The 115,343-nt window shown below is 46.0% G+C and carries 99 protein-coding genes and 3 tRNA genes (1 of these 102 only partly in view); 52 read left to right on the plus strand and 50 right to left on the minus strand.

The features are described 5' to 3' along the window. The first annotated feature begins 7 nt into the window (after nucleotides 1–7). Together G6R11_RS14850 and G6R11_RS14855 are read left to right on the plus strand one after the other, a co-directional pair. Nucleotides 8–397 (plus strand): SirB2 family protein, encoded by a 390-nt coding sequence (locus tag G6R11_RS14850; RefSeq protein ID WP_163133864.1) that lies wholly within the window; start codon nucleotides 8–10, stop codon nucleotides 395–397. Nucleotides 398–407: 10 nt separating this feature from the next. Next, nucleotides 408–635 (plus strand): hypothetical protein, encoded by a 228-nt coding sequence (locus tag G6R11_RS14855; protein WP_163133865.1) that lies wholly within the window; start codon nucleotides 408–410, stop codon nucleotides 633–635. Here the strand turns inward: G6R11_RS14855 and G6R11_RS14860 are convergent. From G6R11_RS14860 to def, 5 genes are all read right to left on the minus strand, one after another. Then, nucleotides 632–2,089 carry a TrkH family potassium uptake protein gene (locus G6R11_RS14860; protein ID WP_370525664.1) on the minus strand — a complete coding sequence of 486 codons (1,458 nt, stop codon included), beginning with the start codon at nucleotides 2,087–2,089 and terminating at the stop codon, nucleotides 632–634. The genes G6R11_RS14855 and G6R11_RS14860 overlap by 4 nt on opposite strands. A gap of 12 nt (nucleotides 2,090–2,101) precedes the next feature. Further along, nucleotides 2,102–3,478 (minus strand): Trk system potassium transporter TrkA, encoded by a 1,377-nt coding sequence (gene trkA, locus G6R11_RS14865; protein ID WP_163133866.1) that lies wholly within the window; start codon nucleotides 3,476–3,478, stop codon nucleotides 2,102–2,104. Nucleotides 3,479–3,546: 68 nt separating this feature from the next. Further along, complete coding sequence (gene rsmB, locus G6R11_RS14870; RefSeq protein WP_205472855.1) at nucleotides 3,547–4,869, minus strand: 16S rRNA (cytosine(967)-C(5))-methyltransferase RsmB; 1,323 nt, start codon at nucleotides 4,867–4,869, stop codon at nucleotides 3,547–3,549. Next, complete coding sequence (fmt, locus tag G6R11_RS14875; RefSeq protein WP_163133867.1) at nucleotides 4,862–5,818, minus strand: methionyl-tRNA formyltransferase; 957 nt, start codon at nucleotides 5,816–5,818, stop codon at nucleotides 4,862–4,864. Before fmt ends, rsmB begins: the two co-directional genes overlap by 8 nt. Before the next feature lie 24 nt (nucleotides 5,819–5,842). After that, entirely contained in the window at nucleotides 5,843–6,343 is a 501-nt protein-coding gene (gene def / locus G6R11_RS14880; RefSeq protein ID WP_163133868.1) for a peptide deformylase, read from the minus strand. 101 nt (nucleotides 6,344–6,444) lie between these two features. Between def and G6R11_RS14885 the strand changes: the two genes are divergently transcribed. The 4 genes from G6R11_RS14885 (at nucleotide 6,445) to G6R11_RS14900 (ending at nucleotide 9,820) form a co-directional block, all read left to right on the plus strand. Then, entirely contained in the window at nucleotides 6,445–7,521 is a 1,077-nt protein-coding gene (locus G6R11_RS14885; RefSeq protein WP_163133869.1) for a LysM peptidoglycan-binding domain-containing protein, read from the plus strand. After that, the gene (gene dprA / locus G6R11_RS14890; protein ID WP_163133870.1) at nucleotides 7,522–8,625 is read left to right on the plus strand and encodes a DNA-processing protein DprA; all 1,104 of its coding nucleotides are present in this window, start codon (nucleotides 7,522–7,524) and stop codon (nucleotides 8,623–8,625) included. A gap of 2 nt (nucleotides 8,626–8,627) precedes the next feature. Further along, nucleotides 8,628–9,101: a DUF494 family protein gene (locus tag G6R11_RS14895; protein ID WP_016399899.1), complete on the plus strand. Its 474-nt coding sequence runs from the start codon at nucleotides 8,628–8,630 to the stop codon at nucleotides 9,099–9,101. A 140-nt stretch (nucleotides 9,102–9,241) separates the two neighbouring features. Continuing rightward, nucleotides 9,242–9,820, plus strand: coding sequence for a type I DNA topoisomerase (locus G6R11_RS14900; protein WP_163133871.1), 579 nt, complete (start codon nucleotides 9,242–9,244; stop codon nucleotides 9,818–9,820). Nucleotides 9,821–9,895: 75 nt separating this feature from the next. Here G6R11_RS14900 and glnG read toward each other — a convergent pair whose 3' ends face one another. The 4 genes from glnG to glnA all read right to left on the minus strand — a co-directional run bounded on the left by glnG (nucleotide 9,896) and on the right by glnA (nucleotide 14,503). After that, complete coding sequence (gene glnG, locus G6R11_RS14905; protein WP_163133872.1) at nucleotides 9,896–11,305, minus strand: nitrogen regulation protein NR(I); 1,410 nt, start codon at nucleotides 11,303–11,305, stop codon at nucleotides 9,896–9,898. 12 nt (nucleotides 11,306–11,317) lie between these two features. Beyond that, nucleotides 11,318–12,373: a nitrogen regulation protein NR(II) gene (gene glnL / locus G6R11_RS14910; protein ID WP_163133873.1), complete on the minus strand. Its 1,056-nt coding sequence runs from the start codon at nucleotides 12,371–12,373 to the stop codon at nucleotides 11,318–11,320. Between the two features lie 76 nt (nucleotides 12,374–12,449). Next, nucleotides 12,450–12,992: a DUF4124 domain-containing protein gene (locus tag G6R11_RS14915; protein WP_163133874.1), complete on the minus strand. Its 543-nt coding sequence runs from the start codon at nucleotides 12,990–12,992 to the stop codon at nucleotides 12,450–12,452. Between the two features lie 104 nt (nucleotides 12,993–13,096). Further along, entirely contained in the window at nucleotides 13,097–14,503 is a 1,407-nt protein-coding gene (glnA, locus tag G6R11_RS14920) for a glutamate--ammonia ligase (protein WP_163133875.1), read from the minus strand. 341 nt (nucleotides 14,504–14,844) lie between these two features. On the opposite strand from glnA, the gene typA reads away from it, so the two are divergent. Beyond that, a complete protein-coding gene (gene typA, locus G6R11_RS14925) occupies nucleotides 14,845–16,665 on the plus strand; it encodes a translational GTPase TypA (protein WP_205472862.1) in 1,821 nt (606 codons plus the stop codon). Between the two features lie 59 nt (nucleotides 16,666–16,724). On the opposite strand, the gene G6R11_RS14930 is transcribed toward typA, so the two are convergent. From G6R11_RS14930 to G6R11_RS14955, 7 genes are all read right to left on the minus strand, one after another. Then, nucleotides 16,725–17,498, minus strand: a complete 774-nt coding sequence (locus G6R11_RS14930) for a hypothetical protein (RefSeq protein WP_163133876.1) — start codon at nucleotides 17,496–17,498, stop codon at nucleotides 16,725–16,727. A gap of 12 nt (nucleotides 17,499–17,510) precedes the next feature. Next, a complete protein-coding gene (locus tag G6R11_RS14935; protein WP_163133877.1) occupies nucleotides 17,511–18,329 on the minus strand; it encodes a hypothetical protein in 819 nt (272 codons plus the stop codon). 8 nt (nucleotides 18,330–18,337) lie between these two features. After that, nucleotides 18,338–18,604 carry a hypothetical protein gene (locus tag G6R11_RS14940; protein ID WP_163133878.1) on the minus strand — a complete coding sequence of 89 codons (267 nt, stop codon included), beginning with the start codon at nucleotides 18,602–18,604 and terminating at the stop codon, nucleotides 18,338–18,340. A gap of 199 nt (nucleotides 18,605–18,803) precedes the next feature. Continuing rightward, entirely contained in the window at nucleotides 18,804–18,926 is a 123-nt protein-coding gene (locus tag G6R11_RS21905) for a hypothetical protein (protein WP_255494620.1), read from the minus strand. A 78-nt stretch (nucleotides 18,927–19,004) separates the two neighbouring features. Beyond that, a complete protein-coding gene (locus G6R11_RS14945; RefSeq protein ID WP_163133879.1) occupies nucleotides 19,005–19,859 on the minus strand; it encodes a PEP-CTERM/exosortase system-associated acyltransferase in 855 nt (284 codons plus the stop codon). A 327-nt stretch (nucleotides 19,860–20,186) separates the two neighbouring features. Beyond that, on the minus strand, nucleotides 20,187–21,635 hold the full coding sequence (gene cls / locus G6R11_RS14950) for a cardiolipin synthase (protein WP_163133880.1): 1,449 nt from the start codon (nucleotides 21,633–21,635) through the stop codon (nucleotides 20,187–20,189). Between the two features lie 134 nt (nucleotides 21,636–21,769). Then, nucleotides 21,770–23,329, minus strand: a complete 1,560-nt coding sequence (locus G6R11_RS14955; RefSeq protein WP_163133881.1) for a SulP family inorganic anion transporter — start codon at nucleotides 23,327–23,329, stop codon at nucleotides 21,770–21,772. Between the two features lie 194 nt (nucleotides 23,330–23,523). Here G6R11_RS14955 and G6R11_RS14960 point away from each other — a divergent pair, with 194 nt between their 5' ends. From G6R11_RS14960 to G6R11_RS14980, 5 genes are all read left to right on the plus strand, one after another. Further along, entirely contained in the window at nucleotides 23,524–24,411 is an 888-nt protein-coding gene (locus tag G6R11_RS14960; protein WP_163133882.1) for a virulence factor BrkB family protein, read from the plus strand. Next, nucleotides 24,408–24,845, plus strand: coding sequence for a D-aminoacyl-tRNA deacylase (gene dtd, locus G6R11_RS14965; RefSeq protein WP_163133883.1), 438 nt, complete (start codon nucleotides 24,408–24,410; stop codon nucleotides 24,843–24,845). Before G6R11_RS14960 ends, dtd begins: the two co-directional genes overlap by 4 nt. A 191-nt stretch (nucleotides 24,846–25,036) precedes the next feature. Then, the gene (locus tag G6R11_RS14970; protein WP_163133884.1) at nucleotides 25,037–26,038 is read left to right on the plus strand and encodes a LacI family DNA-binding transcriptional regulator; all 1,002 of its coding nucleotides are present in this window, start codon (nucleotides 25,037–25,039) and stop codon (nucleotides 26,036–26,038) included. A 191-nt stretch (nucleotides 26,039–26,229) separates the two neighbouring features. Then, on the plus strand, nucleotides 26,230–27,573 hold the full coding sequence (locus G6R11_RS14975) for a GH1 family beta-glucosidase (RefSeq protein WP_163133885.1): 1,344 nt from the start codon (nucleotides 26,230–26,232) through the stop codon (nucleotides 27,571–27,573). Nucleotides 27,574–27,575: 2 nt separating this feature from the next. Beyond that, nucleotides 27,576–28,673 carry an ABC transporter ATP-binding protein gene (locus G6R11_RS14980; protein WP_163133886.1) on the plus strand — a complete coding sequence of 366 codons (1,098 nt, stop codon included), beginning with the start codon at nucleotides 27,576–27,578 and terminating at the stop codon, nucleotides 28,671–28,673. Nucleotides 28,674–28,737: 64 nt separating this feature from the next. Here G6R11_RS14980 and G6R11_RS14985 read toward each other — a convergent pair whose 3' ends face one another. Then, nucleotides 28,738–31,152 carry a GH36-type glycosyl hydrolase domain-containing protein gene (locus tag G6R11_RS14985; RefSeq protein ID WP_163133887.1) on the minus strand — a complete coding sequence of 805 codons (2,415 nt, stop codon included), beginning with the start codon at nucleotides 31,150–31,152 and terminating at the stop codon, nucleotides 28,738–28,740. Nucleotides 31,153–31,166: 14 nt separating this feature from the next. Beyond that, complete coding sequence (locus G6R11_RS14990; RefSeq protein WP_163133888.1) at nucleotides 31,167–34,397, minus strand: GH116 family glycosyl hydrolase; 3,231 nt, start codon at nucleotides 34,395–34,397, stop codon at nucleotides 31,167–31,169. 881 nt (nucleotides 34,398–35,278) lie between these two features. Between G6R11_RS14990 and G6R11_RS14995 the strand changes: the two genes are divergently transcribed. Next, entirely contained in the window at nucleotides 35,279–36,499 is a 1,221-nt protein-coding gene (locus tag G6R11_RS14995) for a carbohydrate porin (protein WP_163133889.1), read from the plus strand. 87 nt (nucleotides 36,500–36,586) lie between these two features. Continuing rightward, the gene (locus tag G6R11_RS15000; RefSeq protein WP_163133890.1) at nucleotides 36,587–37,558 is read left to right on the plus strand and encodes a MalM family protein; all 972 of its coding nucleotides are present in this window, start codon (nucleotides 36,587–36,589) and stop codon (nucleotides 37,556–37,558) included. Between the two features lie 137 nt (nucleotides 37,559–37,695). Here G6R11_RS15000 and G6R11_RS15005 read toward each other — a convergent pair whose 3' ends face one another. Further along, nucleotides 37,696–38,967 carry a YdgA family protein gene (locus G6R11_RS15005; RefSeq protein WP_163133891.1) on the minus strand — a complete coding sequence of 424 codons (1,272 nt, stop codon included), beginning with the start codon at nucleotides 38,965–38,967 and terminating at the stop codon, nucleotides 37,696–37,698. Between the two features lie 271 nt (nucleotides 38,968–39,238). Between G6R11_RS15005 and G6R11_RS15010 the strand changes: the two genes are divergently transcribed. From G6R11_RS15010 to G6R11_RS15020, 3 genes are all read left to right on the plus strand, one after another. Continuing rightward, nucleotides 39,239–39,673, plus strand: coding sequence for a hypothetical protein (locus tag G6R11_RS15010; RefSeq protein ID WP_163133892.1), 435 nt, complete (start codon nucleotides 39,239–39,241; stop codon nucleotides 39,671–39,673). Nucleotides 39,674–39,773: 100 nt separating this feature from the next. Beyond that, nucleotides 39,774–40,691, plus strand: coding sequence for a bifunctional GNAT family N-acetyltransferase/hotdog fold thioesterase (locus G6R11_RS15015; protein WP_163133893.1), 918 nt, complete (start codon nucleotides 39,774–39,776; stop codon nucleotides 40,689–40,691). 93 nt (nucleotides 40,692–40,784) lie between these two features. After that, nucleotides 40,785–41,699, plus strand: coding sequence for a LysR substrate-binding domain-containing protein (locus G6R11_RS15020; RefSeq protein ID WP_163133894.1), 915 nt, complete (start codon nucleotides 40,785–40,787; stop codon nucleotides 41,697–41,699). 190 nt (nucleotides 41,700–41,889) lie between these two features. Here the strand turns inward: G6R11_RS15020 and G6R11_RS15025 are convergent, their stop codons facing one another. The 8 genes from G6R11_RS15025 to arnB form a co-directional block, all read right to left on the minus strand. After that, entirely contained in the window at nucleotides 41,890–44,169 is a 2,280-nt protein-coding gene (locus tag G6R11_RS15025) for an AsmA-like C-terminal region-containing protein (protein ID WP_163133895.1), read from the minus strand. Nucleotides 44,170–44,293: 124 nt separating this feature from the next. After that, nucleotides 44,294–44,692 (minus strand): 4-amino-4-deoxy-L-arabinose-phosphoundecaprenol flippase subunit ArnF, encoded by a 399-nt coding sequence (gene arnF / locus G6R11_RS15030; RefSeq protein WP_240352483.1) that lies wholly within the window; start codon nucleotides 44,690–44,692, stop codon nucleotides 44,294–44,296. A gap of 20 nt (nucleotides 44,693–44,712) precedes the next feature. Beyond that, on the minus strand, nucleotides 44,713–45,060 hold the full coding sequence (locus G6R11_RS15035) for an EamA family transporter (RefSeq protein ID WP_240352484.1): 348 nt from the start codon (nucleotides 45,058–45,060) through the stop codon (nucleotides 44,713–44,715). Between the two features lie 14 nt (nucleotides 45,061–45,074). Then, a complete protein-coding gene (gene arnT / locus G6R11_RS15040) occupies nucleotides 45,075–46,724 on the minus strand; it encodes a lipid IV(A) 4-amino-4-deoxy-L-arabinosyltransferase (RefSeq protein ID WP_163133897.1) in 1,650 nt (549 codons plus the stop codon). A 19-nt stretch (nucleotides 46,725–46,743) separates the two neighbouring features. After that, nucleotides 46,744–47,658, minus strand: a complete 915-nt coding sequence (arnD, locus tag G6R11_RS15045; RefSeq protein ID WP_163133898.1) for a 4-deoxy-4-formamido-L-arabinose-phosphoundecaprenol deformylase — start codon at nucleotides 47,656–47,658, stop codon at nucleotides 46,744–46,746. 2 nt (nucleotides 47,659–47,660) lie between these two features. Next, nucleotides 47,661–49,637 carry a bifunctional UDP-4-amino-4-deoxy-L-arabinose formyltransferase/UDP-glucuronic acid oxidase ArnA gene (gene arnA / locus G6R11_RS15050; protein ID WP_163133899.1) on the minus strand — a complete coding sequence of 659 codons (1,977 nt, stop codon included), beginning with the start codon at nucleotides 49,635–49,637 and terminating at the stop codon, nucleotides 47,661–47,663. A 28-nt stretch (nucleotides 49,638–49,665) separates the two neighbouring features. Then, nucleotides 49,666–50,670: an undecaprenyl-phosphate 4-deoxy-4-formamido-L-arabinose transferase gene (gene arnC / locus G6R11_RS15055; RefSeq protein ID WP_163133900.1), complete on the minus strand. Its 1,005-nt coding sequence runs from the start codon at nucleotides 50,668–50,670 to the stop codon at nucleotides 49,666–49,668. Next, complete coding sequence (arnB, locus tag G6R11_RS15060) at nucleotides 50,660–51,835, minus strand: UDP-4-amino-4-deoxy-L-arabinose aminotransferase (protein WP_163133901.1); 1,176 nt, start codon at nucleotides 51,833–51,835, stop codon at nucleotides 50,660–50,662. Before arnB ends, arnC begins: the two co-directional genes overlap by 11 nt. 339 nt (nucleotides 51,836–52,174) lie before the next feature. On the opposite strand from arnB, the gene G6R11_RS15065 reads away from it, so the two are divergent. Continuing rightward, on the plus strand, nucleotides 52,175–52,564 hold the full coding sequence (locus G6R11_RS15065; RefSeq protein WP_163133902.1) for a hypothetical protein: 390 nt from the start codon (nucleotides 52,175–52,177) through the stop codon (nucleotides 52,562–52,564). A 71-nt stretch (nucleotides 52,565–52,635) separates the two neighbouring features. On the opposite strand, the gene glpD is transcribed toward G6R11_RS15065, so the two are convergent. Further along, nucleotides 52,636–54,177, minus strand: coding sequence for a glycerol-3-phosphate dehydrogenase (gene glpD, locus G6R11_RS15070; RefSeq protein WP_163133903.1), 1,542 nt, complete (start codon nucleotides 54,175–54,177; stop codon nucleotides 52,636–52,638). Between the two features lie 191 nt (nucleotides 54,178–54,368). Here glpD and G6R11_RS15075 point away from each other — a divergent pair, with 191 nt between their 5' ends. After that, entirely contained in the window at nucleotides 54,369–55,115 is a 747-nt protein-coding gene (locus G6R11_RS15075) for an MBL fold metallo-hydrolase (RefSeq protein WP_163133904.1), read from the plus strand. On the opposite strand, the gene G6R11_RS15080 is transcribed toward G6R11_RS15075, so the two are convergent. After that, the gene (locus G6R11_RS15080; protein WP_163133905.1) at nucleotides 55,112–55,891 is read right to left on the minus strand and encodes a DeoR/GlpR family transcriptional regulator; all 780 of its coding nucleotides are present in this window, start codon (nucleotides 55,889–55,891) and stop codon (nucleotides 55,112–55,114) included. The genes G6R11_RS15075 and G6R11_RS15080 overlap by 4 nt on opposite strands. 227 nt (nucleotides 55,892–56,118) lie before the next feature. On the opposite strand from G6R11_RS15080, the gene glpK reads away from it, so the two are divergent. Together glpK and G6R11_RS15090 are read left to right on the plus strand one after the other, a co-directional pair. Continuing rightward, complete coding sequence (gene glpK, locus G6R11_RS15085; protein WP_163133906.1) at nucleotides 56,119–57,633, plus strand: glycerol kinase GlpK; 1,515 nt, start codon at nucleotides 56,119–56,121, stop codon at nucleotides 57,631–57,633. Nucleotides 57,634–57,817: 184 nt separating this feature from the next. Continuing rightward, nucleotides 57,818–58,759 carry a LysR family transcriptional regulator gene (locus G6R11_RS15090; RefSeq protein ID WP_163133907.1) on the plus strand — a complete coding sequence of 314 codons (942 nt, stop codon included), beginning with the start codon at nucleotides 57,818–57,820 and terminating at the stop codon, nucleotides 58,757–58,759. Between the two features lie 21 nt (nucleotides 58,760–58,780). On the opposite strand, the gene recG is transcribed toward G6R11_RS15090, so the two are convergent. Then, nucleotides 58,781–60,862 (minus strand): ATP-dependent DNA helicase RecG, encoded by a 2,082-nt coding sequence (recG, locus tag G6R11_RS15095; RefSeq protein ID WP_163133908.1) that lies wholly within the window; start codon nucleotides 60,860–60,862, stop codon nucleotides 58,781–58,783. 161 nt (nucleotides 60,863–61,023) lie between these two features. Between recG and G6R11_RS15100 the strand changes: the two genes are divergently transcribed. From G6R11_RS15100 to G6R11_RS15115, 4 genes are all read left to right on the plus strand, one after another. Further along, nucleotides 61,024–61,485 carry a RodZ domain-containing protein gene (locus G6R11_RS15100; protein WP_163133909.1) on the plus strand — a complete coding sequence of 154 codons (462 nt, stop codon included), beginning with the start codon at nucleotides 61,024–61,026 and terminating at the stop codon, nucleotides 61,483–61,485. 109 nt (nucleotides 61,486–61,594) lie between these two features. Further along, on the plus strand, nucleotides 61,595–62,116 hold the full coding sequence (locus tag G6R11_RS15105) for a DUF2058 domain-containing protein (RefSeq protein WP_163133910.1): 522 nt from the start codon (nucleotides 61,595–61,597) through the stop codon (nucleotides 62,114–62,116). A 547-nt stretch (nucleotides 62,117–62,663) separates the two neighbouring features. Further along, nucleotides 62,664–63,005, plus strand: coding sequence for a hypothetical protein (locus G6R11_RS15110; RefSeq protein ID WP_163133911.1), 342 nt, complete (start codon nucleotides 62,664–62,666; stop codon nucleotides 63,003–63,005). Nucleotides 63,006–63,332: 327 nt separating this feature from the next. After that, complete coding sequence (locus G6R11_RS15115; RefSeq protein ID WP_163133912.1) at nucleotides 63,333–64,196, plus strand: DUF2971 domain-containing protein; 864 nt, start codon at nucleotides 63,333–63,335, stop codon at nucleotides 64,194–64,196. A gap of 70 nt (nucleotides 64,197–64,266) precedes the next feature. On the opposite strand, the gene pntB is transcribed toward G6R11_RS15115, so the two are convergent. Together pntB and G6R11_RS15125 are read right to left on the minus strand one after the other, a co-directional pair. Next, complete coding sequence (pntB, locus tag G6R11_RS15120) at nucleotides 64,267–65,667, minus strand: Re/Si-specific NAD(P)(+) transhydrogenase subunit beta (RefSeq protein ID WP_163133913.1); 1,401 nt, start codon at nucleotides 65,665–65,667, stop codon at nucleotides 64,267–64,269. Nucleotides 65,668–65,681: 14 nt separating this feature from the next. Then, nucleotides 65,682–67,241 carry a Re/Si-specific NAD(P)(+) transhydrogenase subunit alpha gene (locus tag G6R11_RS15125; RefSeq protein ID WP_163133914.1) on the minus strand — a complete coding sequence of 520 codons (1,560 nt, stop codon included), beginning with the start codon at nucleotides 67,239–67,241 and terminating at the stop codon, nucleotides 65,682–65,684. Between the two features lie 413 nt (nucleotides 67,242–67,654). Between G6R11_RS15125 and G6R11_RS15130 the strand changes: the two genes are divergently transcribed. The 3 genes from G6R11_RS15130 to G6R11_RS21910 all read left to right on the plus strand — a co-directional run bounded on the left by G6R11_RS15130 (nucleotide 67,655) and on the right by G6R11_RS21910 (nucleotide 69,189). Beyond that, a complete protein-coding gene (locus tag G6R11_RS15130) occupies nucleotides 67,655–68,098 on the plus strand; it encodes a hypothetical protein (protein ID WP_163133915.1) in 444 nt (147 codons plus the stop codon). 280 nt (nucleotides 68,099–68,378) lie between these two features. Then, on the plus strand, nucleotides 68,379–68,540 hold the full coding sequence (locus tag G6R11_RS15135) for a hypothetical protein (protein WP_163133916.1): 162 nt from the start codon (nucleotides 68,379–68,381) through the stop codon (nucleotides 68,538–68,540). Between the two features lie 523 nt (nucleotides 68,541–69,063). Then, nucleotides 69,064–69,189 (plus strand): hypothetical protein, encoded by a 126-nt coding sequence (locus G6R11_RS21910; protein WP_016399851.1) that lies wholly within the window; start codon nucleotides 69,064–69,066, stop codon nucleotides 69,187–69,189. Nucleotides 69,190–69,352: 163 nt separating this feature from the next. On the opposite strand, the gene G6R11_RS15140 is transcribed toward G6R11_RS21910, so the two are convergent. Beyond that, complete coding sequence (locus G6R11_RS15140; protein WP_163133917.1) at nucleotides 69,353–70,240, minus strand: LysR family transcriptional regulator; 888 nt, start codon at nucleotides 70,238–70,240, stop codon at nucleotides 69,353–69,355. Nucleotides 70,241–70,339: 99 nt separating this feature from the next. On the opposite strand from G6R11_RS15140, the gene G6R11_RS15145 reads away from it, so the two are divergent. The 6 genes from G6R11_RS15145 (at nucleotide 70,340) to G6R11_RS15170 (ending at nucleotide 75,546) form a co-directional block, all read left to right on the plus strand. Beyond that, nucleotides 70,340–71,539, plus strand: a complete 1,200-nt coding sequence (locus tag G6R11_RS15145; protein WP_163133918.1) for a multidrug effflux MFS transporter — start codon at nucleotides 70,340–70,342, stop codon at nucleotides 71,537–71,539. Between the two features lie 48 nt (nucleotides 71,540–71,587). After that, nucleotides 71,588–72,883, plus strand: coding sequence for a condensation domain-containing protein (locus G6R11_RS15150; protein WP_163133919.1), 1,296 nt, complete (start codon nucleotides 71,588–71,590; stop codon nucleotides 72,881–72,883). A 140-nt stretch (nucleotides 72,884–73,023) separates the two neighbouring features. Further along, nucleotides 73,024–73,281, plus strand: a complete 258-nt coding sequence (locus tag G6R11_RS15155; protein ID WP_163133920.1) for a GrxA family glutaredoxin — start codon at nucleotides 73,024–73,026, stop codon at nucleotides 73,279–73,281. Nucleotides 73,282–73,469: 188 nt separating this feature from the next. Next, nucleotides 73,470–73,664 (plus strand): DUF4250 domain-containing protein, encoded by a 195-nt coding sequence (locus G6R11_RS15160; protein WP_016399845.1) that lies wholly within the window; start codon nucleotides 73,470–73,472, stop codon nucleotides 73,662–73,664. A gap of 58 nt (nucleotides 73,665–73,722) precedes the next feature. After that, on the plus strand, nucleotides 73,723–74,316 hold the full coding sequence (locus tag G6R11_RS15165) for a porin family protein (protein WP_163133921.1): 594 nt from the start codon (nucleotides 73,723–73,725) through the stop codon (nucleotides 74,314–74,316). Between the two features lie 210 nt (nucleotides 74,317–74,526). Then, nucleotides 74,527–75,546, plus strand: coding sequence for a porin (locus tag G6R11_RS15170; protein WP_163133922.1), 1,020 nt, complete (start codon nucleotides 74,527–74,529; stop codon nucleotides 75,544–75,546). Nucleotides 75,547–75,677: 131 nt separating this feature from the next. Here the strand turns inward: G6R11_RS15170 and argA are convergent, their stop codons facing one another. Continuing rightward, entirely contained in the window at nucleotides 75,678–77,009 is a 1,332-nt protein-coding gene (gene argA, locus G6R11_RS15175; protein ID WP_016399842.1) for an amino-acid N-acetyltransferase, read from the minus strand. Between the two features lie 251 nt (nucleotides 77,010–77,260). On the opposite strand from argA, the gene G6R11_RS15180 reads away from it, so the two are divergent. Next, complete coding sequence (locus tag G6R11_RS15180; protein ID WP_163133923.1) at nucleotides 77,261–77,917, plus strand: TetR/AcrR family transcriptional regulator; 657 nt, start codon at nucleotides 77,261–77,263, stop codon at nucleotides 77,915–77,917. Here G6R11_RS15180 and G6R11_RS15185 read toward each other — a convergent pair. After that, a complete protein-coding gene (locus tag G6R11_RS15185; RefSeq protein ID WP_163133924.1) occupies nucleotides 77,909–78,121 on the minus strand; it encodes a hypothetical protein in 213 nt (70 codons plus the stop codon). The two genes, G6R11_RS15180 and G6R11_RS15185, sit on opposite strands and share 9 nt — an antisense overlap. Before the next feature lie 172 nt (nucleotides 78,122–78,293). Here G6R11_RS15185 and G6R11_RS15190 point away from each other — a divergent pair, with 172 nt between their 5' ends. After that, nucleotides 78,294–79,118: an HDOD domain-containing protein gene (locus tag G6R11_RS15190; RefSeq protein WP_163133925.1), complete on the plus strand. Its 825-nt coding sequence runs from the start codon at nucleotides 78,294–78,296 to the stop codon at nucleotides 79,116–79,118. A gap of 57 nt (nucleotides 79,119–79,175) precedes the next feature. Here the strand turns inward: G6R11_RS15190 and G6R11_RS15195 are convergent, their stop codons facing one another. The 4 genes from G6R11_RS15195 to G6R11_RS15210 form a co-directional block, all read right to left on the minus strand. Further along, on the minus strand, nucleotides 79,176–82,319 hold the full coding sequence (locus G6R11_RS15195) for an efflux RND transporter permease subunit (RefSeq protein WP_163133926.1): 3,144 nt from the start codon (nucleotides 82,317–82,319) through the stop codon (nucleotides 79,176–79,178). A 59-nt stretch (nucleotides 82,320–82,378) separates the two neighbouring features. After that, nucleotides 82,379–83,542 (minus strand): efflux RND transporter periplasmic adaptor subunit, encoded by a 1,164-nt coding sequence (locus G6R11_RS15200; RefSeq protein WP_163133927.1) that lies wholly within the window; start codon nucleotides 83,540–83,542, stop codon nucleotides 82,379–82,381. Between the two features lie 17 nt (nucleotides 83,543–83,559). Further along, entirely contained in the window at nucleotides 83,560–84,957 is a 1,398-nt protein-coding gene (locus G6R11_RS15205) for an efflux transporter outer membrane subunit (protein ID WP_163133928.1), read from the minus strand. Nucleotides 84,958–85,070: 113 nt separating this feature from the next. After that, nucleotides 85,071–85,793, minus strand: coding sequence for a hypothetical protein (locus G6R11_RS15210; protein ID WP_163133929.1), 723 nt, complete (start codon nucleotides 85,791–85,793; stop codon nucleotides 85,071–85,073). Nucleotides 85,794–85,928: 135 nt separating this feature from the next. On the opposite strand from G6R11_RS15210, the gene G6R11_RS15215 reads away from it, so the two are divergent. Beyond that, nucleotides 85,929–87,425 carry an aldehyde dehydrogenase gene (locus G6R11_RS15215; RefSeq protein WP_163133930.1) on the plus strand — a complete coding sequence of 499 codons (1,497 nt, stop codon included), beginning with the start codon at nucleotides 85,929–85,931 and terminating at the stop codon, nucleotides 87,423–87,425. A gap of 317 nt (nucleotides 87,426–87,742) precedes the next feature. Here G6R11_RS15215 and G6R11_RS15225 read toward each other — a convergent pair whose 3' ends face one another. After that, entirely contained in the window at nucleotides 87,743–88,705 is a 963-nt protein-coding gene (locus G6R11_RS15225) for an AraC family transcriptional regulator (RefSeq protein WP_163133932.1), read from the minus strand. 144 nt (nucleotides 88,706–88,849) lie between these two features. On the opposite strand from G6R11_RS15225, the gene G6R11_RS15230 reads away from it, so the two are divergent. Continuing rightward, nucleotides 88,850–90,046: a carbohydrate porin gene (locus G6R11_RS15230; RefSeq protein ID WP_240352485.1), complete on the plus strand. Its 1,197-nt coding sequence runs from the start codon at nucleotides 88,850–88,852 to the stop codon at nucleotides 90,044–90,046. A 15-nt stretch (nucleotides 90,047–90,061) separates the two neighbouring features. Next, nucleotides 90,062–91,303: a dipeptidase gene (locus G6R11_RS15235; RefSeq protein WP_163133934.1), complete on the plus strand. Its 1,242-nt coding sequence runs from the start codon at nucleotides 90,062–90,064 to the stop codon at nucleotides 91,301–91,303. A gap of 122 nt (nucleotides 91,304–91,425) precedes the next feature. On the opposite strand, the gene speB is transcribed toward G6R11_RS15235, so the two are convergent. Then, nucleotides 91,426–92,346, minus strand: coding sequence for an agmatinase (speB, locus tag G6R11_RS15240; protein WP_163133935.1), 921 nt, complete (start codon nucleotides 92,344–92,346; stop codon nucleotides 91,426–91,428). 201 nt (nucleotides 92,347–92,547) lie between these two features. Here speB and G6R11_RS15245 point away from each other — a divergent pair, with 201 nt between their 5' ends. Both G6R11_RS15245 and G6R11_RS15250 read left to right on the plus strand, forming a co-directional pair. Further along, on the plus strand, nucleotides 92,548–93,675 hold the full coding sequence (locus G6R11_RS15245) for an efflux RND transporter periplasmic adaptor subunit (protein ID WP_240352486.1): 1,128 nt from the start codon (nucleotides 92,548–92,550) through the stop codon (nucleotides 93,673–93,675). After that, nucleotides 93,672–96,758, plus strand: coding sequence for an efflux RND transporter permease subunit (locus tag G6R11_RS15250; protein WP_163133936.1), 3,087 nt, complete (start codon nucleotides 93,672–93,674; stop codon nucleotides 96,756–96,758). Before G6R11_RS15245 ends, G6R11_RS15250 begins: the two co-directional genes overlap by 4 nt. An 82-nt stretch (nucleotides 96,759–96,840) precedes the next feature. Here G6R11_RS15250 and G6R11_RS15255 read toward each other — a convergent pair whose 3' ends face one another. From G6R11_RS15255 to G6R11_RS15285, 7 genes are read right to left on the minus strand one after another with little or no spacing between them, the layout of a single operon-like run. Beyond that, complete coding sequence (locus tag G6R11_RS15255) at nucleotides 96,841–97,383, minus strand: cupin domain-containing protein (RefSeq protein ID WP_016399829.1); 543 nt, start codon at nucleotides 97,381–97,383, stop codon at nucleotides 96,841–96,843. A gap of 27 nt (nucleotides 97,384–97,410) precedes the next feature. Further along, entirely contained in the window at nucleotides 97,411–98,256 is an 846-nt protein-coding gene (locus G6R11_RS15260; RefSeq protein WP_016399828.1) for an ABC transporter permease subunit, read from the minus strand. Continuing rightward, entirely contained in the window at nucleotides 98,256–99,179 is a 924-nt protein-coding gene (gene potH, locus G6R11_RS15265; protein ID WP_163133937.1) for a putrescine ABC transporter permease PotH, read from the minus strand. Before potH ends, G6R11_RS15260 begins: the two co-directional genes overlap by 1 nt. Further along, entirely contained in the window at nucleotides 99,176–100,315 is a 1,140-nt protein-coding gene (gene potG / locus G6R11_RS15270) for a putrescine ABC transporter ATP-binding subunit PotG (protein ID WP_163133938.1), read from the minus strand. The genes potH and potG overlap by 4 nt, the downstream gene beginning before the upstream one ends. Nucleotides 100,316–100,375: 60 nt before the next feature. Then, nucleotides 100,376–101,485, minus strand: coding sequence for an extracellular solute-binding protein (locus G6R11_RS15275; protein ID WP_163133939.1), 1,110 nt, complete (start codon nucleotides 101,483–101,485; stop codon nucleotides 100,376–100,378). A 46-nt stretch (nucleotides 101,486–101,531) separates the two neighbouring features. Next, nucleotides 101,532–102,890 (minus strand): aspartate aminotransferase family protein, encoded by a 1,359-nt coding sequence (locus tag G6R11_RS15280; protein WP_163133940.1) that lies wholly within the window; start codon nucleotides 102,888–102,890, stop codon nucleotides 101,532–101,534. Nucleotides 102,891–102,922: 32 nt separating this feature from the next. Next, entirely contained in the window at nucleotides 102,923–104,254 is a 1,332-nt protein-coding gene (locus tag G6R11_RS15285) for a glutamine synthetase family protein (protein WP_163133941.1), read from the minus strand. 234 nt (nucleotides 104,255–104,488) lie between these two features. On the opposite strand from G6R11_RS15285, the gene G6R11_RS15290 reads away from it, so the two are divergent. The 3 genes from G6R11_RS15290 to G6R11_RS15300 all read left to right on the plus strand — a co-directional run bounded on the left by G6R11_RS15290 (nucleotide 104,489) and on the right by G6R11_RS15300 (nucleotide 108,295). Then, on the plus strand, nucleotides 104,489–105,859 hold the full coding sequence (locus G6R11_RS15290; RefSeq protein ID WP_163133942.1) for a glutamine synthetase family protein: 1,371 nt from the start codon (nucleotides 104,489–104,491) through the stop codon (nucleotides 105,857–105,859). Between the two features lie 39 nt (nucleotides 105,860–105,898). Further along, nucleotides 105,899–107,176 carry an FAD-binding oxidoreductase gene (locus G6R11_RS15295; protein WP_163133943.1) on the plus strand — a complete coding sequence of 426 codons (1,278 nt, stop codon included), beginning with the start codon at nucleotides 105,899–105,901 and terminating at the stop codon, nucleotides 107,174–107,176. Between the two features lie 147 nt (nucleotides 107,177–107,323). After that, nucleotides 107,324–108,295 carry an aldo/keto reductase family oxidoreductase gene (locus G6R11_RS15300; RefSeq protein WP_163133944.1) on the plus strand — a complete coding sequence of 324 codons (972 nt, stop codon included), beginning with the start codon at nucleotides 107,324–107,326 and terminating at the stop codon, nucleotides 108,293–108,295. Nucleotides 108,296–108,363: 68 nt separating this feature from the next. Here the strand turns inward: G6R11_RS15300 and G6R11_RS15305 are convergent, their stop codons facing one another. Then, on the minus strand, nucleotides 108,364–109,689 hold the full coding sequence (locus G6R11_RS15305) for an MATE family efflux transporter (protein WP_163133945.1): 1,326 nt from the start codon (nucleotides 109,687–109,689) through the stop codon (nucleotides 108,364–108,366). A 175-nt stretch (nucleotides 109,690–109,864) separates the two neighbouring features. Between G6R11_RS15305 and G6R11_RS15310 the strand changes: the two genes are divergently transcribed. The 6 genes from G6R11_RS15310 to G6R11_RS15335 all read left to right on the plus strand — a co-directional run bounded on the left by G6R11_RS15310 (nucleotide 109,865) and on the right by G6R11_RS15335 (nucleotide 113,075). Then, nucleotides 109,865–110,383, plus strand: coding sequence for a GNAT family N-acetyltransferase (locus G6R11_RS15310; RefSeq protein WP_163133946.1), 519 nt, complete (start codon nucleotides 109,865–109,867; stop codon nucleotides 110,381–110,383). After that, the gene (locus G6R11_RS15315) at nucleotides 110,365–110,817 is read left to right on the plus strand and encodes a DUF3291 domain-containing protein (protein WP_163133947.1); all 453 of its coding nucleotides are present in this window, start codon (nucleotides 110,365–110,367) and stop codon (nucleotides 110,815–110,817) included. Before G6R11_RS15310 ends, G6R11_RS15315 begins: the two co-directional genes overlap by 19 nt. 133 nt (nucleotides 110,818–110,950) lie before the next feature. After that, complete coding sequence (locus G6R11_RS15320; RefSeq protein ID WP_163133948.1) at nucleotides 110,951–112,489, plus strand: glutamate synthase-related protein; 1,539 nt, start codon at nucleotides 110,951–110,953, stop codon at nucleotides 112,487–112,489. 163 nt (nucleotides 112,490–112,652) lie between these two features. Further along, a tRNA-Arg gene (locus G6R11_RS15325) sits at nucleotides 112,653–112,729 on the plus strand. A 30-nt stretch (nucleotides 112,730–112,759) separates the two neighbouring features. Further along, nucleotides 112,760–112,835 (plus strand) — tRNA-His (locus G6R11_RS15330). 163 nt (nucleotides 112,836–112,998) lie between these two features. Beyond that, nucleotides 112,999–113,075: transfer RNA gene (locus G6R11_RS15335), tRNA-Pro, on the plus strand. 523 nt (nucleotides 113,076–113,598) lie between these two features. On the opposite strand, the gene G6R11_RS15340 is transcribed toward G6R11_RS15335, so the two are convergent. Beyond that, nucleotides 113,599–113,946 carry a hypothetical protein gene (locus tag G6R11_RS15340; RefSeq protein ID WP_163133949.1) on the minus strand — a complete coding sequence of 116 codons (348 nt, stop codon included), beginning with the start codon at nucleotides 113,944–113,946 and terminating at the stop codon, nucleotides 113,599–113,601. Nucleotides 113,947–114,147: 201 nt separating this feature from the next. Between G6R11_RS15340 and G6R11_RS15345 the strand changes: the two genes are divergently transcribed. Continuing rightward, on the plus strand, nucleotides 114,148–115,014 hold the full coding sequence (locus tag G6R11_RS15345) for a transporter substrate-binding domain-containing protein (protein ID WP_163133950.1): 867 nt from the start codon (nucleotides 114,148–114,150) through the stop codon (nucleotides 115,012–115,014). A gap of 135 nt (nucleotides 115,015–115,149) precedes the next feature. Next, a protein-coding gene (locus G6R11_RS15350) for an ABC transporter substrate-binding protein (RefSeq protein WP_240352487.1) crosses the window boundary here: on the plus strand, nucleotides 115,150–115,343 show its beginning. Its footprint extends 685 nt past the window's final position; only the first 194 of its 879 coding nucleotides appear in the window; it begins with the start codon at nucleotides 115,150–115,152; its stop codon lies beyond the right edge, outside the window.

Consider the following 115,343-nt stretch of genomic DNA (forward strand, 5'->3'; position numbering starts at 1 on the left):
ACAAGCAATGCTCGAATACTATCCAATGGTGAAACACCTGCATATGAGCTTGGCAATGCTAAGCATATTGGGCTTCATTTTTCGCTGGATTCTTGCCTTATTCGGTTCGTCATTACTCAAGCGCACTTGGTTAAAAGTGCTACCGCATATTATTGATACCGGCTTGCTCATCGCGGCTATTTTGCTCTGCGTAATGCTACAGCAATATCCAATAGCGCAAGATTGGCTCACAGCTAAAGTAGTGCTGTTGGTGGTGTATATTGTATTGGGAATGTTTGCCCTTAAACGCGCGCCAAATCAGCTAGTGAGATTTTTGGCCGGTTTAGCCGCTATTGCTGTATTTGCCCAGTTATTAGTGGTGGCTTTTAGTCGCTCACCCTTGGGTTTGTTTGCTTAGGTAACTTGTCATGCTACTTGGTGCTCTGCGTTCACTGCTACTAACATTGTGGCGTTTTTCTATTATCTATAGCTCGATTGTGATCGCCTGGCTGTATTGCCGAATTATGAACGTAGATTTTGAAATAGTGGATACAGGCACCAATCAGCATAAAACCATCATTGTTGGCTTGTACTTGGTTTACCTTGGGCTATGGTGGTGGTTAAACCCTTACGTAGTGCGTAATCGTCGCCACTAACGGTAACGCCAGTAAGCGGGCAAAAATAACACCAGCACCGTTAATACTTCTAGCCTTCCCAATAACATGCCCAGAGACAATAACCACTTGGCTGAATCAGGCAAAAGATGAAAGTTATGGTCGGGCCCAATCACCCTGCCCAAACCTGGGCCTACGTTGGCTAAGGCGGTCATTGCACCAGACAATGCGGTTATTGGGTCTAAACCCAGCAAGGCTAAGCCGCTAGCGAGCAAAATTAAGGTAAAGAAAAAGGCAAAGATAAAAGCCACCAGTGAGCGAATATGCTGCTCGCTTACCACCCGGCCGTTGTAGCGGTGTGGATAAATTCCATTGGGATGAACCAGCTGTTTAAGTTGGCGCGAAAACAAACCGCTGGCCAGTTGAAAACGGAATATCTTTATCCCTCCGGAGGTTGAACCTGAACAGGCCCCAACCAGCATTAGAAAGATAAACAATACCGTGGTGAAGTTCCCCCAGTGACTAAAATCGGTTAAGCCATAACCGGTGGTAGTTACTATGGAAATGATATTAAAGATGCTGATGCGCAGCGCGTCTAGCAGCGGGAAAGTGCCATGCAACCATAGCCAGATACTCATCATGCCGCCAACAACCAAGATTAGGCTTACAAAGCCTCTTACTTGGGCGTCGCGCCAAATATAGCGCGGGTCTTTATGGCGAAGCGATTGCACTAACAGTAAAAAGGGCAGGCCACCGAGTAACATAAATGCACTGCCAACCCAGTGGCTGGCATTGCTAAAGTGAGCCATTGATTCATCGGAGGTGGAATAGCCGCCGGTGGAGATGGTGGTCATGGCATGGTTAATCGCTTCAAACCAATCCATGCCCGTTAAGTGATAAGCGCCGGCACACAAAATGGATAGCAGCAGATACACCTTGAGCATGTTGCTGGCTACGTTCTTGGTCTTGGGTGTGTTTTTATCTGACCAATCCGAGGATTCGGTTTGGAACAAGCGCATGCCGCCAACATTCAGAAAGGGTAAAATCGCCACGCTTAAAACAATGAAACCAATTCCACCAATCCATTGCAGCATAGAGCGCCACAACAAGGCGCTTTTGGGCATGTCATCTAAGCCGGCCAGCACCGTAGAGCCAGTAGTGGTAAGCCCAGACATGGTCTCGAAAAAGGCATCGGTGAAGCTAATATGGTCAATGCGATACAGTGGCAGGGCGCCAAAGATGCAGGCAACTAACCACACCGTAGTGGTGAGTAAAAACATGCCTCTCACCGAGAGCTTAAAGTTGGGTTTTTTACCCCAGCGAATTAAGGCAAAAGCAACGGTTTGGGTGACGATAATTGTGTAGAAAAACTCAACGTAATCTGGCTCATCATACGCCATGCCCAAGGCTAAAGGCGCAAGCATGAGCAAGCTGAGTTTAGACAATACTAAACCCGTTACAAACATGATGGGCCGAAGATCGGGGGCAATCATCATGTTAAAATTAGCCTACAAGAAGAAAGGACTAGGCTGGAATAAACGTTCTACTTCAGGGATAAACTTCTTATCCACTAAGAACATCACTACGTGGTCGTCTTGTTCAATTTGGGTATCGTCGTGAGCAATAATTACTTCGTTGCCACGCACCACTGCGCCAATGGTAGTACCCGGTGGTAACTTAAGTTCGCCAATACTGCGGCCAACTACTTTAGATGTATTGCTGTCACCATGGGCGATTGCTTCAATAGCTTCAGCAGCACCGCGACGCAGTGAGTAAACATTAACAATATCGGCGCGGCGAACGTGGGTAAGTAGAGCAGAGATTGTAGCTTGCTGTGGTGAGATAGCAATATCAATAGTACCGCCTTGCACCAGCTCCACATAAGCGCCTCGTTGAATCAGCACCATCACCTTTTTCGCACCCATGCGTTTGGCAAGCATGGCCGACATAATGTTGGCTTCGTCATCGTTGGTTACCGCAATAAATACATCAACTTGTTCGATGTTTTCTTCGCTGAGCAACTCTTGATCGGAAGCATCGCCACAAAACACGATGGTATTGTTGAGCATTTCTGCCAGTTGCTCGGCACGGCGTTGGTTACGTTCAATCAGTTTAACGCTGTATTGGCTCTCTAAGCGTTTCGCTAGCGCTGCACCAATATTGCCACCACCAACAATCATTAAGCGTCGGTAGGGCTTCTCAAGCTTCTGTAGCTCGGCCATTACCTTGCGAATGTGGTCACTGGCGGCAACAAAAAATACTTCGTCGTCGGCTTCAATCACCGTGGTGCCTTGTGGGCGAATGGCTCGGCCTTGACGGAAAATAGCCGCCACTCGCGTTTCGATATCGGGCATGTGGTCGCGTAATACCGACAAGGCATTGCCCACCAACGGGCCACCGTAATAGGCTTTAATCGCCACTAGGCCAACTCGGCCTCGGGCAAACTGCATTACCTGCAAGGCACCCGGGTAATCAATTAAGCGGCTTATGTAGTCGGTAACCAGTTGTTCGGGGGCAATCAGGTGGTCAAGCGGTACAGCTTCATTACAAAACAGCGCTTCTTTCTCGGCCAGCAGCTCTTCTGAGCGAATACGTGCGACTTTGTTTGGGGTATTGAAAAGGGTATAAGCAATTTGGCAAGCCGCCATATTGGTCTCGTCGCTGTTGGTTACAGCAACCAGCATGTCGGCGTCGTGTGCCCCCGCTTCGCGTAATACGCTGGGGTGGGCGGCATGACCAAACACTACCTGTAAATCAAATTTATCTTGCAGCTCTCGTAGACGGTCTTGGTTAGTATCTACTAGGGTGATATCTGATTTTTCACCCACTAAGTTTTCCGCTAACGTGCCACCTACTTGGCCCGCTCCAAGAATAATGATTTTCATTTGCTAACAATACCTTAAGCGTTTATTGCTATTTTTTAGTGTTACTCTTGATGGCGCGAAAGGCAAGCCTAAGCGGTGGTTTTCCGAAGTCGAGCATAATAAAAACCGTCCATGTTATTGTTGCCGGGTAAAAGTTGCCAACCAGGTTGAGCTGCTGTTTCATCTGGGTTAATTGGCATTAATTCAGCATCATCGGTTTGTTGCAAAAATGCCGCGATTTGTTGGCTATTTTCATCTGGCAATACCGAGCAGGTTGCGTAAAGCATCACGCCGCCAGGCTTTAGCTGTTGCCAAAGCGCCTCCAAAATCTCTTTCTGTAGTTTAACCAATTCAGCTATATCACTGTCACGGCGCAGCCACTTAATGTCTGGATGACGGCGAATAACACCGGTTGCCGAGCAAGGAGCGTCTAGCAAAATGCGGTCGAAAGGCTGGTCATTCCAGCGCTCTGGCTTGCTAGCATCATTACAATGCAAGGTGGCTTTAAGCCCAATGCGCTCTAAATTCTCGGTGACTCGATTCAAACGTGTTTGTTCGGTATCTACCGCAACCAGTTCATTTAGTGAAGGCTGCAGCTCTAGGATGTGACAGGTTTTACCGCCCGGTGCGGCGCAAGCATCTAATACTCGCTCTCCAGCTTTAGCATCTAATAAGCTGGCTGCCATTTGCGCTGCGCCGTCTTGTACTGAACTAGCGCCTTCGGCGAAGCGCGGCAGTTTGTGCACTGGCTGGGCTTTATCTAAACACAGGGCTTGCTGCGCCAATGTTGAGCTTTGGCTGGAGATCTCTAGAGCGGCTAATTCGGCCTGGTAAGCATCTCGTTCACCTTGCAGGGCGTTAACCCTAATCCACATTGGAGCGTGTTGGTTATTGGCTTCGAGTATTTGTGCCCAGTGTTCGGGATAAGCCGCTTTTAAACGCTTGCTTATCCAGCTGGGGTGGCAATATTGCAAACTGTCGTTGGCAGTGAGTTGTGGCTCTAACTGCTCGCGTTGGCGCTCGGCATTACGTAGTACGCCGTTTACTAGCTTTTTAAGGCTATGTAGCTTTAACTGGCTGGTGGCCGATACGGTTTCTGACACCGCAGCGTGGGCCGGTACTCGCATATAAAATAGTTGGTATAAACCTACCATTAGCAAGAAGTGGCCGTTGCGAATCTTGCCCTTTAAGGGTTTATCCATCAGCTGTTGTAGTACAGCTTCAAAACGCGGTAACCAGCGAAGTACGCCAAAACATAACTCTTTTACTAGGGCGTGGTCGCGGGCGACAACTTGAGGCAATACCCGCGGCAACATTTGGCTAAGCGACTGACCTTGGTCCACCACTTGATACAAAGTGTTTGCTGCGGCGGCGCGGGCGTTAATCTGTTTGGTTTTTGGCTGTTCAGCCATTGGCGCTCTCCAGCTTAGAACCGAGTTCAAACCATTCTTTTCGAGCATTTAGCACATCGGCTGCGGTTAAGGCTTTTTTACCTGGGATTTGAATTTGCTCAAGGCGCAAAGCATCTTTACCGGTGGCCACCACAATGCCGTGTTTATCGGCGGCGATGATAGTGCCAGGCGTTTGCTGGCCAGAGTGCTCCAGCACGCTGGCTTGCCATACTTTGATATTTTTGTCGCCCAGGGTGAAGTAACTCACCGGCCAGGGATTAAATGCACGAATGCAGCGCTCGATAAACTCAGCATCTTGTTGCCAATCGATACAGGCTTCAGCTTTGCTCAGCTTTTTGGCGTAGTTAGCTTGGCTATCGTCTTGCGGTTCTGCGCTAAGTTCACCTTTGGCTAAGCCGTCTACCGCTTTTATCAGCGAGTGCGGGCCTACGTTTGCCAATTTATCGTAGAGTGAGGCGCTGGTTTCATCTTTGGCTATTTCCACTTCATCCAATAACAGCATGTCGCCGGTATCTAAACCAATGTCCATTTGCATGATGGTGACACCAGAGCGGCTATCGCCCGCCCAAATTGAGCGTTGAATTGGCGCGGCACCTCGCCAACGTGGCAATAAAGAGCCATGCACATTAATGCAGCCTAAACGTGGCGTATCTAAAATAACTTGTGGTAGCAGCAAACCATAAGCCACTACCACCATTAAATCGGCTTTTAGCTCTGCCAACTGTTGTTGCGCTTCTTCACTCTTAAAGTTTTCTGGTTGGAAAACTGCAATGTTGTGCTCAAGTGCCAGTTGTTTTACCGGGCTAGCTTGCAACTTTTTGCCTCGACCAGCAGGGCGATCGGGTTGGGTGTAAGCTGCAACCACTTGGTGCTCACTGCCGATTAAAGCGCTTAGGTGGCGCGCCGCGAAGTCGGGCGTGCCGGCAAAGATGATCCGCAATGGCGTCATGCTGTGTATTACCTTTGTGGTGACTTACTTGCGGCGAGCAAGTTTTTCGAGTTTAGTTTTTACTCGTTGGCGCTTAAGTGGCGACAAGTAATCAATAAATAGCTTACCTTTGAGGTGGTCTAATTCATGCTGTACACAAATTGCCAATAGGCCCTCGGCTTCAAATATTTGCTCGTTTCCGTCGGCATCTAAAGATTTTACCGTAATCTTTTCTGCTCTTGGCACTTGGGCGCGATATTCAGGAACTGATAAACAGCCTTCTTCATTTAGCGCTTCGCCATCAGTTTCGATGATTTCAGGGTTAATTAACGCAAGTCGTTGGTCTCGCGTATCTGATACGTCAATCACTACAATTTGCTGGTGAATGTTGACCTGTGTCGCAGCTAGGCCAACTCCTTCCTCTTGATACATGGTTTCAAACATGTTTTCGATTATAGTTTTAACTTTATCGTCAATATTATTAACGGGTTGCGCTATAGTACGCAGGCGTTCATCAGGAAAACGCAATACTTCAAGTACAGCCATAACTTCTGTCTTCAATCAGGTTTTGGTAGATTGTCGGTAATTCTAGTCATTTATGTGACTAAAAAACAGCTTTGGATATAGGGATGTCGCTGGGAGACACTATGAAAGGGAAAAAATTAGTTTGGCTTTGGGCCTCTTTGTTGTTTTTAGTGGGAGGTGCTATTGCTGACACACTTAAACTAAAGGAGGATTTTCCCGAAGTATATGTTGTGAAAAAAGGCGATACCTTATGGGATATTTCTGCCTTGTATTTACATTCTCCGTGGCTTTGGCCGCGCTTGTGGCAATACAACCCACAAGTTGAGAATCCTCACCTGATTTATCCAGGTGACCGTTTGTCGTTAGTGTATGAAGACGGCGAACCTCGTTTAGTGCGTAAACGTATTGTAAAAGTAACGCCGAAGACACGTATCGAAGAAAAGGCTAGCCCTATTCCAACGGTACCACTGGCTTCTATTCGCGCATTCTTGTCACATGACCACATTGCCGATGAAGACATGCTGAAAGGCGCGCCTTATGTATTGGGTGATAATGACGCTCAGTCGCGAATTGCTATTGGTCGTGCAATGTATGCTCGCGGCGAGACTAAGCCGGGCCAATATTACGGAATCTACCGCGTTGCCGAGAAATACTATGATCCGGAAACCAAAGAAGAGCTAGGCCAAGTGCTTAACTTTATTGGTGTTGGAGTGTCTGAGCGTCAGCATGAAGACAACATCACCCAGTTTAAGGTGACTCAGGTACTAAAAGAAATTCGCCAAGGCGATATTATGCTGGAGTTACCAGACCAAGATCGCCTACCTGCCTATTTCATTCCAAATAACAAACAGATGGAAAGCAGTGGCTACATTCTTTCTGCCGCTACTGATACTTCGGTAATGAGCCGTTACGATGTAGTGGTGATTAACAAGGGGACTCGCGATAACGTTGCGCCAGGCGACATGTTTGCTGTAGCACAACCAGGTAAAGTGATGATTGATAAAGTAAGGCGTAAGTCTTATGAAGAAACCGCTAATCACTTCGACCGTGCTTTTAATAGCGATGACGAGCGAGTATCACTACCTAACGAGAAAGTTGGCGAACTAATGGTATTTAAGAGCTATGAGAAATTGAGCTACGCGATTATTACCGATAGTAAAGTTATTCTTCGCCCACACTATTTGGTGGAGAATCTATAGTTGCTACCGAATTTATCGGTAGTTGAATATCTTACACTTGCAGGCGTGCCCCGTTTCTCGGTGGCGCGTTTGCAAGCTGCTTTAAGCCAATGCAGTGTTGAACAGCTATTTGCTGCCGATGCTAACCAGTTGGCCGCTTGGCAATTTACCCCACCACAAATTTCTGCATTACAGCAGCCCAAACAAGCGCGTATTGAACAAGCTCTAGCGTGGCTCGAGCAAGATGATTGCCACTTATTGGGATGCTTTGACCCTCGCTACCCAGAATGTTTACGCAATATTCAGCGTCCGCCACTGCTGCTGTTTGTGCGTGGTAATCCGGCATTATTAGATAAACCCCAGTTAGCCATTGTAGGCAGTCGTCATGCCAGTGTGTCGGGCTTAAACCATGCCAAGCGCTTTGCTCAGCAACTGGCAGAGCAAGGCGTCACCATTACTAGTGGTATGGCATTGGGGATTGATGCAGCGGCTCACAAAGGCGCGCTGCTAGCCAGAGCCGATGCAACCATTGCTGTTGTGGCAACCGGTTTGGATAGGGTATATCCAAAGCGTCATCAGGCGCTAGCGCATCAAATTAGCGAACAGGGCGCAATAATTAGCGAGTTTTGGCCTGGTACAGCGGCTAAAGCTAATCATTTTCCAAGACGAAATCGCATTATTAGTGGTTTGAGTTTAGCCACCTTAGTGGTGCAAGCGGGATTACCTAGCGGTTCTTTACTCACCGCTAATTACGCCGCGGAACAAGGGCGTGATGTGTTTGCTATGCCGGGTTCGATTGATGATCCTTTGCATGCTGGGTGCCATCATTTGATTCAACAAGGAGCTAAATTGGTGACTTGTCCGGTCGATGTAATAGAAGAGTTGGGTGATTTTGTAGGGCAAACTGCCTTGCCCTTGCATGCGGTGGAGAAAAATATGCAAGAACAAGATTTGCCTTATCGTCAATTGTTGGATAACGTAGCTTATGAGACTACGACAATTGATGATCTAGTCTTAAGCACTCAACAACCTGTTGATGCTGTACTGGCTCAGTTAACTGAGTTAGAGATATTGGGTGTTGTGGCCGTTGTGCCAGGTGGTTACGTCAAGCTGAGGAGGAACTAACTATGTTTGATATCCTCATGTATCTGTTCGAAACCTACATTCATAGTGATGTAGAGCTGTTGATGGATCACGATGAGCTTACAGAAGAGCTCAGTCGCGCAGGGTTTCATAAAGAAGAAATCTATAAGGCACTAGATTGGTTGGAGCAGCTTGCAGCCTTGCAAGATAGCGACAAACAGCCTTATTTAAATCCTTCTGAGATTCCCTCATTACGGGTGTATACCGCACCAGAAATTGCCAAGTTGGATGTACCGTGCCGAGGCTTTTTACTGTTCTTAGAGCAGATGAAGGTACTTAACGCGGAAACCCGTGAAATGGTAATTGATCGCGTAATGGAACTTGATGGACCAGAGTTAGAACTGGAAGATTTAAAATGGGTCATCTTAATGGTTCTATTTAATGTTCCGGGCAGTGAGTCGGCTTATCAGCAAATGGAAGAGTTATTATTCGATTTGGGTGATGGTCCGCTGCACTAAGTACTGACTCAACGATAAAAGGTGCGCTGCAATTAAGGCCGTGCACCGATTATTGCTTCGATAAAGGCTGTGCTTGCGTCGAATCAATAGCCTATTCGCGCCATTTTGTTATGCTTAGCAAAGTTTAACGAGGTGTCAGCATGTCTAAGATAGATCCAAAGTTATTTTCTGCCCACGAACACGCCTTAGAAAAAGAATACGACGTTTGCCCAAAATGTGGTGGCGAGCTTCAGCATCGCAACAGTAAATCTGGCCCGTTTTTAGGCTGTAGCCAATACCCAAGTTGCGACTATAGTCGAGCCTTGCACCAACAAGATCATTCTTTAGATAAAGTGCTGCCTGGGACCGAGTGCCCGGAGTGTGGTGAAGAGTTAATGCTGCGCCAAGGACGTTACGGTATGTTCATTGGCTGTAGTGCTTTTCCTAGCTGTCAGCATATTGAATCGGCTCAACCGCAAGCGCAAAGTTCGCCAGATATCAGCTGCCCTTCATGCAATAAGGGCAAGTTGGCTGCGAGGCAATCGCGTTATGGCAAAACCTTTTATGCCTGTAACGCTTACCCTAAATGCTCTTATGCAGTGAATGATCAGCCTATCGCCAAGCCATGCCCAGATTGTGGCTGGAAGCTTTTGGTGTTGAAGAAAACGGCAGCCGGTAAGCGAGAAGTATGTCCGCAAAAATCCTGTAGTTATAAAAGTGCTCCTTTGGTGGAGTCTTAGCAACAGCGGCGATACCAAGCAAACCTACAAAAAAGGAGAACTCACTGTTCTCCTTTTTTAGTTGCTTGCAGGGCTCTAGGCTTCTACGTCTAACTCTTTGAGCTTACGGGTAAGCGTATTGCGTCCCCAACCTAACAATCTTGCGGCTTCTTGTTTGTGGCCGTGGGTATGCTCTAGCGCGGTAGTGAGCATGATGCGCTCAAAGTCAGGCATGGCTTCGCCAAGTATGTCGATTTGTCCAGAGACTAACTGCTGAGAAACCCAGCTCTTAAGCAGCGAACGCCAGTTTGCATCGGCAGTTTCGCCGGTTTCTGTTACTACTGGTTGGCTTAACTCTGGCGGAAGATCTGCCGGTAGCACTTCTTGACCACTGGCCATTACCGTTAACCAACGACAAACGTTTTCTAACTGCCTCACGTTGCCTGGCCAAGCCAATTGCATCATGAATCGCTGGGTATCTTTGTGCAGTAATTTGCTCTCTACGTTTAACTCTTTGGCGGCTATCTCTAAGAAATGCTTAGCTAAAGCCGGAATGTCTTCTCGGCGTTCACATAAAGAGGGTAGGTGGATGCGAATTACGTTTAGGCGGTGGAATAAATCTTCACGGAAGTCGCCTTCGGCTACTTTTTTCTCGAGGTTTTGGTGAGTTGCGGCAATGATTCGCACGTCAACCTGCACGGGAGAATGACCACCTACGCGATAAAACTGACCGTCGGCTAATACTCTTAACAAGCGAGTTTGAATATCCAGTGGCATATCACCAATTTCATCCAAAAACAGGGTGCCACCATTAGCTTGTTCAAAGCGGCCGTGGCGGATGTTATTGGCGCCGGTAAATGCACCTTTCTCGTGACCAAATAGCTCCGATTCAATTAAATCTTTTGGAATCGCTGCCATGTTTAAGGCAATAAAGCTGCCGCTGGCGCGAGGGCTGTGTTTATGCAGAGCGTGGGCGACTAACTCTTTACCGGTACCAGATTGGCCATTAATGAGTACCGAAATGCTTGAGCGAGATAAGCGGCCAATGGCGCGAAACACTTCCTGCATGGCAGGGGCTTCACCAATAATTTCTGGTGCCGGAGAGCTAGGTTTGTTGTTTGCTTTATTGCCTTTCTGTTCACGAGAAACAGTGACTGCACGCTCGGTTAAGGCAACCGCTTCATCAATGTCGAAGGGCTTAGGCAAATATTCAAAGGCACCGCGCTGGTAGGCGTTTACTGCACTATCTAAGTCTGAGTGGGCGGTCATAATAATAACCGGCATCTCTGGAAAGTGGCTTTGGATCTTCTCTAATAAACTCAAACCGTCCATGCCGGGCATGCGAATGTCTGAGATCACTACGTCGGGTTGCTCATAATCAAGCTGCTGTAGCATCATTTCGCCATCGGCAAAACTCAAGCAATCGTAACCTGCAGTTTTTAACGCTTTTTCTAACACCCACCGAATGGAGCTGTCGTCATCAACGACCCATATTGTTGCTGCCATGTTAGTACTTCCTTAACGTCTGAGAGGAAGGTGAATGGTAAATTCGGTATGACCTGGCCAACTGGCACATTCAATCTTCCCTTTATGCTGATTTATTAAATTTTGTGCAATAGACAAACCTAAACCGGTTCCGCCTTCTCGGCCTGTTACCATAGGGTAGAACAGGGTATCGAGTAGCTCGGTAGGTATGCCTGGCCCGTTGTCGATAATTCTTATTTCTGCGGCGAGCTTAAAACGCTGGCCGGCGATAGTGGCTTGATGTGCAGTACGGGTAACGATGTTGATGTTACCGCCGTTTTGGCCAAGTGCTTGTACTGCATTTTGCACGATGTTGAGAAATGCCTGTAGCAGCTGCTCATGATCCATTTCAAAATCAGGAATGCTTGGGTCGTAGTCGCGCTCAACACTAATACCCACGGGTAAATCAAGCTTAACCAGCTGCCTTACTTTCTCGAGCACTGAATGAACATTGTGCAGTTCATGTAAACCTGGTCGCTGCGGGCCAAGTAATCGATCAACCAGTTTTCTTAAACGGTCGGCTTGCTCGATAATAATGCCGGTGAATTCTTTTAACTCTGGATTTACCAACTCTTTTTCAAGTAGTTGGGCTGCGCCTCGTAAGCCGCCAAGTGGGTTTTTAATTTCGTGGGCTAAGCCGCGAACCAGTTCTTTGGCTGCCTGTTGTTGAGCATGTTGATAAAGCTCTTGGGATATTTTCTTTTGCTGGCCAATGGCGCGCATTTCTAGCATCAGCAAATTTCTGTTCTGATTGTTGATACTTGTGGCTGATAGCTCTACCAAGGCGTGGTGACTATCAAAAACCAAGGTGACTTCATTGTCGGTGAAGCTTTGCCCCGAGCCACATACGGCATCGAGTTTACCGAGATCCAGTGAGCTATGTTTAACTTGAGTGGCTAGCGGCTCATCAATAAGCCGCTTAGCACTTTGGCCGAGTAGTTGTTCTGCAGAGGCATTTACGTATTGAATCTTTAGTTCTGCATCAAGCAGCACAATGGCGGTAACTTGATTTTCCAATACTAAGCGCTCTAGCCCAGAAATATCTAACACTACTCTCTCCTGAATGATGCGCACCAAGTTGGTGCTCTTGCACTGAGTTTAAGCTCAAAAAGCAGAGAGTGACAAATTAGCCTCCCCCTGCTGCGGCCGCTCCGGCGCCAAATGCGTTAGCGCGGTGCAAGAATACGGTTATGGGCTTAGACGATGCAATTTCCTTGCCTGAATCATCAACTAGCTGCACCTGAATTGTATGGGCGCCGCGATCAATGTTGGTGAGCTGGAAGCTACCCATTTTAGTGATTTGCCCTTGTGGTACACCATCAAGCACCAACTTGTAGCCCATGCTGTTTAGGGGCACCGGTGTAGAGCTAGCACTGATTGATATTTTACCTTCGTTGTCACGAATGGTTTGCTCGTGGCTTGGGCTGGTAATATTAACTTGATACTGAATGGGTTTTTGTTTCTTCTTCAGTGGCGTGCGCGGTGTAACAATTGGGCCGTCGGTGGCTGGTGGTGCCACATCAACTTTTAGTTCTGTTGCGCCAACTTGGGGACGGTCAGAGAAATGGGTAATACCATTTTCATCCACCCATTGGTAAATTTTGTCAGCCGCTTGAACGCCAAAGACTGCGCCGCTGATTAATAAAGCTATAGCAAACCATTTGCTCATTGATAATTCCTCCATTCAATTTGCTAAAGGTGGGCAAAAACGTATTGAAAAGCAATAAAAAAACCCGCTTTAAAGCGGGTTTTTTAAGCCGTGTAACGTTTTGTTTATACGCTGTAGTACAATTCAAACTCAACTGGGTGAGTTGTCATGTTGATGCGCTCAACGTCAGCAGATTTCAATGCGATGTAAGAATCGATGTAATCGTTGCTGAACACGCCGCCAGCGGTTAAGAAATCGCGGTCTGCGTCTAGGCAAGCTAGTGCATTTTCAAGTGAAGTTGCCACTTGCGGGATTTCAGCTGCTTCTTCTGCAGGTAGGTCGTACAAATCCTTGTCCATAGCATCGCCAGGGTGGATTTTGTTTTTGATCCCGTCAAGGCCAGCCATCAACATTGCAGAGAATGCTAGGTATGGGTTAGCTGTTGGGTCAGGGAAACGTACTTCAATACGACGCGCTTTAGGCGATGGTACTACTGGAATACGGATAGAAGCTGAACGGTTACGTGCTGAGTAAGCAAGCATAACAGGTGCTTCGAAGCCAGGTACTAAACGCTTGTAAGAGTTAGTAGAAGCGTTAGCAAAAGCGTTAATTGCTTTTGCGTGCTTGATGATACCGCCAATGTAGAACAATGCAGTTTCAGATAGGCCGCCGTATAGGTCGCCAGCAAATAAGTTTTCGCCGTCTTTCCAAATTGATTGGTGAACGTGCATACCGCTACCGTTATCACCAACAACTGGCTTAGGCATAAAGGTTGCTGTTTTACCGTAAGCGTGAGCTACGTTGTGAACAACATACTTAAGAACCTGAGTTTCATCAGCTTTTTCAACGATAGAGTTGAATAAAGTTGCGATTTCGTTCTGACCAGCAGTTGCTACTTCGTGGTGGTGAGCTTCAACAGTTTGACCCATTTCTTCAAGAACTAGACACATTGCTGAACGTAGGTCTTGTGAAGAATCAACTGGAGCTACTGGGAAGTAACCGCCTTTAACGCCAGGACGGTGACCAGTGTTACCGTCTTCGAAGTGCTTGTCTGAGTTCCAAGATGCTTCATCAGCATCAATTTTGTACATAGAACCTGACATGTCAGTTTTGTATTTAACATCGTCAAACAAGAAGAACTCTGGCTCTGGACCGAAGTATGCTGCATCAGCAATACCAGTAGAGCGCATGTACTCTTCAGCGCGCTTAGCTACAGAGCGTGGGTCACGGTCGTAACCTTGCATTGTAGAAGGCTCAAGAATGTCACAACGAATGTTTAGAGTAACTTCTTCAGTGAATGGGTCTAATACAGCTGTTGCTGCGTCAGGCATCAATACCATGTCTGATTCGTTAATGCCTTTCCAACCTGAGATTGAAGAGCCATCAAACATTTTACCGTCTGAGAAGAAATCTTCGTCAACTTGGTGAGATGGAATAGATACGTGTTGCTCTTTACCTTTAGTATCGGTAAAGCGTAGGTCAACAAATTTAACTTCTTGCTCTTTAAGCAAAGCTAAAACTTCTGCAGACATGTTTTTAACCTCCGGTGTCATCAAAATTGATGGTTCAATCGATTTAATAGTTATTTATACGAATAATCGTGGTTGTGTTGCATAAAGCTAAAACTGTGCCAACACATAAAGTGCTGATTTACATGGCTAAAAATTGATAAGGCATCAATTTAGTGCAGAGCTTTGCACTTTGTTGGTGCTATTCTTGTCCATTTTGGTGCAGTGAGTTTTTGGCCCTAGCTATCATACCCTAATTGGGTAGCTGAAAAACCGTGATCAACTTAAAACTATGAGAATTTGCCGTTTATATGTACAATGGCGCACTTTTTACTTTTACCTCACAATAAAAAGGGCTGAAAGCCGTGCTAGATAAGTTAAGAAACATCGCCATTATTGCTCACGTAGACCACGGGAAGACTACCCTGGTAGACAAACTATTGCAGCAATCTGGAACCCTACAAACGCGTGGTGATGCTGAAGAGCGGGTAATGGACTCGAACGATCTTGAAAAAGAACGTGGTATTACCATCTTGGCAAAAAACACGGCGATTGAGTGGAACGATTACCACATCAACATCGTAGACACCCCTGGACACGCAGACTTCGGTGGTGAGGTAGAACGTGTTTTGTCTATGGTTGATTCAGTATTGTTGTTGGTAGACGCCCAAGAAGGCCCAATGCCACAAACTCGTTTTGTTACTCAGAAAGCATTTGCTCAAGGTTTAAAACCTATTCTGGTAATTAACAAAATCGATAAGCCAGGCGCACGTCCTGATTGGGTAATGGACCAAGTATTCGATTTGTTCGATAACTTAGGTGCTACCGATGACCAGTTAGACTTCCAAGTTGTTTACGCATCAGCGCTAAACGGCTGGGCTAGCTCAGAAGAAGGTGTTGAGACAGATAACATGGAACCTCTGTTCCAAGCTATCGTTGATAATGTTGCACCACCAGAAGCTAAGCCAGGCGAAGGTTTGCAAATGCAAATCTCACAACTTGACTACAACTCTTATGTAGGTGTTATCGGAATTGGTCGCGTATCACGCGGTTCAATCAAAACTAATCAACAAATCACTGTTATCGGTGCCGATGGTAAAACCCGTAACGGTAAAGTAGGCCAAGTATTGGGCTACTTAGGCCTTGATCGTCACGAAGTGAAAGAAGCCAATGCTGGTGACATCATCGCTATTACTGGCTTAGGTGAGTTGAAAATTTCTGATACGATTTGTGATCAGAGTAACGTAGAAGCGCTACCGGCACTTTCTGTAGACGAACCTACCGTAACTATGACTTTCCAAGTAAACACCTCTCCGTTTGCTGGTAAAGAAGGTAAATACGTTACTTCACGAAATATTCTTGAGCGTTTACAACAAGAGTTGGTACACAACGTAGCCTTGCGTGTAGAAGAAACTGAAGATCCAGATAAGTTCCGTGTATCTGGTCGTGGTGAGCTGCACTTAGGTATCTTGATTGAAAACATGCGTCGTGAAGGTTTCGAGCTGGCGGTATCTCGCCCAGAAGTAATTCTACGCACCGTAGACGGCAACCTAGAAGAACCATACGAAGTAGTCACTATTGATGTTGAAGAAGAGCATCAAGGTAGCATTATGGAGCAGCTTGGCTTACGTAAAGGTGAGTTAACTGATATGTCTCCTGATGGTAAAGGCCGTATTCGTATGGACTTTATGATTCCTTCTCGTGGCTTGATTGGCTTCCAAACGGAATTCATGACCTTAACCTCAGGTTCAGGTTTGCTCTACCATACTTTTGATCACTATGGTCCGCATAAAGGTGGTGTAATTGGTCAGCGCCAAAATGGTGTATTGATTTCTAACGCTACAGGTAAAGCACTGACTTACGCTTTGTTTAATCTTCAAGAGCGTGGTCGTTTGTTTACTCAGCATGCTGATGAAGTATATGAAGGTCAGGTAGTGGGTATTCACACTCGCGATAACGACCTTACCGTTAACTGTTTGAAAGGTAAGCAGCTAACTAACGTACGTGCATCAGGTACTGATGAAGCGCAGGTACTGTCACCACCAATCGTAATGACCCTTGAGCAAGCGCTTGAGTTTATTGATGACGATGAATTAGTAGAAGTAACGCCGGAGAATATCCGTATTCGTAAGCGCCACTTAACTGAAAACGAGCGTAAACGCGCTGGTCGTCCGCCTAAGTCTTAATCTTGACTTAGCGTTAAAAAGGCAGCCTAGGCTGCCTTTTTTGTCTGAACAAGGGAAATCTAGGGATTTCCAGCTACAGAGATGGATGTGGCTTTATATCGCCGGCCCATTGAGTGAATTTCAACAAAGCCGACATCTTTACAATATTTAACAAATTCGTTGTTAGTACGTATACCCTGCGAGTGTCGGTGGTTTCTTTGCCTTAAAACTAAAATACAATCTTCAAAATTTAACTCGCCGTAGCTGTAAGTAGTTTTACCCAGATAAGTAAAGATTCGGTGATCATTATTTAATCTTTCTTGTTGTTCAGTTCCATCTGAGCAGATCTCAACCTCACTCACTATTCTGGTCTCTGTAGCTGGCGAGCTCTTGAGTAGCGTAGAGGGGAGCTTAGGCTCAAACTTCAGTGTTCCTGAACCGCTGCAGCTCCAGTGTTCTGGCTCTTCGCTCCATACGCGGACACCGCTAGTTTCTAAATCATAACCTTCAGAGGTAAGAGTTTCTGTGAAAAGGGACTGAGAACCATCCTCCAATTCTTCTGAATATTGGTAGTCACCGTTTGCATAGTAAGTTTCTGTAGCAAAACCTTTAACCTGCTTGTTGTTATATTCGTAGAAGTAACTTACTTCAAGCTCCAACTCAACATTCGTTGATTCTAGATAGTCTTCAATGAGTATTGCTCTCTCTCCTAAGCTATCTATCTCAACTGCCCCTGTATCCGATATCACAGTCTTGCCATTGACTTTGATCTCCCCATGCACATCTAAACTCGCGGCGTAACAGGGAGTGGACAATAAAAGCCCGAGCATTGAGCATAATATTTGTTTATTCATCACGCGCCCTCGCTATTTTTCGGCATTCAAAATAGGAAGACGGGTCATCGGCAACCTAATTTGTGAACCATTTGACAGCGCCCGGCTGCTGCTTGTCTCAAGTTGCTGATAAGACAAAGTCTCTAACCTTGAGCCTTGATTCGATCTTTCAACTAAGCCTATGTTTTTGCATCGAACCTCCATAGAATCAGAGCTAGAGGGGTAATCATTGTTTACAGTTAAACTGTATGCTCTGACAATAATACATTCTTCTAAAGTAGTTTCGCCTAGCTGATAGCTCGATTGTGCCAAAATGCTATAGATAGTCTTTTCTTCAGTAACGTCATCGTCAACTTCACCAAAGTTGCATTGCCATGTCTTGAGGCTGTCGCCAATTACGGCGTAATTCGCGCCTACAGAGAGACTGTCAGGTAATTCTTGAGAAATGCTCTCATGAACTTCACCACTACAGCTCATAGCACCATCTGCGGTCGCTACTTGGTATTGGTAGCCATAATTTGTGGGAAATTCTTGATATGTATAGCTTAGGTTGTTATCTGAATCCTTGACTGATTCTGTATAGCTACCATCAGTGGCGAAAGCCTCTGTGGAGTAGTAGGTGAATTCGGAGTTAGAGTTATTGGTATGTCTGCGTTCGTAAGTAATGCCACTGACATAAAAGTACTCATCCAGTGATACAGCTGCTGTTGGTCCACTCGCTACCAACATGCCGTTCTCATCTATTACAGTAACACCGTGGACTTTAATTTCACCATACACATCTAGGCTAGCTGCCAGTGCGTTTGCAGAGAGTGTTGCGCTAATTAGCGCAGAAAGAAGAAGCTTATTCATCCTTGATCCTACTTGATGATTAGGTCGCCTTTGACGACTAAAGATTGGTTTGATGTAAGGGCTAGATCGCCTTCAATGGTGGTGGAACTGCCTTCTGACAATTCTAGTTGGCCTGAGTTTTCGGCAATTGCTGCGTTCAGTTCTTCAGCAGTAACGGTTTGCTCGCTTTTGCCTGGGTCAAAACCATTGTTTACTGAGCCTGAGCCATCAGAACCTCCACCGCCGCATGCTGCCAAGAGAGCAATTAAGGCAAGGATGATGAAATTTTTTAGCAAGTTGATTTCCTTATCTATGAATGCAAGTTGAAACTTACCATTAATATTATTGTTGTCAATACCGTGTGGGGGAAACCAGCTATGGCTACTTGAATATTGATCTAGTTGTATCTTGTCGATAAACCTACGTTAATTGAGTTGTTTAGGTTGTTTGAAACTATTCTCTTTGCGCTTAGGAATAGGCATAACATTGCTCTGTTTACGAGATGTTAGTATTAATATCTTCGCAATATACCCGGTGGCGTAATTGGTAGATCTTAGCTACTTCGTTGTCATTGCTACCAATACCGGCTTGAAAGTAATGTTGATAGCGGTCTTCCACCGAAGTCTTAATTTTGATTTAGCGTTGAAAAGGCAGCCTAGGCTGCCTTTTTTGTTGTCTAAAGTTTAACGGCAATGTCTAAATGTCTGTAAGCAAAGAGCTTACCTGATTATTACTTGCGAGTAGTGCGGGGCTAGGTTTCACGGTTTGTTTGATTAGCTCGAACAAGGGCTGGTAAAGCAGCGGTAAATGCTCTTGAAAGCGCTCTAGGGTAATGTGGTAAGCTGCGCGAATGCCATGATAATCAATATTAGGCCCAATTCGGGTCATCTTAATACCAAACATAGATAGGCTGCGGGCAAGTTTTGGCTCAACCATCACATAGGCGTGTTTTATCCCACATTGCTCGGCAACGATGGAAGCGGCTAAATATAAACTCATGGTGATGTAGGGAAAGGTACGTAGCTCTTTTTGACTAAATTCGTTTAAGCCTGCTCCTGCTGGATTTGCGCCATTTTTACGATCAATTTTTCGTCGCCGAAACTGAGTATCTAGTGCAACGCGAGAGACTTCACAAATGCTCTCTTTAGCAAAATTTTCAGGGTGAAGCTCTTGATGGCTAATGGCCGATTTACAAGAGTCTAGCAAGGGGATGCTTTGTTGCTGGTTAGGGCTGACCATTCTTAGGCAACCGGCATCTAAACCAGAGTTAAGGTGTTGCACTCGGCAGTAATGCGAATAGCTGTCGTAAACATCTCGCTCCATTTGCAGCTGATTGCTAGGCTCAAACTGAAATTCTTCGCAATACACGCGATGGCGCAATTGGTAGATCTTCGCCACTTCTTCGTCATTGCTAGCAATACTGGCTTGAAAGTAACGTTGATAACGTTGGGCGAGCTCGTCAGCCTGATGTTGAACTGCAAGTTGCTTGACTGAAGATGCAGACAACTGCAATTTTCGCGGTGCAATGGCGCTGGGTTGTTGATAACTCACTGGAAAACCTAATTAATCCCTTAAATGTCTAGCAGTGCTAGTTATTGTCGATAATTACAATGATATCAATTAGAGGTGTTTTTATGAATTTAGTCACTTTAATTAGATAATTATTGTATGAAACTGTGCTCTAACTCATGTTGGTCACTGTGAAAACCTTATTCATGATATTGGAGTATTGTAGTTTTAATGGGCTTTTTGAGATGGGTGGGTGATGGGGTAGCGATATTCAACACAGGTACGAGTTTAAAGCGCTGTTGTTAGTTCTGAATAGTTATGTGTTTCATAGAACACCATTTGTGGCTTTGTGTAATTATGCCCTCAGTGTCATAAAAGCGGACTGACAATATGAACGATGTTTTCTAATAAGCGGCGATAAACAGGGCGTTTTTTCCAAGCGATGGCATTGATGCGGGTACTTTGTTCTAGGTAGCGCAGCATGATGCGATTTAAGTCTGCCGCGTAGGCTTGGTCATCGATAATTGAGGTCACTTCAAAATTCAGCCACAAGCTGCGCATATCTAAATTTACTGTCCCCACCAAGGCCACTTGCTGGTCAATGAGTAGGCTTTTGGTATGTAACAAACCGCCATTAAACTTATAGATATTTACGCCTGCATCTAATAGCTGTTGGTAGAAGGAATGGCTGGCATAACGGACCAAAAACGAATCATTCCTCGCCGGTAAGATGAGGTTCACTTCAACCCCTCTGCTGGCAGCGGTAACTAGCGCCATTTGCAGGCTTTCGTCCGGCACAAAGTAGGGACTGGTTAATACAATTTGCTGTTTAGCCAGGTATAGCGAGCTAAGCAATAATTGAATAATATGGTCACCAAAAATACCCGGACCTGATGGCATAATTTGCATCCGCTGCTGGCCAAGAGGCTCAGTCGCTGCAAGTAAATCAAGTTGCTCAATCAGGGCTTCGCCGGTTTCCATTTCTATGTCGTAGGCAACCACTGCTTGTAAGTTTAAAGCAGCAGGGCCTTCTACCCTTAGCATTAAGTCTACCCACTGTCCCACGCCACGTTGTTGGTTAAAAAAGCGAGGATCGACTAAGTTCATCGAGCCGGTATAAGCTAGCTGCTGATCAATGGCTACGATTTTCCTATGCAGGCGTAAATCGATGCGTTGTAGCAGCATTCGCACTGGATTGGCATGCAGCGCTTCTACCAAATTAACTCCAGCCTTAGCTAATTGTGCTGACGCGCTAGACTTGAGAAATTCACTAGAACCCACTGAATCAACCAGTAAGTAAACATTCACCTTGCGCTTGGCCGCATCCACTAAGGCCTCAAGCAAAGGCTCTACCAAACCACCTTGTTGAACGATGTAAAATTCCATGTAAATCGTAGATTCAGCTTGCTGTATATCAGCGGTTAGCTGTTTTAAGGTTTCTAGAGAGTCTTCGAAATTGTGCAGTTTGTTGCCACTCAATATAGGTAAACCCAATAGTCGACGAGTGAGTTTGTTGAGCGGTTCGGCAACATCAGAACAAGACTGTTTTACCACGTGAGGAGATTGGTCGAAAAGGTGTAAGCTTTGTTTGTATTTGGCCTCCATTAAGCGCGCGCGTTTTGCTCGCAGTCTGCCTAGGTAGCGCTCACCAAATAGCTGATAGCAAATAATGCCTACCAGTGGCAGAGCGAAAATAAGCAAAAGCCAAGTAAGGGTTACGCCAACCGGGCGACGTTTTAACATTACTTGCAATGCCACTGCTACGATAAGCAGAGCATAGATAAGAAGACCTAAATCAGAGAGAAAGCTATCAAGCACTCGTTGGCCTTTAAACGACAAAGATAGTTTTAATCTAGCACGAAGGGTGTAAAAAAGCCGCTAACTCAAATGAGTAGCGGCTATTAGCTGTTTTACCGTGGCACTTATTAGCTGTGCACTGAGCTAAGGGTTACTTAGTTATCTAGCGTATCGGTGGCAACTTTATAACTAGGATCTTCAATCAAGTTCACTTCTACTGCGCTTCCAGCCTTAGTGAGTAGCTTGCGACACTCTGGGCTAAGGTGTTTAAGGTGAAGTGTTTTACCGGCTTTTTCATAACGCTCTGCCAGGGTATCAATCGCTTCAATCGCTGAGTGATCACTTACCCGAGACTTAGCGAAATCAATCACTACATCTTTAGGGTCGTTAGCAGGGTTAAACAGCTCTAAGAAGTTAGCAGTAGAACCAAAGAATAAAGGCCCATCAAGCTCATAAACTTTATGTTCTTCATCTACGCTAGTGGTAGTTACGTAAATGTGTTTGGCGTGATTCCAAGCAAATACTAAGGCCGATACAATTACACCAATCACAACAGCTACCGCTAAATCGGTGAATACCGTGACCACTGAAACCAATACAATCACAAAGAAATCCGCTTTTGGTACTTTGTTAATCATGCGTAAGCTGGCCCACTCAAAGGTGCCAAGCACTACCATGAACATCACACCCACTAGAGCAGCTAGCGGTATCATTTCGATTAGCGAAGAACCAAATAGAATGAAACCTAATAACGCTAAAGCGGCAGAGATACCCGACAAGCGACCACGACCACCCGAGCGAATGTTAATCATGCTCTGACCAATCATGGCACAACCACCCATACCACCAAAGAAGCCAGTGGTTACGTTAGCCACACCTTGGCCAATACATTCTTTGTTACCATGTCCACGAGTGCCGGTCATTTCGTCAACTACGGTAAGTGTTAGTAGTGATTCAATCAAACCGATTGCCGCCAAAACGATGGCATAAGGGAAGATGATTTTTAGTGTTTCTAGGTTTAAAGGAACACTTGGAATAGAGAAGCTCGGCAAACCGCCAGCAATAGTGGCGTTGGCGTCACCGGTCATACCGCGCACAAAATCAACTACCGTACGGGTATCTAAGTTTAGTACGTGCACGGCCGCAGTGACACCTACAATAGCCACTAGCGAGGCTGGAATAGCACTGGTAAGTTTTGGCAAAAAGTGAATTACTGCCATGGTGATAGCAACTAAACCTAGCATGATCCAAAGCTGGCTGCCTTGCATCCACTCTAATTCGCCAAAGGCATTAGGCACTTTGAATTGACCAAGTTGGGCTAAGAAAATCACAATAGCCAAGCCGTTTACAAAGCCTAGCATTACTGGGTGCGGCACCATGCGGATAAATTTACCCAAATGGAAGACTCCAGCTAAGACTTGCAAAATCCCCATCAATACTACGGTGGCAAATAAATACTCCACACCGTGGTCGGCGACTAAGGCCACCATTACTACCGCTAGAGCGCCCGTTGCTCCCGAGATCATACCTGGGCGACCACCAATGACCGCGGTAATTAAACCCACCATAAATGCCGCATACAAACCCACTAAAGGTTCTACACCGGCAACAAAGGCAAAGGCCACTGCTTCAGGAACTAAAGCGAGTGCAACCGTTAAACCGGAAAGTAAGTCATTTTTGACTGTAGCTCCCCGAAATTTTGGAAATTCAAACATGTTCTTAGGATCCAATAAAGAACGAAAGGAAATGGGGCGGGAGTCTAGCACTTAATGTGATTCAGTTCAAAAAAACATCAGCTTTTGTTCAGCTTTTTTTAGCCAAGTTTGCCGCTTAAACCCTTGTTAAACTTGAGTTGCATCATTAACTAGTTCATCCTTTAGCGAGATATTGCAAAGGAGTGAAATGAATCATGAGCGGGCAGCAAAAAACGCCTAATTGGCAAGCGCTTTTCCAGCAAAGTAAAGCCTTTGCGCTTTTCTTGTTTGAGCGGATAAAACAAGAAAAACTGACTATGATCGCCGGCTCATTAGCTTACGTTACCTTACTCTCCCTGGTGCCTTTAGTAGCAGTTACCTTTTCAATTATTAGTGCCTTCCCGGTATTTTCTGGCTTTCAAACCTTAATCGAAGATTTTGTGTTTAGTAACTTTGTGCCGGCCTCTGGTGAAGTGGTGAAGCAGAGTTTGCGCGGCTTTGTGGAAAACGCCTCAAAAATGACTGCGGTAGGTATTGCTGCTTTAGCCGTAGTGGCCTTAATGCTGATTTCGGCTATTGATAATAGCTTGAATATTATTTGGCGGGTTAAAGAAAAGCGCCGCTGGAGTAGTGCCTTTCCAATGTATTGGATGATTCTAACTTTGGGACCTTTGTTAATGGGTGGGAGCTTGGCGCTAAGTTCTTACATCTTCTCAATGCAGCTATTTGCCGATGAGACGCTGCTGGGCATTTGGAATCAAATACTGCGCATGGTGCCTTTAATCTTTTCAATAGGTGCCTTTTGCTTGTTGTATTTATTGGTGCCAAACAAGTCGATTCGTTTCATGCACGGTTTAAGTGGTGCTGTGGTAGCGGCTTTGTTGTTTGAGCTGGGTAAACGAGGCTTTGCTTTTTATGTTGCATCTTTTCCTTCTTACCAAGTTATTTATGGTGCGTTAGCCACCATTCCTATTTTGTTTGTATGGGTTTATGTCAGTTGGATTGTGGTGTTGATTGGCGCCGAAATTACCGCCGCTTTAGGCGAGTTTACCGAAGACCAACAAGCACAAGAGAACAGTATTATCATTGAGGAGTCTGAATGATTGCGTTGATTCAACGGGTCACACAAGCCAGCGTAAGTGTGTCTGATCAAATTATTGGTGAAATAGGGCCTGGCTTATTAGTGCTGTTAGGCGTCGAGCAAGGTGATGACCAAGCAAAGGCCACCAAGCTTTGTGAAAAAGTGATTAAGTACCGCATTTTTGCAGACCAACAAGGCAAAACCAACCTCAACGTGCAGCAAGCTGGCGGCAGTATATTGGTGGTCTCTCAGTTCACTTTGGTTGCTGATACCGACAAAGGTTTACGCCCTGGTTTCTCTAAAGGCGCTAGCCCCGAGCAAGCCAAACACCTTTATGAACACTTTGTTAGTGCCTGTCGCGACCGTGGAATGGCCACCGAAACCGGTGAATTCGCCGCCGATATGCAAGTCTCTTTGGTCAACGACGGGCCGATGACTTTTTGGCTACAGATTTAATTTTCATCAATAAAATCGAAACTTTGCGGCGGCTCACATATCAGATTTGCTGCCTAGAAAGGCAATTGACACAAATGACTTTAATCGGTCATATTAAGAGAAAGCGCTTTCACGGGTAAGCTTAAAATCTGACTGTGCCCAGAAAGGTTTTGTGTGAGAGCGCTTACAAATACAGAGAGGCTATAGTAATAATGGCAACGATCAAGGAAGTCTCTGATCTAGCGGGTGTTTCGCAAGCAACCGTATCCAGAGTAATGAACGGCAATAACAAGGTTTCCGATGTTAATCGCGAGCGAGTTATGGCCGCGATGGACAAATTGGGTTATCAACCTAACTCTTTTGCGCAGGCTCTGGCTACTAACCGCTCTTACAGTGTTGGGATTGTAGTAGGTACCTTATCGGGTCCGTTTTTTGGACCAATGATGCACAGTATCGAGTCAGTATTACGCAAAGAGGGTCAGCACCTTATTGCCACGAGTGGGCACGACAATATTGAGCAAGAGCGTGAAGCCATTCGATTTCTTAATTCACGCCGTGTTGATGCCATATTGCTGGTGGTTCAAGCCATGAGCGATGACGAATTGATTGAGCTGTGTACCCGTAACCCAAATGTATTTGTATTAAACCGTTATGTGCCAGAACTAGCGCACCGTTGTATTTATTTGAACAACGAGCTAGGTGGCTATTTGGCCACCAAACATTTAATTGATTTAGGCCATACTCGCATTGCTTCGATTACCGGTCCATTGGTGCACTTTGATGCGCGAGAGCGTCTACAAGGCTATCGAAACGCGCTGAGTGAAGCGGGCATAGAATACGATCCTCAACTTATTGTTGAAGGTTTGTATCAAGAAGATGGTGGTACTAAAGCGGCGGCTAAGCTGTTTCAGCGAGGTATCGATTTTACTGGTGTGGTGTGTGGTAACGATAACATCGCTATTAGTGTTTATGACATTCTGTCGCAAGATAACGAATCTCCGGCAGAGCGCATTTCAGTGGTGGGCTACGATGATATGTTTTACTCGCGCTACTTGCGACCAAAGCTAACCACCATTCGTTTTCCTATTGAAGAAATGGGTACTATTGCTGCCAATATGGTGTTGCAAAATTTAGCCGATAAAAATTTGGTCAATGGCGTGCAGTTAGAGCCCTCGCTTATTGTGCGTGAATCTAGCGCCCCACCAGTTAGTTAATAAGCATATCTATATGTAAGGAGTTTGAATGTGATTATTCCCCCCCAGCTTTAAACGACTCCTTGCTTGGTGTTAGCTATAGGCTTCTACAAGTTTATAGCTAACATCGATCGCCAGTGACAACTGGTCGTCTTTTTAATCCCATAATATGTGTAACATGCCGCCCCGTGGGCGCAGTTTGAGGTTGTTGTATGTCTTTTGATTTTCCAAAGTCGTCTCCGTTTCGCCGTTCGGATTTTATTTTTGGTGTAGCAACCGCTGCCTTCCAAATCGAAGGTGCTAACCAAGAAGATGAGCGCTGCGAATCTATATGGGATCGCTTTTGTGCCACTCCTGGGAAAGTAGCCAACGGTGACGATGGCGCTATAGCTTGCGATCATTACCACCGTTGGGAAGAAGATCTGGAAATGATTGCAGAGCTGGGTGTAGATGCTTATCGTTTATCGATTGCTTGGCCACGGATTATGCCGGTAGAAGGCCAGGTAAATGACAAAGGCATCGCCTTTTACCAACAGCTCATTGCCAAACTTAAACAGTTGGGCATAAAGCCATTTGTTACCCTTTATCACTGGGATTTACCTCAGTACCTTGAAGACAGAGGTGGTTGGTTAAGTCGTGAAACAGCATATAAGTTCGCTGAATTTGCCGACATTATGACTAAAGCATTGGGTGATGATGTATATAGCTATGCCACCTTTAACGAGCCTTTGTGTAGTGCCTTTTTAGGTTACCGCTTTGGCCAACATGCACCAGGTTTAACCGAAGATAAGTTTGGTTTTCAAGCTGCCCACCATATTCTGCTAGCACATGGTTTAGCCCTACCTAAGATGCGTGAGAATGCGCCAAATGCAGAGCACGGCATCGTGCTTAACTTCACGCCGGCTTACCCTGCTGATCCGAACAATGCAGCAGATGTGCTGGCTGCCGACTTTGATGAGCAACAAGGTATTCATTGGTTTTTACAGCCAATCATCGAAGGACAATACCCAGAAGCGATTCGCCAGCAGAAACCGCTATGGTGGCCAACCATTTTGCCTGGTGACTTAGAGCTAATAAAGCAGCCCATCGATTATTTGGGCATCAACTACTATACCCGCCATGTGATTAAAGCTACCGAACATGGTCCAAAACAGGTGACTTTAGAAGGCGTAGAGCGCACCGATATGGGTTGGGAAGTGTGTCCACAAGCCTTAACCGGCTTGCTCACTAAACTCAATGAGCGATATAAACTGCCACCAATTTTTATTACCGAAAATGGTATGGCTGGGGCAGATACCCTAGAAGATGGCAAAGTGATCGACCAGCAACGCTGCGATTACTACCAATCGCATTTGAATGCGCTCGCCGATGCCATTGAGCAAGGGGTTGAGCTAAAAGGCTATTTTGCTTGGAGCTTAATGGATAACTTCGAGTGGGCCTTCGGTTACGAAAAGCGTTTTGGCATCGTATATGTTGATTACGAAACCCAGCAACGGGTGCCTAAACAAAGCGCTACTTACTTTCAACAGTTTCTAAAACAACGCGCAGGAGCATAATTATGGCGTCACTGTCATTTAAAGATCTTCGTAAGAGTTACGGTAAGGTCGAAATCGTTAAAGGTTTCGATATAGAGATGAGTGATGGTGAATTTGTTGTATTACTCGGCGCGTCGGGTTGTGGTAAGTCAACCATCTTAAGAATGGTGGCGGGTTTAGAGACCATCACTTCGGGTCAGATTAACATGGGCGATAAATGCCTGAATGATGTTGACCCGAAGGATCGCGATTTAGCCATGGTATTTCAAAGCTACGCGCTTTACCCGCATATGACAGTGTACGAGAACATTGCCTTTGCGCTCAAGGTTCAAGGGGTTAACAAAGAAGAAATTAAGAAATCGGTAGAGTGGGCCGCCGATATGCTACAGCTAACTGATTACCTTAATCGTAAACCCAAGCAACTGTCTGGCGGCCAACGCCAGCGAGTAGCTATGGGACGCGCCATGGTGCGCACGCCTAAGCTGTTTTTGTTTGATGAACCACTGTCCAACCTAGACGCTAAATTACGTGGAAAAATGCGCGCTGAAATAAAAGACATGCACAATAAGTTGGGCGTCACCACTTTGTATGTAACCCATGATCAGGTTGAGGCAATGACCCTTGCTGATCGGATTGTGGTAATGAACAAAGGGGTTACCGCGCAAATCGGCACGCCTTACCAAGTATTTACCCAGCCAACAAACCAATTTGTTGCAGGCTTTATTGGTTCACCGTCGATGAATATGATCCCAGCCAAAGCAAAGCAGGTGCAGGGAGAGTGGCTATTAGAGTTAGTAGGTCAAGAAATTAAGGCGCCTGAGAAGTTTGTTGGGAAGTTACAAGAAGGCCAAGAGCTAACCTTGGGTATTCGCCCCAACGATATTCACTTGCACGAGAAACAGCTAGAACCAAGCCATGTGATTGCGGCTAAAGCTACTTTCACCGACAGTGAATTACTGGGGGCTACTATGCATGTTAAAGCCGAGCTAGGTGGGCAAAGCATTGTTATTGAAGCGCCGGCAGAGCACAGCAAATTACCCAGTGCATTAGACATCTTTTTAGATGCTACCTTTGTGCACTTGTTTGATGGTGAAACCCAAGAGTCTTTAGCTAAGCCTTAACATGCGTTAAGCACAAAATAAAAAGCCAGCTTAACGCTGGCTTTTTTGTGGTTGAGTGCGAGGCTTAGCCTAGCACCACTTCAACCTGATGTTCTCCGTCAGTAAATACCGGAAGCAGCTTACCGCTAATCGCTTCACCGTTAACCTTAATGCTTGCCACACCTGAGCTAACACCCTGTGGATTGCTCACAGTGATATTGTATTGAGCGCCACGGTAGCGACGTTTCACGCTAAAGCTTGGCCAAGCTTTAGGAATACAAGGGTCAACCTCAAGACCTGCTAAGGTAGGTTTAATGCCCAGTATGTATTGGGTTCCCGCTACATAGGTCCAGGCAGAAGTACCAGATAACCAAGCATTACGTCCCATACCAAATTGTTTGTGCTCATTACCTAGTATGTTTTGCGGGTAACAATAAGGTTCAGATTGGAACACATCCAAGTTATCGTTATGGAAGGCCGGGTTAATTTGGTTGTAGTATTCAAACGCTCGGTCACCGTTGCCAGCAATGGTTTCAGCCATCATTACCCAAGGGTTAGAGTGTAAGAAAATGCCGCCATTTTCTTTAGCTCCCGGTGGGTAAGTACTTACCCCTCCAAGCTGAGGATCAAAGCCGTTGTAGCCAGGGCCTGATAGCATAATGCCGTACTTTGTATTAAGTTTGTGATTCACTGCATCTAAGCCGGCCAACATGCGGTCGCCTTCGGCAAAGCCTGAAATCACCGGCCAAGATTGGCCATTGGTATACAAGCTACCGTGCTGGTTTTTATGAGAGCCAATTGGCTCGCCTTCATTGGTAAAGTAGCGTACCCACCATTCACCATCCCAAGCATGTTGATTAACCCGTTGCTTCATTTCTTGGTAGTAGCCATTTAGCAATTCCAGGTTGGCTTTATCGTCGATAGCTGTCGCAATGTCGATTAGCTCTTTAAGCGCCTTACCAAATAGGTTGGCAACAAATAAAGATTCCGCGCCGCTAGGTAGGTTAACCGTGTCATTCCAGTCGGCAAACCCTAAAAGCGGTAGGCCATGTTCGCCAATGTTATTCCAAGTAAAATCAATGGATTTTAGTAGGTGTTCGTAAACACTGCCTTGGCTGCGATCGGCTAGCTCTAAGGTTTTGCTGTAGTAGGTAATCGGTTTGTCTAAGAAGGCTAAATCGCCTGTTTCTTTTAAGTATTGCGCAACAGTAAGCACAATCCATAAGTGGTCATCACCATAGTAATCTGGGCAATCAGGCTCTTCACGAGAGTCACCTTCGTTGGCTTCCATGGTGAGTGGGAAGTACTGGTGCATGGCCGAACCATTCTCTAGCTGAACCGACAGCAAGCGCTCGGCAAACTCGCGTGCTTCTTGCGGCATGTGTGCCATTACGCCGATTAAATCTTGTGAGGAGTCACGGAAGCCAATGCCACGAGCACCATAACCTAGCTGGTAAAGCGACAAGTAGCGTGACCAGTTTTTAGTGGTATGACATTGACGTGGGTTGTGCACGTTGAGCATTGAGTTCATAGCGTTGTCTGGAGTGTCTACCTGCATCACATCAAGGTAGTTTTCCCAAAAGCCACTTAGCTCAGCAAATGCTTGATCAACTGCTTGTTCGTTACGGTATAAAGCAATATCAGCTTCAGCGTCTTGCAAGTTAGGTACTTGGCCCAGCTGGGTGATGACGCGCTCAGATTGTCCTGGAGCTAGTTCGCCCAGCTTAACCAACAAGGCACCAACGTTATCACCTCGGTCACATTCAGAGTTACTTAGGCTAGCTTCTTGTAAAGATAAAGGCTTAGACCAAGAACCAAACTCGTTATCGCCAAGAAATGCCCGACGATCCCCTTCCCATGAATCCACAGGGCGGTTACAGCTTAGGTAGTTAACTGCGCTATCGCGTTTCATGTAGGCGTATTGTTCTAACACCACATGGCCGCTATCTTCAGCGTGCGCTTTTAGGGTCATGGTTTGCGGAACCCAGTCAGCGTTAACTAACTGCTTTAATGCGTCGAAGTGGGTGAACTCATACACCGGTGCTACGTCAACCACTTGGTTTTGTTGGCTAATGTTAGTTACTTTAATGTCTTGTAATAGGGTGCTAGAGCCTTGTGGTACAAAGATTTTTACGTCAACTTGTAGGCCTTGCGCTTCTACAACCCAGCGGGTGTAAGATAAACCTACTCGACATTCAAACTTGTCTAAGGCTTCTAAACACGGCGTATAAAACGGAGAAAATAGCTGGTAGCCCTGCTCGGTTTCACGGCGAATGTAAATGGTAGAACCCTTGAATTCAGACTGAGGCAGCTGAGCAATGTACTTGGTGATGCGGTTTAAGGCCGGATCTTGCTTACACACTACTGTGCCACCGGTGGTGTCAACTAGGCCGCCAAAGTCTAGCGTGCCAACGTAGTTAGCCCATTTGATCGGCGTTTTTGGTGTAGTGAGTACGTACTCTTTGTTTTGGTCATCGAAGTAACCGTATTGCTTGTTCATATTTACCTCAAGTTTTAAGCTGAATGCTGTTCTGGCTTGGTGTTTGAAGTCACCAAGGGCAAGGAAAAGATCATTCCAGGGCGGAAGTAACGACCAGCGGTGTACTTCAATCCGGTATGGTGAAGGGCGTAAAACAGCGTTTGGCTGTCTAACTGAAATTGTTGACACAAAGTGGCAGTGCGCAGCTTAAACTCGCTGAGCTGGCGTGGAATATCGGCGGCGATTCGGCCGTCGGCATAGAGTAAGCCTAGTTCAATAAGTGCCTTGTTAAGCTCAATCGCTGTTGCATCATCAAGCTGGTCAAACTGCTTGGTGTCAAAACGGCAGCTGGCGTTAAAACCCTCTGGCGCTGCAAAGGGAACGCGAGCATCAAGATATAAATTGCGGTAACAGGCACTGAGTAAATCAGCCGCTTGCTGTTGCATACCCAAGGCGGCCATGGCATTGACTAGTGAATACTGCACGCCAATCCATACATCGTGGGCTTGGAAATTATCCCACTCTTTAGTGTCGCCGTTACGGCTCACTAAATTAGCGGCTCCTACTCGCGCGCTGTTTATTTGGTAGTTGTGTTTATAAACGTATTCTAGAGCGCGGCGCTGTTGCTGCTCACTAGCGACGGCGGGCAGTTGCAACATCCGGCAGTAACTGTCGGCCAACAACTGATCGGCAAAACTGTCATCGCTGTCTAGGTTTAGTTTATCTAACCATGACTGTTGCCAAAAATCGCCCAGCGTAATCAGTGCAAGTTTACGCAGTTGGCGGCATGGTTTCGGATTTTCGGCGTCAATTGGCCAAGTTTGTTCACCATGGTGTTTAACCCACAACCGTTCAAGGTTTGGATTTAACTCACCCAGTTCTAGTGGTTCTGGAATAGTTAACCAGCGGTTAAGCGCTTCCACCAACTCCACCGAGCAGCTGTTTTGCTTAAGCTTCATCTGTTGAGCAAATGGGCTGTTGAGCAAGCTGGTAATGAGTTGCTCGCGCTGGCTTTCTTTTATGTCACCAATTTGCAAAGGCGTGACATAAAAGTGGAAGTAGCCAGCTTTTTCGTCCCATAAACTGGCTTGAAATTGTTTGCGTGCGCAGCTTGCAAGGTAGCGGTATTCCTGAGGAATACTGGCTTTGTTTAGCAGTTCAGCAATGCTGGCATAAGCTTCTAAACTGGCTATCCACAATGAACCGCAATATACCGAAATACCATGCGACGACAGATTATCAAAGGTGTCGTCGGTGCCTCGGGTTAATGGAAAACACTGCCCTGGCTCAACCATCGCTTGCAAGTAATGCATTGCCGCTTGGCAAGCTTCCCAGCAATCTTGCAGTAAGGTCTTATCACTGTGAAAACGATAATGACGCAATAACATCAAAATGTACTTTGGTGCTAAATCTTTCCATTCTTTTACGTTGTGCCAATCGTAGGCGTCGGGCTTGGCATCAAAGGGGCTGCCAAGATCATGAATCACCGCACCACGCACTGCGCGAGGGCCTTCGGTTTTGCTATTGGGTAAATCTGCATGTGGCAGGCCTACATACTCGTGGTGACGACGCACAATAGAGTTTTCCGCCAATACCGCCTGTGAGAAGTGACGCATTACTGCGCCATCTAAGCGTGGGAAGCACTGTAACAGCGAGAATGAACCATAAAAGTAAACATCTAATGAATTGAAGAAAGGATAGTCGGCACACTCTCTTACTAAGAAGCGGTCTTGTTCATCCCACACTGTAGCTTCAGCTAAAAATGATAGGGTGTTTAGCGCCAGTGTACGTGTTTCAGCTTTGCCGCTGGTGGACATAGGCAGCGTATCTAAGCAAGCATCGGGCATTAATTGTTGATTCACTGTAGCAAGCGCGGCTTGCACTTGAGGCTCTATTTCAATGGCTTGCTTACAAATAGCTAAGGCGCGGCCTTGGGCTTCTGGGTAGAACTGGCGGTACTTTTTCTGGCTGCTTAAGCCGGGTAATTGAATATGTGGGAAGTCGAGCACCAGTGAGAATAAGATCTCAACACTTTCACCTGGAGCTAGCTCACCACTTACACATAAGGCACTCGAGCTTAGTTCGCGCCCGCTATAAATGCCACGATCAACTGCTTGTGCGAAACGTCCGCTGGCGAGGGCGCCGGCAATTTGTTGGCTGCTGGTGTTGCTATAAAAATATGGTTTTGCGCTAACACAACACTGCGTTGGTGCTGATACCGAGATACAGCTTTGGCCATCAAAATCTACACCTGGGCTGGCTTTACCAGTCATTTCTATGGCGTAGTGGCGGCTATTTTCTGTTTGCCAGCTGGTGGCATGAGCCTGCTGAGCATTGGCTGCGCGCACCAAGCTACAAGCTGCATCCTGAACCCCTGGGCGCTGTTTAATGGCCTGAAAACCGCTGAGATTTTCTAGGCTTCTTACCAAACTAAATAACTGACTCTTATCGCTGGTATTGTGCAGTACCACCCGCGTATAACTAAGCGGCAGCGCTGCCCAATCTTCATGATTAGGAATAACCGGACTGTAGTGGTACTTGCTGACTTTTATCGCTTGTTGGCCGCTAAACTGTTGTTTGGCCACTGGATAAAGTGCGCTGTAGTCTATTTGTTCGCAAGGCCAAGCCGCGACACCGTTATATTGCTGAGACTCCCAGTCGCCAATTAAGGCCTGTTGTGATTGCTGTTGCAGCCCTAAAGCACCATCGTAGAAATCCAATAACCAACTTATATTCAACTGAGTGCTGTGATTAGCCGCGTCAATCAGTTGTTGAGTTTTGCTAGATAACTCTACTTTCCAACGCTGTAAGTTCGCCGCGTTCCATTGATAAAACTCTGGCTCACCAAGTAGCTGCTGAAGAGTGGCAAGCTGTTGCTCTACATTCATGTCGGTGGTAAATAGCGGTGCTTGTTCAACCTTGCTTAAAGCAAAGAATTTTTGTTTTTGCTGAAAATCGCTGAGGTTAACAATGACTAGTTTTTGCTCGTCGGCTGCAGTTTGGCTTAAGTAGAAGTCTTCCAAGCGCAGGCTATCGCGCTGGTGGTCGCTTAAATGCAAGCCGGGAAGCATATGTAATAAAGGCGTTGTACCTGCTGGAGTAAAGGTATAAGCACTACCAATACCGCCTAAAGCAATGCCAGTATCCGCCGGTGTAGTACTTAAAGGAACGTACCAAGGTTGAATAAACTCATCCGCTAATCCTGGGCTCATCAAGTGCTTAACTTGGCCGTGATAACTGGATTGGGCGGTGTAACGATGCAACATTGGTTCAACCTCTCTAAATACCTTGATGTGTAAGCGCTTTCACATGGCATGTTAACAGTTGGGATTTGCTTGTTTAGCGCCTCAATTCGAAAAAGTGATCAGCTTCAATAAAAGATTTCGTAATAGGAAAGCCATGAAAGAAGCTGTCATTTTTCATTAGTGAATGTTGATTTCTGATATCTGCTACTCCGCTACGAGCTATACAGATTGCGGCTTTAGCTAATAGTTCCTTGAGGGGATGAGGTTCTGAAAGTGTATTCTTAATAGAGCTGAAGTATTGCTTTAGCCAAGAAAACGTTAGTTGAGTCTTTACTTAGTTCATTCTATTCAAGACATATCAGCTTACCGATGGGAGCTTGAAGGAATTAAGGTGGAGCGTTCACATTTGTTACATGCTTTTTCACATAGAACATCAACTTAAAACACTATCAATAATAAAGGTATGCTCCAAAATTCACAGTTAAAGTAACTTGTTAACGCTAATGGCAGCGTTCAAAAATGTATAAATGATCTCTTATAAAAAATTGTTTGATGCGCTTCACATAGTTTGTTTTTTACACTGAACTTCTTGATGTGAAAAAACATCATTTGTTTCATGGCTCTGTCATAACTTTGTTGAGGTGTTATTTTTTTCATTAAATACATATGGTTATACATGTAAGTGCTTTCTTGAAATGGAGGGTGTTTTGAGTATATTTCATGAAACTGAATGTATGAAAATTGTATATTTTGTGATCGCCACTATTTGCAAGCGTTTTCATTAGTGATGGAGGTCACTTATTTATCTTATTTTGAGTTCTATACTGCTAAACCATGGCTAGTTGGCCATATATAAAAAAAGCTTCCAATAAAATTTCAAGATTCACACGGAGTTGAACAAAATGAAAATGAAAGCGCTTACAATTGCAATTGCAGTCGCGTCAGCGGCAACCTCTCTTAGCTCATTCGCTGGTACCCCTAATTTTTCTGGTTACGGTCGTTATGCTTTTGAAGCATCTAATGACCCAATCTCAGTTATTCAAGGGGATTTTGCTGTTATCAACGGTGTAGGTCGTCTAGGTAATGAAACTAACTGGATGGAGTGGATGCTTTCTCAAGACTTTGAGAATGGTGACGCTAAGTTTGACATGAACGTTATGATTAACACCCCAGGTTACTCGCCAACTTGGGGCGATACCATTGGTCTGGCTCAGTTCTATGGCGGCGGTAAAGGTATCTTTGCTTCTCAACCAGATGCATACGTATGGGCGGGTAAACGCTTCTACGGTCGTGAGCAAGGTGGTCTAAGTGATTACTACATGATGAGTGCTGACGGTACAGGTGCAGGTGTTGACAACCTAGACTGGGGTTTTGCTAAATTTGACTTAGGTTGGACTCAAGCGGGTGACGGTGCACTTTCTCCAAGTGTTGATAACGGCACAATTAATAGCTTAATGTTGCATCTTCACGATATTAAAATCACTGATAACGCTTCTTTAAAGTTCCGCTATAACTACTCTTTCGCCTTAGCAGGAGAAAAAGATGCATATGATAACGATACTGCCCATCAGTTCTTTGCCGCATACCGTCAGGGCTTAGGAAACGGATGGTTTCAGTTAGCCGCACGTTATGAAACCGATGCAGCAGCGTTAACTTTTTCTAATGCGGCTGGGCATAACTGGTCTAACGTTCGTGACGTAAACGCTGATAGCTTCGGTGTGTTCTTGGATGGTGCAGTTAGCTTTGGTGAAATGACCGCTATGGAGTATAACGCTAACTGGTTACGTATTGAGTGTGAAGACGGCCGTCAAAGCTGTTTGAATGACCTACCTGCCAACAACGCGTTTAAAGAAAACAACGAGTACAGCGTTGCGGTTCGTCCTCAGCACCATTGGAATGAGTTCATGGCCACTGCCATTGAAGCTGGCTACCAGTCTTCGGAAAGAGATGGTGTTAGCAGTGACGCTTGGAAAGTGACCTTGTCACAAAACTTCCAAGTGGGTCACTTCATGTGGTCTCGTCCGGTAGTTCGTTTCTACGCAGTAACGGGTGAAGTAGATACCGAAGGAAAAGATAAAGAAGATGTAACAAAAATTGGTGCCATGGTTGAAGCTTGGTGGTAAGCCGAGCTAAGCTGAGTACAGTTTATTAGGTACTCAACCAAGGAGTGGGCGCTAAGCGTTTAGCGCCCACCATTAAGAGGTGGAAATTTGAAAAAAGTATTAACGGTTATTGTGGGCTGTATATTAGCTAGCGGCTGTTCAAGCTCTAGCGATGAGAAGCCTTTTGAAGTCACAGACCCGTTTCGCACCTGGAACACTCAATATGTAGATGAAGCTAAAATAGCTGCCAATCTGCAGTCAAATAATGTTTCGCCATTACTTCCTTCTCAACTGCAATACCAGTTATTAGCTCTAGATAGAACAAATCGAATAGATGTTACCGAAAAGTCGCCAGTAGTGCGTTTTCCTGAAGGAAACTCTTATACGGCTGCTTTGTTAATTCCTGAAAACATTACCCAGTTTACTTTTTACTTAGATAGCATTGTTGGCAGAACCGTATTTGTACCTACAGTTGTTTTCTATGATGAAAGACTAAAAGAAGTGCTTAGAGTTGAAGATAGCACCTTAAATGCTGAAGGTTTTCTCAGCATGAAACAGGAACTGCTGCCAGAGCAAGCTAAGCGAGCGCGTTACCTATTGGTATACAGCAAAGCAACCGAGTTTGCTGGAAGAACCGAATTGATTGACCCTAAAACAACTTATGAAGAAAAAACCGGCGGTGGTTTACCCGCTACCTTCAAGTATTACTCTAAGCACTCGCCTATTGGTAACTTAGATATTCGCTTCAGTGATGTGTTGTTTAGTTCGTCTTTTGTTACAACACCTGCAAGCACAAGCCAACAGAATGTAACGCCCGTTGAGCCAGCGCCAGTTAAGGCTGAGTCAGCGAGCACTGCCGCGGCAGCTACAGCAGCTACAACAGCTGTAGTGGTTAGCCAAGCTAAAGATGAAGAAATGCTCAGTGATACTGAGAACTTCTATCTTGAGCAGATTAGCAAAGCGGTAGAAAAGAATGACCTCTCTAGGGCCTTAAACCTAGTTGAGGAGGCAGAGCGTGCCGGATCTTCAAAAGCGCAATCCCATTTTATGGAGCAGTTGAAGAAACAGCAGCAACAGTAGTGCAGTACACAAGTGTGTTTTTTCTAATCCCTGTTTATACGGCGCCTCGTGCGCCGTTTTTTTTGGCTGAGCGTTCACAACGGGGTGTAAAACAAGCCGATAGTAGACTTACCTGTGTTTGCTGGTTTAAGTCTGCCTTAGTTCACTGGTAGGCTATTCATAGTGAATTCGCTGTCGTTAAATATGAGTTTACTTTGGTCGCGACCATCTTGATGAATCAGATAACCTGCGTTGCGCAGCGCCATAATGTAAGCCGATAAGGGGCTGTAGTTAAACAAACTATCGTTAGCGTCCAGCTCTACATTTAGGTCTAAATAGCGCAGTAGCTGCAGTGGGCTGTTTACGGCACTCAGCTCAAAAGGCAAAAGTTTTGCGTTGCCTGAGAGCTTTATATCTCCCACCATGGCAAGGTCCTGAAAGTTTGAATTAATCTTTAAGTCTAATTGTTCTAGCTGCCACTCTAAGCCTTCTGAAACCAGCTCCTGCACTAAGGTATCTAAATCTTGCTCTGAGCGTTGCTGTTGATTAACTCCTGCTAGCGCTATCAAACTTTGCATAGGAACGCCGCCGATATTGGAGGTAAGAATTAGCTCGTTCAAGGTAAATCTTTGTTGCGCTTCTTTAAAGTCAAATTGTTCTAAGGAGCTGTCTACGCTGATAAATGCTCGCTGTTGCTGTTCGCTGAACTGATTGCTCACCACCAAGTTTTGTATATCTAACAGGGTGTGACCTTGTTCTAGTTGTAGGCTTAATTGCTCAATTGACCAATTTGCGCTTTCTACCAGTGTCCAGCCTTGGCGCTGACTAAACTGCTCAGTTGCGCTCAATTGCTGTAGACGAATATGGTCGCCGTTTTGTGTGCTGTCATCTAAGTCCATACCCTGCCAGCTTAGGCTTGCTGTGCCTTTAGCAAAATCTAAGTCGCTGCTTGAGGTCACGATTAAAGGCTTAAAGCGCAGGTCTACTTGTGGGTAGCTGTGCTCGAAGCTGTCGATACTCAAGGACTGTGTTAAGTTTTGGGTAACTAGATTGGCCTGCCATTGTCCAAGGTGAGGAATACTGTTGAGTTGAAAATTTTGCAGCCATTGCTGGTAGTCACCTTGTTGCTCATCCACCTGCCATTCACCACTAAGCCATAATGGCCAAAAGTTTATTTTGTGCTGCAACATGATGGTGAACGCTTGTGGCTCTAAGCCGAGATCTGCAAAGTTTCCCTCTATTTGCCATTGCTCTTGGCGAGTGAACCAGTTTTTACTTATTAGGCTTTGTTGATAAGTCCAAGCGTGTTGCTCATTGAGCTTAGTGCTTAACTGTTCTACTTGGCGTTGATATTGGTACTGGCTAAAAAATTGTCCACCAACTGCGCTAACTATTAGCACGGCTAAGAACACTACGCTTTTTTTGAACATTGAGCAGCAACCTACTTTAATATCGTTTTGTTGAATAAGCATTCTATATGTAAATGCTGGGCAATAGTAATACCAATCGTACTAAGTAACTGTTCATTCTATCTGGTTAAAATACTCGATAACTGCGTTAGAATTTTTGATTGTAGAATAACTACTTATCGAAAAATCCTGCCTTATTCTCGAGTATTTTTCCTGCGATATTTCTGATCCCTTACTTAGTGTGATTGGTATAAGATTGTCGGCTTGCTGGATGCCTTAGGAGTATTTTTATTTGTTAAACCAACTATTAGCCTTATTGGCTGACCTTTACACACCGCTGCAAGCTTTTGCGCTGCTCTGGGTGGGTTGGCGACTGTTTAGAAATAGCGAAACTCGGCAGCTATTTAAGCAAGTTAGCGGCTGGTTATTGCTGAGTATTCTAATTAGTTATTCGTTGATGTTTGCTGATAACCACTGGCAATGGTGGCCAAGCTTTGGCTTAGATTACAGCACCCATACCGCCATAGCCTTTAGTTTGCAGCTGGCTATTCATAAAGTGCTGCCAAAACAACGCGTGGTTTCTTGGTTAGCTTACCTCGCTTATTTATGCCTGATGTGGCTATTGAACTATCACAGTGTGATGGACATGCTAACTACCATGTTAAGTGTTGGTTTATTGTTGCAATTAAGTGCAATATGTAACGTTGGCAAAGCAGCTACAAAATAAATGTAGGCTATGCTGAGTGAATTATTGTTAATGACAAGTGTCATAGTAAGACACTGGAAAGCTTCAGCAGGTCTGCTAGCAAAGCAAGAAGGGAACCGCCATGTTTAAGGTAATTTGTCCGGATGCATCGGGTGAAATGGATAAGTATTATCGATTTCGCTGGGAAGTATTGAACAAGCCTTTGCAGCTGCCGCTTGGCAGTGAACGAGATGCCTATGATGACCATAGCATTCATCGCATGATTCGCGATCGCCAAGGAGAGCCTTTAGCGGTTGGACGTTTATTCTTAAGTGACAACAAAGAAGCGCTCATTCGTCATGTTGCTGTCTGCCCCGAGCAGCGCAAACTAGGTTTAGGCACTTTATTGATGATGGCTCTAGAAGAAGCCGCTCACGACGAAGGCGTAGAGCGCATTGTTGTTAATGCGCGTGGTGATGCTCAAGCCTTTTTTACTAGCTGCGGTTTTGAACCTGCCGGTAACCCAACTTTCGATAAAGTAAAAATTAAAGTCCAGCAAATGGTTAAAGAGTTGTCGCCAGAGCACCGCTTTGTAAGACAACCTAAACTTTGTACTCAGCTACAGCAGATGTTTAACCAACAAATCCCTTTAAGCGAAAAAATGGGTGTGCGTTTACATCAATACACCGGTAACGAGCTCACTACCAAGTTGCCGATTGCCGGAAACGGCAATCCTCATTCCACCATGTTTGCTGGCAGTATCTACAGTCAAGCGGTGCTGTCTGGTTGGGGAATGATTTGGCTGATGCTAGAAGAACACGGTTTTGCGGGTGACATTGTGTTGGCAAAAGGGGAGATTAAGCATCGCAAAGCGATTGACCAAGATGCTCTGGCCAAAGTGAAGAAGAGCCAAATGAAAGGCAGTTTACTACCGCTCATCGAGGGTAAAAAGTGCAAAATGACCGTGACTGTTCAAGTCTGTCATAACAAAGAAGTGGCCGCGGAGTTTAAAGGTTTCTATGTCATCCTACCCAAACCTCAGGTTGAGCTAGACAGCTAAGCGTTTAGTTACACCCTACTGCGATCCTTGTGTGTGAATCCAAGTATATTTAGTATGTAAATATACTTGGCTCGCACAATCAGGAAAACTTATATGCAACATCTTTATCGCTTTAGTCTCAAGCAGTTATCGGTGTTTGTATCTATAGCCGAAACCCACAGTGTGAGTGTTGCCGCTCAACAACTCGCAATGACCCAATCTGCTGCCAGCATGGCTTTAAACCAGCTAGAGACCGGCTTAGGTCAAAAGCTGTTTGAGCGACAAGGCAAGCGTCTTCGCCTCAATCACTGGGGGCACTGGCTACGCCCGCGAGCCAAGCGGGTACTGATGGAAAGCCAGCACATTATGCAAGGCTTTGCCGGCCAACAAGTGATTAGCGGTGAGCTGAGTGTTGGTGCTAGTCAAACCATCGCTGAGTATTTTCTAGCTCAAATCATTGCCGGTTTAGATAAAAGCTATCCTGATTTAGCAATTAGCCCGCAAATCAGTAATACCGAAGCGGTGATAGCTGGTTTACTCGACTACCGCCTGCAACTTGGCATTATTGAAGGGCATTGTTCAGATAGCCGAATTACCCAGCAAGTATGGTGTGAAGATCAGCTAGTAGTGGTGGCGGGTAAGCAGCACCCCTTAGCTGAGCTAGAGCAAGTAAATCTCCCTAGGTTAAGCCGAGCGCGTTGGGTGCTACGCGAAACAGGCTCGGGTACCAGAGACATATTTAATGGTGCTATTCATGGCAAAATTACCAAACTCAAAGTATGGCGAGAGTATAGCCATGTCCCCAGTTTAATGGCGCTGGTTGCCGACGGTGCCTACCTCAGCTGTCTACCCTTGCGCAGTGTGGAGCAAGCGATAAAAGCGGGCGAACTGATTGCCCTAAATACACCGGATTTAGATATGCGCAGAAGCTTTAACTTTGTTTGGCGCAAAGACAGCAGCCAAAACCCACTGCGAGACTGCTTTATCGAACACGCTAATTCATTAGCTTTGGCAAGGCTAAGCGAGTGAATGGTAACCGTAGCGCGGAGCAAGAGAGAAAAGCGGGCGAACTGATTGCTCCAAAATACGCCTTATGTAGATATGCATAGAAGCTTTAACTTTGTTTGGCGCAAAGACAGTAGCCAAAACCCACTGCGAGACTGCTTTATCGAACACGCTAATTCATTAGCTTTGGCAAAGCTAAGCGAGTGAATCGGACTTATTGTAAGCTTTCTTCGGTTAAGGGGTAGCGACATTGCGGGCGGCTTGGCGCTTTGGTGAAGTCTTGCTGACTCACCGAATAGCGGCGTGGCGAAAGGTAATGGTCAAAACTTACCTCCGGCGTAGACCATGCTCCGTCAATGGTGTGAACCAAACGCCAACAGGGTTGGTCTGCTATGACTAATTTTAGTTGGTTATAGCGTTGCTCAGCTAAGTCTACTTCACCAGCCAACGTCAGCTGATAGCGGATACCTGGTAATTGCTGAGGTGCCAAACTTAATTTTCCCTGTTCCAGTTCGGCACGTAAGGAGAGGTTAGTAAACTGGGTTATGCCTTTGGGTAGGCTTTGTGGATCTTGCCAAAAGATCGGCCAGCCACTAGCTATTAGCGGGTTTGGCTTTTCATAATACTGTCGCGGGCTTTCAATGATTTGGTCAAGAGTTACTTCTAAATCGGCGCCGGGCAGTTGGATTAATTGGCTGTGAAGATCTATTGAGCCATCAATGTTCGCTCCAAAGTCGCTAAGTTTTCCTCGCAGCTTTCCCGCTAGTTCTAGATCTCCCACCAAGCTAAATTGGCGATTATTGGCTAAGCGCGCCAACGGACTAATATCTAGCAGTAGGCCGGAAAGCTCAGCTTGCCAAGGCTTATGCTCCTGATCCAACAAGGCTTGGCCTTGGAACTCAAATTGGCCTAAAGGCAGCTCTCCATACAAATTGAAATAGCCAATATTTTGGTCTGCACCTAAATCGAAGCTAACGTGGCTAAGCAGCATACCGCGGTAAGCAAGCTCGGGGGCCTCCACAAATACTTGGCTTTGCGGTTGCCAAATTTGGTCGATGCTTTGCCACTGACCATCTTGAATCACTTGTAGTTGGCGTAGCTCTACATTTAAGCCGGTAGCTGAAAAGGGCAACTGATCAGCGTAAGACAGCAGTTTCACTTGTTGTAGTTCTAGCTGCTCAATATGCAGTTGTTTTAATGGGGCTGCAGTTTTGGCTTCGCTGGCACTAGCTTCTGCTTGATTTGTTTTTTCACTATCTGTTGCTGGTAGCCAACTAGGTTGGATCGGAATCTCGTTGTTGCTAAGCAAGAGCTGATGAAGGGTAAGCGCTTGCTGTTGCCATTGATAACTTAGTGATAAACCCAACTGCCCTTTAAACAACTGGCTGCGTAAGGCATCTACGGTAAACAAGGCATCGTTAATTTGTCCGCTAGCGGTAAGGTCGCTGAACTGAATGTGGTCAATACCTAATTCATCGGCAATAAAGGCATATTCGCCACGCAGCTGTTCGGTTTGGATAGGCCAAGGGCTAGCGAGATTTTCTAGTTCCGCAGTTAGCTTGTTTAACACCACATTGTGGCCTTGGAACTGACTGGCTAGGCTAAGTTGATTTAGCAATAGGTTATCAATTTGAATACTGTCTAACCAAGCTAGCTCTGGCAAGCTACTTAACCAGTCTTGCGGCTTAGTAGGTGGGTCTATAGCCTCATTTTCTTGCGCACTCGTTTCCGCAGCAAAGTGCTCTAACCTAAAGTTGTTTAAGGCTAGCTCCCGTATTGTCAGTTGCTTATTGCTCAGTTCAGCAGAGGCATAAATCGACCCTTGTAATAGGTCGGCACCGATGTGCTCTATCACTAATTGCTGCTGGCCATAGGCAAGGCTTAGCTGTGGCAGCATTATTTCTTGCCATGGGGTGGTGAGGCGTTGCGCAGAGCTGTGTAAGGTAAACTGCCACTGGCTTGGCGCTGGCTCGTTTAGATCAATCTGCCAATCTTCTATGGCTAATTCAAAGCGCTCTAGTTGATAAGATTGTTGCTGATCCTGCCATAGTAAGTCGCCGCCTTTGAGCAAGAGCTGATTGATTTGAACGGTGTTTAACCAGCCAATCTTGGTGGCTTCTGCTTGTGCATTGGTTTCTGATGTTTGGCTAAACAGTTCTTGAGTAAGTGCTAGTTGCGGTTGCTCTAGCAGCAGGCTATCTATCTGAATTTCACCTTGTAGTAAGGGCATTAGAGCCAAGTCTAGCTTGGCTTGTTTCGTGAGCATCGCTGCTTGGCCAGATTTAGCGATTTCTAGATCAAAGATCTCTAAGCCGAGAGGCTTGCTGAGTGACCATTGGGTATTTTTGTAGTTAAGTTGCCAGTCGCTTTGTTTATTGAACCAATGTAAAAAATCGCTCTTATAGCGATCAGGGTGAAAGGAGAATAAGAAAAAGACCGAAGTTGCCAGCAATAGCAATAATACAATGGCAAGCAGGTCGAAAAAGCGTTTCATATTGGCGCAAACTCCATGCGACTTATTAATAACTTATCGTATTTGTCCAACAATACTTGAGTATTCACATATTTAACAGCGCTGGCTTCACCCCTTTTACATAAAGGCGTAAGAAACAGCACGCTTAACTTTGCTTGGCCTTTTTACTCGGAAATACCAGGTAAATTCCTGCCAATATCAATACGATACCTAAGGCTTTTGGCCAGCTAAAGGCTTCACCAATCCACGGTAAACTTATTGCTGCCACATACACAATAACATAGCTTAAGCTAAGCATGGGGTAAGCAAGCGAAAGCGGCAGGTGTTTTAATGCCATTACCCAACACAGCATGGATAAGGCATAAAAGCTTAGACCAGTCATTACGCTAAGGTAATAGGGCATATAGTCCGTTAGTAAGGCGCTATATTGCTGCATGTTCCACAGCTCGCTAAGGCTAAGGTAGTGAAGGCTTAGTTGGCTCATTCCCCATTTCATGGTGAGTTGGGCGAGCGAGATAAAGGCCACGCTAAACAAGGCAAGCATGACGCTTTTGCGGTCGGCTTTTATAGAAATTGGTTTATCCCCCCGAGAAAGGCTACACCCAGAACGATTAAGCCAACACCGCACCATTGGCGCGGTGAAACGCTTTCGTTAAAAGCAAATTTGGAGATAAGCAGCATGATGACAAAATTGCAGCTAAGCAGCGGGTAAGCCACCGATACATCCCATTGGCTTAATACGCCAAGCCAAAAAATGGCGCCTAAGCCTAAGAAAATAATGCCCAAAATTAGCGGCTTAGACAGTATTTTCTCTAGGGTGCTTAAATCTGGCTGAGCAGCAAACAGCAAAGCTGCGCGCTTTTGCCAATATTGGCTTAGCGAGCTACAGCTTATCGAAGCAACAATCAGCATTAGGTCAAGCATGCTTAGTTAGCGCTAGCCTGATAATACAGAATGGTATAGCGGCCTTTATCGATGCGCTGAGTGGTCTCTGGCAAGGCACCGTCCATATCTGGTTTATCGCGATAATAAATCATCACCGGTGCATGTTGGCGTTGCTGCTCAATAAATTGCGCCAACTGTTTGTGCTCGATAAAACGGTGTTGTGCGTCGGGATATTCTAAGCCGTAGCGAACTTCACCCTTTTGACCAACTAAATAGACGTCTTCACGTTTAAAATACCAGTTAAAGGCCGACATGGTATCGGGATAGTCCGCAACCAGTACCGTATTGGGTTCAACCAAATGAGCGATTTGCTGCATAAACTTAGCCGGCATTTTAGAGTAGATGCTTACATTTGGGAAAGTTGCCCAAGCTAGCATGAACAAGCCCAGCGGCATTAACATGTAGCTGGCGACTTTGCCGTTTAAACTGGTGGCCTTGAGTGCCGCAAAGGCCATGGCCGACCAAAAAGCAAAGATGCTAAATAACAACCAAGGACGATAAGCTTCGTCGGTGTCTAGTGGCAGTTTGCCAGTGAAATGAAGTACTAAGGTGGTTACTGCTAGCAAAGCAAACAGTATTGCATTTAGCCAGCTGCCCCATGTTAAGCCTTTACAGGATTTAGCGAACGCTTGCTGAATACCAAAGGCAAACAAAATGGCGATTGGCGCCATTATTGGCAGGATATAAGTAGCGAGTTTGCCTTTAGCCATGGAGAAGAATAACAGCGGCAAAATAGCCCACAATAAGGCGTAACGTAACAGTGGAGAGTGCATTTGGCCTTTCAAGTGGCTTAGGGCGCTAGGGGACCAAAATAACCAAGGTAATACACCGGCCGCTAAGAAAGGCAGGTAATACCAGATTGGCGCAGAGTGTTGGGCGTTATCGGCAGCAAAGCGCTGAATATGCTCAATCCAAAAGAAGTAATGCCAGTAGTCAGGCTCGGCGGCATGAATAGCTAAACCCCAAGGTAGACAAACTAACACGGCTAGCAGCATTACCCACCAACCCCATTTGAGGATGGTTTTAAATTGTTTGTCCCAAAACATGTAGGGAACTACTACCAATACCGGTAGTGCTAAGGCTAAAAAGCCTTTGGTGAGCACCGCACAGCCACAATAAAAACCGGCTAAACCGTAATACTTAGCGCGTTGCCGCATCTCTTCGCTGCGAATAGCGAAATAAAAGGCAGTGAAGCTGGCGGTTAGCCACAAGTTAAGCATGCTGTCTAATACGCTGTAGGTACCGACTCCCGATACCATAAACATGCTTAAATAAATGCCAGAACTTAGCCAAGCAACTGGGCGAGAGGCAAAGCGTGCTAGCAACAAGAAGATGCAAAAAGCCGCCCCTAATGCGCTAAAGGCAGAGGCAGCACGTACAGCAAAGTTAGTTTCGCCAAATACTAGTTGCGATACTGCATTCACCCAGTAACCCATGACTGGCTTTTCGAAATAACGCAGGTCGTTAAAGCGTGGTACTACCCAGTCACCACTTGCCACCATTTCCCGAGATATTTCAGCGTAACGCAATTCATCGGGAGACCAAAGGTCACGTAAACCTAAAGGTAATAGGTACAAAATGATAAAAAAGATTGGCACCCAAGTCGCTAGGTTAATTCGTAAGTGGCGCATGTTACTAGTACTTCCTGATTTAACTGGTGTGAGGGCGAACAAGTGAGGCTTGATGGCTTAACCAGCCTTCGCGCCCATCCATTTCTATATTTAATATGCTGTCTTGTGGCCAAGAGACATAGTCTTGATCCAGCAGGTCACACAAAGGTACAAACTCAATGCCTTGTTGCTTGGCGCTAATAATTAGCTGCTCAAACATCTCTGCGCAAACAATGCCTTCAACCTCTGCATGAATGGTGTAAACATTTAAGGCATCGGCTTTAATGCGATCAAGAATCGCTTGGTTATAGTTAGTTTCGTCTACACCCTCTTGACCAATTAGCTCGTCATAGGTGGGCAAGGTGACCGGAATTTGTGGAGCCATCCCTGGCTTGGGAACAAAAATTGACTCACCACGGCAGTCGCTGTTGTAACGAAAGGGAAAGGCTTCTTTTTCATCTAAAGTGGTTTCGGTACAACGCCAACCCGCCACTGCGCTACATTGCACATCTTTGCCGGTTATGTCTGCAAGCATCTGATAACCTTTGCGAATTTCGCTCGCCAACTCGCTTTGGCTCATGCTGTCGGTTTTCATTTGCCATTTGTGGTGATCCCAAGCGTGCAGACCAATTTCGTGGCCAGCTCGGTCGGTATCTTTGATCACCGAAGCGAGCTTTTTACCGATGACGGGACCCGGCCAAAATGTACCGCGAAAAATAATGTCCCAACCGTATAGGCTGGCGGCTTTGGAACGTAACATCTTTTTCAAAAAGGCCGGACGCAAAAGGCGCCAAATATGGCGCCCCATGTTGTCGGGTCCAACGGTGAAAAAGAACGACGACGTGATGTTGTGGCGTTGAAAGATATCCAATAACTTGGGCACGCCTAAGCGCGTGCCACGAAAGGTATCTACATCAATGCGTAAGCCAACTTTAATTGGGTCTTTCGAACTCATTATTACTCATCAACAGCTGTTTTTAAGAAGAAGTCGAGGGTTTCCTCGATAGTGTCTTCCATCATAATGCTTGGTTCCCAATCAAGTAAACGCTTGGCATTACGAATACTTGGGCGACGATGCTGTACGTCTTGGTAGCCATCCCCGTAGAAGGTTTTGCTCTCTACTAAGTGGTAGCCAGCAAACGGAGGGAATTTCTCGCGCAGTGGGTGAGCATCAAACTTCTCAACCAAGGTCTCAGCCATTTGCTTAATGCTGGCCTCGTTGTCTGGTGAACCGATGTTAATGATTTGACCATCACACAAGCCGTCTTTGTTCTCAATAATGCGGAACAAGGCTTCAATCGCTTCGGAGATATCGGTGAAACAACGTTTTTGCTCGCCGCCATCAATGAGCTTAATTGGAGTGCCTTCTACCAAGTTTAAAATGAGTTGGGTAATAGCTCGGCTAGAACCTACACGTGCTGAGTTTAAGCTATCTAAACGCGGGCCCATCCAGTTGAATGGACGGAACAAGGTAAACTTAAGGTTATCTTTTTTGCCGTAGGCCCAAATCACTCGGTCTAGAAGTTGTTTTGAGGTTGAGTAAATCCAACGCTGGCGGTTTATTGGGCCAGTGATTAGTGGCGAGCTGTCTTCGTTAAACTCATCATCAGTACACATGCCGTACACTTCAGAGGTAGACGGGAAGATGATGCGCTTGTTGTACTTCACACATTCGCGAACAATTTTTAAGTTCTCTTCGAAGTCTAATTCAAATACGCGAAGTGGGTTACGGGTGTATTCGATAGGGGTGGCAATCGCGACCAAGGGCAATACGATGTCACATTTTTTAATGTGGTATTCGATCCATTCGCTGTGAATGGTGATATCACCTTCAACAAAATGGAAGTCTGGATGCTCTAGGTGCTGTTCAATTTGATTAGCACTCATGTCCATGGCGTAGATTTCGTACTTACCGTCGTCTAATAAACGCTTGGTTAAGTGGTTACCAATAAAGCCGTTAGCGCCTAGAATCAATACCTTTTGACGGCGTTTCGCTGCAATAATCGCACTGGCTTGTGGGCCAAAACGCATGCCTGCTACTAGGTGCATTTCAGAGGCTAACTGCTCGCCATTCAGGTATAAACCATTTTCGGTTTGACCTGCGTTCACCACTAAAGACCCTTGCGTACAGGCAATGGTTAATGGCGAGGTGGCAACAATGGTGCCTGGCGTGGCATCAAATTCTTGCTCGCTAGCGCTGGTGCTCCAAAAAATAACTTTGCGTTCGCCTAAAAAGGTAAAGGCACCAGGGAAGGGTTCGGTAACCGCGCGGCACAGGTTGAAAATGCTTTGCGCGTTGTCAGACCATTTAATTTCACCGTCTGCTGGGGTGCGGCGGCCAAATACGGTGGCTTGGCTTTCGTCTTGAGCGATTAAGCTGTGGTTACCTGCAATAAGTTGCGGTAGCGCTTTGGCAAGCAACTGGCTGCTTAGCTCAGTTAAACGGCTATGCAAAGTAGCTGCGGTATCGTCGTTGGCAATGCTAAGCTTTTCTTGGGCCACAATATCGCCCGCATCGGCTTTAGCTGTCATGGCATGCAAAGTAACGCCGGTTTCGGTTTCGCCATTTACCAATGCCCAGTTAACCGGAGCACGGCCACGATAACGTGGTAACAAAGAACCATGTAAGTTAAAACCGCCTTTAGGCGCGATATCCAATACCGCTTGGCTGATCATTGAGCGGTAGTAGAAAGAGAAAAATACATCAGGCTGCATTGCCTTGATTTTTTCTATCCAAAGAGGGTGATTAACGTCCTCTGGAGCAAATACCGGAATACCGTTACGCGCCGCAAGTTTGGCTACGGATTCAAAAAATACATTTTCATTGCCATCGTCTAAATGGGTAAATACGGCGGCGATTTCTACGCCTGCATCGAGAAGACTTTTAATACCGGCACAACCAATGTTGTGATAGGCAAACACCACTGCTTTCATGGCTTATTCCTTAACAGTAAGAGGTAAATTAGTTGTTGTTGCTAACGGCTTTTGCATCGTTGTTGCGGGCTTTTTTAGTGGCTTCGCCTACCAGTACATCTTGTACGTAGTAGCGCGGCCGCGCCCTTACATCGGAGTATATTCGGCCGATGTATTCGCCCAGTAAACCTAGGCCAACAAATTGCGCGCCAATAAAAATAAATAATAGAGCAAATAGCGGGAATACCCCGTCTACGCCCCATTCTGCGCCGTAGATTAAGCGCATAAACAGTAGTACCAAACCAAACAAACCACCTAAGGCTGCAATAGCGCCGCCCATAATGCTTAGCATTCTTAGTGGTGCGGTGGTCATGCTGGTGAGCAAATCAAACATTAAGTTAATTAAACCCATAATGTTGTATTTCGATTCGCCTTGCTGGCGCTCGCTATGCTCAACATCAATTTCAACGGTATGACGAGCAAAGCCGTTGGCTAAAATGGGAATAAAGGTACTGCGTTCGTGACATTGCAACATGGCATCAACCACGTGGCGGCGATAGGCGCGTAACATGCAGCCATAGTCATTCATTTCTACGCCAGTAGAGCGCTTAACAATCTTGTTGATAAGCATTGAAGGGTAACGGCGTAAGCGGCTGTCTTGGCGGTTTTTACGCACGGTGCCTACAGAGTCGTAGCCTTCTTCTGCTTTTGTTACCAAGTTGGGAATTTCTTCTGGTGGGTTTTGTAAATCGGCATCTAGGGTCACAATTAAGTCACCACGTACATGCTCAAAACCCGCCATAATGGCGTTGTGTTGGCCATAGTTGCGGTTAAGAATAATGCCTACTACATGGCTGCCTTCTTCGGCAGAGGCAGCTTCAATTTGGTCTGCACTATTGTCTTTACTGCCATCATCGACCAGCAGTAGCTCATAGTCTTTACCCATGGTATCTGCGGCTGCACAGGTACGTTGAATCAGCTCTTGTAAGCTGTCAGCTTCGTTATAAACCGGTATCACTATGGATACAAAATTAATTTCTTGCTTATGCCTCATGAGAAGATCCAATATTTTGTTTGATTGCAGTAACTACACGCTCAACATCGCTGAGTTGCATACCTGGGAACAGCGGTAATGAGCAAATGCGCTGACTGTTAAATTCGGTGTTGCTTAAGTCTGGGTTAATGTCGCCAAACCGTGTTGCATAGTTTTCTCGATAGTACTTTTGACTATGGCAGGCCTTAAAGTGAATGCCTGCGCCAATGCCCTGTTGTTTTAACATGCCAATCAGTTGGTCACGGTCAAAACCACAAATGCTCGGCTCCACCCTTACTATCATTAAATGCCAGCAATGCTTGTGAGTGTAGCTGGGCACGCTCATCGGCGTAATGCCCGCTACGTCGCTGAGTAATTCTCGATAATGCGCCACTAAGTCTTGGCGCTGGCGAGTAATGCTCTCTAAGCGCTGCATTTGACCTAAGCCTAGTACAGCACAAATATCGGGCATGTTGTATTTGTAACCCGGCTCAATTACTTCGGCTTGTGGCGCTCGACCTTGGGTTTCGCGATCAAAGGCATCAACCCCTAAACCATGAAACTTAAGACGACGAATCCGCTCGGCCAAGTTGGCGTCGTTAGTGGTAAATATACCGCCTTCGGCTGTGGTTACATTTTTTATTGCATGTAAGGAGAAGATACAGTGGCCAGTTTGGCCAATTGGCCGGCCCTTATACTCACAGCCAATGGCATGCGCCGCATCTTCGACCACGGGAATATTGTATTGTTCCGCCACGGCGTAAATTGCGTCTAGATCGAGGGGGGCTCCGGCGTAATGCACTGGGATGATAAGTTTGGTTTTGTCGCTAATTAGCGCTTCAATGCGCTCTGCACTGGTCATTAGCGTATCGGCGTCAACATCCACAAAAACTGGTTTAGCGCCCATTAAGGTGATTAGGTTAACGGTAGATACCCAGGTCATAGATGGAGTAATAACTTCATCGCCAGGGCCAATGCCTAAAGCCACCAGAGTGAGGTGCAAACCTGCGGTGGCACTACTTAGCGCTACCGCATGCTCGGCACCGGTATAGGCTTTAATGGCGTCTTCTAACTCAGCGTTTTTAGGTCCGGTAGTAATCCAACCGGATTTAAGTACCTCAACCACTGCGTCGATTTCTTGTTGTTCAATCGCTGGGCGACTTAGGGGTAAAAATGTTTGTTCCATGACTCTCGGTCAGCATATCTATACCAAAGTGGATGAAGTCTAACCGTGCTGCGGGTTTATTGAAAGGTCGAAAGGTCTGTCTTGTGTGGTGATTAGGTAAATATTGGTGTTTTTTGTAAGTGTTTTCTTAATTCGCTTGTTGATTGGCCTTATTGGACTAGTAAATACCCAATAAATGACTTGTTAGGTCGCCTTTGTCCCAATTTCTGCAACAGTCTAATCCATCGGCGCTAGCTAATTTAGGCCTGCGGCTATGCAACAATGCCCTCATTAAGGCTAAGGCCTTACTTAGCCGGCTTTACTCGACTATTTAATTTTGAAACCAATAGGGTATTAACAATGAAAAAAGCGCTTACTTTGATTACGGCTGCAACAACTAGCTTGGTACTGGCTTTACCTGCCTCTGCGGAACAATTAAGTGATGAGCAAAAGCTAGCAGCAGCTGAGTTTGCCAATAGCAGTGCGCGTTGCTTAGCCGCACATGCATATCTTAATGATAAGGATGAGCGTCAAGCCCTAGCGCAAATTGTCGCCAATATGCCAAGCGAGCAAATTAGTCGCGAGTCTATCGGGTTTTTGTCGGTATTAGGCTACGGATTGGGTGAGGCGTCTATGGGCTTGCATGCGGTAGAAAAAGAAAGTGGCAAACAAGAGGCTTTAGCCTTGGCAGAAGCGGTTTATCAAAATAACCAATGTAACATTGACGAAGTGCTAAGAAGCGTAAGTTAGGGTTTTCCCGGTGCGCTGGCAGTAGCTAGCAAGCCTGAGATTGTTGCTTTCAGGCTTGCGTATTACTTGGACTAACTCGCTTGGGCAGTGTTTTGTTGTGGCTTAAGCTGCGCTACCACATTCTGCTTTTTTTGCAGGTAGTCCTGCAGTTGTTGTTGCTGCTCTTTACTAAAGGCTAAGCCTTGTTTAGTGCGGCGCCACAATACATCGTCTTTTTCGCGAGCCCATTCCTGCTCATATAAATAGTCGATTTCTAGCCGATACAAATTGCCGCCAAACAATTCGCCTAAACCCTTTTGCTTAGCATCATGTAATAACTGCTCTGCTTGGCTGCCGTACTGCATGCACCAGCGAGTGACTAGTTCTTTTGGCAAGTCGCTGTTTGCTTGTTGCTGCTCAATAAATGCAGCCAAATTGCCGCCAATTGCACCACCCGGTAAGAACGAGGCTTTAGTCCATGCCGCACCTAAGTTGTTTATGCGTGGCGCAAGCATTTCTAAAGCTGCTTCGGCCAGTTTGCGGTAAGTGGTTAACTTGCCTCCAAATACCGATAACAAAGGCGCCCCCTCGGCTTCATCACTCAGCTCTAAGGTATAGTCACGGGTCACTGCCGAGGGATCATTTGACTCATCTTGGCAAAGTGGCCGTACTCCAGAAAAGCTGTGAATCACATCGCTGGGCGCGATTTGCTGAGTAAAGTGCTGGTTGACTACATCACACAAGTAATTGACTTCCTCATCGGAGATCGCCACGTCTGAAGGGTTGCCTTGGTACTCTACGTCGGTGGTGCCAATTAAAGAGTATTGCTGCTGATAAGGGATCACAAACACAATCCGCTTGTCGGTGTTTTGTAAAATGTAAGATTGTGGCTGGTCATGAATTTTAGGTACCACAATATGGCTGCCTTTTACTAAGCGAATAGTGCGAGGCGGCGTTTGTTGCATATTCTCTTCGATGAATTGCTGCACCCAAGGCCCAGCGGCATTCACCAAGGTATTGCAGCGATACTGTTGTTGCTCTCCGCTCACTGTGTCTAAAACCTCAACCAGCCAATGTTGGTCTTGGCGTTTGGCGGAGGTGACTTTTTGGCGCGGGGCGATAAGCGCACCGTGTTTGGCAGCCAGCAGCGCGTTGCTAATCACTAGTCGTGCATCGTCTACCCAACAATCTGAATACTCGAAACCTTTACTAATATCACTTTTAAGAACGCTATTATCGCTGAAGCTCAAGCCCTTACAGCCGGGTAGCGTGCCGCGTTTAGCAAGGTTGTCGTATAGAAACAATCCCATTCGGATCAATATCCAAGGTCGTAGGTGCGGGCGATGTGGCAAACGAAAACGCATTGGCTCTACTAAATGTGGGGCCATGTTAAGCAGAACTTCACGCTCTTTAAGCGCTTCGCTCACCAAACGAAACTCGTAATGCTCAAGATAGCGTAAGCCACCATGGATTAACTTGGAGCTGGCTGAAGATGTGGCACTGGCTAAATCATTTTGCTCAAACAAGGCTACACGCTGGCCGCGACCAGCTGCATCTGCGGCTATGCCTACTCCATTAATGCCACCACCTATAACGATTAGGTCGTAGTTATGCGGGTCGTTGCTTTGTTCCATGCTGAGCGATCCTTTATTGGGTTTCGTTTGTTTTCGTTATCGAGCATAATAGAGCATTTTGTGATCAAAAAACAATTGTTGATGTAAAAATAATGTGCAAAACGCGCTTTTGTGCCGGCTCAAGGGATTTGTCTGTGTGGAGTATTTGCTCTAAAATGTTACATCTTGTTAACAAGTGTTTGCGGTAGCGTATGAAGATTCATCAGTTGGAAGGTTATATTCAGAATATTTTCTTGGTTGAATACCCCACCAAGCTGCTGTTACTCGATGGTTGCTGTCGCGCCGATGTTGCAATGCTTAGACGCTACATATGTGAAGAGTTAGCCAGACCATTTAGCCAATTAAAATTGGTGATGGTGACGCATATGCACCCTGACCATGCTGGTGGTGCCAGTTACTTGCAGCGCCGCTTTAAGCTTTCTATTGCAGGAGCCGAACACCCTGGCGAGTGGTATCAAGGCATCGCCGGAAGGTGTAAGCATTTAGTAGATTTGGCCTTGGCGCATTATGTTGCGAAGCGGCATCGGCGCGCTAAAGCCAATTTGTGGTATTCGCCGAAACTTACCTTTACCCATCGACTTAAAGATGGGCAGCGCTTACCGGGCTTTGAAGATTGGCAGGTGTGTTTTACACCTGGTCATACTGACCGAGATTTATCGCTCTATCACCCAGCTACAAAAACTTTATATGTGGCAGACTGCATCTTGCGGGTGAAAGGCAGTTTAATTTGTCCGTTTCCTATCTCTAATCCTAGCCTGTATCGCCAATCTATTGAGCGCTTTAGCCAAATGCAGGTTGATAACTATTTATTGGCCCATGGCGAGGGCGGCGAGATCAGCCAAGCTGAGTTAAGCCAATTGCAGCAACTTTGTCCCGAGCAAGCTACCAGCTATAAGGGCTTTTTGGGTGAGCTACTGCGTAAACGCTTAGCGGCTTAACTACTTAGTTGAGTGGGGCAAAGTGTTAGCTGCACATCTTCACGCTTAAGGATTTCGCCAATATCTTGTGGTACAGGCAGATCGGTATAAAGCTGGTCAATTTGCGCAATGTTGCCAATGTTAATCATGGCGTTACGGCCAAACTTGCTATGGTCTGCGGCAAGAATAACATTGCGCGAACTGGCAATAATGGCTTGAGTTACACGCACTTCATGGTAGTCAAAATCCAGCAGCGAGCCGTCTAAATCAATGCCGCTTACGGTTACTACGCCGTAATCTAAGCGAAACTGCTTAATGAAATCGATAGTGGCTTCACCCACTATGCCGCCGTCTTTGTTACGTAAGGCGCCGCCAGCCATAATCACATTGAAATCGTCTTTTACCATTAGCAGTGAGGCGACGTGAATATTGTTAGTGATGATACGTAGATCTCTATGCTCAAGTAGTGCTCTGGCAATGGTTTCTGCGGTAGTACCAATATCTAAAAACAGTGAGGCACCATTGGGGATTTGCTCAGCAATTTTTTGAGCAATGCTTTCTTTTTCCAGATGTTGCTTAATCTTACGGTTGGAGTAAGAGTCATTAACTACGCTGCTTGATAGCAGTGAAGCACCACCATGATGCCGGTGAATCAGCTTTTGCTCGGCCAACACATTAAGGTCTCGGCGAATGGTTTGTGGGCTTACGTTTAGTGATTCTACTAATTCTTCGGTAGCCACAAAGCCTTGGGTTTTTATCACCTGCAAGATTTGTTGATGGCGTTGAGTCTGCTTCACAACTGGGTTTCTCTTATTGGTATTAATTGTACTGTGCAGCTATAAGTCTACTTAAAAAGCAGTTTTTGTCACGATTAACAAAGCGATACCGCTGGCAGCATCGCAGCTTTTCCGGAAAAATGCTGGAATGAAATTAAAGTTTTGTCACGCTTTGGTTAAAAATATGTTCTAAAATGTTCGTTTTCGAGCATAATAAGCCTAAATGCTAATTTGGAACCGCAATATCAATGGACACCGCACGATATATAGTTGCCCTTGATCAGGGCACAACCAGCTCAAGAGCAATCATCTTTAACCAAGACTCTGAAATTGTTGGCAGCGTACAACGTGAATTTAGCCAGTTTTTCCCAAAATCAGGTTGGGTAGAGCACAACCCCATGGAAATATGGGCCAGTCAAAGTGCATCTCTCACTGAGGTTTTGGCAAAAACCGGTATTCGTAGCGATCAAATTGCCGCTATTGGCATTACCAATCAGCGCGAAACCACCATTGTTTGGGACAAAAATACTGGCCAGCCTATTTATAACGCCATTGTTTGGCAGTGTCGTCGTACCACTAAGTTGTGTGAAGAGCTTAAAGAACAAGGCTGGGAAGAATACATTCAAGACACTACCGGACTTATCTTAGATGCCTACTTTTCTGGCTCTAAGTTAAAGTGGATTTTAGATAATGTAGAGGGCGCGCGCGAAAAAGCCGAGGCTGGAGATTTACTGTTTGGCACGGTTGATAGCTGGTTAGTTTGGAAACTTACCAATGGGCGGGTGCATGTAACTGACTATACCAATGCCTCGCGCACCATGATGTTTAATATCCACACCCTGGAGTGGGACGATAAGTTATTAGACATGTTGGGTGTACCCAAACAGATGCTGCCAGAGGTGAAGGCCTGCTCAGAAATTTATGGCCAAACCAATATCGGCGGCAAGGGCGGAACGCGTATTCCTATTGCGGGTATTGCCGGAGACCAACAAGCCGCCTTGTTTGGTCAGCAGTGCTATCGCAAAGGCATGGCAAAAAATACCTATGGCACAGGCTGCTTTTTGCTAATGAACACCGGGGAAAAACCGGTTAAATCAACCCATGGCTTGCTCACCACCATAGCCTTTTCCCTGGATGGTAAAGTTAATTATGCATTGGAAGGCAGTGTCTTTATGGGCGGTGCAACTATTCAATGGCTGCGTGACGAAATGGGCTTGATTCGCGATGCCTCTGATACCCAATATTTTGCCTCTAAGGTTGATGACACCAATGGCGTTTATTTAGTGCCAGCCTTTGTGGGTTTAGGCGCGCCTTATTGGGACCCTTATGCGCGCGGCACCATTGTAGGTTTAACTCGTGGCGCTAACCGTAATCATATTATTCGCGCAGCACTTGAGTCGATAGCCTATCAAAGTCGTGACCTATTAGAAGCGATGCAAGCAGACGCGGGCATTTCGCTTAAGCAATTGCGCGTAGACGGTGGCGCTGTCGCTAACGACTTCTTGTTACAGTTTCAAGCCGACGCACTGGGCACCGAAGTGGTTCGCCCTTCATTGATTGAATCTACTGCCTTAGGCGCCGCTTATTTAGCCGGATTAGCGGTAGGCTACTGGGATAGCGTGGAAAGCTTGGCCGAGAGCAATACACCAGATCGCTGTTTCTCGCCTGATGGTGATGAAGCTAAACGCGAGCGTTTATATAAAGGTTGGAAACGTGCCGTTGATTGTAGCCGAGGTTGGTACGACAAAGACTTAGACGAATAAACCTAGCTTAGCTTTGAGTATGCATATAGAGCCGCTGTCGATTAGCGGCTTTTTTGTGCATAAGTTCTACAGTTTATGTGTTGATTCTCAGTAAACGCCTAGCTTCTTCGAAAAATGATGAGCTTAGCGTCATTCGTTGCTAATGTTTAAGGATCATATTGGGGAATCATGCTGGAGGAAGTCGGTGACAAATAGTTCCTTTGAAACCTTAGATTTAAACTTACTAAAAGTGTTTGTGGTATTGGCCCAAGAGCTGAATACCCGTCGCACCGCCGAGCGGATGCATGTGAGTCAACCTGCGATAAGTCGCAGCTTACAAAAACTGCGAGAACATTTTGCTGATGAACTATTTGTACGCGCTCAACACGGCCTAATTGCTACTCCCAAAGCTGAGCAATTGTCACTGAGTCTGCCGGGGATTTTGGCCGAACTGGCCAATGTAGTGGACCATCACAATGACTTTGATCCAGCTAAATTAGAGGGCATTCTAAAAGTTGCCATGCATCCTATGTTGTTAGCGTCGGTGGCTAAGCGCTTGTTTGTGGCACTTCAGCAACATGCGCCAGACTTGCGTTTACAAGTGGCCACTTGGGGCGCCGATACCTGCGAACTCATTCAGCGAGGGCAAATTGATTTTGGTTTATGTTTGCTGCCAGTAGAAGGCTCTAAAGAGCTAGTGCAGCGGCGTTTATGGCGACAGCCTATTTATGTTTATGCCCGCGAAGCTCATCCTATTGGCGACAATATTGTCACTCCGCAACACTTCGAAACTTACTCTACCGCTTTAATTCACGTACCTGGTTGGAGCCCGGCTCGCACCGAGGCAGAAAAGTTTTTAGCTGCCTATGGCGTAGAAGTGACCATTGGGTATCGCTCAGAATTGCCGGGTTCGATTATGGATGTATTGCGGGTGAGTGATTTAGTCTACCCAAGTGTGACTTATTACCCACCAGAAGATATTCCCGGCATTAGGCAATTACAGCTAAGTGAAGACTTTAAAGGTTTAGCGCTGAAATACGATACTGGTTATGTTTTCCACTACCGCAATCGACAAAATCCTCTGTACTTGTGGTTGCAAGAGATCTTGGTTGAGCAATGTCGCGATGAGATTTTTAGCCTTACCTAAGCTATTAACTGATTCTGCTATTTAGGCTTGGGCAAACTGCTCGCGGCCAGCTAACCAGCGGTCAATGAGTGGCTCAATGGCTACCGGCGTTTGCTGTAATAACTGTTTTGCTAAACGCTGGGCTTTACCAATCATTGCTTGGTCACGCACTAAATCGGCAATTTTAAACTCGGCTAAGCCAGTTTGTTTAGTGCCTAAGAGTTCGCCGGGGCCGCGAATTTCCATATCACGTTGGGCAATTACAAATCCGTCGGTGCTATCGCGCAGCACACTTAAGCGCGAGCTGGCGGTTTTAGACAAGGGACTGTGGTACATCAGCACACAATGGCTTTCTACTTGGCCGCGGCCAACTCGCCCACGTAGTTGGTGGAGTTGAGCTAAACCCAGCCGCTCGGGGTTTTCGATAATCATTAAACTGGAATTAGGCACATCAACGCCAACTTCAATCACGGTAGTTGCTACTAACAAATCTAAGTGATGATTTTTAAACTGCTCCATTACCCATTGCTTTTCTTGTGGCTTCATTCGGCCATGTACTAAGCCTATGCGTAAGTCGGGCAATTGTTTTTGCAAGGTATCGGCGGTGTCTTCTGCCGCTTGGCATTGTAAAACCTCTGACTCTTCAATTAGGGTGCACACCCAATAGGCTTGGCGACCATCATTATGGCAAGCCTGGTACACCCGCTCGATAACTTGCTCGCGGCGTGTATCAGGCAGGGCCACGGTTTTAATTGGCGTTCTGCCCGGTGGCAATTCATCAATAATCGACAGTTCTAAATCTGCATAAGCGGTCATCGCCAAGGTGCGAGGGATAGGGGTCGCCGTCATGATTAGCTGATGGGGTAGAGTATTGCTGCCATCTACCGCAGCACCTTTTTCACGCAGAGCCATGCGTTGATGAACACCAAAGCGGTGTTGCTCATCAATGATCACTAAGGCCAGTTTGGCGAACTGTACTTGATCTTGAAAAATCGCGTGAGTGCCCACTACCATTTGCGCTTCGCCGCTGGCTATTCGCTGCATAGCTTGATTACGCGCTTTGCCTTTTTGCTTGCCGGCTAGCCAATCAACCTTAATGCCTAAAGGCTCAAACCAAGCTGCAAAATTAACAGCATGTTGCTCGGCCAATATTTCGGTGGGAGCCATCAGCGCTACTTGGTAACCATTGGCTAAAGCTTGTAAAGCCGCCATTGCTGCTACTAAGGTTTTGCCGCTACCTACATCGCCTTGTACTAGCCGCATCATAGCGTGAGGCTGTTGGGTATCGGCTTTAATTTCGGCCACTACTCGCTGCTGGGCATTGGTAGGTTTAAAGGGCAATTGAGCTAAAAACTGCTGCTCCAGTTGGCTGGCTAAAGGCAAAGCAATTGCGGCTTGGCGCTGCTGTTCTTGGCGCAGCTTTAACATGCTTAGCTGGTGGGCGGCTAGCTCCTCTAGCACCAAACGTTGTTGGGCAGGGTGCTTACCTTCTTCCAGTAAGCTTAATTCGGTGTCTGGTTCTGGGCGATGCAGCAACATCAAGGCTTGGTTTAGATCTAAACCATGGGGGCGTAATGCTGGTGGCAGCCAATCTACTAGCGGATATTGCTCTAAGAGTTTAAAAGCTTGTTCGCTCAATTTACGCAGGTTGAGCTGCTTTAAACCTTCAGTAGTGGGGTAGACCGGGGTGAGTTTTTCATCCATGAGCGGTGCGTTGGCATCGGCAATTATGCTGTATTCCGGATGAATCATTTCCCAGCCATGTTTACCACGCTTTGCCTCGCCAAAACAGCGCATCCATTTGCCCTGTTGCATGGCCGCTTTTTGGCCGTTGTTAAAATTGAAAAAGCGTAGAGTAATGCTGCCGCTGCCGTCGCTAATCCGGCAAGTGAGCATGCGTCGACGTGCGTGAATAGTTTCAACTTTGGTAATCTCGCCATGCACTGATACATGAGCACCATGCAAGAGATCGTTGATTGGCCAAACGCGGGTGCGATCTTCGTAGCGCAGCGGTAAGTGCAGCAGCAAATCGCCTACATTTCGAATATGTAAGCGCAGGAGCTTTTCGGCGAGTTTGTCACCCACTCCCTTAAGTGCAGTAATAGGCAGGCTGCTTAGTTCCACTTAAACCACTGTAAATATGATCATGTACCAAGAGTATATATGAATTTTTCAGCTATTATTACTAATCAAGGGTTTAACTGTATTTGAGGCGCAAAATGCTAAGGTTTCTTTGTAACATAGGTTTGGCTTTGCTGTTAGCTATTGGTGTTATAGAAGCTTGCATGGCAGAGCAAACGGCTCAACCTGCCCAGCTGCATAAACCCGAACAGCCGATTGAACGGCCGATTCCCAGCCACCCCATTGAGCGACCACTACGACCCATTCATCCTATTCGCCCACCGGCTCAGTTGCCCTATCGCTGGCAAGGTGCCCGCACTTATTATTGGGTAGCGCCTAGCGCCCAGTGGCAACCCGAAACCTTACGGCCAAATCAAGTGATTGAGCTAGAAATAGCAGCAGACGATCGCGCCGAACTGCTGCTAATTGATGGTCGCGACAAAGTAGTATTTGATGGCTGGCTAGGCATGGGCGATTTGCGAACCTGGCAGATCCAGCACCCTGCGTCTTTATATTTTTCCAAGATCGAAGGTTTTAGTTTAAAACTTAACGGTAGTGACATCGATTTGTCGGGCTACCCGCAAGATCAGCCTTTATCGCTAACCCTTGCACCAGAGGCTGAATAGGCGGCTAAGAGGTTCAAATTTGCGGTAGCTTCACGTATTATCTAGGCCATTAGTGGCAGCCATGCCGCATTGTAAGTTCATTCATCGAATTCGAAGGTATTGATTTCCTATGGCCAAGTTATCCCTGCAAGAGCAGATGCTTAAAGCTGGTTTAGTTGATAAGAAAAAAGCCAAAAAAGTTGGCAAAACTAATAAAAAGTCTCGCACCTTGGCCAAAGAAGTAAAAGCTGCTGCCGAGCAAGCGCGTACCGAACAGCAACAACGTGATGCCGAGTTAGCGCAGCAGCAAAATGCTGAAAAAGCCAAGAAAGCCGTTGCCGCACAAATTAAGCAATTGATCGAGATGAACATGCTCGACAGAAAGCGCGGTGATGATGGCTATAACTTCACTCATGATGGCGTAATTAAAAAGATATTTGTTACCGATGAGCTGCGTAAGCAGCTAAGCAACGGCCGTTTAGCCATTGTGACCTTAGGTGAAGCCTACGAAGTTGTGCCTACTATTGTGGCGGAAAAAATTGCCCAGCGTGACGAAAGCGTAGTGGTGCTAATTAACGACCCAAGCCAAGATGTGATTGATGAAGACGACCCGTATGCGGATTATCAAATCCCAGATGATTTGATGTGGTAATGAGGTGTTAGATTGAGAAGAAACCGCTACTTAGCGGTTTTTTTGTGTTTGTTATTTGTGTTGCGAACCCACCGTTTAATTATTAGTTCATCGCTAAATCCAGCAGAGGTGGCGACTTAAGCGTTGCTAATCGTATTTCGCTTTCGAAGTACTTTGTTGGCTCAGGTTTCGCCTTGTCGGCGACACACTAAGCTTTGCTTGGCTAAAGCTTAGCAGCAAAAGAAAGGCGGCCTGCATTCCCTTTCACCTTGCGTTTCTTATAAATTAGCGCGTCTTCGCGAATTCGCTTTCGAAGTACTTTGTTGGTTCCGGTTTCGCCTTATCGGCGATGTACTAAGCTTTGCTCGGCTAAAGCTTAGTAGCAAAAGAAAGGCAGCCCGCATCTCCTTAGTTCCTCCGTTGCTCGCAAACAAGGGCACCTTCGGAAACTCGCTGCGCTCAAACAGTCCTCGGTTTAATCCCTTGTTTACTCCGCTACTCGGCGGAGATGATGATGTTTTGAAAGCAGAGCTGTGAGCTTGAGATTTCATTAGTTTCATTCGGACCAATGCTTGGTGTTGGTTCAGGTTTCGCCTTATCGGCGATGTACTTTTCTTTGCTCTGCCAAAGAAAAGTACACAAAAGAAAGGCAGCCCGCATCTCCTTAGCTCCTCCGTTGCTCGCAAACAAGGGCACCTCCGGAAACTCGCTGCGCTCAAACAGTCCTCGGTTTAATCCCTTGTTTACTCCGCTACTCGGCGGAGATGATGGTGCTAAAGAGCAAAGAGCAAAGAGCAAAGAGCAAAGAGCAAAGAGCAAAGAGCAAGACAGCGTAGCTCTTAGCTTTAGGTGTGAAAATGAACTAGGCGTGTTCGCTCTTGATCTTAATCCCCTCATCATCGCCGAGTAGCGCAAGCGAGCGGCGGATAAAGGCAAAACCTGTTTGAGCGTAGCGAGTTGTTTTGGCGCCGCAGTGAGTGAGCAACGCAGGAAGAAGATGATGTTGGGGCAGCCTTTCTTTTTCCTTAGTTTTTCTTTGGCTGTTCAAAGAAAAAGGAAGTCGCCGTCAGGGCGAAATCTGAATTTGAAGCATATTAATTATTTAAATATTTCACTGATGATTCAGGTAAATATAGTCAAAATGATAATACTTAGTTATTGATAAACTGCCATTTGACCGATGTTTCTTAAAGCCTGTAATGTAGCTTAGCAATTAAAGTATAAGGTAATCGACTAAATGAAAGAGTTATATCGTTATAGAAGCTACAACGAAAACACGATCAGGGAGTTGATAGAGAGTGAACTTTGGCATTCTCATGTTCGCCTCCTCAATGATCCCTTTGAGCATCCATTCGAATTTGATTGGAATGAGCTTAAGATCGAGAAATTACCTGAGATTAACAAACATCTAAAAATAATGTCTCATGAAGAACTGACTGAACAATATGCTCAACGTGAACAAAATAAAGTTCTCAATTCCCTAAAAAAGTTCATTGAAATTCAACTTCAAGACCTGGAAAAGAATGCCACAGGAACGTTTATTTGTTGCTTTAGCAGTAAATGCAACGAGCCGTTGATGTGGTCACATTATGCAAATGGTATGACTGGCCTTTGCTTTATCTATGATAAAACAGAGTTATCTAGCCATGAAAAAATAGAGCTAAATCCAATTGATTATAATAAACAAGTCAAACAAATCACATACCGAGATTTAAACTCATCCGTCACAGAACGAATTCAACAATTCAGTTTTACCGCAGGGAAGGTGATGAAAAAAGTCTCGGCTAAAACTGAGTTGCTAAATCACCACTATGCTTATCAAAAACATATTCGCTGGAAATATGAAGGCGAGATTCGTAGTGTGTTGTTTGCTGGCAGTGATGAAGAAAATGCCAAATCAGGTGTGGTGGAAACCGTTTCTGATAAAGCTCTAATTGGTGTGATTATTGGTTCTAAAATGAATAAAACCAATAGAAAAGTTGTTGCAACACTATGTAAGGAACGGGGCATACCAATACACGTTGCTGCTCCCAATAAGAAAGATTACTCAGTAAATATTTATCGCGATGTTGATGACCCTGTTAATTTTGAAGAAAGTTGATGTCACTGCTATCTGGAAGATACAAAAAAGCCGCTCAATGAGCGGCTTCCATCATAAACAAATCATTTGCTTAGATATGAGAAAGGATCTTCTGAACTGTCTCTTTCGCATCACCAAACAACATGTCAGTATTCTCTTTAAAGAACAATGGGTTTTGAACACCGGCATAACCCGTTGCCATTGAACGCTTAAATACCACTACCTTCTTCGCATCCCAAACTTCAAGCACTGGCATACCGGCAATTGGGCTACCTGGCTCTTTAGCTGCAGGGTTAACCGTGTCGTTAGCACCAATTACTAGCACTACGTCGGTAGAGGCGAAGTCTTCGTTAATCTCGTCCATTTCCATTACGATGTCGTAAGGTACTTTGGCTTCGGCTAACAATACGTTCATGTGGCCTGGTAAACGACCAGCTACTGGGTGAATAGCAAAACGAACGTTTATGCCTTTATCACGTAGCTGTTTGGTAATTTCCGCTACTGGGTATTGGGCTTGTGCTACTGCCATGCCGTAACCTGGAGCGATAATCACTTCGTTCGCGTCTTTTAGCATTTCGGCTACGTCTTCAGCTTGCACTTCGGTGTGCTCGCCTTGGTCTACGTCACTAGCTACAACTGTGCCGCCTTCTGAGCCAAAGCCACCTAAGATTACGCTGATGAACGAGCGGTTCATTGCTTTACACATGATGTAAGACAGAATTGCACCCGAGCTACCTACTAGCGCGCCGGTAATAATTAGCAAGTCGTTGCCCAGCATGAAACCGGCTGCCGCTGCTGCCCAACCAGAGTATGAATTAAGCATTGATACAACTACTGGCATGTCGGCGCCGCCGATAGCAGATACTAAGTTGTAACCAAATACAAAGGCGATAAAGGTCATGATAACCAGTGGCCACATAGAGCCGCTATCCATGAACACACTACCTAGGTAGAATGATACCACAATCATGGCTAGGTTTAGCCAGTGAGCACCAGGAAGCGCTTTAGGGGCACTGCTAATAAGGCCGCGCAGTTTACCAAATGCTACTACTGAACCAGTGAAGGTTACCGCACCAATAAAGATACCTAAGAACACTTCAACGTCGTGAATAGACTTAGCCACTGGGTCGATAAGACCGGTTACTGAGTCAATTAACGAGCCGTGATCAATGGCGCTTGAGAAACCTACTAATACCGCTGCCATACCTACAAAGCTGTGCAGAATTGCCACGAGTTCTGGCATTTCGGTCATTTCAACTTTAAGCGCTAGGCGGATACCGATTGCGGCACCAATACCCATGGCAAGAGTAATAATCCAGCTACCACCGGTTACTTGGGTGCTAGCAAGTGTGGCCAGTACGGCGATAACCATACCGATAATGCCAAAGATGTTACCGCGTTGGGCGGTTTCTTGTTTACTTAGGCCGGCAAGGCTGAAGATAAACAATAGGGCAGCGATTAAATACGCTGCAGAAACAATACCTTGAGACATGTGACTTTTTCTCCTTAGTCGTCTTTACGGAACATTTTCAGCATCCGCTGAGTCACAGTAAAACCACCGGCAATATTAATGGTGGCGATAAGCACAGCGATACCGGAGAGCAGTAATACTACCCAGGAGGTGTCGGCTTTCATTTGCACTAAGGCACCCACAATAATAATGCCGCTAATGGCGTTAGTTACACTCATTAATGGAGTGTGCAAGGCATGTGTTACGTTCCAAACTACGTAGTAACCCACTACACAGGCCAGCAAGAACACAGTGAAGTGTTGTACAAAGTCTGCTGGTGCTACATTGGCTACCCAAGCAAAAGCAGCTGCGCCAGCGGCTGCTAGAGCAGGTTTTAGCCAAGGTTTGCTAGGTTTTTCTTCTTCCACTGGAGCCGGCTCTACTGCAGGTGCTTCGGCTTTTGGCTGAGCACTTACTTGAATCGCTGGTGGTGGGAAGGTGATTTCGCCATCTTTAACCGAGGCTACGCCACGTAGAACTTCGTCTTCGAAGTCGATATTAATTTCGCCATCTTTTTCTGGGCTTAGTAACTTAAGTAGGTTTACTAAGTTAGTACCGTATAGTTGGCTAGCTTGTGCTGGTAAACGGCGTGAGATGTCGGTTAAACCAACAATGGTTACGTCATGTTTAACGGCAATTTCACCAGGTTCGGTTAATTCACAGTTACCGCCAGTGGCTGCGGCTAAATCCACAATCACGCTACCTGGCTTCATTAATTCAACCATGTCGGCCAAAATCAGTTTAGGAGCTGGGCGACCAGGAATTAACGCCGTAGTAATAATGATATCTACGTCTTGAGCTTGCTCACGGAACAAGGCCATTTCAGCTTCGATAAAGGCGGCGCTCATTTCTTTAGCGTAACCATCACCGCTGCCGGTATCTTCTTCTTCGTAATCAAGCTCTAGGAACTCGGCGCCCATAGAGTTAATTTGTTCTTTAACTTCTGGGCGAGTATCAAAGGCGCGCACAATAGCGCCTAGGCTACCAGCGGTACCAATGGCCGCCAAGCCGGCTACACCTGCACCAATAACCAATACTTTAGCGGGTGGTACTTTACCTGCGGCAGTAATTTGACCAGTAAAGAAGCGACCAAAGTGGTTGGCGGCTTCTACTACCGCGCGGTAGCCGTCTACGTTAGCTAGTGAGCTGCGCGCATCTAAAGACTGGGCACGAGAAATACGTGGCACCATGTCCATGGCTAATAAGTTAACCTTGGCAGCTTTGAATTTTTCTAGTAACTCTGGATTTTGTGCAGGCCATGCAAAACTGGCTACCGTTGCGCCTTCCTTTATAAGGGCAAGTTCGTCAGTGGTGTTGTCGCTTCCATCTAGTGGAGCATTTACCTTAAAGATAAGGTCAGCTTGAAATGCTTGCTCTTTGCTTACAATTTCTGCGCCTGCTTCGCTGTAAGCGTCATCATTAAAGCTGGCTGCTGTTCCCGCGCCGCTTTCCACTGCCACAGAGAAGCCTAGTTTTAGCAACTGCTCTACGGTTTTTGGGGTGGCGGCTACCCGGCTCTCCTGGTCGAAGATCTCCTTAGGTATTCCGATTTGCATAGTGTGTTCCTGCTAATGGTTGTTATGTTGAGTTGCTGTGTTGGCAACACGTCGCTGTTTATTAAATGTTTGTTAGCTACTGCATGTTAGCTAATTTTTCGCATTTGGTGTGCTATGAAAGAAAACTACGGCCTAACAGTCAAGTAACTTCGCACAAAAGTATCGCTTATTTCCATTGGTCAAACCAATTTGTAAAGTTTATCGGTGTGATAGGTTATGCCTAGGTGTAATTAGGTTAGCAAAATGTAAAGCCGCTCTTATGTAAAAACCTTGTAGTGGCATGGAAATAGCAAGAACCCATTAGCTCTACTACTCTTTAATAAAGGTATCTTAACGAGCTTGTTAAGGTAGGTGTTGTAAGCCAAAGCCAAAGAGGAAGTAGTTAACTAAACAATTGGTGCTTGGAGGTGGTTATGGGTATTGCATTTTCTTTAATGATTGCAGTATTGATGTGGGCAAACTTAGTACAGGCAAAGCCTACACTGGCGTTCGACTTTAGTGTGGAGAACGAGCTCGAGCAACCCAAAGCAGCTAATGATTTATTTAATGATATTAACTGGTTACAAGAACAGCAGCTCAATGCTCGAAGCACTAATCGCAATCAGGTGGCTACTAACACTACCGAGCAGTCAGAGTTTTTACGTTACCAACAAGTGCCGCAATGGCGCGCCAATTGGCGAGGTGGAGTGCGTTGGCAGGCCCAGCGTAATTGGTTGTTTCGCGCGAAAGGTAATCGATTGTCCAGCCATCTAACCTTGTCGAACAAAACCCTATGTGCTATTTGCAAAACGCAAATCGATACCACGGTTTGGAAAGACGGGCACGTGCAACTGCAGCTTAAGTCTTACTTTGAATAGTTACCGGTGTATTGAAAGAGGGCTAACGAGGTGGTGACAAGTACTCGCTGAGTTATTGCTTATCACTAATTGCCTAGGCAGCTATTTCCAGTACATTGTCGCAATTAGGTACTATAGAAGAACGAGATCTGCTCATTTTTTTATGTTACTCCCTTATGTTTTATTCTCGGCTGTTTCCTGCTCTAGTCTAAGTATCGTGAAATTCTTACTTTAATCGGCATTTTGATATAGCTTAAGCGCGAATCATCAAGATATACTCCTAAAAAAAGAGGAGATTATCTTGGGCTATTTGCTGTTGGCCTTAATGCTTGTATTTGTTTTACCCGCGGTAAGCTTTTTTCTTGGTTACATCCACCTTTATCTAGAATATGGCGTGGTGGTGTCGGCAACCATTATTGCATTATGGCTTTTCTTCGATTTTGTGAAAATCAAAAAGCGCTAGGGCTCGCGCTATCAGTGGCCTGCGCTCCAATCGTATAAGTATGTTTATTGTCACTAGTCTGTTTTGTGAATAATTATTCACCCGGTTGTTTTGGGTCGCTAAGCCTTATGTAAGTGACTGATTCAACTATTGTTATTTTTTCTGCAAATTACAAATATAGCCAAACGCATATAAAATTCAGTTTTGTCATATCAAATAGCTATAAGTGATATTTTTCGACATTTGGCAGTATTTTTAACTCGTTGATTTTTAAAGATATTATTTTTTGGTGATTTGGCTTGCATCCCCAAAGTGGTAAATTAGTACTTCACATTTCTAGAAAAAGCCTATAGATTACCTCCCGCAAGACTGAGCTAGATCAAGAAATGATTGGCTAAATGGAATTTTTACTGATTATTTCTTGTGCAATTTTTATTCACTAGCTAGCCTTACTTACGCAAGTGGCAATAAGCAAAATATAACGAGAAATTAAACCAAACATTTAACTTTTTCACCCTTGCAACAACTTAGGAGATTTATCTAAATGGAACAAGATCAACAACAAACGATGCGTTGTTTTGCAACTGGTAAAGGTTTTTTTGTGCGCCTTCCAATCAGTGAAGATATCGAAGCAAAAGAATGTGAATCAGATGTTGAAGCGGCCGAGTAAACTACTCAGTAGTTGCCTTTTTAACTCGTGACTTGAATTTACGCTTGTTACATCCTAAACCGCTAGCCTTGGCTAGCGGTTTTTTTATGCCTGACCTTTAGTTGTCCAGTGCAGAGGGCTTCGCTTCAACCATACTTCTAAAGGCTGAGTTGCCAGCTGCTATTTAACTAATACCGTCTTGGGTTTGTTCTCGTAGGTGTTGCAAGAAAGCGCTGATATTGGGATTCTCATAGCGTTGCGCCGGATAATAAGCACATACGCTACGTTGTTCTGAAAGTAGCCCCGGCACCACTTCTACTAATTTGCCGTCTAATAGCTGTTGTTGAACTAAATCTTCTGAGACTAGCACCACGCCCATATGGTGAACCGCTGCTTGAATCGCTGCCAGCGGGTCGTGAGTAACAAAACGTGAAGCCTGGTTTAGTACGGTACCCTCATTAAACTTAACCCCGCCAGCTTTGATTTGACCTTGTACTAGTAGCAGCGGTAGGGCTTTGAGTTGCTTGGCTTGGCTTATTGGCCCGCAGGAGGCTAAGAAATCGGGGCTGGCGAAGCATTTCACCGCGTAATTAAACAAATGCAGCATGCGGTAACTGGTACTGTCAAAATTGTCGAGCTGTCGGGTTACCACTATATCGAGCGATAAATCGGGGATCTCGCCTGGCTCCACTTCCATCAGTTCGATATTAAGGTGGGGATGTTGCGGTAAAAAAGAGGCAATTAGCGGCGTTACAAATAAGCTGCCCGACACCGCAGGCGCGCCAATACTTAGATTGCCGGTTAAACCGCGTGGGGAGGGACCAAGCTGCTGGCGCATATTATTAAATTGGCTCAACCAATCACAGCTTTGCAGGTAAAAGTGCTGACCTTGCTCGGTGGCCCGAACCCGCCGCGTGGTGCGCAATAGTAGTTGGCAATGCAGTTGTGACTCTAACCAAGAGATACGTTTACTGCAGGCAGAGGTAGTGATGTTTAATTGCTGGGCCGCTTGCACAAAGCTGCTGCTCTCTACCACTGCTACGTAGGTTTGTACTGCATTTAGCCAATCCATTAATTCACTCCTAGATTGATTGTTTCCCATTGGGAAATAAACAGTGTCTTTGATGAATGATTATCCGCTTTTAGCTTTGTTTTACAATGAGTGACGCTGATGTATTGGAGTTTATTAGTGAGCTATTCGCGGATCCCGCTGTTTTTTTCTATCGCTTTTATTGCCTGTTCCCAATTAACCAATGGGCTACTTGCGCCTGCTTTACCGGAAATGGCCACTCATTTTGCGGTAGACGAGCATTTAGTGCAGCGTTTAATTGTGGTGTTCATTTTAGGCTTAGGGATCTCGCAACTTTTTTATGGACCATTGGCAGATAGTTACGGCAGACGACGAATTTTCTGGTTAGGCCAAGCCATCTTCTTGTTAGGCAACTTGCTGACATTTTTGGGCTTTAATAATCTTGATCTGCTGTTAGTGGGGGTAATGATTCAAGGCCTAGGCGCGGGCAGCAACCAAATCTTAGCCCGCTGTTTAATTAGCGATAGCTATCGCGGCAAAGAGCTTAAACATGGCTTTGCCTGGTTAGGCATGGCGGCGTCGGTTATCCCAGTACTCGGGCCGGTTATTGGTGGCATTGTCACCGCCTATTGGGGCTGGCACTATTTGTTTGTGATTATTGGTATTGCTGGAGCAAGCTTATTAATCATTGCTGCCAAACTCTTACCAGAGACTCAAGTAGAAGCCGGCCCGCCGCTTAACATGAGCAGAGTGTTTAACGACTACCTAAACTTGGCCGCAGATCGCCACTTTATTCACTATTCTAGTTTTGCTTGGATCGCTAGCATTGGCTTGATGTACATGATCAGCAGCGCACCATTTGTATTGCAGCATGATTTTGGCTTGTCGGCGGATAACTTTGGTTTGGTGATGATAGTGCCAGCAGCAGGTTTGGCTTTGGGCAGCGCTTTTACCCGTCGCTTTAACGGTCGCTGGCCAGAACAGCAAATTCTACTATTAGCCTCTGTGCTGCCTTTTATCGCAGCCTTTATATTGCTGACTCAGGCTCACTCTTTATTTTGGGTGGTTGCAGCGATGAGCTTAATTAGCATTAGTGTTGGGGCGATTTACCCGATATCTCAATCAGGGTTATTTGCTCACTTTTCTGGCCAAGCAGGCACGGTGTCTGCCTTAAGTGGCACGACACAAATGACCCTTACCGCCTTAGCCGTTGGTGGTTTAACTAGCGCCTTTATGCCAAGCCCAAGTGCGATGGCGATCATATTTAGCGTGATGGCTGTTGCCTTAATCCTCAACATGGTGATCCAGATAGTGAAAGTGAAAGCGCCAACTATGCAATGATTGCTGCTTATTGAGTTATCTGCAGTTTGCTTGCCTTAGGGGGTTTTGATGACGATTCGCCAATTGGGAAAAACCGAGTCTTTGTTTGCCGAATTAACCAGCACTGGTGCCATGTTAGTAGTTAATGCGGTGACAGTGACTGGAAGGATCAATGCTCACTTTATTCCACGAATTCATCAACTATTGCAACTTCGTCACCCGTTCTTGTCACTTTGTTTAAATCAAGTTGCACAACAATGGCAGTGGCAAGAGTGTGCTAGCCAGCCAGAGCTTGAGGTGGCAGAGATTGATGAAAGCAAGTTGCCATTTACTCAGGCACTGCGTGACACCATGCAGCAACAAACTAATACGCCGCTTGAGCTTGGCGGTCCGCTTTGGCGGGTATCGGTATTGCTAGGCCAGCAGCAATCAGCCTTGGTAATTAGCATGCACCACAGTATTTGTGATGGCTTGTCGGCGGCGTCTTTGTTAGCCGAGTGGCTAGAGCGACATCAGCAAGTGGCTCAACAAGCGGTGCCAGATATTCAGCGTTTAAGCATTCGTGCTGGTGTGCATCAAGCCTTGGCTTTAGATGAGTACTCTGATGACGATAACCCTTTCGCCACTCCGATTAGTCCGGCTCAGGCAGGAGTATGGCTCAACCAAGCTGGATTAAAACAAAGGCAACAAAATAAACTCGAATTATTGAGTTTTAGTCAGCAACAATCCCAGCGTTTATTGGCGATTAGCCGTCAGCATCAAGTAAGCCTTACCATCACGCTTTATTGCGCTGCTATTGAGGTAGCGGCAAAGATTGCTCGTTCACCGGTTAGTGCAGTAAGTGCTGGCGGTAATGCGAATGTTCGACCCATCGTAGAGCCTCCGGTAAATCATCAAGAACTGGCGTGTTATGTGTCGATGTTTTCCTTTGAAGTAGCTAGCGATTCATCGCAAGGTTTTTGGCAACGCGCACTAAAGATTAAACAAGCCTATAAAGAGAAAGTAGACTCTGGCCTGCACTTGGTCTCGTGTAATGATAATTGGTGGGAGGCTCAAGCGCCGCGCCGTGCCGATGATGAAATGCAGCAAGTCGCTGGCAGGTTCAATTGTTTGCACTTATCTAATCTGGGGTCTTTAGAGCGTGTGTTTGGCTCATTAGAAAATTCTGGATTAATACCTCAGCAATATTACTTTACTGCCGCTCAACATTTGGTTGGGGCCATATTTTGGCTTGGCGCGCAAAGTGTAGCTGGCGCATTGAGCCTTACGGTTAATTGCGTAGAGCCGATGGTTGATCAAGCAATGCGTAATGAGTTCAGCAGCTTACTTAAACAGCGCTTGTTAGGCTTAATTGACGACCATTGAGTGGTGAAAGATTAAGCCCAAACACAAGGTCCATAAGATTTGATAGCTAGTACCTATCGCTAACAATGAAATATTCGATTTTTTTATTTAGTAGCAAGCCGCTATAGTAGGGCTAATTCACAATGGTTTTGGAGTTTAAGATGTTTGCAGTAATTTTTGGTCGTCCTGGTTGCCCTTATTGTGTTCGTGCCAAGCAGATTGCCGAGCAGTTAAGCGAAGCACACGAAGACTATAACTTCCGTTATGTTGATATTCATGCTGAAGGCATCTCAAAAGCCGATCTTGAAAAAACCGTAGGTAAGCCGGTAGAAACCGTGCCACAGATTTTTGTTGATGAACAACACGTAGGTGGCTGTACGGAATATGAAGCACTAATGCGTGAAAAGTTTGATATCTAATAAGATAGCGAGACAAGATTAGCTTACTAAAGCCCGGCACTTGCTGGGCTTTTTGTTGGGTTTTTGCTTGGTCCTCCCTCAAGTAAACAAAAAAATACAGCATTGTTGCGAGTGCTTAACTACAAAAGTGAGGATTGTTTAACTAAGCTCAAATTAACTCGATGCAGCCAATAGATGAGGAGTTAATTATGGATGCTAGCTATATGTTGAACCTCGAAGCCAACATCTTATTAGGTATTGTGAACGAGAAGCTACGCCTAGAATGCAATAGCCTAGAAGACCTAGCCTTAACCTTTGGTTTTGAAGAGCGTTCTTTAGCGCGCCGTTTAGAAACCATTGGTTACCACTACGATGTGATTACTAATCAATTTAAAGCCATTTAATCTTGGCATAAGTAACTGAATGTTAGACACTGTTGATGTGTCTAACAGGAGGTTTAAGATGCTAAGAAAAATTGGACTTTTATTAACGTGTTGTATTTCGCTGCCCGCGCTGGCTGATATAAGTATTGGTGCTGGTTATACCTTTGGTGGCGAAATGACCGACCTAGACACCGAACAGACCTACTCTGTCCGCTCAGCCCCTTCTTATATGGCTGCCTTTGACTTTGCGACTAGCCGTGGTGAAAATCGCAAACGTGAGACTTACGAAAACTATGTGGGAGCGCTAGTGTCTTGGCAAAACACCGAGATGGACGATACGGCCACAACTGATGTTGACGTGGTATATGCTCACTTAACCGCATCACGCCGTTGGCAATATGAAAACTTTGAAACCTTTGCTAGCGGTGGCGCAGGTGTTACCCATTTTGCTGCCAGCCCTGGTAGCGATACCCAACGCTTTTCTATTAGCTTAGGTGGCGGTTACTTTTACCACCTCACCGAAAACCTCGATTTAAAGCTAGAAGGCCGACTGTATGGCACCTTTGTGAATGAAGGTACCAAGATTGAATGCGGCCCTGGTTGCCAAGTTACTTTTGTTGGCAGTTATTGGTCTCAATTAGGCCTAAATTTGGGGCTAAACTACCGATTCTAGCACTGCTTGATAGCGATATAATATTCTAGTAAGCGCTGATAAACATCAGTGCTTACTAAATAAAACGCTTAAAAAATAAACTCTTACAAACTATTCAACAAAGTTCCGCTGTCATTAATCTTTAATATTTCAGTCACCTCGCTGTCATTTTCTGACCCTAAGATTTGTTCAACTTTTACTTGATGTACTTCACATTTTTTAGGGATTAAAATGAAAAAGCTTACTATTATCGCTCTAGCGGTTGCCGCTGCTTCTGGTTCAGCTAACGCTGCTAAAGTTTACGAAGACGAGAAACACGCTGTTGATTTATACGGCCGTATCTACGCTGGTTACACTGCTGGTGACGATGCTGGTAAATCTGACAACTTTGGTGCAGACCAATACGTACGTTTTGGCGCTAAAGTAAAATCTCAGTTTGGTGAGTCAAACTACGCTTTGGGCCGTTACGAGCTTCAATTAGAAAACAACGGCGAAGGTGACAACACTTCTGCAACTAAAGCACGTTTAGCTTACGCTGGTTTCGGTGGCAACTTTGGTGAAGTAACATTTGGTCGTAACTACGGCGCTCTTGAGTTAGTAGCTGATTGGACTGATTCAAGCTACGTTAACCCTTACGGTAACTCTGCTATCGGTATTAGCTCTAGCCGTGAAGAAGGCATTGGCCGTTCAGACAACGTTCTAAAATATGCTGGCGAGTTCAACAACTTTGAACTTCACGCTTCTTACAAGTTTAACGACAACCAAAAAGATGAGACTACTGGTGCTAGCCAAGACAACTCAGCTTACGGTATCGCTTTAGCTTACGGTTTCGATTTTGGTCTTGGTCTAGGTGCGGGTTACAACATTGCTAACAATGGCGATGCTAAAGACAGCACAATGGCTTTAGTTGGTGTTAACTACGATGCAAATGGTGTTTACGCTGCACTTAACTACTCTATGGGCGAAAACAACAAAGCCTTTAAACTTCACGGCTCTGACGCCAAGAACGACCACACTGGCTACGAGTTAGTTGCTGGCTACAAATTCACTAAAGCGTTCCGCGCTCAAGCTATGTGGAACAAAGCTGAAGTTGAAGCAGAAGGTTCAGCTAAGTACGATGCAGTTGATTACTACACCATTGAAGGTCGTTACAACCTAACTAAACAGTTACGCCTTGTTGCTGCTTACCAAATCAACAACATTGATGACGCTGAGAACGAGCTCCACTTCGCTGCGCGTTACGACTTCTAAGAGAAATAGAATCTCACGCTAAGCGCCTACTTAGCGTGCTTCCTTAACTTCTTATGTTTGTCTTTTTACCAGCTCTTTTATAGAGCTGGTTTTTTGTTTAGTGGATTAGCACTATGACGCTGATAGGTCGCTTAGTGAGTGATATCCATCATCAAGATTTTGGAGCGCCGCTGTAGGTTGTAAATGGCTTGCTTTTCGGTAGGTAGATCTTCAAAGTCGGCAGGTGCAAAGCCGCGTTCTCTAAACCAATGAATGCTTTTAGTGGTTAGCACAAACAGCTTGCTCAAACCTTGCTGGCGGGCGCGTTTTACAATGGCTTGCAATAAGCGATCGCCTCGGCTGGCTTGACGATATTGTGGGTGGCTAACTAAACAGGCCAATTCGCCTATATTTTCTTGCTCAAAGGCATACAGCGCAGCACAGCCAATGATCATGCCGTCACGTTCAACAATGGTAAATCGCTCAATTTCCATTTCAAGTAGTTCGCGTGAACGACGTACCAATATACCTTCTTCTTCCAATGGTCTTATTAGCTCGATAATACCGTTAATATCGTCCAGTCTGGCTTCTCGCACCCGCTCGTAGCTGTATTGAACGAGCTGCGTACCACTGCCGTCGCGGGTATAGAGTTCTTGCAATAGTGCGCCGTCTTGCTGATAGCTCACTAAGTGGCAACGATCTATGCCTCTATCGCTACATTGAATAGCCGCGCGTAAATAGCGCAGCGTATCTTTGTCGGTCTCGCGTAAGAAGGGTTCTGAGCGCATTAACTGATTGGCGGTGTCGGGTAACAATTCGCTTACCAATTGTCCTTTGTCGTTATGAATACCTTGCTCTGGGCAGAAGTAAATCACTTTGTCCGCTTTTAACGAGACTGCGATTTCGGTAGTAATGTCTTCCGAGCAAATATTAAATAACTCGCCGGTGACCGATACGCCCAAGGGAGACACCATCACTATTTCGCCATGGTCTAATTGGCGTTTAATGCTTTGGTGATTAATGCGCCGTACTTTACCGGTGTGCAAAAAGTCGATGCCATCTTCTACGCCAATCGGTTGGGCTACTACAAAGTTGCCGCGAACCACGTTGATATGCGCTTGATGCAAAGGAGAATTGACTAAACCCATAGACAGTTGGGCTTCGATATCCATTTGGATTTGGCCAACCGCTTGTTTAATGATGTTAAGGCTGCGCTCGTCGGTGATGCGCTGCTCGCCGGCAAATAAACAACTATGCTGATGCGCCGCAATGAGACCATCGATTTGAGGACGTGCACCACATACCAGTACAATTTTTACCCCAAGGGTTTTAAGTAGCGCGATATCTTGAATGATGTTGCTAAAATTGCCACTGCTGCTGGCTTCGCCGCTAAGCATTACAACAAAGGTTTTGCCTCGGTGGGCATTAATATAAGGTGCCGACTGACGAAACCAGTTGACTAAATCTTCGGCCGAGCGGTCCAAATTCTTCTCCGTGAATAACTAGCTATTAGATCTGACTAATGAGTCAGATATTTGTGTATTGTTGCATATTCCTTAGCATTGTCGAGCAATAAGTTTTTCTTCGTGACAAAACCTATACACAGTTATCTTATGCAAGAGTTGTTTAGTTAGGCTATGTGGAGTATAAGCTGCTGTATTATCTCAGCTAAGCTTCATTTAATTTGGATTAGCTGAAGGAATTTAGATGATGTTTATATCAATGAGAGGTGTATATGGAAAACTATGTCGTACCTGAGCATTTGGCCATGCGTAAGCTGCCAAGCCAAGAGCGAACCAGGCGACTAGTGGAACACATCTTAGATAGCACTTTGTCTCTTATTAAAGAACAAGGCATGGCATCGGTAAATACTAATCTTATTGCCCAATATGCCGAGATAGACATTGCTTCTTTATATCGTTTCTTTAAGAACAAAGAGGCGATCTTTTTTGCCCTCGCCAAGCGTTGGTTTGAAACAGTGCAAGAGGTGGTTGAGCAACACAACTTTCAACATGCTGTTGGTAATATCGTTGAATATAAAGACAGTACCCAGTTTCGGATTAATCAACTGCCAGAAACAGAGGTAATGTTGGTGAGTTTTCATGAACTGTTTACTCACGACCAAGACTTTAAAGCCTTAGAAAGTTGGCACCGCGAAATTTTGATTGGTTACAGTAAGCGTTCATTTATTGAAAATGGCTCGAAGTGGGACGATGAAGCCCTAACCAGTGTTTGTTTGTATTTGTATGGTTTCACTCGAAACTTTATGGCAGGGACGGTTGGTTTTAGTGCCGAAGAACATCAGCATCAATTTACTTGGTTTCAGGTGATGTTAAATGAAGTGCGTGAAATGGTGTTGTTAGGCGAGGTGCCTGAGCAGTTTTCACGCTAAGGCGTCACTCACAATATGCGCTTGGCTGGCACTGGGATACTCTTGTTCGTCTACCAAGCGTTCTGCACCTAGGCAATGTAACCACGAACCATAATCTAAGGTTTTGTTTCCTAAAATTAATTCTTTTAGCACCGGTTCTGATAAACCTTGAGTAATTGGTTTACAGCAGGGCCAAGTTTTCCTGCCATTTTGTGCTATCGTCACTGTATTTTCCGCGCCTATAAGGTCAAACTATTCCGCATATAAGATTCAGTGTGGGTCAATTTGGTGATAAACAACTTAGTTTGTTACATCAATGTGAAATGGCGCTCAATTTTTGACCAATTGGTAAGTGAAAGCATGCAGTGCTTCACACTATTTTTTTAGGGAGTAATCCATGGAACTGGAAGCCTTTTTCCAGCAGGTAAAAAAACTGCCAGTGATGCCGCAAATTATGCAGGAATTGCTGACCAGCATTAACGATGAGAATGTCGATTTACATCAGTTAGGTAAAAAGCTCGCCACTGATCAATCTTTAGGTGCCAATGTACTGAAAATGGCCAACTCGGCGGCGTTTCGCGGTATTAAGCAAATTGATTCTATTGAAGCTGCGGCAATTCGCCTTGGTTTAAAGCGGGTTCGCTCATTGGTGGTTGCAGCAGGTCTTAATGGCATGATGCCCAGTAAAAACTTTGACCAGCAACAGTTCTGGAGCCAAGCCATGTATGTGGCTTTGTTAGCGCAGGCGCTCGCCAAAAGCACTGATATAGAACCTGAAATGGCCTTTACCTGCGGTATGTTACATAACTTTGGCGAGTTGCTGATTGCCAGCGCCACTCCCGAGGAAGCAGGCCTAATCGAGTTAAGTTTAGAAACTGGCGAAACGCGGGTTTCGGCGCAGCGTCAAACCTTAGGTTTAGACTATGCCCAAATTGGCGGTGAGTTGGCTCGTCGTTGGAATTTTTCTCCGGTGATCACGGATGCCATTGAACAACAACTTAATCCAATGGATTTTGAAGAGGTATCTAAGCCAGCAGTATTAATACGTTTGGCTATTTTTGCTCACCATGCGCTTAATGCCGGTTTGAGCAGTGAGATGGTGGCGAGTAACCTACCTGCTCCTTTGTGCGAATTGGTCGGTGTTGATAAGGATAAAGTGACTGAATTTATTGCCGAGGCTGTAGAGCAGGGCGAAGAAATGGTAAGCACTAGCGTGGCTTAAACGTTCGCGGTTTGAATGAAAAAGGGATTAGCTAAGCTAATCCCTTTTTTGTTACGACTAATTACTGGTTTGCTCAAATCCCCGTAACCACCATCGCTTGGCTTGTTTAAGTCCGCGTTGAGCATCTTCTAACAATAGGTAGTTAACTGGCACTATTAGCAAAGTAATCATGGTGGCGAAAATAATGCCAAAGCCCAGTGATACCGCCATAGGGATTAAGAATTGAGCCTGAGTGCTTTTCTCAAAGATAAGCGGCATTAAACCGGCAAAGGTGGTAAGCGAGGTGAGTATTACTGCCCTAAAACGGGCCACGCCAGCATTGGCTACCGCAGTCATTAAATCCACCCCGTTTTTACGCTGGCGGTTAATGTAATCCACTAGTACCAAGCTGTCGTTTACTACTACACCGGTCAGCGCCAACATGCCCATCATGCTCATAATAGTTAAAGGCATGCCCATGATCATGTGGCCCAAAACCGCACCCACCGCGCCGTAGGGGATAATTGACATCACCACTAAGGGTTGCCAGTAAGACGCAAAGGGAATTGCCAGTAAACCGTAGATCACAAACAGTACAAACAACATACCAAAGCCCAAACTGCTAAAAGATTCTCGCTGTTCCTTAGCTTCGCCTTCTAGGCTAGCGTTTACCTGTGGGTAGGCCACCAAGGTTTGGCTTAACCATTGCTGTAGCTCGGTTTTTATCACCTCAATATTGGCTTGCTCTTTATTCACATCGGCGCGGATATTTTGAGTGCGTAGGCGGTCAATGCGAGTAATGGTGGCCGGGCTTTGTGAAGGGGTGACGCTAGCCACCTCACTAAAGGGCAGCTCGGCGCCATCGGGGGTACGAATCAGCATATTATTAAGGTTGTATTGAGAGCGGCGTTCGCTGGCGGGATAGCGGACGTAAACCTTCACGTCTTCGCGGCCACGTTGAATGCGTTGTACCTGATAGCCAAAAAAAGCACTTCTTACTTGCTGGGCCAAATCATTTAAGCTTAAACCGAGCGCTTGGGCTTGTGGCTTAATGTTGAGTTGCAGCTCCAATTTGCCGTCGGCCAAGCTGTCTTCTACATCAAATACCGCTGGGTACTCTTGTAGTTTTTGCTTGGTGAGCTCTGCCACCTGAGCCATCGCCGCAAAATCGTTACTGCTGAACTGCACATCTAAGGGCGAGCCACCGCGGCCGATTTCTGCCCTAAAGGTTAGGCTTTCTGCACCAGGTAAGCTGCCGATAAGTTGTCGCCATTCTCTCACTAGTTCGCCACTGCTAATTGGATTAGTGCGCGACTCCGGCGGTTCTATTTCAAATATCACTCGGCCTTTATTACTTTGGCCACTGCCCGAACCACCGCTAGAACCACTGGTGGCCAAAATATTTAAAATTACGCTGTCGCCGGTTTCTTGGTCTCGGTATTTTTCTTGTAATTCTAGGGCTGCGCCCAACATCCGATTGATGTAATCGTCGGTAGTATTAAAGGCGGTGCCCGCTGGCATCACTAAGCTAGCGCGGGCGGTTTCACTGGGTACTCTTGGGAAGAAAATAAAGCGTACCCAGCCAGAGGTGGCTAAAGACAATACCACCACAAAAACACTGATGGCGATGGCGGCGCTAAGCAGTCTTCGAGACAAAGCCGCTTTTAACACTGGCTTATAAAACTTGATGATGGCGGACTCAAAGCCATTGGCAAATCTATTTTGCCAATAACTAAAGCGTCCCGGATTTTTGCTCACCGGTTTAATGTGTTTCAAGTGGGCGGGTAGAATCAGCTTTGATTCCACAAAGGAAAATAGCAGCACCGGAATAACAATCAGTGGGATTTGCGCAAATATTTTGCCACGCACTCCATCAATCATCATTAACGGCATAAAGGCTGCGATAGTTGTAAGCACGCCAAAGGTAACCGGCACGGCGACTTCTTGAGTACCTTTAATGGCCGCGTGCAGTGGTTCTTCACCCGCCTTTAGGTGGGTATAGATGTTCTCACCGGTGACAATGGCATCGTCCACCAAAATCCCCAGCACCATAATAAAGGCAAATAGCGAGATAATATTGATGGTGACATCCATGGTAGGCATCAACAACAGGCCACCCATAAAGCTAATGGGAATACCTATACATACCCAAATCGCAATGGCTGGGCGCAGGAAGATAGCCAGTAACAAGGCCACCAATAAACAACCTTGAATGGCACTGTTTTTTAGGGTGTTTAAACGGGCTTTTACTATTTTGGCGCTGTCTCGCCAATAGTTTAGCGAGATGCCTTGCGGCAAATAAGACTGCTTATCGCTAATGTATTGTTTCACCGCATCGGAGATGGCAATGGCGCTTTGATCGCCTACGCGATAAACCTCAATCATCACCGCCGGTTGATTGTTAAAACGGTTCTCGATGGGGGTTTCTTCAAAGCCATCTACCACCGTAGCAATGTCGGATAAGCGAATGCGGGTACCGTCGGCGCGGCTAATGATTAGCAAGTTGGCAAACTCATCACCTACGTAGGCTTGACCTTTGGTACGCAGTAGTATTTCGCCGCCTTGAGTTTTCACCGAGCCGGCAGACAAATCTAAAGACGCTTGGCTAATGGTTTGCGCAACTTTACTTAGCTCCAGCCCGTATTCGCGGAGCTTTTGCTCCGAGACTTCAATCGAAATCTCATAGGGCGCTACTGAATCCAGTTCAACTTGAGTGAGTTCTGGTAACTGCAATAATTCATCGCGAATTGATTCTGCCACTAAGCGCAATTCGCTATGGGCTAAGTCACCAGATACTGCAACGGTAATAGTCTCGCGTTTGCGTTGAGTAAGGCTAACCACTGGGCGTTCTGCATCGCTAGGAAAGGTATTAACGGCATCGATTCGCGATTTAATATCGCTCATTACATCGCGGGTATCGTAGCGCGAGTTAATCTCGGCGCTCACTCGAGCAGCGCCTTCTTGCGAGACTGAAGATATTTGGTCTATGCCTTCAATGTCGCTAATTGCTTCTTCGATGCGAATGGCTAGGCTTTCTTCACTCTCCTCTGGGCTAGAGCCCGGTAGGGCGATGCTTACATTAACCATGTCCAGTTCAAACTCAGGGAAAACCTCTAGCGGTAAACGAAATTTGGCCGAGTACAAACCTAAGCCGATGATCAGCACCATTAGCAAGTTGGCGGCAACGTGGTTGCGAGTGAACCAAGCAATTAAGCCATGCATAATAGTTCTCTCCCTAAGGGGATGGTTAGAGCAATATTAGGGGTGATTTGCGGCATGTTTTAGGCTCCTATTGGCTTAGCGGGTGTGCCACTAATTACCCTGCCAAGGGGCGTAGTCACCAACATTTGGCCAGCTTCGATGCCGCCATTTACTATGTAGCTTTGCTGATCTTGCCACAGAATATTGACTGATTTTCTCTGTAGCAGTCCGTCTTCCAATACAATCACTTGTTGCCCTGAATAGAGTGCGCTGCGAGGAATAATAAATACTTGCTCTAGGGTTTTGCCTTGAATTTGTGCGCTGACAAATTGGCCTATTTTAAGCGCTGGTTTATTTTCGTTAGCTGGGCCGTAGGGGTCATCGATTTTTGCCACAACAAATAGCTGGCGGCTAGCGCTATCTAGGGCAGCTTCACTGCGTTCTACTTTGGCTTGCCAATGGTATTCTTGAGCGCCAAAGTTAGTGCTTAAATCTACGAGTGGTTGGCTAACGGGGCTTTGGCTGCGGCGGTAATTTTCTGGGATGTTTAATACGCTTTGCTCGTTTAAGCTTAAGGGTAGGCGCACCTCTAAGTAATCTACCGCATAGCTATTGGCTAGGTTTTTTCCGGTAGTCACGTACTCGCCTAGTTCAACGTTTTTCTCCAGAATTCTTCCGGCGTAGCTGGCGCGAATTACGGTGCGCTCTAGATCTAGTTTGGCTCGAGTTAACTTAGCTTTAGCCGAGGCCATCGCGGCTTCTTGGGCGGCTAGTTGGGGTTTACGTAATACTAAGTCGTTGGCGGTTTTGCCCTTGCCTAAACGCTTCCAATCTCGCAGCGCTTGTTCAACTTTGGCTTGTTCTTCGGCTAGTTGTAGCTGGGTGGTTTGCAGCTCTGCTTCGGCGATGGTGATGGCGTTTTGGTAATCTCTGGCGTCAATTTTTAGCAGCACTTCGCCTTTTTCAAAAAATGCCCCTTCACGAAAATTAGCCGAAACATAAGTAATACTGCCGGCTACCTGTGCCACTAAGTTGCTTTCGGTATGCGGGCGAATAGTGCCAAAGGAGCTAACGCTGGCTTGATAACTCTGCAAGCTAAGTGGACTCACTTCAACTGCAAGTTTAGCTAATTCGGCTTGCGGTTTACGTTGAGCCTGGGGCTTGTTTGCCTTGATGTATTGGCTTATTAGCAGACCAATAATAATCACCAATAGTGGCAGGCTAAGTCGTATCAATTTGGCCATAATTGGCATCACTCCAGTTAAAATAGTTGCTCGAAGGCAAAAGCCTCTCGAGTGGTTTGCGCTTGCTCGAGATGCCCACCTAGGGCTAGATAAAGCTCGATACGATTTTGCAGCTGCAAGTTAAGTGCGGTAATAGCGCTGCTTTGGGCATCAAAGGCGCGTCGCTGCGACTCCAGCACCGTGACGTATTCATTTAAGCCAGCTAAGTAGTTTTCAAAGGCTAAGGATTCCGCTTGTTTAGAATCTTCGGCTGCGGTGGCCAGTAGCTGAGCGTTTTGGTAAAGGCTAGGTTCTAGGGTGAGACTTTCTTCCACTTCAGCAAAACTTGCCAGTACTTGCTCTAAATAAGCCGAGTTTAAACCTTGAGCTACCGCGTATTGTTGCAGTTGCTGATTCTCGCGGCGGGCGGCATCAAAAATCGGCGCTGTCACGCCGGCAAACAAAGACCAGACCAATGACTCGCCATTAAGAAGCTGGTTGAGTTGACTGCTTTGTGCTCCGCCGCTGGCGGTTAGCGTGAGGCTAGGAAAGCGGTCGCGATAAGCTGCGTAAACTCTTAGGTCAGCGGCGGCTAGCCGATATTGAGCAGCCTTAACATCGTGTCGGCGAGTTAACAATTCCGAAGGTAAGCCCGCTGGTATGGCATCTAGCGGTACGTTAAGTTGACCCGCAACTTCAATATCGCCACCGGGGTAGCGGCCAAGTAGCAGCTCCAGTTCGCGTTGAGCTTGAGTGAGTTGATTGTTTCGAGAGTTTAACTGGGCCTGTGAAGCGCTTAAGTCGGCACGCGCTAAGTAAACATCAAGAGCGCTGTTTAAACCACTTTGATAGCTTTCTTCAATAATTTGCAGGTTGGCTTTTAGATTGTTGTAACGCTCTTCAATGAGTTGCTGTTGTTGCTGAGCTTCAATCACGTTATACCACTGCTGGGCAGTGTTTGCAGCGAGGCGAATTTGCGCTTGTTGCCATTGTTCAAAGCTTACCTTGGCATCTAACACTGCGGCTTGTTGCAAGGCATCAAGCTTACCCAGCCAGTCTATTTCCCAGCTTATATCTATGCCAGCGCTGAGTTGAGTGGCGGTGTTGGTATCACTGCCGCTGCGTTGGCCAGTTAAAAAGGCTTCAACATTTGGCCAGCTTTGTGAGTTTTGAATTTTTACTTGGTAAAGTTGTTGGTCAAGGGCGTAGCCTTGTTGCTGTAAAGACGGGTTATTACTTAAGGCTTCACTTATCAGAGTTTGCAGTGCGTCAGGTAAGGCTTGCTCAAATCGTTGTTGATTGAATTGACCTTGCTGATATTCACTGGTCCAGCTGGTGGCTGTAGCTTCAGTAAGCGGTTCATGAGCTGGCGTATCGTTCATACTGCAAGCGCTTAAACTTACAATAAGTAGAGTTATCCGAGCCCAACTAGCCACGTGCATTCCATGTCCTATTCTTTAATCCTTGCTATTAGTGTTATTTAACGTTTCTTGGATTGCATTGTCGAGTCTTCTAGTAAAGCTTTTACCTTTATTTACAGATGCTTTGGCTAAACTTGCTGTTTATTTAGACCCAAGCGATAAAGCTGCAAGATCCAAGAGAAGACCAGTTCCGCATCCAGTGGACGAACTAAACTTGTCTTGGCTAAAACGAATTGGGTAGGCGATAAGATCATTTGCCGTTTGTCGATAAGGGCTTCTGAATAGGCAACTGGAAACTCAGGATGTCCTTGAATAGCAAAGGTATGTTGGCCAATTTCAAACATGAAGTTAGGGCAAAAGTCACTACTGGCTAGTAAGTTAGCTTGCGGTGGCAGAGCGGTCACTTGGTCTTGATGACTCACTAAGATGGATAAACTCTCTTGCTCTGTTGGCTCTGCCCAGGAGGGTGCTGCAATAAGGGTATTTTTAGCCACGCCTAAACCCCAACCCGCGCTGGATTTTTCTACCTTCCCTTCCATCGCGCGAGCAATGATTTGGTGGCCAAAACAAATGCCTGCCAAGGGTCGCTGCAACTGTTCACACTGCTGTACCCAAGCCACTAATTGCAAAATCCACGGCTGTTGATCGTAGGCATTGTGCCGACTGCCGGTAATTAAAAAACCATCAAATTGATTGAGCTTAGGCAGCTCACTGTTAAGTACATTGAACACTTCAAACTCTAGTTGTGCATCTTGTGCGCTCAGATGCTTGATGAACATATCGGGATATTCACCATGTATTTCAGCAAGTTGCTTATCAACTCGGTCACAATTTAGAATCGCAATTTGCATAGTTAAAACCTAAAGAATAGCTATATATTGACCATAAGCTGTTAAATAAACTGTATCAAGTATGGAATAAAATTTAATATTTGTGTAGTTTTGTTCATTATTGGATAACAGTTGATGGATTCTTCCGGAGGGAACATGGCGCAGCAGGATCAAGCTTATTGGCAACAACAAGCGCGGGAATTGGAATTCCCCACTAGGGCATTTATTAACGGGGCGTTTGTAGATGCGCAATCAGGACAAACCTTTAGCAGCATTAACCCCGCAACCGGACAAGTGCTAGCCGAGGTGGCAGAGTGTGACGCCGCCGATGTTGAATTGGCGGTTAGCGCTGCGCGAGCTGCTTATCAAAGTGGAGTATGGTCAAACCTTCCCCCGGCTGAGCGCAAGCAAGTGCTGCAAGCCTTTGCGCAACTTGTTGAACAGCACCAAAGCCAACTCGCCTTGTTAGAAAGTTTAGACATGGGCAAGCCAATTGGTGACGCACTGTCTTACGATGCGCCAGCCACCGCGCGCTGTATTGCTTGGAATGGAGAAGCGATAGACAAGATTTATGATGAAGTTGCGCCAGTCACCAGCGATGCTCTTGCATTGGTCACCCGAGAAGCACTGGGTGTAGTAGCGGCGATTGTGCCGTGGAACTTCCCTTTAGTGATGGCCTCGTGGAAGATTGGCCCAGCCTTGGCCACCGGTAATTCGGTTATCTTAAAACCTTCAGAAAAATCTCCCTTAAGTGCACTGTATTTGGCGCAATTGGCTAAACAGGCGGGCATTCCTGATGGAGTATTTAATGTGCTGCCGGGCTATGGTCACACCGCTGGGCAAGCGTTGGCGCTGCACATGGATGTTGATTGCATTACCTTCACTGGCTCTACCGCCGTGGGTAAAAAGCTGGTGGAGTTTTCCGGTCAATCAAACTTAAAACGTGCCTTTATGGAGTGTGGGGGTAAAAGCCCAAACCTGGTCTGTGCAGATGTCGCTGATTTAGACAAGGCCGCCGCCACTGCGCTTGCTGCTATTTTCTACAATCAAGGTGAAGTTTGTACTGCGGGCTCTCGGCTTATCGTGCATCGCAGTGTGCATAAAGCCTTGGTAGATAAAATGCTGGCTCTGGTGGATGACTGGCAAGCTGGTAATCCCTTGGATCCCAATACCAGCATGGGGGCAATGGTTGACGAAATACAGATGCAGCGAGTTCTGGGCTTTATAGACCAAGCAAAAGCCCAGGGTGCGAAGTTGTTATGTGGTGGTGAGCAAACCTTACAAGAAACTGGTGGTTACTTCCTTAAGCCAACTATTTTTGATGATGTGGACGCCAAGCTGGATATTGTTAAGCAAGAGATCTTTGGCCCAGTATTAGTGATTCAAGTGTTTGACGAGCTTGAGCAGGGCATAGCCTTAGCCAATGATACTGAGTACGGATTAGCCGCTGGAGTGTGGACCAGTGATATTAATACTGCGGTGCGCACTTCGCGCGCCCTTCGCGCCGGTACTGTATTTGTGAATAATTGGGATGGCGGTGATATGACCATGCCCTTTGGTGGTTTTAAGCAGTCGGGCAACGGGCGCGACAAATCCTTGCATGCGCTAGAAAAATACACCGAGCTTAAGTCTACTTGGATTGATTTGACTTAGCATTGATGGGATCAGATGGCTCGATGAAGTGTTCCAAAATGAACTGCTGATCTAGCGGGTTCAAGTCAAAGCGAAACGCTACATCGTTTAGGGAGCGAGCATCATGGCAATGGTGTTCGCCAATATATTTAACCGCTCTAATCAGATCGGTGCCCTTGGGCAATAAGCAACAGTCACTCATCATTAACCCCCTACTACAGCTTTACTAAAAGTATAGTTGAGTGGCCATAAGGCGATGCTGATTTATGCTTTTCTTTGATGTTGTGCAGTAAAACAATTTGCGTGAGCAACTAGCTCATCGAGTTAGCATAAGAACACTACTGGGAATGCTGTTTTCGAAAGCGCAAAGGCGCTTCGCCAGAATAGTGCTTAAAAGCTCGCGAGAAGTTGGACGGATGGTTGTACGCTAAGTGGCTTGAAATCTGGCTGATACTAAGAGACGTTTCACTGAGCAGCTCACATGCCCACTTGAATTTTTCTTGCTCAACCAGCTGAGTGAAATTTACACCTTGGCGGTCGAGTTTGCGTTTTAGGGTTGCGGTGCTCATACCGAGCTCAGTGGCCAATTGGTTTAGGTTTGCGCGTTGAATACGAACATGGCTTGCAATAAGTTGCTCAATACTCAAAGAGAATTGCACTGCGGCCTGGGGGGAAGAGCTGTTGGCCTCTTTAGGTGCAAAGGCCAATAAATGATTTTCTATGCTTAGTTGGGTGGCACTGCTACCCCAGGTAATATCAATGCTCGACCACGCTTCTGGAATAACTTGCGGGGTGTTTACTGAGCACACGCATACTTGCTTGGGTAGCCAGCTTTCGTGCGCACATAGGCGAATTAGCTGAATAAAAATGGTCAACATGTACTGCTCAACTTGCCAACTGGAGAAGCGCTTGCCAAAAGCTGGTAAGCGATGAAAGCAAGTTTGGTTTAAGCCCGTGGGAATCAGCGAATAGTGGCAACTACTGGAGTCTTGTTTTGCCCGTTGAATGAATTGGCGCAAGATACTGAGTAAGTTAATGCTGGCATCATCATTTAAATCTGCAAGGCTTAAAACTGGCGAGGAGGCGGCGCAGGCATAGCCAAAAAGCGGGTCCTCTAGTAAGGCTGCTGCACCCTCAACAAACTGCCATAGTGCGTATTCCCCAACCACAGCATCCGTTTTTGAGAGTGCTTCTATTGGCAAGCCTACTTGTTTTGCCAGGCGTGAATAGCTCACCTTGCGCTTATTCAATTCGCTAATAAACGGCTTTGCATGCAAGGCTTTGATCAGGTGTGTTTCCATTTTCGTTACTTAAAGTCCGTGATAATGAGCTTAAATGATAATTATTTTACCTACTAAGAAGGTGAATCATCATCTAGTATAAAATAACAAAATTAAATAAATGATTGAAATCATAGGCTTGTAATGTTTCAGCCAAGGAATCGATTGATCAGTGCTGTTAGCTTTCTTTCTGCCGTAAGCATAGCAGCGTTATCTCCGCAGGTGCTTGCTCAGCAAAAGACTGATTTTTTAGGTAGTGAAGACGCTGTAGACAATCGAATTGCCAGCGATCAACGTGAACAAGCTTTGCCAATGAAGCAGCGTTTAGCTGAACAACATATTCAACTAGCAATAGATTATTCAGCGGCCGCTGTTAAAGCTAGTGATGTGCTGCCTGGTAAAGATGACTCTGCCGCCAGTGGCATGCTTCGTTTCTATGGCAGTTGGGATATGCTTAATGCTGGCTCGGCAGATGCTGGTGGTTTGGTATGGAAGCTTGAACATCGGCACCGCTATTCAGATACCCCAGTTAAAGGCATTGAATTTAACGCCGGAGGTTTGGGTATTGTAACTCCAGTGTTCTCTGATGAAGGTACACGCTTAACTAACCTTTATTGGCGGCAGCGCTTTAATGACCATAATGCAACTGTTACGGCTGGCTATTTAGATGCAACCGATTATGCCGATGTTTTCGCTCTAGCAAGCCCTTGGACCGGCTTCATGAACTTTGCTTTCAGTACTGGCGCTAGCACAATGGCCTTGCCTAGTGATGCAGCTTTTGGTGTGGCTGGAGCAACTATGTTGAATGAAAATGTCTTTGTTATTGGTGGCATTGTCGACATCGAGTCTGATCCAACTAAACCCCTGAAGAGCGCCGAAAATTTCTTTAATAAAAACCACTATTTTAAAAGCATCGAATTGGGTTATACCTCCGCCAAGGAGCAAATTTTTGTCAACAACCTACACCTTACCGCTTGGCATGCCGATAATAGTGAGCAGTTAAATCAAGATAGTGATTCAGGTATTAATCTTTCTGCATCGTGGATGTTTGGTCAGTGGCTACCATTTGTTCGTGCTGGTTTCGCCGACAAAGGCAGTTTGCTTGGTATTGACCGCTCAGTGAGCGCCGGAGTGGGTTACTTTGGACTTGGTGGTGCTAACAATAATTTAGGTTTTGGGGTTAACCTGGCCAATGTTGTTGGTGAGCCAGATAATCAAGTTACTGGGGAGCTATTTTACTTAATCAAACCAGTGCCCTTTTTTGAAATAACCCCAGATATTCAGTTTATTCAAAATCCTGCTCTAAACCCAGATAAGAGCCAAATTTGGTTAGTTGGATTACGCTCTCGATTAATTTGGTAGACAAGGAGTCTTAACATGAAACGAATTTTACTTGCTTTAGCACTCTCCTCGGCAGCGGTGTTTTCTGCCAACGCTAGCTTAGAAGCAAAGCACTGGCCGGCATCGGATAAAGCGAAGCAGTTTGTTCAAGACAGCATAGTGATAGGTATGCTGGCTAGCCCTTACGGCACCGGTTGGACTGAAAGCTCTCAGCTACATACTTATTTTAAAGAAGCCCGAGAAGCAGGCATTACCGGTCATGAAATGACACTTGCTGCTGCCTCGCATAACTGGGATGAACTAAGGCGTCAGCATCATGCATTTAAAGCAGCGATGGCAGAAGATCCTGAGAACTATATCTTTGTGCGCACTAATCGCGATATAGAAATGGCTCACCTAAAAGGAAAAACCGCGGTAATTTGGAACTCTCAAACTGCCACTATTTTAGAAGAAGACTTAAGCCGTATGGCCATATTAAAAGATATGGGCATTGCCAGTATGATCTTGGCCTACAACGACAGATTCCGCACGGGTACCGGTTCGCTTGCCGCCTACAATGGCAAAGATGACGGCTTGACGGGCTGGGGGCGAGCAGTAATCGACGAAATGGTTAAGTTCGGCATCATTTTAGATCTAAGCCACACCGGTAAACAAACCGCCATGGATGCAATGGATCACATGGATGAGCGCTACCCAAATACTCCTTATATCTTTTCCCATTCATTACCTGCTGGCTTATACGCCAACGAAAAGAATAAATCTCCTCGAGGTTGCTACCGTAATATCTCCGATGAAGAAGCATTGCGTGTGGTGAAAAGTGGCGGTTATGTTGCACCCACTTTTACCGAATGGATGGTTGACGGTATTTGGCCAGATAATCTGTCACCTAAACAAGCGGCTGACATGATCGATTATTACGTGAAACTCGTGGGAGAAGACCACGTAGCGATTGCAACCGATGATATGTTTAGCGTTGAACTAGTGGTCGCTTTCGCCAAGAAAAATGCCAGCATGTATGCCGATGGTGGCTACATGATTGATGCCTTTAATAATGGTGCAGATGATTCAGCTCCGCTGGCTCGAATTTTAGCGGCTATCACCGATGACCTATGGGCGCGGGGCTACACCAATGCCCAGTTAGCAAAAATTTACGGTGGTAATAAAATGCGCGTATATCAACAAGTTTGGGAGAATGCGCCGAAAGGAAAATGGGACGATGAATACCAAGAGCGGATTAAACTACGCAGAGAATTAATGGAAAAATTCGCTACTCGCTAGTTCGCTTCTGAGTAAGCCACTAAGCTAAAAAGCTCGCAGTAATGCGAGCTTTTTATTTGAACCAGCAAACAGTGGCGAACTCACGGTTTACTACACCCTAGACAAGCTGCAATGTTTATCAACTAAGCATGCTTGTCAGCCCATAAATGAAGCAGCTCCACAGCAATGGTCGCTGCTGCCAAGGCTGTCACTTCGCTATTATCATAAGCGGGCGCCACTTCCACTACGTCCATACCCACTATTTTTAAGCCCTTTAAACCACGCAAAATTTGCAAAATTCGATTGCTGCTTAAGCCGCCAGCCACTGGCGTGCCGGTGCCTGGTGCGTAGGCCGGGTCTAAGCAATCTATGTCGAAGCTAAGATAAACTGGCAAATCTGCCACTTGCTTGCGGATGCTATCTACTACTTGTTCAATGCTTAGGTTGTTAGCTTGGTCGGCATCAATCACCTTGTAAGGGTGGTTAGCACGTTCATAATCGGTGCGAATGCCTACTTGTACTGAATGCGCAGGGTCAACTAAGCCTTCTTTGGGGGCATGGTAAAACATGGTGCCATGGTCGTAACGGCTACCTTCGCTGTAGGTATCGGTGTGGGCATCAAAATGCACTAGGGCTAGTTTTCCATGATGCTGTGCGTGAGCCCGTAGCAGTGGCAGCGTAACAAAGTGGTCGCCACCAAAGCTCAACATGCTTTTGCCTGCTTGCAGTAGCTGCGTGGCGTAAGCTTCTAACCGTTCTACAAATTGAGCTTGCTCGCCACAATCAAAGACTAAATCACCGGCATCGACTAAACCAATCCGTTCTAGCAATTTAAAATCCCAAGGCCAGCGCTGTTCTTCCCAAGCGATGTTAACAGAGGCGCGGCGGATAGCATCGGGACCAAGTCTTGCGCCGGAGCGGCCGGTTGTTGCCAAGTCAAAGGGAAGGCCAGTTATTACTACGTCGGCATCACTTTGCTCGGGGCGATGATCTAGAGGCTGCCTTAGAAAGGTGTTGGCATTGGAGTACAGCGAGTAATCGGGATGATCGGCAAGCGTGCTCATTATTTATTCCTTGCTATAAAATAGTTAACAATTCATTGTGAATTGCTTCTGTATTTACTACAAGTGTTTTGTATCAAATGACATAGCAAGCGTATTTGCAAAAAACTGTAGGCTAATTGAGCAAGCAAACACTAGACACTAAAGAGCACTCTTCCTACACTGAATAAAGCTCTCACTACTTTTAGATACACGGACGTTTATATGCCTAGGCCATTATTTTCATTCAGCTTTTTACTCATTCCCATTGCTTTGGGGGTGATGGCAGTGAATACAATGAGTCAGCATGCCTTTGCCGCAGATGATGAACTGTTTGCCGACACAGCGGTAAATGTGCAACAGGTAAAAGCTTTTGTGCCGGTATTAAGTGAAGATTATGCGGTTGAACGACAGTTTGTTGGGCAAGTTATTGCTAAGCAACGTGCAGACATCGGCTTTGAACTTGCGGGTAAAATATCCAAAATATTTGTAGATGAAGGCGAACGTGTTGTGCAAGGCGATGTGCTGATGCAACTAGACACCGAGCTGCTAGAAATTGAATACATTGACTTACAAGCACAACTACAACAATTAGCTGCCGATGCAGCTCTAGTTCAAGCTAACTTAAAGCGGGTTAAGTCTCTCAAGAGCGACGGTTATGCCTCGGCGCAAAGTGTAGATGAGCTGGTGGCGCAACAAAAATCCTTAAGAGCCAATAAAGCGCGCATCGACGCTTCAATTAAAGCCAATCGCACCCGTATTGAAAAGTCCACGTTACTGGCTCCTTATAACGGCATTATTGATAAACGTACTGTGTCGGAAGGCGCGGTGATTGGTGCTTCTCAGCCGGTGCTTACGGTCTTACAGCAAGGTGCTAACGAAGTAAAAGTTGGCGTGCCAGTGCGTTTGCTTGAGCAGGTTGATTTGGTTACGCCAAAATCAGTTACAGTGGCTAAGCGTCATTATTCAGTGGATTTAGTGGCTGCTGGTGGTCAGGTTGACCCGGTTACCCGCACCGTTCAATTGCGCTTTGCCCTGCCGGATAACGACTCCCTAGTGAGTGGGCAACTGGCTTATTTAAATGTGGTTGAAACTGTAAAAGAACCTGGTTATTGGGTGCCTGTGAGTGCGATTACCGATGGCGTGCGAGGCTTGTGGAATGTATATGCCATTGTGGCGCAGCGTGACGGCAGCTTTAAGTTAGAACGCCGTGATGTGAGCGTCCGCTATGCCACCGAAGAGCAAGCTTTTGTAAGAGGTGCGCTGCAATCTGGCGAAGCCATTGTGGCCACGGGAATGCACCGCTACGTGCCCGGCCAAACGGTTAATCCAAGCAAGGCGCACAGCCAATGATTGCAGCAATTTATAATAATGGACGCTTAATCTCCTTACTTATAGCGCTTATTTTGGTCGCGGGCATGGGGGCCGTTAGCACTTTACCGCGCAGTGAAGACCCTAAAATAACCAGCCGCTTTGCCAGTATTGTTACCCAGTATCCCGGTGCATCGGCCGAGCGGGTTGAAGCCTTGGTGACCGAGCTAATTGAAAACAAAATTCGTAAGTTGCCGGAAATAAAACGGGTTCAGTCTTCATCTCGCCCGGGTTTTTCGGTGCTGCAGGTAGAGCTAAAAGATGAAGTGATTGATGTGGTTCCTGTGTGGGCGAGGGTACGTGATTTGGTGGGAGAGTTGCCCCCCTTTTTACCCTTGGGCAGCTCAGAGCCAGTAGTAGATGATGACCGAGGTTATGCGTTTACTACCTTAGTTGCGCTGCGTTGGACCGGGCCGGGTGAGACTGATTTAGCCATTCTGGGTCGTTATGCCAAAGAACTACAAAACCGCTTACGCAATGTCTCGGGAACTGACTTTGTAGACTTACAAGGCCAGGGCGAAGAAGAAATACTAGTAGAGATTGAGCCCTACCAAGCGGGCGCTATGGGGCTTACCACTGATCAGGTTTCGCAAATTATTGCCGGAGCCGATGCCAAAGTATCGGCAGGCGAACTGACTAACGACAATACGCGCATGCAATTGGAGTTGGAGGGGGAACTTGACTCCTTAGAGCGGATTAAGAACATCCCTGTGAGCAGCGCCGACAATGGTTATGTATTCCGCCTAGGTGATCTCGCTAAAGTCACTCGCCAGCTTAAATCTCCGCCAGAGCAAATTGCCGTGGTAGAGCGCGATTATGCTGTGGTAGTAGGCATAAGAATGCTCTCTGAATATCGGGTGGATTTATGGAGCGCCCGAGTGAACCAAGCGCTAGATGATTACCGCACTATCTTGCCTAGCAATGTCAGTGCAGACATCATTTTTGAACAAGATGGTTACACCGCTAAACGCCTTGGTGAGTTAGTGGTTAACGTGCTGATTGGTTTTGCCATTATCGTCGTGGTGTTGCTGCTTACCTTAGGTTGGCGTTCGGCGCTTATTGTTGGTTTGTCCTTGCCGCTAACGGTAATGTTTACTTTAGCCTGCATGAAGTTTTACGGTTTGCCCATTCACCAAATGTCGGTAACTGGCTTGGTGGTTGCCTTGGGTATTATGGTGGACAATGCCATTGTAATGGCCGACACCATTGCCCAAAAACGCCAGCAGGGGAAAAGCGGCTTACAAGCGGTTAAAGAGTCTTTGGCTCATTTATGGTTACCCTTGTTGGGTTCAACCCTCACCACCATTCTGGCTTTCTTGCCAATTGTATTAATGCCAGGGCCTGCCGGTGAGTTTGTTGGTGGTATTGCACTTAGCGTTATTTTCTCGCTAATTGGCTCTTATTTTATTTCGCATACGCTGGTGGCTATTTTCTCTGGCCATTTCTTACCTTCTCAGCAAACCGCTGACCATTGGTATGAAAAAGGCGTGCAAGTAGCTTGGTTAAGTGGGGCTTTTAAGGCCTGTTTACGCACTAGTTTACGCTACCCTAAGCTGGCGATTATTGTGGTATCTAGCCTTCCTATCCTAGGCTTTTACAGTGCTGGCAGTTTAACCGAGCAATTCTTCCCGCCCTCTGATCGCGACATGTTCCAAATTGAAGTTTATATGGCGCCGCAGTCGAGCATTTATGCCACCGAACGTTTGACCGAAAAGCTAACTGAGCATCTATATGCCAAAGAAGGTATCAGCTCGGTGAGTTGGTTTGTTGGTAATAACGCACCATCGTTTTACTACAATTTGATGCTGCGCCAACAGGGAGCGAAAAACTACGCTCAAGCAATGATTAAAACCACTGACTTTAGAGCGGCCAATGATCTCATTCCTAAGCTGCAGGTCGAGTTTGATTTGCTCTACCCTGAGGCGCAAATTTTAGTCAGAAAGCTAGAGCAGGGTCCGCCATTTAACGCGCCTATCGAACTGCGGGTTTACGGCCCCAATCTAGACAAACTTAAAGAACTGGGTGATCAATACCGCCGTATTCTTTCTGAAATTCCACATGTTACGCATACGCGCGCCACCTTGTTGGCTGGTACACCCAAGGTGTGGCTTAAAGTAAATGAGGAGGCTTCTCGCTTAAGTGGCATTGTATTAACCGATATTGCCGGTCAGTTGCAGGCAAACCTGCAGGGGCGGATTAACGGTAGTGTGCTTGAGGCGAGTGAGTCTTTGCCGGTGCGGATTCGTTTGGCTGATGAGCAACGTAAACAAGTTGAGAATTTAGGTGACCTTACTCTTACTAGCCAAGTGGCGGGGAATATACCGCTGGCCTCTATCGCTGAGTTAGATATTCGCCCCAGTCGTGGTGAAATACCGCGCCGCGATGGTAAACGGGTGAATACTGTTGAAGGCTATTTGCAAACCGACATTTTGCCTGAGCAGGTATTGGAAGTATTTCGCCAGCGTTTAGAGCAAGCCGATATTCCGCTTCCCGCTGGCTACAGTTTGGAGTTTGGTGGCGAAGGTGCCGAGCGTAATGAAGCGGTAGGTAATCTGTTAGCCAGTGTAGGGATTATCGCGGTGCTGCTAATTACCGTTGTTGTGCTGTCGTTTAACTCTTTCCGCTTGAGCTTCTTAATCATGATTACCGCTATTCAAGCGGCAGGCTTAGGGCTGTTAAGTGTATTTGTATTTAATTACCCCTTCGGTTTTACCGTTATTATTGGCCTATTGGGTTTGGTGGGCTTAGCGATTAACGCGGCGATTGTGATTGTTGCTGAGCTTAAATCCGATGCTAAGGCCTGTGCGGGCGACCATGAGTCTATATGTTTTGGGGTGCTCAGTTGTACTCGGCATATTACCTCTACCACCATCACCACGGTGGGTGGCTTCCTACCATTAATTTTAGAAGGTGGCGGTTTTTGGCCGCCGTTTGCGGTGGCTATTGCTGGTGGTACCGTACTTACCACTATGCTGTCGTTCTTCTTTGTGCCGGTGGTCTTTTCAATGATTGCCAAAGGCAAACGTAAGATCCCATCGGTGGGTTCGCCAACGGTGGCGCATTAGTACCAATCAAGGTGAGTCAAAAACCAAAAAAGCCGCTTAACGCGGCTTTTTTGTTATTCAGTATTATGAGTCTCAATAGACCTTAGAAAGTAGGTGGTGTTGCGGCGCTGATGAGCTCGCACTCTTCCTTACTTTTGTTACGAAAACGGTGTGGCTTACGGGTTTCAAAGTAATAAGAATCACCGGCTTTTAGCACTTTAGATTTGCTGCCCACGGTAATCTCAATTTCGCCGCGGATCACAATGCCGCCTTCTTCACCTTCGTGTTGAATAAACTCAGTGCCGGTGTCTGCGCCTGGCGGGTAAATCTCGCGCAAAATCGCCAACTGTCGGCCATTATGTTTACTGCCAACCAGTAGCATTTTCACCTTGCCGTCGCCTAAGTCAGTCAGTTCTTCGGCGCTGTAGAAAATCTTGTCGTCACTTTCCATCTCAAGGGTGAAAAATTCGCCCATAGAAATGGGAATCGCATCGAGGATCTTTTTCAGAGAGCCAACCGAAGGGTTTACTTGGTTCTGCTCAATTTGCGAGATCATACTGTTAGTGACCCCACTTAATTTGGCTAATTCGCGTTGCGAAATACCGCGCATTAGGCGAATACTTTTTAGGCGTTTTCCAACATCCATTAAGTTTTGTTCCTCAAATATCAACGCCTATTTGGCATTGCTGATCTTTAATTCCAGCAAGCGGCGTTTTTCTGCTTTGGCCATTAACCACCAAGCAATAAAAGTAGCGACAGATACTACACCAATAATCAGGGTAGCTAGGGCATTAATTTTGGGACTTACCCCTAACCTTACGCTAGAAAACACCACCATCGGTAAGGTTGTGGCGCTAGGGCCAGAGACAAAGCTGGCAATAACTAAGTCGTCTAAAGATAAGGTAAAGGCTAATAACCATCCGGCAACCAGTGCTGGCAGAATGGTTGGTAAGGTAATGACAAAGAATACCTTAAACGGGGTTGCCCCCAAATCCATGGCGGCTTCTTCGATGCTTTTATCTAGCTCGCGCAGCCGGGAGCTCACCACCACTGATACATAGGCGGTACAAAAGGTGACGTGGGCAATCCAGATGGTCAACATGCCGCGTTGGCTAAATAGGTCAAACACCTGGCCCAAAGATATAAACAGCAATAGCAGGCTTAAACCAGTGATCACTTCTGGCATCACCAGCGGGGCGGTAATCATAAAGGCAAAACTGGTTTCGCCTCTAAATTTGCTATAACGGGTCATCACAAAGGCGGCTAGGGTTCCCAATACCACTGCCGCAGAGGCAGATAAAAAGCCAATGAGTAAGCTTAAACTAATGCCATTCATTAATAGCGAGTCGTTGAATAGCGCCCCATACCACTTGGTTGAAAAGCCACTCCATACCGTAACTAAGCGGTTAGCATTAAACGAATAAGCGATGAGGCTTAAAATCGGCAGGTATAAAAAGGCCAAGCCAAGGCTGAGTATCAGCCATTTCCACTTGGTTTTGTAAACCGGGATCGCATCCATTAGCTGGCCTCCAATTCACGTTTTTGATAACGGTAAAAGAACATAATTGGCACCATTAATAGCAATAACATCACCGAGGCTACGGCTGAAGCAACCGGCCAATCACGGTTATTAAAGAACTCTTGCCACAGCACCTTACCAATAAGAATTGAGTCGGGCCCACCCAGCAATTCAGGAATAACAAACTCACCGACCGCAGGAATAAATACCAACATTGAGCCGGCAATAATGCCAGCCTTAGTTAAGGGCAGAAGTACCTTGAATAACACCGTTAAGGTCGAGGCGCCTAAGTCGCGTGCTGCTTCTATAAGGGAGTAATCAACCCGCATTAGTGCGGTGTATAAAGGCAGGATCATAAACGGCAAATAGGTATAAACAATGCCGATATAAACCGCAGTGTCGGTATGTAGTATTTGCAGCGGCTCGTCGATAACTCCAATGTAGAGCAAGATGTTGTTTAAGAATCCATTGTTTTTAAGAATGCCTATCCAAGCATAAACCCGAATTAAGAAGCTAGTCCACGAAGGTAGAATGATCAGCATTAGCAGAATGTTTCTGTTGGCAGGGCTGGAATGCACAATCGCCCAGGCCATCGGAAAGCCAATCACAAAACATAAAAAGGTGGAAATTGATGCTATACGCACCGACTGCAAATAGGAACTAATGTAGAGATCGTCTTCAATTAGGTAGCCATAGTTGCCTAAGTTAAGCAGTATTTGCACCTGTTCATCCACCATGGTGAGTAACTCACTATAGGGTGGAATGGCAATCATCGCTTCGGCAAAACTGATTTTAAAGACGATGAAGAAAGGCATTAAAAAGAACAAAAACAGCCAAAAGTAAGGCACCGCCATAATGGCGCAGCGCCCACTTGGCACCCAGCGCTTGAGCCTTTGTTTAAGTTTGTCGCTAACAATGGTCATATTTTGAGTACCACGCAGCTGTCGGCTTGCCAACACAAGTACACTTGGTCTTCCCAAGTTGGCATATTATTACGATGACGACTGCTATTTGGCATGGCCGCCGTGACCCGTTTACCGCTGGCTAGGCGCACATAGTAAATCGACTGGTCACCAAGGTAGGCAATATCTTCAACTTTGCCTTGGCATACATTGTTATGGCGTCCTTTAAGGGTTTTAAAAATACTCATTTTCTCAGGGCGAACTGCCACCATAAAGGGCACGCCTGGGGCTGATGATACACCGTGATTTAGGCTAATTGGATAACCAAGCTCTGGGCTGTCGATAGTTGCGCTGTCGTTATCGTTGTCACGCAATACCCCTTCAAACACGTTAACTGAACCAATGAATTCGGCACTAAAGCGTGAGTTAGGGTATTCATAAATTTCTTCTGGTTCGCCCACTTGAATAAACTGGCCGCGATTCATAATCGCAATGCGACTGGCCATGGTCATGGCCTCTTCTTGGTCGTGGGTTACCATTACGCAGGTAACACCAACCTTTTCTAGAATATCCACTACTTCCAATTGCATTTGGCCACGTAGGTTTTTATCTAGTGCACCCATGGGTTCGTCTAACAATAACAGCTTAGGGCGTTTGGCTAGGCTCCGTGCCAATGCCACCCGCTGGCGTTGCCCGCCCGATAGTTGATGCGGTTTGCGGCGAGCGTAGTCTTTCATGCGCACTAGCTCGAGCATTTTGGCAACGGTTGCGCTAATTTCATCTTTAGGCAGCTTGTCTTGTTTTAGACCAAAGGCGATGTTTTGTTCCACGGTCATGTGGGGAAACAGCGCGTAGGATTGAAACATCATATTCACTGGGCGCTGATGTGGAGGAACGCCAATGAGCTCTTGGCCATCGAGAATAATTTTGCCAGTACTGGGCTTTTCAAAGCCGGCTAGCATTCTTAGTAAAGTTGATTTACCACAGCCAGAGGCGCCCAATAAAGCAAAAATCTCACCCTTGTTTATGGTGAGGCTTACATTATCTACCGCTATGGCACCGTCATAGTCTTTACTAATATTTTCAATGTGTAACAAAGGTTCCGGGGCTTTCTCGCCATCTACTGGAAGCTTTGAAATGTGTGACACCGCAGCCATTGCGGATCCTCCATAAAGAATCAAAAACGCACTTGCCACCCTCGGGTGGCAAGTGATTACTTAGTTTTGAAGAAACTTAGTCCACGAGCGCGTAAGTGTTCGCGACACTTTAGCGGGTGTTACCTTCGCTCCATATAATTTAGCTAAGGTTTCATCACTTGGGTAGATCCCCGGATGTTCGATTATTTCAGGGTCAATAAACTCTTTAGATGCCGGAGTTGGGTTGGCATACCAAACATAGTTAGAGATTTCTGAAATCACCTTAGGTTGTAGTAAAAAGTTAATGAATTTGTGGGCGTTATCTTTATGCGGTGCATCGGCAGGAATGGCCATTAGGTCAAACCAGGCTAGCGCGCCTTCTTGTGGGATAACATACTCTACCACTACCCCGTTATCGGCTTCGGCTGCACGATCAGATGCCTGTAATACATCGCCAGACCAACCAATAGCTACACAAATATCACCGTTGGCTAGGTCGTTAATGTACTGCGAAGAGTGAAAATAAGTCACATAAGGGCGTACCGATTTAAGCAGCTGGTAAGCTTCGCCAGTGTCTTTGTAATCATCAGGGTTAACACTATTAGGATCTTTACCTACGTAATGCAATGCCGCTGCAAACAGCTCGGTAGGTGCATTCAAAAATGCCACGCCACAGCTTTGTAGCTTTTGCATATTCTCTGGCTTAAACACTAAATCCCAGCTGTTTACTGGTGCATCATCACCCAGGGCTTCTTTAACTTTGTCTACGTTGTAACCTAAACCTGTGGTTCCCCAAAGGTAAGGTACTGCATATTGATTATCCGGATCTGCAGTTTCATCAAGCATAGACATGATTTTATCATCTAAGTTGGCGTAATTACTCAACTTTGTTTTATCTAATTTGATAAACGCCCCAGCTTGAACTTGGCGGGCTAAGAAGTCTGAAGTTGGCACCACAATATCAAAGCCGGTTGAGCCTGAAAGAATCTTGGCTTCTAGCACTTCGTTTGAATCAAATACGTCGTATACCACTTTAATGCCGGTTTCTGCCTCAAACTGGGCGATAGTATCTTCGGCGATATAATCAGACCAGTTGTACACATTAAGTACTTTTTCTTCGGCTGCCTGCAGGGTGAATGCGCTGGCAGTTAACAGAGAGGCTAGGGTTAGGGTAAAGCTCGCGTTTTTCATTTTGTTCTCCAAATCCTTGTGGTAGTTGCTCGTACTGCTTCGCGGATTAACTCAATGCCTGCAGAGTGTCATCCAAACTTTGTTTTGCCAGTGTAATTAACTGATCGACTTGTTGTTTAGTAATAACCAATGGTGGCGAAATAATCATGGTATCGCCGCAAGCGCGCATGATAAGCCCATTGTTTATGCAAATATCGCGACACACGCCGCCAGCGCCTTGTTCTTTGCTAAAGCGCTGTAGAGTGCTTTTATTGGCAACCAACTCTATGGCTGCCACCATGCCTTTACTGCGTGCTTCGCCAACTAGCGGATGACTGGCCAATTCTTGCCAGCGTTTGGCTAAATAGGGGGCGATGTCATCTCGTACATGACTAATAATGTTCTCTTGCTGCATGATGCGAATATTTTCTATGGCGACTGCGCAAGCGGCAGGGTGGCCGGAATAGGTAAAGCCATGGGCAAACTCCGTATCGGCTTCGGTTAAGCCTTTGGCTACTTTGTCACAGACCATTACCGCGCCAAGGGGCAAGTAGCCAGAGGTGATGCCTTTGGCTAAACAGATTAAATCGGGCTTAATGTTGTAGGTTTGGCAGGCAAACCATTCTCCGGTGCGGCCAAATCCACAGATCACTTCGTCCACTACCAACAAAATATCGTATTTGTCGCAAATGCGCTGAATCTCAGGCCAGTAAGATTCTGGTGGAATAATTACGCCTCCCGCGCCTTGGATGGGCTCGGCGATAAATGCCGCTACCTTATCTTCACCGAGCTCTAGAATTTTTTGCTCTAGTTGTTGGGCGCGCTCTAAACCAAACTGTTGTGGATCTTGGCCTTGGCCTTCTTCAAACCAATAAGGCTGGTCGATGTGGCTAATGTTAGGTAATGGCAAGCCACCTTGGGCGTGCATAAAGCCCATGCCACCTAAGCTGGCACCAGCCATGGTGCTGCCATGATAGGCATTGTTGCGACTAATGATTTCCAGTTTGTTGGGCTGACCTTTGCTGGCCCAATAATGGCGCACCATGCGCACTACGGTGTCATTACATTCCGAGCCCGAGCCGGTAAAAAAGGCATGATTTAAGCCTTCTGGAGTTAGCTCGGCGAGCAGGGTGGATAACTCAACCGCGGGGCTGTGAGTAGTTTGAAAAAACAGGTTGTAGTAAGGCAGCTGTTGCATTTGTTTGGCAGCTGCATCAACTAACTCTTGGCGACCATAACCTAGATTTACACACCACAAGCCGGCCATGGCATCGAGCAACTTATTGCCCTCACTGTCGTATACAAACACACCTTCGCCTCGTTCTATCACTCTAGCTCCCTTGGCATTTAACTCTTTAAAGTTAGTGAATGGGTGCAAACAGTGGGCGCTGTCTTGTTGTTGTATCGTCAATGTTGCTGTGCTCATTTCGCCTCCTTGTGGCTGAGTTAACTCTAGGTTTATACGTTGAGTAATAAAAACTCACGTTCCCAAGAACTAATGACCTTGAAGTAGGTTTGGTACTCTTTACGTTTTACTGCCACGTAACAGTTCACAAAGCGCTCGCCAAGAATTTCCTTTAGCTCTTCGCATTGCTCTAACTTAACTAAGGCTTCTTCCAAGGTGCCGGGCAGGGTGTAGCGATCTTCGCTCACATCACCGGTTTCTTCGGCAGAAGGAGTCAGTTGTTTTTTCATGCCGATATAGCCACAGGCTAAGGTAAGTGCCATGGCTAGATATGGGTTGGCATCAGCACCGGCAAAGCGGTTTTCTACGCGGCGATTTTGCGGATCGGATAGTGGTACTCGTAAACCCACGGTGCGATTGTCGATGCCCCATTGCAAATTAATCGGCGCCGAATCGCCAAACATTAAGCGCCGATAGCTGTTTACGTTAGGGGCATAAAAGGCAATGCTAGCCGGGGTGAATTGCTGCAAACCGGCAATAAAGCTTAAAAACATTTGGCTATTGCTGCCGTCTTCGTTAGCAAACAAGTTGTTGCCATTAAAGTCCACTAGGCTTTGGTGAATATGCATGGCGCTGCCGGGTTCGTCTTCCATTGGTTTGGCCATGAACGTGGCATAGGTATCGTGTTGTAAGGCCGCTTCGCGCATGGTGCGCTTAAAAAGAAAAACTTGGTCGCAGGCTAATATTGGTTCGCCGTGATCAAAGTTGATTTCCATTTGTGCCGCGCCAGATTCATGCACCAAGGTATCTACATCTAGGTTCTGTGCTTCACAGTAGTCGTACATGTCTTCGAAGAGCGGGTCAAACTCGTTTACCGCGTCAATACTAAAGGACTGACGGGCTGTTTCTGGTCGGCCGTTGCGTCCAATGGGTGGCTCTAGTGGGTAGTCCCAGTCGAGGTTTTTCTTTACTAAGAAAAATTCTAGTTCTGGAGCCACAATCGGTTTCCAGCCTTCTTTTTCATAAAGTGCCAGTACTTTTCTCAACACTGAGCGTGGCGCCATGCCAATGAGTTGGCCTTGGCTGTCATAACAGTCATGAATAAGCTGGGCGGTGGGCTCTTTTGCCCAAGGCACAAAACGCACACTGTCGGTGTCTGGCTCAAGGTTCATGTCTTTCTCGGTCCAGTCGAATAGGTCATCATCGTCTGGCCAGTCACCGGTGACGGTTTGGTAGAAAATTGATTCAGGGAGGCGCATGCCACCTTCTTTGAGGTACTTGCTAGCTGGGATAATTTTGCCGCGGGCATTACCGGTAATATCGGGGATGAGGCATTCAACTTCGGTTATTCGGTTTTCCTCAAACCACTTCCTGACGTTATCCATATTCACCTGTCATAAATCTGTTAAGTAAAACGGGGCAGATGCTTGAGTTGCTTACTTTTCACCCCGCACTAATAAGAATTGTCATGAATTCCGGTTAAAGTCAATAAAGTGTTCAATAAAAACTAAATATAGGCCGTTTTTTAGCTTATTGTGTATTTTAATTTGCATTATACTTAACACTGTGCTGTAAATTTATAGGGTTTTAGGGACGCTTCAAGCGAGGGACTGTTAATTATGTTGAAACACCAGCCACAGGTTCAGCCAATCAGTATGCTTCAGCAGGTGGATGATTTTTTGGCTGCCCATCCGCAATTAGAGAGCGTAGATTTGATGCTGTCTGATATGAATGGCGTGATCCGCGGTAAGCGTATTGAGGCGGCGTCTTTAGCTAAAGTAGCCCAAGAAGGCATGTGTTTACCGGCGTCGGTGTTTGCTCTGGATATTTGTGGTGACACCGTAGAGCAAACCGGTTTGGGTTTTGAGCAAGGCGATGGCGACCGTATTTGTCAGATACTGCCACATAGTTTGTCGATGATTCCTTGGAAAAAAAATGCCGCACAAGCTCTGTTAACTATGCATGAGGTAGGTGGCTCAGCCTTTTTTGCTGACCCTCGCCAGCTGCTTGGCAAGGTACTGCAAGGATTACATCAGCAAGATTTATTTCCCTGTGTAGCCATTGAATGGGAGTTCTACCTTTTAGATGCGCGCAGTGAAAACCGTCAACCGCAAGCGCCACTGTTACCTAAATCGCAGCAGCGAATGCAGCAAACTCAAGTTTACTCTTTAGATGAGCTGGACGAGTTTGATGAATTTATTCGCGATATTCAGGATTACTGCCATACCCAAAATATTCCCAGCGATAACGTTATTGCTGAATACGCTCCCGGGCAGTTTGAAGTTACCTTGCAACATCAGCAGGACCCGTTGTTAGCCTGCGACCAAGCCATTTTATTGAAACGAGCGATTAAAGCGGTGGCTAAACAACATGGTTACTTAGCCACGTTTATGGCCAAACCCTATGCCGAGCATTCTGGCAATGGCTGCCACGTGCACATTAGTATGCTAGATAAACAAGGCCACAACCGCTTTTCCACTGAACAGAGCTTGTTGGAATATGCTTTGGCAGGACTACTCGACACCATGCCGCAAGCCATTGCCTTGTTAGCGCCTAATGCCAACTCTTACCGTCGATTCCAACCGGATATGTTTGTGCCACTGCAAGCTGATTGGGGCTGGGATAATCGCACCGTTGCCTTGCGCATTCCTTCTGGCAGCACTGAAAACACTCGCATTGAGCATCGCGTAGCTGGTGCTGATTGTAACCCTTATATTGTAATGTCGGCCTTATTGGCTGGGATTTCTTATGGTATTGAACAGCAACTTGATTGCCCTGAAGCGGTGAGCGGTGATGCTAGCAAAGTACCAGCGCCAGCACTGCCTTGCACTTGGCAGCAGGCCTTAGCTAAATTTGAGCGATCTACTTTGTGGTCGCTACTCGGTGCCGATTTTAGCCATGTATACCATGCCAACAAGCTTAACGAGTGGCAGCGCTTTGAGGCGCAAGTGACACCTTTAGAGCAGCAGTGGTATCAGCAAATGGTGTAGTGCCAACAGCAGAATTGTTTTTATGTTTAAGGTGAGAAAATGAAAGCGCAACATGCAAATTCATATTATGCGGCCAGTGCTAATTTGCACTTAGATTATCCGCAGCTACAAGGAGAACATCAGGCCGATGTGTGTGTAGTGGGTGCCGGTATCACCGGCGCAAGCACTGCTCTGGAATTAGCCAGCCAAGGCTATAAGGTCATTTTGCTGGAAGGCAGCCGAGTAGGTTGGGGAGCGTCTGGGCGAAGTGGCGGGCAAGCCATTTTTGGCTGGGCCAGTGAGCAATCTACTCTGGAGAAACTGGTGGGCAAAGATGACGCCAAAAAGCTCTGGGATCTCTCAGTTGAATCGCTAGCAGTAACTAAAGAATATATTGGCAAACACCAGATTGACTGTGATTGGCAAGACGGTCAAATTCATGTGGCGATTAAAGATCGTCATGTTCGCGAGTTAAAAGAATGGCAGCAACAGCTCAGTGAAGACTACGGCTATGAACATTTAGAATACTGGTCGCAAGACCAACTAGAAAACCAGCTTAAAAGCCCCCGTTATTTAGGCGGTATGTTTGATTCAAACAGTGGCCACCTGCACCCGCTTAATTACACCTTAGGTTTGGTTAAAGCCGCAGAGCAAGCCGGCGCGAGTATTTATGAAGACAGCAAGGTCATCAAAATTGAACACGGCGCTAAAGTTAAACTTCACACCGCCCAAGCGAGCGTAAGCTGCCAGCATGTGGTGTTAGCCTGCAATGCCTACATGGAAGGGCTAAATAGCAAGCTAGAAAGCAAAGTGATGCCAGTGGGCACATACATTTGCGCCACTAAACCTTTAGGGGATCAGCGTGCCCGAGAGTTAATAGCTAATAACATGGCAGTGTGCGACATCAACTTTGTATTGGATTATTACCGTTGCTCTGGCGATCACCGAATGTTGTTTGGTGGCAGAGTGAGTTATTCGGGCATTGAGCCACGTAATTTAGCTCAAACCATGAAACAGCGTATGGATTGGGTATTTCCGCAACTAAGTGATGAACCGGTAGAGTTTGCCTGGGGCGGTAATGTAGGTATTACCATTAACCGTGCGCCTCATTTTGGCCGAATAGCGCCGAATGTGTATTTTGCTCAAGGCTTCTCGGGCCATGGCATTGCAGCCACCGGTTTGGCGGGTAAGCTGATGGCGGAATCGATTATGGCCACCTCAGAGCGCTTTGATATATTCGATAAAATCCCACACATGCCCTTTCCTGGTGGACGTTTATTGCGTACCCCGGCTTTAGTGCTTGCGATGACTTATTACCGAATTCGAGATTTGCTTTAGTAGCATCGGCTGGCCTAGCGTCAGCCGCTCAAATTATCTTCTTTTCATTCGTACTATAGTTCGTATTTTCTGCCTATAAACCTATTAGCGCTCGCTGATTTATCGTTATACTTGGCTAATATTCGTAATCACAAAGGTAAGCACGAGATGGCTGCATCACCGATTAATCAGGTTTTTCCTAAGGCAAGTCGCCTTGTATATGGCTGCATGGGTTTGGGCGGGAACTGGGATAATTCACCTGTAACCCAAGATCACTTAAACCAAGCGCATACCGCTATTGATGCGGCCTTAGAGATAGGCATTAACTATTTTGACCATGCCGACATCTATACCATGGGTAAGGCTGAGCAGGTTTTTGGTCAAGTATTGGCACAGCGTCCAGAGTTGCGTGAGCAAATTATTCTGCAAACCAAAGCGGCCATTCGCTTTGGCGATGATCAATGGTGTGGTCGCTACGATTGGTCGGCAGATTACATTCGCCAAAGCGTTGAAGATTCATTGCGCCGCTTACAAAGTGAAAGCATTGACGTGATGATGCTGCACCGCCCAGATCCTTTGGCCGAAATGGACGAAGTGGCCGCGGTGCTTAGTGAACTAAAAAGCAGTGGTAAAGTGCAGCACTTCGGTGTTTCTAACATGAGCGGAGCGCAAATTGCCCATTTGCAATCACTACTGAGCTTTCCGCTAGTGGCGAATCAGTTGGAGATGAGCTTGTCTAAATTAGATTGGCTTGATCACAATATTGCCGTTAACGACGAGCAAGTAAAAGGCCACAGCTTTGTTGCTGGTACACTTGAGTATTGCGCGATGAACAAAGTGCAAATTCAAGCCTGGGGAAGTTTATCGCGTGGCTTGTTTAGCGGCGCTGATTTATCTAACGCCAGCCAAGCTCAGCGTGATACTGCACAGCTAGTTCGCCAATATGCCGATCAAAACTCTACTTCGCCAGAGGCTGTTGTACTGGCGTGGTTAATCCGTCACCCAGCTGGTATTCAGCCAGTAATTGGTAGTGTGAATCCTGATCGAATTCGTGCTTGTGGCGACGCTACTAAACTGCAGCTTAGCCGTGAACAATGGTATCAGCTGTATGTTACTTCGCGCGGAAATGCTTTACCTTAAACACTGCATTTTCCAGATAAAACGCCGAGCTAATGCTCGGCGTTTTTGTTGGTTTACTCGTCAGCTTATTAGGCGGTCTCAGCTTTTAACTGTTGTACCAGTTTTAGCAGCCACCAAGTGACTACCACACTAAGAATTACCGTAGATAGCGGCATCACTAACCAAATACCCACCACACCAAAAGCGACCGGTAATAGCAGCATAAATGGCAGTTGAATTGCCATATTGCCTACCGAGATAAAGGTAGCGCGATTGGCGCGATTAATTGACTGGAACACCACCGCGCCAGTAAAAATCAAACCGTCTAATGGCATCGCCCAAAGGTGCAGGCGGATACCGCTTACCGTTGCAGCTAATAGCTCTGGATCATCGCTGTTAAAAACCGACACGCTAAATTCGCTAAATAGGTTCATTAGAAATACCGCAGCCACTCCGCTGCCTAAAATAATGCTAAAACCCAAAGCCATTACTCTTAGTACATTGTCGTAGCGTTTAGCGCCAAAGTTATAGGAGATAAGAGGCTGCATGCCATTGGCAAAACCTTCTGCAATAAAGTAATAAATTACGCTTAAATACAGCACAATCGCATAGGCACCAGTTTCGGTTATGCTGCCGTAACGAAGGAATAAATAATTGTGCACCAAGGTGATAAAGGCGGTGTACACCGTGGTAAAAAAGCTGCTTAAGCCTAAATTGCTGATATTAGCTAGATACTTTGGTTTTAAGCGAAAGCCGCTAACTTGAAAGCTCAAGCTACTATAGCGAGAGAAAAAGTAAGCAAAGGCTAGCAGCATCACTAAGGCTTGCGCGCCCAAGGTAGCATAGGCCGCACCAGCTAGCTGCCAATCCCACTTAACAATAAACAAATAATCGAGGCCGATGTTGGCGACTGCACCGACGATCATCAACAAGGTGGCAAAGTTGGGCGAGTTGTCGTTTCTAATCAAGATGGGTAGGGCGCAGCTAAATAGCACAAGCAGTGCGCCATTGCCGAGGATACTCAAGTAGCTTTCGGCCATGGATTGAATGTTTCCACTCGCTCCCTGCAGGCTTATAGGGGCAGAGCCCAAGCTGGCTAACACTACACTAAATAGCACTGCCATTAGTAGCATCAGCAGTAAGGCATGAGTTAATAGGCTTTGGGCTTTTTCGGTTTTTCCCTCGCCAGTCGCAATTGATATTAATGCGCCGCCACCCACACCCACCATTAAACCTAGGCCGGTGACTAAAAATATAATCGGCCAAGCTAGGTTAATCGCCGCTAGCCCTTCTGCGCCGAGAACTTGGCCAATGAAAATGCCATCTACAATCAAATAAATGCCGCTTACTATCATTGCCACTACCGAAGGAATGGAATAGCGCCAAAATTGTAAGGTAATGTTTTTACTAAGCATGATTCGCCAACATAAAGGAATAGCAAGGCACAGAGGGTACCGAGTTGCCGTTCCATCATATGCACTTTGCTGACGCTGGCAAGAGGGAAAGCTAGCAAATAGGGTCTATGCTTATTGTTTGTGCAAATGCTGCTGGATTATCTAGTTCAAGCTTTGGTTTTTACGAGGAAAGTAAGTGGATTCACAGGTAACTATCCGCCCTGCCAAAATAGAGGATGCCGCGGCTATTAGCGAACTGTTAAGAGATTTATCGCGCCGTTATTTAGTCGGCGATTTTTCCGAGCAGGGCGCACAGCGCTTATTAAAAGCCATGAACAAAGCGGCTATTAGTTCATACATTAATCAAGGTTTTTGCTATCACTTAGCCGAGCAGCAGAACAATGGCGATGCCCAGCTGGTGGGCGTGGTCGCAACCAGAGATAACAGCCATCTTTACCACCTATTTGTTGCCGACTTTGCTCAGGGGAAAGGCTTGGCCAGTCGCTTATGGCAACATGCTAAAGCGGCCTGTTTAGCCAATGGTAATAAGGGAGAGTTCACGGTAAATGCCTCGCTAGGTGCTAAAGCGATGTATCAGGCTTGGGGTTTTGTTGCCGAGCAAGAACAGCGTAATACTAAGGGCATTATTGATGTGCCAATGCGTTTAATACTTAATGAGCAAACTAAGGAGACAAAATGCAACTCGCACAGCTAAATATTGCCACCGCCAAAGACGATCTAGATTCACCCCTGCTCAAAGATTTTGTCGATAATCTGGACCCAATTAATGCCATTGCTGATGCGAGCGAAGGCTTTGTTTGGCGGCTTAAGGATGACACTGGCAATGCTACTGAAGTGCAAGCCTTTGATAACCCAAGGATGATTGTTAATTTGTCGGTGTGGCAGTCCTTAGCTAGCCTGCAGCACTTTATGTTTAAAACCCATCACATCGACATTATGAAACGCCGTGCAGAGTGGTTTGATAAATCCCCCTTGGCCAGTTACGTATTGTGGTGGGTGGAAGATGGCCATGTTCCCAGCACCGCTGAAGCACTGGAGCGTTTAGCCTTATTAAGGCAGCAAGGAGATACTGCCCAAGCCTTTAGTTTCAAAAAAACATTTAGCGCTGAACAAGCTTTAGAAAGCTAATCTAGAGTTGTTATTTAATAGCCTTTACCACCTTTTGCTACTCGGGCTTTGTTGCTCACCTTTGAGTGAAAAGCGTCTAAGCTAAGTAAATGCAGGGCGAGTATGCCCCGCCATTTATGTGCAAGGAGAGGGTATGACTAAGCCGATTATTGCCGATAACAAACCCAAAAAGGTGAGTTTAACTAAGGGAGACCAATACTACTTTTGCAGCTGTGGTCGTTCTAAATCCCAACCCTTTTGTGATGGTAGCCATGCAGGTACCGGCCTTAGTCCCAAGGCTTTTACCGCAGAAGAAACTGGTGATGCTTATTTATGTGCGTGTAAAACCACGGCGAATAGCCCATTTTGTGATGGCAGCCATAAGCAGTTTAGTGCCGAACAAATAGGCCAAGAAGCCCAACAGCCTCAAACTAACAGCGCTGCACCGCAGGCCACGCCTACAACTGAAGAACCCACCGTTGCCTTTATTCATCAATTGGCGCGTGAAGGTTTATCAAAACTGGGTCACCATGGTGCAATGACCTCTATGGGGGTACCTAGGCATCTTCTGCCACATTGGGACGACATCCAAGTGATGGTGGCGCAAATGGCCAAAAAGCCTTTGATGGAAGATCAGCCAGTGGCCACAGAACTGATTATCGGCCCAGAAGCTAAAAAACCGCTGCAGCTGAAAATCCCTTTGTTCGTTTCTGATATGAGTTTTGGCGCTTTATCGGAAGAAGCGAAAACCGCATTAGCTAAAGGCGCAGAGCTTGCTGGAACCGGAATTTGTTCTGGGGAAGGCGGCATGTTGGCCGAAGAGCAGCAGCAAAATTCACGGTACTTTTATGAGTTGGCCAGCGCTAAATTTGGTTATCAAGAATCATTGCTTACTCAAGTTCAAGCCTTTCACTTTAAAGGAGGGCAAGGGGCAAAAACCGGCACTGGCGGCCATTTACCGGGCAATAAAAATCAAGGGAAAATCTCCTTGGTTCGCGGCATAGCTGAAGGGCAGCCAGCGATTTCGCCGCCCACATTTGCTGATTTACACAGCAGCAAAGACTTTAAACACTTTGCCGATAGGGTGCGTGAAATAACTGGCGGCATTCCCATTGGTTTTAAGTTAAGTGCCAACCATATTGAGCGAGATATTCAGTTTGCCTTAGATAGCAGCGCTGACTACATCATATTAGATGGGCGTGGTGGCGGTACAGGAGCTGCACCAGAAATATTTAGAGACCATATTAGCGTGCCCACCATTCCGGCCTTAGCAAGAGCGCGACGCTATCTTGACCAACAGGGAGCGAGTGGCAAGGTAAGTTTGATAATAACTGGCGGTTTACGCCTACCTATGGACTTTGTCAAAGCCATGGCTTTAGGGGCCGATGGCGTTGCGGTATCTAACAGTGCCATGCAAGCCATTGGTTGCGTAGCAGCGCGGATCTGTAATACCAATAACTGCCCGGCAGGGATTGCGACTCAAAATGCCGATTTACGCCAGCGTTTAAATGTGGACAAGTCGGCTCAACAATTGGCTAATTTCTTTGACGCTTCGGTTGCATTAATGCAGGTTATGGCGCGTGCATGTGGGCATCATCATCTTAATCAATTCACTAAAGGCGATTTAGCAACTTGGCATCGAGAAATGGCACATTTAAGTGGCATTACCTACGCGGGATTTACAGCAGTGTAGTAGAGTTTTATTGGCTACTTAACCAGCTATTTGCTGCTTAAGTAGCCTTGAAATTAAGGGCTTTTTATCGGCTTGCTGGAAAAGCCAGCAATTACCAGTTTTTTTATAAAATGTCTTTACAGGGCGGAGCGAAAACCCTAATATACGCCTCCGCCAGCATTGAGCACCCGTAGCTCAGCTGGATAGAGCGTCGCCCTCCGGAGGCGAAGGTCACAGGTTCGACTCCTGTCGGGTGCGCCATTGCTTCGGAAACGCTCGAAATACTCAGTGGTGGGTATAGCTCAGTTGGTAGAGCCCCGGATTGTGATTCCGGTTGTCGTGGGTTCAAATCCCATTACTCACCCCATTATTTAGATGCAACGAGATTCGTTGTTATCGCAATAGTTTGGTTATTACTAAGAGCTTGCTCTAAAATAACTAAGACGATAAACGCAGCTTGGTAGCGCATCGTCGCGAAGCTCATAGAGAGTGGGGCCAGAGGGTTTAGCCCTCTGAAACATCAAGAAAATCGGTGATTAGCGCAGCTTGGTAGCGCATCTGGTTTGGGACCAGAGGGTCGGGAGTTCGAATCTCTCATCACCGACCACATTCTAAAAAGCCTGCTCATTGAGCAGGCTTTTTGCTTTCTGCAGGTTGGCGTTAACCAAAAAAGCGGGAGTTCGCCTTTTAACCTTGGCTCATCACTGACCACATTCAGAAAGCCCCGTCAGTTATGACGGGGCTTTTTTATGGCTGAATAATAAGTAAGAGCTGGGAGTTCGCCTTTTAACCTTGGCTCATCACCGACCACATTCTAAAAAGCCTGCTTATCGAGCAGGCTTTTTGCTTTCTGCAGGTTGGCGTTAACCAAGAAAGCGGGAGTTCGCCTTTCGACCTTGGCTCATCACCGGCCAGATTCAGAAAGTCCCTTCAGTCATGGCAGGGCTTTTTTATGGCTGAATAATAAGTAAGAGCTGGGAGTTCGACTATTAACCTTGGCTCATCATCGTGCACATTTAAAAGCGCCTGCTCATTGAGCAGGCTTTTTGCTTTCTGTTGGTTGACGTTAATCAAGAAGGCGGGAGTTCGCTTTTAAGCTCGACTCATCACGGCCTAACGATAGAAAACGTTTATTTCCCATAGGCATCTGCAGTGACTAATATACAGTGTTTAGCGTAGCCAAATCCCCATTCCGTCACGTCACCAATGCTAAGATCGCTGAGCATTAGGGTCGAGTCTTGAGATTGTTTTGCTTGCTCTAAAGCGAGTGCTGTTGATGGGTTTTGCTTTAATGGAAAAAGATATAAAGCATAAGTCTGGCAGTGTTTACCACTTGCCGGGCCAATATATTTTAAGCTGCTTGCATCCCCTTGATAGAAGCTGCGCTCGGCATAGGAGCCATGATCCCCAGTAGAGCAAGCAGTGAGTAAAAACATGCTTAAAACGATGACGCTGTTGTTGAATAATGAATGCCGCAAAGCCAACCCTTATTGTTGAAACTAAGCCAAGTATAAACCTTAGTGATAGCCTTATGATACATCGCCAGCTTCACTGGTAAGTGTAGAGAGAGTTTTGACTAATTAATTGTTGAGTACTTAGGTAATAATTGACAGAAAAGCTATTGTCGCTTGCTGATATTTTGTACACTAAGCAAATAAATAAGCAAAACCAGAGCAACAATGAAGCATCTTTTTATCGTTGTTTTAAGCGTTCTATCACTCTGCTCGAATGCTTACGCCACAGAGCTAAGCCCGCTGGTGGTGCGCCATATTGCACCGCAAGGCGACAAAGACCTACGCAATAGCTACTTCATCGATTTACTCAACTTAGTCCTCACTAAAACCGAACAAGAACTGGGCCCCTTTCGTTTAGCCAGTAGTAAAGCCACAATGAGCCAAGACCGCTCGCTGCTGCAGTTACAAAACAACAACGGCATTGATGTAGTGTGGACAATGAGCACTGCAGAGCGAGAAGAAGCCTTGTTACCAATACGTATCCCTCTTTTAAAAGGCTTGCTAGGGCAGCGTTTGTTGATGATTCGCCAACAAGATATTGCTCGCTTTGCCAAGGTAGAGTCTCTTGAAGACTTACAAGCCTTTTCCGCTGGGCAAGGTAGTGGCTGGCCAGACAATAAGATATTGCAAGCTAATCAAATTGAAGTTGTAGAAGGCATGAACTACCAGGGTTTGTTTGGTATGTTGCAGCGGCAACGTTTTGATTATTTTCCGCGTGGCATAAACGAAATTTTTGATGAGCTCGAACAGCATAAAAGCGAAAATTTTGTGGCCGAGCCACATTTGGTGATCAGCTACCGTGCGCCTATCTATTTTTTTGTAAGCAAGCAAAACTCAGAGTTAGCAGCGCGTATTGAACAAGGTTTATGGATAGCCTTTAGCGATGGAAGTTTTGATGTTCTGTTTTCCCACTATCAATACGACAAACTGGCCAATGAGCTGAAATCTCGTTCAGTGATTAAATTAAACAACCCTTATTTGCACGCCAGTACACCCAGCGAACAAAGCCCGCTTTGGATTAAAGTAGAGTAAGCCCCCAGCAAGCTTAATTGCTTGTTACTGGGTGAGAATTTTTACAAGCCTTGACGTTTTGTTGATCTATTTGATTGTCATCCGGGCTAGTCATTACATACAATTAATTTGATAACACATTTGTGAATAATGCCAATGCCGCGTCGCTGTTTAATGCTGTTAGTGATTTTTGTCATCACCATTACTGGGGCCAATGCGGCAAATCTAGTGGTGAGGCACGTTCAGCCCGAAAGTGACAAAGATCTGCGGCATCAATACTTTATCGAGTTGCTAGAGCTCGCGCTAAATAAAACGGCGGCAAGCTATGGCCCTTATCAAATCCAAACCTG

Origin of the sequence: Agarivorans sp. Alg241-V36 (assembly GCF_900537085.1) — a bacterium.
Classification (GTDB): Bacteria; Pseudomonadota; Gammaproteobacteria; order Enterobacterales; family Celerinatantimonadaceae; genus Agarivorans.

Bases quoted from the DNA above. Each gene is read 5' to 3' on its own strand.
- G6R11_RS14850 (WP_163133864.1), top strand. From the start codon at position 8: ATGCTCGAATACTATCCAATGGTGAAACACCTGCATATGAGCTTGGCA.
- G6R11_RS14855 (WP_163133865.1), top strand. From the start codon at position 408: ATGCTACTTGGTGCTCTGCGTTCACTGCTACTAACATTGTGGCGTTTT.
- G6R11_RS14860 (WP_370525664.1), bottom strand. From the start codon at position 2,089: ATGATGATTGCCCCCGATCTTCGGCCCATCATGTTTGTAACGGGTTTA.
- trkA (WP_163133866.1), bottom strand. From the start codon at position 3,478: ATGAAAATCATTATTCTTGGAGCGGGCCAAGTAGGTGGCACGTTAGCG.
- rsmB (WP_205472855.1), bottom strand. From the start codon at position 4,869: ATGGCTGAACAGCCAAAAACCAAACAGATTAACGCCCGCGCCGCCGCA.
- fmt (WP_163133867.1), bottom strand. From the start codon at position 5,818: ATGACGCCATTGCGGATCATCTTTGCCGGCACGCCCGACTTCGCGGCG.
- def (WP_163133868.1), bottom strand. From the start codon at position 6,343: ATGGCTGTACTTGAAGTATTGCGTTTTCCTGATGAACGCCTGCGTACT.
- G6R11_RS14885 (WP_163133869.1), top strand. From the start codon at position 6,445: ATGAAAGGGAAAAAATTAGTTTGGCTTTGGGCCTCTTTGTTGTTTTTA.
- G6R11_RS14895 (WP_016399899.1), top strand. From the start codon at position 8,628: ATGTTTGATATCCTCATGTATCTGTTCGAAACCTACATTCATAGTGAT.
- G6R11_RS14900 (WP_163133871.1), top strand. From the start codon at position 9,242: ATGTCTAAGATAGATCCAAAGTTATTTTCTGCCCACGAACACGCCTTA.
- glnG (WP_163133872.1), bottom strand. From the start codon at position 11,305: ATGGCAGCAACAATATGGGTCGTTGATGACGACAGCTCCATTCGGTGG.
- G6R11_RS14915 (WP_163133874.1), bottom strand. From the start codon at position 12,992: ATGAGCAAATGGTTTGCTATAGCTTTATTAATCAGCGGCGCAGTCTTT.
- glnA (WP_163133875.1), bottom strand. From the start codon at position 14,503: ATGTCTGCAGAAGTTTTAGCTTTGCTTAAAGAGCAAGAAGTTAAATTT.
- G6R11_RS14930 (WP_163133876.1), bottom strand. From the start codon at position 17,498: ATGAATAAACAAATATTATGCTCAATGCTCGGGCTTTTATTGTCCACT.
- G6R11_RS14935 (WP_163133877.1), bottom strand. From the start codon at position 18,329: ATGAATAAGCTTCTTCTTTCTGCGCTAATTAGCGCAACACTCTCTGCA.
- G6R11_RS14955 (WP_163133881.1), bottom strand. From the start codon at position 23,329: ATGTTTGAATTTCCAAAATTTCGGGGAGCTACAGTCAAAAATGACTTA.
- G6R11_RS14960 (WP_163133882.1), top strand. From the start codon at position 23,524: ATGAGCGGGCAGCAAAAAACGCCTAATTGGCAAGCGCTTTTCCAGCAA.
- dtd (WP_163133883.1), top strand. From the start codon at position 24,408: ATGATTGCGTTGATTCAACGGGTCACACAAGCCAGCGTAAGTGTGTCT.
- G6R11_RS14970 (WP_163133884.1), top strand. From the start codon at position 25,037: ATGGCAACGATCAAGGAAGTCTCTGATCTAGCGGGTGTTTCGCAAGCA.
- G6R11_RS14975 (WP_163133885.1), top strand. From the start codon at position 26,230: ATGTCTTTTGATTTTCCAAAGTCGTCTCCGTTTCGCCGTTCGGATTTT.
- G6R11_RS14980 (WP_163133886.1), top strand. From the start codon at position 27,576: ATGGCGTCACTGTCATTTAAAGATCTTCGTAAGAGTTACGGTAAGGTC.
- G6R11_RS14985 (WP_163133887.1), bottom strand. From the start codon at position 31,152: ATGAACAAGCAATACGGTTACTTCGATGACCAAAACAAAGAGTACGTA.
- G6R11_RS14990 (WP_163133888.1), bottom strand. From the start codon at position 34,397: ATGTTGCATCGTTACACCGCCCAATCCAGTTATCACGGCCAAGTTAAG.
- G6R11_RS14995 (WP_163133889.1), top strand. From the start codon at position 35,279: ATGAAAATGAAAGCGCTTACAATTGCAATTGCAGTCGCGTCAGCGGCA.
- G6R11_RS15005 (WP_163133891.1), bottom strand. From the start codon at position 38,967: ATGTTCAAAAAAAGCGTAGTGTTCTTAGCCGTGCTAATAGTTAGCGCA.
- G6R11_RS15015 (WP_163133893.1), top strand. From the start codon at position 39,774: ATGTTTAAGGTAATTTGTCCGGATGCATCGGGTGAAATGGATAAGTAT.
- G6R11_RS15020 (WP_163133894.1), top strand. From the start codon at position 40,785: ATGCAACATCTTTATCGCTTTAGTCTCAAGCAGTTATCGGTGTTTGTA.
- G6R11_RS15025 (WP_163133895.1), bottom strand. From the start codon at position 44,169: ATGAAACGCTTTTTCGACCTGCTTGCCATTGTATTATTGCTATTGCTG.
- arnF (WP_240352483.1), bottom strand. From the start codon at position 44,692: ATGCTTGCCTTGTTTAGCGTGGCCTTTATCTCGCTCGCCCAACTCACC.
- G6R11_RS15035 (WP_240352484.1), bottom strand. From the start codon at position 45,060: ATGCTGATTGTTGCTTCGATAAGCTGTAGCTCGCTAAGCCAATATTGG.
- arnT (WP_163133897.1), bottom strand. From the start codon at position 46,724: ATGCGCCACTTACGAATTAACCTAGCGACTTGGGTGCCAATCTTTTTT.
- arnD (WP_163133898.1), bottom strand. From the start codon at position 47,658: ATGAGTTCGAAAGACCCAATTAAAGTTGGCTTACGCATTGATGTAGAT.
- arnA (WP_163133899.1), bottom strand. From the start codon at position 49,637: ATGAAAGCAGTGGTGTTTGCCTATCACAACATTGGTTGTGCCGGTATT.
- arnC (WP_163133900.1), bottom strand. From the start codon at position 50,670: ATGAGGCATAAGCAAGAAATTAATTTTGTATCCATAGTGATACCGGTT.
- arnB (WP_163133901.1), bottom strand. From the start codon at position 51,835: ATGGAACAAACATTTTTACCCCTAAGTCGCCCAGCGATTGAACAACAA.
- G6R11_RS15065 (WP_163133902.1), top strand. From the start codon at position 52,175: ATGAAAAAAGCGCTTACTTTGATTACGGCTGCAACAACTAGCTTGGTA.
- glpD (WP_163133903.1), bottom strand. From the start codon at position 54,177: ATGGAACAAAGCAACGACCCGCATAACTACGACCTAATCGTTATAGGT.
- G6R11_RS15075 (WP_163133904.1), top strand. From the start codon at position 54,369: ATGAAGATTCATCAGTTGGAAGGTTATATTCAGAATATTTTCTTGGTT.
- glpK (WP_163133906.1), top strand. From the start codon at position 56,119: ATGGACACCGCACGATATATAGTTGCCCTTGATCAGGGCACAACCAGC.
- G6R11_RS15100 (WP_163133909.1), top strand. From the start codon at position 61,024: ATGGCAGAGCAAACGGCTCAACCTGCCCAGCTGCATAAACCCGAACAG.
- G6R11_RS15105 (WP_163133910.1), top strand. From the start codon at position 61,595: ATGGCCAAGTTATCCCTGCAAGAGCAGATGCTTAAAGCTGGTTTAGTT.
- G6R11_RS15110 (WP_163133911.1), top strand. From the start codon at position 62,664: ATGCTTGGTGTTGGTTCAGGTTTCGCCTTATCGGCGATGTACTTTTCT.
- G6R11_RS15115 (WP_163133912.1), top strand. From the start codon at position 63,333: ATGAAAGAGTTATATCGTTATAGAAGCTACAACGAAAACACGATCAGG.
- pntB (WP_163133913.1), bottom strand. From the start codon at position 65,667: ATGTCTCAAGGTATTGTTTCTGCAGCGTATTTAATCGCTGCCCTATTG.
- G6R11_RS15125 (WP_163133914.1), bottom strand. From the start codon at position 67,241: ATGCAAATCGGAATACCTAAGGAGATCTTCGACCAGGAGAGCCGGGTA.
- G6R11_RS15130 (WP_163133915.1), top strand. From the start codon at position 67,655: ATGGGTATTGCATTTTCTTTAATGATTGCAGTATTGATGTGGGCAAAC.
- G6R11_RS21910 (WP_016399851.1), top strand. From the start codon at position 69,064: ATGGAACAAGATCAACAACAAACGATGCGTTGTTTTGCAACTGGTAAA.
- G6R11_RS15140 (WP_163133917.1), bottom strand. From the start codon at position 70,240: ATGGATTGGCTAAATGCAGTACAAACCTACGTAGCAGTGGTAGAGAGC.
- G6R11_RS15145 (WP_163133918.1), top strand. From the start codon at position 70,340: ATGTATTGGAGTTTATTAGTGAGCTATTCGCGGATCCCGCTGTTTTTT.
- G6R11_RS15150 (WP_163133919.1), top strand. From the start codon at position 71,588: ATGACGATTCGCCAATTGGGAAAAACCGAGTCTTTGTTTGCCGAATTA.
- G6R11_RS15155 (WP_163133920.1), top strand. From the start codon at position 73,024: ATGTTTGCAGTAATTTTTGGTCGTCCTGGTTGCCCTTATTGTGTTCGT.
- G6R11_RS15160 (WP_016399845.1), top strand. From the start codon at position 73,470: ATGGATGCTAGCTATATGTTGAACCTCGAAGCCAACATCTTATTAGGT.
- G6R11_RS15165 (WP_163133921.1), top strand. From the start codon at position 73,723: ATGCTAAGAAAAATTGGACTTTTATTAACGTGTTGTATTTCGCTGCCC.
- G6R11_RS15170 (WP_163133922.1), top strand. From the start codon at position 74,527: ATGAAAAAGCTTACTATTATCGCTCTAGCGGTTGCCGCTGCTTCTGGT.
- G6R11_RS15180 (WP_163133923.1), top strand. From the start codon at position 77,261: ATGGAAAACTATGTCGTACCTGAGCATTTGGCCATGCGTAAGCTGCCA.
- G6R11_RS15190 (WP_163133925.1), top strand. From the start codon at position 78,294: ATGGAACTGGAAGCCTTTTTCCAGCAGGTAAAAAAACTGCCAGTGATG.
- G6R11_RS15195 (WP_163133926.1), bottom strand. From the start codon at position 82,319: ATGCATGGCTTAATTGCTTGGTTCACTCGCAACCACGTTGCCGCCAAC.
- G6R11_RS15200 (WP_163133927.1), bottom strand. From the start codon at position 83,542: ATGGCCAAATTGATACGACTTAGCCTGCCACTATTGGTGATTATTATT.
- G6R11_RS15210 (WP_163133929.1), bottom strand. From the start codon at position 85,793: ATGCAAATTGCGATTCTAAATTGTGACCGAGTTGATAAGCAACTTGCT.
- G6R11_RS15215 (WP_163133930.1), top strand. From the start codon at position 85,929: ATGGCGCAGCAGGATCAAGCTTATTGGCAACAACAAGCGCGGGAATTG.
- G6R11_RS15225 (WP_163133932.1), bottom strand. From the start codon at position 88,705: ATGGAAACACACCTGATCAAAGCCTTGCATGCAAAGCCGTTTATTAGC.
- G6R11_RS15235 (WP_163133934.1), top strand. From the start codon at position 90,062: ATGAAACGAATTTTACTTGCTTTAGCACTCTCCTCGGCAGCGGTGTTT.
- speB (WP_163133935.1), bottom strand. From the start codon at position 92,346: ATGAGCACGCTTGCCGATCATCCCGATTACTCGCTGTACTCCAATGCC.
- G6R11_RS15245 (WP_240352486.1), top strand. From the start codon at position 92,548: ATGCCTAGGCCATTATTTTCATTCAGCTTTTTACTCATTCCCATTGCT.
- G6R11_RS15250 (WP_163133936.1), top strand. From the start codon at position 93,672: ATGATTGCAGCAATTTATAATAATGGACGCTTAATCTCCTTACTTATA.
- G6R11_RS15255 (WP_016399829.1), bottom strand. From the start codon at position 97,383: ATGGATGTTGGAAAACGCCTAAAAAGTATTCGCCTAATGCGCGGTATT.
- G6R11_RS15260 (WP_016399828.1), bottom strand. From the start codon at position 98,256: ATGGATGCGATCCCGGTTTACAAAACCAAGTGGAAATGGCTGATACTC.
- potH (WP_163133937.1), bottom strand. From the start codon at position 99,179: ATGACCATTGTTAGCGACAAACTTAAACAAAGGCTCAAGCGCTGGGTG.
- potG (WP_163133938.1), bottom strand. From the start codon at position 100,315: ATGGCTGCGGTGTCACACATTTCAAAGCTTCCAGTAGATGGCGAGAAA.
- G6R11_RS15275 (WP_163133939.1), bottom strand. From the start codon at position 101,485: ATGAAAAACGCGAGCTTTACCCTAACCCTAGCCTCTCTGTTAACTGCC.
- G6R11_RS15280 (WP_163133940.1), bottom strand. From the start codon at position 102,890: ATGAGCACAGCAACATTGACGATACAACAACAAGACAGCGCCCACTGT.
- G6R11_RS15285 (WP_163133941.1), bottom strand. From the start codon at position 104,254: ATGGATAACGTCAGGAAGTGGTTTGAGGAAAACCGAATAACCGAAGTT.
- G6R11_RS15290 (WP_163133942.1), top strand. From the start codon at position 104,489: ATGTTGAAACACCAGCCACAGGTTCAGCCAATCAGTATGCTTCAGCAG.
- G6R11_RS15295 (WP_163133943.1), top strand. From the start codon at position 105,899: ATGAAAGCGCAACATGCAAATTCATATTATGCGGCCAGTGCTAATTTG.
- G6R11_RS15300 (WP_163133944.1), top strand. From the start codon at position 107,324: ATGGCTGCATCACCGATTAATCAGGTTTTTCCTAAGGCAAGTCGCCTT.
- G6R11_RS15305 (WP_163133945.1), bottom strand. From the start codon at position 109,689: ATGCTTAGTAAAAACATTACCTTACAATTTTGGCGCTATTCCATTCCT.
- G6R11_RS15315 (WP_163133947.1), top strand. From the start codon at position 110,365: ATGCAACTCGCACAGCTAAATATTGCCACCGCCAAAGACGATCTAGAT.
- G6R11_RS15320 (WP_163133948.1), top strand. From the start codon at position 110,951: ATGACTAAGCCGATTATTGCCGATAACAAACCCAAAAAGGTGAGTTTA.
- G6R11_RS15345 (WP_163133950.1), top strand. From the start codon at position 114,148: ATGAAGCATCTTTTTATCGTTGTTTTAAGCGTTCTATCACTCTGCTCG.